At 55.0% G+C, this 115,343-nt stretch carries 103 protein-coding genes and 3 tRNA genes (2 of these 106 only partly in view); 40 read left to right on the forward strand and 66 right to left on the reverse strand.

Annotated features, from left to right (window positions below):
• The 6 genes from V4835_RS15930 to V4835_RS15955 all read right to left on the reverse strand — a co-directional run.
• Positions 1–49, reverse strand: partial view of a hypothetical protein gene (locus V4835_RS15930; protein WP_202773277.1) — the 5' portion only. It extends 173 nt beyond the left edge of the window; only the first 49 of its 222 coding nucleotides appear in the window; it begins with the start codon at positions 47–49; its stop codon lies off the left edge, out of view.
• Between the two features lie 44 nt (positions 50–93).
• Positions 94–480: a M15 family metallopeptidase gene (locus tag V4835_RS15935; RefSeq protein WP_249430983.1), complete on the reverse strand. Its 387-nt coding sequence runs from the start codon at positions 478–480 to the stop codon at positions 94–96.
• Positions 481–488: 8 nt separating this feature from the next.
• Positions 489–1,118, reverse strand: a complete 630-nt coding sequence (locus V4835_RS15940; RefSeq protein WP_331412807.1) for a hypothetical protein — start codon at positions 1,116–1,118, stop codon at positions 489–491.
• Positions 1,119–1,686: 568 nt separating this feature from the next.
• Positions 1,687–1,761: transfer RNA gene (locus tag V4835_RS15945), tRNA-Gly, on the reverse strand.
• 3 nt (positions 1,762–1,764) lie between these two features.
• Positions 1,765–1,840 (reverse strand) — tRNA-Thr (locus tag V4835_RS15950).
• 77 nt (positions 1,841–1,917) lie between these two features.
• A tRNA-Ile gene (locus V4835_RS15955) sits at positions 1,918–1,994 on the reverse strand.
• A gap of 120 nt (positions 1,995–2,114) precedes the next feature.
• Between V4835_RS15955 and V4835_RS15960 the strand changes: the two genes are divergently transcribed.
• Positions 2,115–2,561 carry an ECs1072 family phage-associated protein gene (locus tag V4835_RS15960; RefSeq protein ID WP_318155187.1) on the forward strand — a complete coding sequence of 149 codons (447 nt, stop codon included), beginning with the start codon at positions 2,115–2,117 and terminating at the stop codon, positions 2,559–2,561.
• Here V4835_RS15960 and V4835_RS15965 read toward each other — a convergent pair.
• The 6 genes from V4835_RS15965 to V4835_RS15990 form a co-directional block, all read right to left on the reverse strand.
• A complete protein-coding gene (locus tag V4835_RS15965; protein WP_248076487.1) occupies positions 2,479–2,736 on the reverse strand; it encodes a hypothetical protein in 258 nt (85 codons plus the stop codon). The two genes, V4835_RS15960 and V4835_RS15965, sit on opposite strands and share 83 nt — an antisense overlap.
• Positions 2,737–2,893: 157 nt before the next feature.
• A complete protein-coding gene (locus tag V4835_RS15970) occupies positions 2,894–3,676 on the reverse strand; it encodes an antitermination protein (protein ID WP_331412808.1) in 783 nt (260 codons plus the stop codon).
• Positions 3,673–4,644 (reverse strand): toprim domain-containing protein, encoded by a 972-nt coding sequence (locus V4835_RS15975; protein WP_063144021.1) that lies wholly within the window; start codon positions 4,642–4,644, stop codon positions 3,673–3,675. The genes V4835_RS15970 and V4835_RS15975 overlap by 4 nt, the downstream gene beginning before the upstream one ends.
• Entirely contained in the window at positions 4,641–6,260 is a 1,620-nt protein-coding gene (locus tag V4835_RS15980) for a DEAD/DEAH box helicase (protein WP_331412810.1), read from the reverse strand. Before V4835_RS15980 ends, V4835_RS15975 begins: the two co-directional genes overlap by 4 nt.
• Positions 6,261–6,687: 427 nt before the next feature.
• Positions 6,688–6,984 carry a hypothetical protein gene (locus V4835_RS15985; RefSeq protein ID WP_074172895.1) on the reverse strand — a complete coding sequence of 99 codons (297 nt, stop codon included), beginning with the start codon at positions 6,982–6,984 and terminating at the stop codon, positions 6,688–6,690.
• Positions 6,968–7,174, reverse strand: a complete 207-nt coding sequence (locus V4835_RS15990; protein WP_331412813.1) for a Cro/CI family transcriptional regulator — start codon at positions 7,172–7,174, stop codon at positions 6,968–6,970. Before V4835_RS15990 ends, V4835_RS15985 begins: the two co-directional genes overlap by 17 nt.
• A 93-nt stretch (positions 7,175–7,267) precedes the next feature.
• Here V4835_RS15990 and V4835_RS15995 point away from each other — a divergent pair, with 93 nt between their 5' ends.
• The 17 genes from V4835_RS15995 to aspC all read left to right on the forward strand — a co-directional run bounded on the left by V4835_RS15995 (position 7,268) and on the right by aspC (position 20,376).
• On the forward strand, positions 7,268–7,975 hold the full coding sequence (locus V4835_RS15995) for a LexA family protein (protein ID WP_045261746.1): 708 nt from the start codon (positions 7,268–7,270) through the stop codon (positions 7,973–7,975).
• Between the two features lie 156 nt (positions 7,976–8,131).
• Positions 8,132–8,425, forward strand: a complete 294-nt coding sequence (locus tag V4835_RS16000) for a hypothetical protein (RefSeq protein WP_331412814.1) — start codon at positions 8,132–8,134, stop codon at positions 8,423–8,425.
• Between the two features lie 73 nt (positions 8,426–8,498).
• Positions 8,499–8,885, forward strand: a complete 387-nt coding sequence (locus tag V4835_RS16005) for a S24 family peptidase (RefSeq protein WP_032667385.1) — start codon at positions 8,499–8,501, stop codon at positions 8,883–8,885.
• Positions 8,886–8,991: 106 nt separating this feature from the next.
• Positions 8,992–9,213, forward strand: coding sequence for a hypothetical protein (locus V4835_RS16010; protein ID WP_331412815.1), 222 nt, complete (start codon positions 8,992–8,994; stop codon positions 9,211–9,213).
• Entirely contained in the window at positions 9,206–9,613 is a 408-nt protein-coding gene (locus V4835_RS16015) for a hypothetical protein (RefSeq protein ID WP_331412816.1), read from the forward strand. Before V4835_RS16010 ends, V4835_RS16015 begins: the two co-directional genes overlap by 8 nt.
• A complete protein-coding gene (locus V4835_RS16020; RefSeq protein ID WP_230262003.1) occupies positions 9,585–10,178 on the forward strand; it encodes an HNH endonuclease in 594 nt (197 codons plus the stop codon). Before V4835_RS16015 ends, V4835_RS16020 begins: the two co-directional genes overlap by 29 nt.
• Positions 10,168–10,575, forward strand: coding sequence for a hypothetical protein (locus V4835_RS16025; protein ID WP_331412817.1), 408 nt, complete (start codon positions 10,168–10,170; stop codon positions 10,573–10,575). Before V4835_RS16020 ends, V4835_RS16025 begins: the two co-directional genes overlap by 11 nt.
• Positions 10,575–10,769 carry a hypothetical protein gene (locus V4835_RS16030; RefSeq protein ID WP_045326846.1) on the forward strand — a complete coding sequence of 65 codons (195 nt, stop codon included), beginning with the start codon at positions 10,575–10,577 and terminating at the stop codon, positions 10,767–10,769. Before V4835_RS16025 ends, V4835_RS16030 begins: the two co-directional genes overlap by 1 nt.
• A complete protein-coding gene (locus V4835_RS16035; protein WP_042889584.1) occupies positions 10,766–11,593 on the forward strand; it encodes an SPFH domain-containing protein in 828 nt (275 codons plus the stop codon). Before V4835_RS16030 ends, V4835_RS16035 begins: the two co-directional genes overlap by 4 nt.
• Positions 11,594–11,638: 45 nt before the next feature.
• Positions 11,639–12,382, forward strand: coding sequence for an ORF6N domain-containing protein (locus V4835_RS16040; RefSeq protein WP_125366199.1), 744 nt, complete (start codon positions 11,639–11,641; stop codon positions 12,380–12,382).
• Between the two features lie 2 nt (positions 12,383–12,384).
• Positions 12,385–12,756, forward strand: coding sequence for a hypothetical protein (locus V4835_RS16045; RefSeq protein WP_331412818.1), 372 nt, complete (start codon positions 12,385–12,387; stop codon positions 12,754–12,756).
• Positions 12,740–12,997 (forward strand): excisionase family protein, encoded by a 258-nt coding sequence (locus V4835_RS16050; protein ID WP_013097283.1) that lies wholly within the window; start codon positions 12,740–12,742, stop codon positions 12,995–12,997. The genes V4835_RS16045 and V4835_RS16050 overlap by 17 nt, the downstream gene beginning before the upstream one ends.
• 44 nt (positions 12,998–13,041) lie before the next feature.
• The gene (locus V4835_RS16055; RefSeq protein ID WP_331412820.1) at positions 13,042–14,334 is read left to right on the forward strand and encodes a tyrosine-type recombinase/integrase; all 1,293 of its coding nucleotides are present in this window, start codon (positions 13,042–13,044) and stop codon (positions 14,332–14,334) included.
• Between the two features lie 184 nt (positions 14,335–14,518).
• Complete coding sequence (pncB, locus tag V4835_RS16060; protein ID WP_331412821.1) at positions 14,519–15,721, forward strand: nicotinate phosphoribosyltransferase; 1,203 nt, start codon at positions 14,519–14,521, stop codon at positions 15,719–15,721.
• A 166-nt stretch (positions 15,722–15,887) separates the two neighbouring features.
• Positions 15,888–17,288, forward strand: coding sequence for an asparagine--tRNA ligase (gene asnS / locus V4835_RS16065; protein ID WP_063144409.1), 1,401 nt, complete (start codon positions 15,888–15,890; stop codon positions 17,286–17,288).
• 606 nt (positions 17,289–17,894) lie between these two features.
• Positions 17,895–19,001, forward strand: a complete 1,107-nt coding sequence (locus V4835_RS16070; RefSeq protein ID WP_331412823.1) for a porin — start codon at positions 17,895–17,897, stop codon at positions 18,999–19,001.
• A gap of 184 nt (positions 19,002–19,185) precedes the next feature.
• Complete coding sequence (gene aspC, locus V4835_RS16075) at positions 19,186–20,376, forward strand: aspartate transaminase (protein WP_331412824.1); 1,191 nt, start codon at positions 19,186–19,188, stop codon at positions 20,374–20,376.
• 48 nt (positions 20,377–20,424) lie between these two features.
• Here aspC and V4835_RS16080 read toward each other — a convergent pair whose 3' ends face one another.
• From V4835_RS16080 to cmoM, 7 genes are all read right to left on the reverse strand, one after another.
• Positions 20,425–21,072: an MBL fold metallo-hydrolase gene (locus V4835_RS16080; protein ID WP_023311009.1), complete on the reverse strand. Its 648-nt coding sequence runs from the start codon at positions 21,070–21,072 to the stop codon at positions 20,425–20,427.
• Between the two features lie 20 nt (positions 21,073–21,092).
• The gene (locus V4835_RS16085) at positions 21,093–21,644 is read right to left on the reverse strand and encodes a YcbK family protein (RefSeq protein WP_023335137.1); all 552 of its coding nucleotides are present in this window, start codon (positions 21,642–21,644) and stop codon (positions 21,093–21,095) included.
• A gap of 174 nt (positions 21,645–21,818) precedes the next feature.
• The gene (gene ldtD / locus V4835_RS16090; protein ID WP_331412825.1) at positions 21,819–23,642 is read right to left on the reverse strand and encodes a L,D-transpeptidase; all 1,824 of its coding nucleotides are present in this window, start codon (positions 23,640–23,642) and stop codon (positions 21,819–21,821) included.
• Positions 23,643–23,820: 178 nt separating this feature from the next.
• Positions 23,821–28,272, reverse strand: coding sequence for a chromosome partition protein MukB (gene mukB / locus V4835_RS16095; RefSeq protein WP_063144412.1), 4,452 nt, complete (start codon positions 28,270–28,272; stop codon positions 23,821–23,823).
• Complete coding sequence (mukE, locus tag V4835_RS16100) at positions 28,272–28,976, reverse strand: chromosome partition protein MukE (protein WP_008499954.1); 705 nt, start codon at positions 28,974–28,976, stop codon at positions 28,272–28,274. Before mukE ends, mukB begins: the two co-directional genes overlap by 1 nt.
• Complete coding sequence (mukF, locus tag V4835_RS16105; protein ID WP_331412826.1) at positions 28,957–30,279, reverse strand: chromosome partition protein MukF; 1,323 nt, start codon at positions 30,277–30,279, stop codon at positions 28,957–28,959. The genes mukE and mukF overlap by 20 nt, the downstream gene beginning before the upstream one ends.
• Positions 30,280–30,282: 3 nt before the next feature.
• Positions 30,283–31,062, reverse strand: a complete 780-nt coding sequence (gene cmoM / locus V4835_RS16110) for a tRNA uridine 5-oxyacetic acid(34) methyltransferase CmoM (protein ID WP_331412827.1) — start codon at positions 31,060–31,062, stop codon at positions 30,283–30,285.
• A 124-nt stretch (positions 31,063–31,186) separates the two neighbouring features.
• Here cmoM and elyC point away from each other — a divergent pair, with 124 nt between their 5' ends.
• Positions 31,187–31,966, forward strand: a complete 780-nt coding sequence (gene elyC, locus V4835_RS16115) for an envelope biogenesis factor ElyC (RefSeq protein ID WP_032658191.1) — start codon at positions 31,187–31,189, stop codon at positions 31,964–31,966.
• On the opposite strand, the gene V4835_RS16120 is transcribed toward elyC, so the two are convergent.
• From V4835_RS16120 to V4835_RS16180, 13 genes are all read right to left on the reverse strand, one after another.
• On the reverse strand, positions 31,943–32,836 hold the full coding sequence (locus tag V4835_RS16120; protein WP_063144414.1) for a YcbJ family phosphotransferase: 894 nt from the start codon (positions 32,834–32,836) through the stop codon (positions 31,943–31,945). The two genes, elyC and V4835_RS16120, sit on opposite strands and share 24 nt — an antisense overlap.
• Before the next feature lie 141 nt (positions 32,837–32,977).
• Positions 32,978–33,724, reverse strand: coding sequence for a 3-deoxy-manno-octulosonate cytidylyltransferase (gene kdsB / locus V4835_RS16125; RefSeq protein ID WP_063144415.1), 747 nt, complete (start codon positions 33,722–33,724; stop codon positions 32,978–32,980).
• Positions 33,721–33,903 (reverse strand): protein YcaR, encoded by a 183-nt coding sequence (gene ycaR / locus V4835_RS16130; protein ID WP_006174474.1) that lies wholly within the window; start codon positions 33,901–33,903, stop codon positions 33,721–33,723. The genes kdsB and ycaR overlap by 4 nt, the downstream gene beginning before the upstream one ends.
• 45 nt (positions 33,904–33,948) lie before the next feature.
• On the reverse strand, positions 33,949–35,178 hold the full coding sequence (locus tag V4835_RS16135) for a winged helix-turn-helix domain-containing protein (protein ID WP_331412828.1): 1,230 nt from the start codon (positions 35,176–35,178) through the stop codon (positions 33,949–33,951).
• Between the two features lie 44 nt (positions 35,179–35,222).
• A complete protein-coding gene (lpxK, locus tag V4835_RS16140) occupies positions 35,223–36,200 on the reverse strand; it encodes a tetraacyldisaccharide 4'-kinase (protein WP_331412829.1) in 978 nt (325 codons plus the stop codon).
• Complete coding sequence (gene msbA / locus V4835_RS16145; RefSeq protein ID WP_023335128.1) at positions 36,197–37,948, reverse strand: lipid A ABC transporter ATP-binding protein/permease MsbA; 1,752 nt, start codon at positions 37,946–37,948, stop codon at positions 36,197–36,199. Before msbA ends, lpxK begins: the two co-directional genes overlap by 4 nt.
• Positions 37,949–37,984: 36 nt before the next feature.
• Positions 37,985–40,249: a ComEC family protein gene (locus tag V4835_RS16150; RefSeq protein ID WP_331412830.1), complete on the reverse strand. Its 2,265-nt coding sequence runs from the start codon at positions 40,247–40,249 to the stop codon at positions 37,985–37,987.
• A 214-nt stretch (positions 40,250–40,463) separates the two neighbouring features.
• Positions 40,464–40,751, reverse strand: coding sequence for an integration host factor subunit beta (ihfB, locus tag V4835_RS16155; protein ID WP_008499965.1), 288 nt, complete (start codon positions 40,749–40,751; stop codon positions 40,464–40,466).
• Positions 40,752–40,921: 170 nt separating this feature from the next.
• Positions 40,922–42,595, reverse strand: a complete 1,674-nt coding sequence (rpsA, locus tag V4835_RS16160) for a 30S ribosomal protein S1 (RefSeq protein WP_014169387.1) — start codon at positions 42,593–42,595, stop codon at positions 40,922–40,924.
• Between the two features lie 111 nt (positions 42,596–42,706).
• Positions 42,707–43,390, reverse strand: coding sequence for a (d)CMP kinase (gene cmk, locus V4835_RS16165; protein WP_331412831.1), 684 nt, complete (start codon positions 43,388–43,390; stop codon positions 42,707–42,709).
• Positions 43,391–43,575: 185 nt separating this feature from the next.
• Entirely contained in the window at positions 43,576–44,859 is a 1,284-nt protein-coding gene (gene aroA, locus V4835_RS16170; RefSeq protein WP_033145092.1) for a 3-phosphoshikimate 1-carboxyvinyltransferase, read from the reverse strand.
• Between the two features lie 69 nt (positions 44,860–44,928).
• Positions 44,929–46,017, reverse strand: a complete 1,089-nt coding sequence (gene serC, locus V4835_RS16175; protein ID WP_331412834.1) for a 3-phosphoserine/phosphohydroxythreonine transaminase — start codon at positions 46,015–46,017, stop codon at positions 44,929–44,931.
• A 162-nt stretch (positions 46,018–46,179) separates the two neighbouring features.
• Positions 46,180–46,872 carry a DUF421 domain-containing protein gene (locus V4835_RS16180; RefSeq protein ID WP_063144421.1) on the reverse strand — a complete coding sequence of 231 codons (693 nt, stop codon included), beginning with the start codon at positions 46,870–46,872 and terminating at the stop codon, positions 46,180–46,182.
• A gap of 127 nt (positions 46,873–46,999) precedes the next feature.
• Between V4835_RS16180 and ycaO the strand changes: the two genes are divergently transcribed.
• The 4 genes from ycaO (at position 47,000) to pflA (ending at position 53,303) form a co-directional block, all read left to right on the forward strand.
• A complete protein-coding gene (gene ycaO / locus V4835_RS16185; RefSeq protein WP_331412835.1) occupies positions 47,000–48,760 on the forward strand; it encodes a 30S ribosomal protein S12 methylthiotransferase accessory factor YcaO in 1,761 nt (586 codons plus the stop codon).
• A 407-nt stretch (positions 48,761–49,167) separates the two neighbouring features.
• The gene (focA, locus tag V4835_RS16190) at positions 49,168–50,025 is read left to right on the forward strand and encodes a formate transporter FocA (RefSeq protein WP_008499974.1); all 858 of its coding nucleotides are present in this window, start codon (positions 49,168–49,170) and stop codon (positions 50,023–50,025) included.
• A 51-nt stretch (positions 50,026–50,076) separates the two neighbouring features.
• On the forward strand, positions 50,077–52,359 hold the full coding sequence (gene pflB, locus V4835_RS16195) for a formate C-acetyltransferase (protein ID WP_063144422.1): 2,283 nt from the start codon (positions 50,077–50,079) through the stop codon (positions 52,357–52,359).
• 203 nt (positions 52,360–52,562) lie between these two features.
• Positions 52,563–53,303 carry a pyruvate formate lyase 1-activating protein gene (gene pflA / locus V4835_RS16200; RefSeq protein WP_331412837.1) on the forward strand — a complete coding sequence of 247 codons (741 nt, stop codon included), beginning with the start codon at positions 52,563–52,565 and terminating at the stop codon, positions 53,301–53,303.
• A 35-nt stretch (positions 53,304–53,338) separates the two neighbouring features.
• Here pflA and V4835_RS16205 read toward each other — a convergent pair whose 3' ends face one another.
• The 10 genes from V4835_RS16205 to lrp all read right to left on the reverse strand — a co-directional run bounded on the left by V4835_RS16205 (position 53,339) and on the right by lrp (position 67,357).
• Positions 53,339–53,860 carry an anti-virulence regulator CigR family protein gene (locus tag V4835_RS16205; protein WP_331412838.1) on the reverse strand — a complete coding sequence of 174 codons (522 nt, stop codon included), beginning with the start codon at positions 53,858–53,860 and terminating at the stop codon, positions 53,339–53,341.
• Between the two features lie 123 nt (positions 53,861–53,983).
• Positions 53,984–55,132, reverse strand: coding sequence for an MFS transporter (locus V4835_RS16210; RefSeq protein WP_023335120.1), 1,149 nt, complete (start codon positions 55,130–55,132; stop codon positions 53,984–53,986).
• 275 nt (positions 55,133–55,407) lie between these two features.
• Complete coding sequence (locus V4835_RS16215; RefSeq protein ID WP_331412839.1) at positions 55,408–56,271, reverse strand: dimethyl sulfoxide reductase anchor subunit family protein; 864 nt, start codon at positions 56,269–56,271, stop codon at positions 55,408–55,410.
• Position 56,272: 1 nt separating this feature from the next.
• A complete protein-coding gene (locus V4835_RS16220; protein WP_021240882.1) occupies positions 56,273–56,890 on the reverse strand; it encodes a DMSO/selenate family reductase complex B subunit in 618 nt (205 codons plus the stop codon).
• 10 nt (positions 56,891–56,900) lie between these two features.
• Positions 56,901–59,345: a dimethylsulfoxide reductase subunit A gene (gene dmsA, locus V4835_RS16225; RefSeq protein WP_331412841.1), complete on the reverse strand. Its 2,445-nt coding sequence runs from the start codon at positions 59,343–59,345 to the stop codon at positions 56,901–56,903.
• Positions 59,346–59,556: 211 nt separating this feature from the next.
• Positions 59,557–60,849 carry a serine--tRNA ligase gene (serS, locus tag V4835_RS16230; protein ID WP_143347290.1) on the reverse strand — a complete coding sequence of 431 codons (1,293 nt, stop codon included), beginning with the start codon at positions 60,847–60,849 and terminating at the stop codon, positions 59,557–59,559.
• A gap of 92 nt (positions 60,850–60,941) precedes the next feature.
• Positions 60,942–62,285 (reverse strand): replication-associated recombination protein RarA, encoded by a 1,344-nt coding sequence (rarA, locus tag V4835_RS16235; RefSeq protein WP_029739490.1) that lies wholly within the window; start codon positions 62,283–62,285, stop codon positions 60,942–60,944.
• A 9-nt stretch (positions 62,286–62,294) separates the two neighbouring features.
• A complete protein-coding gene (gene lolA, locus V4835_RS16240) occupies positions 62,295–62,909 on the reverse strand; it encodes an outer membrane lipoprotein chaperone LolA (protein ID WP_023310983.1) in 615 nt (204 codons plus the stop codon).
• Between the two features lie 128 nt (positions 62,910–63,037).
• On the reverse strand, positions 63,038–66,727 hold the full coding sequence (locus V4835_RS16245) for a DNA translocase FtsK 4TM domain-containing protein (RefSeq protein WP_331412842.1): 3,690 nt from the start codon (positions 66,725–66,727) through the stop codon (positions 63,038–63,040).
• Positions 66,728–66,862: 135 nt separating this feature from the next.
• Positions 66,863–67,357 (reverse strand): leucine-responsive transcriptional regulator Lrp, encoded by a 495-nt coding sequence (gene lrp / locus V4835_RS16250; protein ID WP_002439523.1) that lies wholly within the window; start codon positions 67,355–67,357, stop codon positions 66,863–66,865.
• Between the two features lie 544 nt (positions 67,358–67,901).
• Between lrp and trxB the strand changes: the two genes are divergently transcribed.
• The 5 genes from trxB to infA all read left to right on the forward strand — a co-directional run bounded on the left by trxB (position 67,902) and on the right by infA (position 73,725).
• Positions 67,902–68,870, forward strand: a complete 969-nt coding sequence (gene trxB, locus V4835_RS16255; protein ID WP_331412844.1) for a thioredoxin-disulfide reductase — start codon at positions 67,902–67,904, stop codon at positions 68,868–68,870.
• A gap of 114 nt (positions 68,871–68,984) precedes the next feature.
• A complete protein-coding gene (gene cydD, locus V4835_RS16260) occupies positions 68,985–70,751 on the forward strand; it encodes a heme ABC transporter permease/ATP-binding protein CydD (protein ID WP_159513768.1) in 1,767 nt (588 codons plus the stop codon).
• A complete protein-coding gene (gene cydC, locus V4835_RS16265) occupies positions 70,751–72,472 on the forward strand; it encodes a heme ABC transporter ATP-binding protein/permease CydC (RefSeq protein WP_331412846.1) in 1,722 nt (573 codons plus the stop codon). The genes cydD and cydC overlap by 1 nt, the downstream gene beginning before the upstream one ends.
• 45 nt (positions 72,473–72,517) lie before the next feature.
• Positions 72,518–73,222 carry a leucyl/phenylalanyl-tRNA--protein transferase gene (gene aat, locus V4835_RS16270; protein ID WP_063144430.1) on the forward strand — a complete coding sequence of 235 codons (705 nt, stop codon included), beginning with the start codon at positions 72,518–72,520 and terminating at the stop codon, positions 73,220–73,222.
• 284 nt (positions 73,223–73,506) lie between these two features.
• Complete coding sequence (infA, locus tag V4835_RS16275; RefSeq protein WP_002211347.1) at positions 73,507–73,725, forward strand: translation initiation factor IF-1; 219 nt, start codon at positions 73,507–73,509, stop codon at positions 73,723–73,725.
• 71 nt (positions 73,726–73,796) lie between these two features.
• On the opposite strand, the gene V4835_RS16280 is transcribed toward infA, so the two are convergent.
• From V4835_RS16280 to clpS, 3 genes are all read right to left on the reverse strand, one after another.
• Positions 73,797–74,246 carry a hypothetical protein gene (locus V4835_RS16280; protein ID WP_331412847.1) on the reverse strand — a complete coding sequence of 150 codons (450 nt, stop codon included), beginning with the start codon at positions 74,244–74,246 and terminating at the stop codon, positions 73,797–73,799.
• A gap of 457 nt (positions 74,247–74,703) precedes the next feature.
• Entirely contained in the window at positions 74,704–76,983 is a 2,280-nt protein-coding gene (clpA, locus tag V4835_RS16285; protein WP_023335109.1) for an ATP-dependent Clp protease ATP-binding subunit ClpA, read from the reverse strand.
• Between the two features lie 27 nt (positions 76,984–77,010).
• A complete protein-coding gene (clpS, locus tag V4835_RS16290; protein WP_006174393.1) occupies positions 77,011–77,331 on the reverse strand; it encodes an ATP-dependent Clp protease adapter ClpS in 321 nt (106 codons plus the stop codon).
• A gap of 267 nt (positions 77,332–77,598) precedes the next feature.
• Here clpS and cspD point away from each other — a divergent pair, with 267 nt between their 5' ends.
• Positions 77,599–77,820, forward strand: a complete 222-nt coding sequence (gene cspD / locus V4835_RS16295) for a cold shock-like protein CspD (protein WP_063144440.1) — start codon at positions 77,599–77,601, stop codon at positions 77,818–77,820.
• Positions 77,821–77,890: 70 nt separating this feature from the next.
• Here cspD and macB read toward each other — a convergent pair whose 3' ends face one another.
• Both macB and macA read right to left on the reverse strand, forming a co-directional pair.
• Entirely contained in the window at positions 77,891–79,831 is a 1,941-nt protein-coding gene (macB, locus tag V4835_RS16300; protein WP_063144441.1) for a macrolide ABC transporter ATP-binding protein/permease MacB, read from the reverse strand.
• On the reverse strand, positions 79,828–80,943 hold the full coding sequence (gene macA / locus V4835_RS16305; protein ID WP_331412850.1) for a macrolide transporter subunit MacA: 1,116 nt from the start codon (positions 80,941–80,943) through the stop codon (positions 79,828–79,830). The genes macB and macA overlap by 4 nt, the downstream gene beginning before the upstream one ends.
• A 159-nt stretch (positions 80,944–81,102) precedes the next feature.
• Here macA and V4835_RS16310 point away from each other — a divergent pair, with 159 nt between their 5' ends.
• The gene (locus V4835_RS16310; RefSeq protein ID WP_331412851.1) at positions 81,103–82,059 is read left to right on the forward strand and encodes a VirK/YbjX family protein; all 957 of its coding nucleotides are present in this window, start codon (positions 81,103–81,105) and stop codon (positions 82,057–82,059) included.
• On the opposite strand, the gene V4835_RS16315 is transcribed toward V4835_RS16310, so the two are convergent.
• Positions 82,056–83,714, reverse strand: a complete 1,659-nt coding sequence (locus tag V4835_RS16315) for an ATP-dependent endonuclease (protein ID WP_063144443.1) — start codon at positions 83,712–83,714, stop codon at positions 82,056–82,058. The genes V4835_RS16310 and V4835_RS16315 overlap by 4 nt on opposite strands.
• 290 nt (positions 83,715–84,004) lie before the next feature.
• Between V4835_RS16315 and aqpZ the strand changes: the two genes are divergently transcribed.
• The 4 genes from aqpZ to hcr all read left to right on the forward strand — a co-directional run bounded on the left by aqpZ (position 84,005) and on the right by hcr (position 88,552).
• On the forward strand, positions 84,005–84,700 hold the full coding sequence (gene aqpZ, locus V4835_RS16320) for an aquaporin Z (protein ID WP_014883193.1): 696 nt from the start codon (positions 84,005–84,007) through the stop codon (positions 84,698–84,700).
• Between the two features lie 176 nt (positions 84,701–84,876).
• Positions 84,877–85,776, forward strand: coding sequence for a lysine exporter LysO family protein (locus V4835_RS16325; RefSeq protein WP_331412852.1), 900 nt, complete (start codon positions 84,877–84,879; stop codon positions 85,774–85,776).
• Positions 85,777–85,920: 144 nt separating this feature from the next.
• Positions 85,921–87,573: a hydroxylamine reductase gene (gene hcp, locus V4835_RS16330; RefSeq protein ID WP_331412853.1), complete on the forward strand. Its 1,653-nt coding sequence runs from the start codon at positions 85,921–85,923 to the stop codon at positions 87,571–87,573.
• Positions 87,574–87,583: 10 nt separating this feature from the next.
• Positions 87,584–88,552, forward strand: coding sequence for an NADH oxidoreductase (hcr, locus tag V4835_RS16335; RefSeq protein WP_331412854.1), 969 nt, complete (start codon positions 87,584–87,586; stop codon positions 88,550–88,552).
• Between the two features lie 561 nt (positions 88,553–89,113).
• Here the strand turns inward: hcr and V4835_RS16340 are convergent.
• On the reverse strand, positions 89,114–89,548 hold the full coding sequence (locus V4835_RS16340; protein ID WP_063144446.1) for a DoxX family protein: 435 nt from the start codon (positions 89,546–89,548) through the stop codon (positions 89,114–89,116).
• 151 nt (positions 89,549–89,699) lie between these two features.
• On the opposite strand from V4835_RS16340, the gene poxB reads away from it, so the two are divergent.
• The 4 genes from poxB (at position 89,700) to V4835_RS16360 (ending at position 95,011) form a co-directional block, all read left to right on the forward strand.
• The gene (gene poxB, locus V4835_RS16345) at positions 89,700–91,418 is read left to right on the forward strand and encodes a ubiquinone-dependent pyruvate dehydrogenase (protein WP_047346936.1); all 1,719 of its coding nucleotides are present in this window, start codon (positions 89,700–89,702) and stop codon (positions 91,416–91,418) included.
• Between the two features lie 38 nt (positions 91,419–91,456).
• Positions 91,457–92,458, forward strand: coding sequence for a low-specificity L-threonine aldolase (gene ltaE, locus V4835_RS16350; protein WP_331412855.1), 1,002 nt, complete (start codon positions 91,457–91,459; stop codon positions 92,456–92,458).
• Positions 92,459–92,468: 10 nt separating this feature from the next.
• Positions 92,469–93,905 (forward strand): SDR family oxidoreductase, encoded by a 1,437-nt coding sequence (locus V4835_RS16355; RefSeq protein WP_331412856.1) that lies wholly within the window; start codon positions 92,469–92,471, stop codon positions 93,903–93,905.
• A gap of 92 nt (positions 93,906–93,997) precedes the next feature.
• A complete protein-coding gene (locus V4835_RS16360; RefSeq protein ID WP_331412857.1) occupies positions 93,998–95,011 on the forward strand; it encodes an NAD-dependent epimerase/dehydratase family protein in 1,014 nt (337 codons plus the stop codon).
• Positions 95,012–95,217: 206 nt separating this feature from the next.
• Here the strand turns inward: V4835_RS16360 and V4835_RS16365 are convergent, their stop codons facing one another.
• From V4835_RS16365 to gspC, 15 genes are all read right to left on the reverse strand, one after another.
• Complete coding sequence (locus tag V4835_RS16365) at positions 95,218–97,032, reverse strand: glycoside hydrolase family 19 protein (protein WP_331412858.1); 1,815 nt, start codon at positions 97,030–97,032, stop codon at positions 95,218–95,220.
• A gap of 139 nt (positions 97,033–97,171) precedes the next feature.
• On the reverse strand, positions 97,172–97,618 hold the full coding sequence (gene iagB, locus V4835_RS16370) for a type III secretion system invasion protein IagB (protein WP_331412859.1): 447 nt from the start codon (positions 97,616–97,618) through the stop codon (positions 97,172–97,174).
• A gap of 138 nt (positions 97,619–97,756) precedes the next feature.
• Positions 97,757–100,486 (reverse strand): glycosyl hydrolase family 18 protein, encoded by a 2,730-nt coding sequence (locus V4835_RS16375; protein WP_331412861.1) that lies wholly within the window; start codon positions 100,484–100,486, stop codon positions 97,757–97,759.
• 254 nt (positions 100,487–100,740) lie between these two features.
• Positions 100,741–101,538: a prepilin peptidase gene (locus tag V4835_RS16380; RefSeq protein ID WP_331412862.1), complete on the reverse strand. Its 798-nt coding sequence runs from the start codon at positions 101,536–101,538 to the stop codon at positions 100,741–100,743.
• Positions 101,535–102,020, reverse strand: a complete 486-nt coding sequence (locus V4835_RS16385; protein WP_331412863.1) for a type II secretion system protein M — start codon at positions 102,018–102,020, stop codon at positions 101,535–101,537. The genes V4835_RS16380 and V4835_RS16385 overlap by 4 nt, the downstream gene beginning before the upstream one ends.
• Entirely contained in the window at positions 102,017–103,150 is a 1,134-nt protein-coding gene (gene gspL / locus V4835_RS16390; protein ID WP_331412864.1) for a type II secretion system protein GspL, read from the reverse strand. The genes V4835_RS16385 and gspL overlap by 4 nt, the downstream gene beginning before the upstream one ends.
• A gap of 15 nt (positions 103,151–103,165) precedes the next feature.
• Positions 103,166–104,176, reverse strand: coding sequence for a type II secretion system minor pseudopilin GspK (gspK, locus tag V4835_RS16395; RefSeq protein WP_331412865.1), 1,011 nt, complete (start codon positions 104,174–104,176; stop codon positions 103,166–103,168).
• Positions 104,173–104,790, reverse strand: a complete 618-nt coding sequence (gene gspJ / locus V4835_RS16400; RefSeq protein WP_331412866.1) for a type II secretion system minor pseudopilin GspJ — start codon at positions 104,788–104,790, stop codon at positions 104,173–104,175. Before gspJ ends, gspK begins: the two co-directional genes overlap by 4 nt.
• A complete protein-coding gene (gene gspI, locus V4835_RS16405; protein ID WP_331412867.1) occupies positions 104,787–105,167 on the reverse strand; it encodes a type II secretion system minor pseudopilin GspI in 381 nt (126 codons plus the stop codon). Before gspI ends, gspJ begins: the two co-directional genes overlap by 4 nt.
• On the reverse strand, positions 105,160–105,645 hold the full coding sequence (gene gspH / locus V4835_RS16410) for a type II secretion system minor pseudopilin GspH (protein ID WP_331412868.1): 486 nt from the start codon (positions 105,643–105,645) through the stop codon (positions 105,160–105,162). Before gspH ends, gspI begins: the two co-directional genes overlap by 8 nt.
• Entirely contained in the window at positions 105,645–106,094 is a 450-nt protein-coding gene (gspG, locus tag V4835_RS16415) for a type II secretion system major pseudopilin GspG (protein ID WP_331412869.1), read from the reverse strand. The genes gspH and gspG overlap by 1 nt, the downstream gene beginning before the upstream one ends.
• Positions 106,095–106,097: 3 nt before the next feature.
• Complete coding sequence (gene gspF, locus V4835_RS16420; protein WP_331412870.1) at positions 106,098–107,306, reverse strand: type II secretion system inner membrane protein GspF; 1,209 nt, start codon at positions 107,304–107,306, stop codon at positions 106,098–106,100.
• A complete protein-coding gene (gene gspE, locus V4835_RS16425; RefSeq protein ID WP_063144461.1) occupies positions 107,306–108,784 on the reverse strand; it encodes a type II secretion system ATPase GspE in 1,479 nt (492 codons plus the stop codon). Before gspE ends, gspF begins: the two co-directional genes overlap by 1 nt.
• Positions 108,785–108,799: 15 nt before the next feature.
• On the reverse strand, positions 108,800–110,725 hold the full coding sequence (gene gspD, locus V4835_RS16430) for a type II secretion system secretin GspD (protein WP_331412872.1): 1,926 nt from the start codon (positions 110,723–110,725) through the stop codon (positions 108,800–108,802).
• Between the two features lie 13 nt (positions 110,726–110,738).
• The gene (gspC, locus tag V4835_RS16435; RefSeq protein ID WP_331412873.1) at positions 110,739–111,470 is read right to left on the reverse strand and encodes a type II secretion system protein GspC; all 732 of its coding nucleotides are present in this window, start codon (positions 111,468–111,470) and stop codon (positions 110,739–110,741) included.
• Between the two features lie 300 nt (positions 111,471–111,770).
• Here gspC and V4835_RS16440 point away from each other — a divergent pair, with 300 nt between their 5' ends.
• Positions 111,771–113,336 (forward strand): ExeA family protein, encoded by a 1,566-nt coding sequence (locus V4835_RS16440; protein WP_331412874.1) that lies wholly within the window; start codon positions 111,771–111,773, stop codon positions 113,334–113,336.
• Positions 113,336–113,965: a hypothetical protein gene (locus tag V4835_RS16445; protein ID WP_331412876.1), complete on the forward strand. Its 630-nt coding sequence runs from the start codon at positions 113,336–113,338 to the stop codon at positions 113,963–113,965. Before V4835_RS16440 ends, V4835_RS16445 begins: the two co-directional genes overlap by 1 nt.
• On the opposite strand, the gene V4835_RS16450 is transcribed toward V4835_RS16445, so the two are convergent.
• Positions 113,966–114,589 carry a helix-turn-helix domain-containing protein gene (locus V4835_RS16450; protein WP_063144466.1) on the reverse strand — a complete coding sequence of 208 codons (624 nt, stop codon included), beginning with the start codon at positions 114,587–114,589 and terminating at the stop codon, positions 113,966–113,968.
• 271 nt (positions 114,590–114,860) lie between these two features.
• A protein-coding gene (locus tag V4835_RS16455; RefSeq protein WP_331412878.1) for an N-acetylmuramoyl-L-alanine amidase crosses the window boundary here: on the reverse strand, positions 114,861–115,343 show its 3' portion. The gene runs 348 nt beyond the window's last position; 483 of the gene's 831 nt are visible here — the last part of the coding sequence; the start codon falls outside the window, past its right edge — the gene reads right to left on this strand; its stop codon occupies positions 114,861–114,863.

Genomic DNA, 115,343 nt, shown 5'->3' on the forward strand with positions numbered 1-115,343 from the left:
CTGATTGCTGCCCGCCGATAACGGGCGCGCCAGGGATGATAATCGCCATAACAGAATAATCCTTTGAGAAATTTGCCACGAGGCTCGCTGTGTCTATGCCGGATACTTATCAAACGGCAGTTGCATGTGGGGACCATCCTTCAGACTCTTCCAGTCTCCACCCCATTCCACGGGGATTTTCAGCTCAATACTGGCCGCTTTGAATGCATCTGCAATCTGGCGGTAATACGTCATATCCCATGACCCGGCCGGGGTTGGGTAGGCGTACACATCCACAGCGTGCCCGGTAATGTGACGACTATTCATCGTCTGACTCTTACCTTCAGCAACCAGCTGCTTCTGGCGCTCTATGGTGCGAAGACCCTCTGTGATACCAAAATCGACAGGAGATAATTCAAGAGCACGACGCACAACCTTTACCAGGTCTGGATGGACGCCAACCAGTTTTGTCTCGCTGCGCTGTGAAAATTTGTAAGCCATAACCACCCCTACTTAATAACCCGCTCCGCCGCCTGCTTGATGCGCAGCTTAATGTAATCCTCATTTTCCGGACGCTCCGCAAACCCGATAACCAGCATGCCGATCATCGTGCCGAATTGCGGAGGAATTGCCGCTGCACAAACCCATACCACCCCACTATCACGGGCTGTCTTTCCTACAGCAGTGGTAGCTACGTGTTTCCAGCAGTTAGTTTTGTTGTCGATGAGACTGATAAACTCAATCGTCAACTGAGAGTAAGGCCTGAGAATTAAATCGCCCGTACCAATCAGATTATCCAGCTCCCGTTCACGCTCCCGGACGTAGAGCGCACGTCGCTGGTTCTTCTCCAGATTAAGTGACCACACAGATGCGGCAACGGCACCTGTGTCAGCCATGAGGCGCGTTATCTCTGGCTTAATTGCTTTTTCGTCAATCTGCGGAGTGCCGAAGGCGACCATTGCCGAATACGCAAGCTCCCTTCGGTGCTCATACGATAGGTATGCAACGATAGAGAAAGTTACCAGCACAATGAGAATAGCCAGACGCTTCCAGCTGTTCACAAAATGGATGAGGGACCAGACATAATGAATCAGACCACCCTGCTGGTTAGGTGGCGGGTTATTTTCCTGTTGGGACATTTTTTCTCCGGTAGCCATACCGGTACACCGGAGGCGGAAATAAAAAAGCCCCGGCAGACGCGGGGCAAAAAAAAGCCCCTGGTCGGGGCTATCAGACAAATATGATGCTCAGAGACAAATCAGGATTTCACATCATTACATCTGAGAAAATAGTTGGTTTGTAACAGAGTGCGGTGCCGGGTGCCTCCCGGTGAGCCGTTGGTCAGCCACCGTGACTCGCCTGAGCATAAAAGAGATAACAAAGAATTGCTGTTTGGCCCCTCCGCGTAGGGGGGTTCACCGCACAAAATAAATTTAAACCATTAGTCCTGACTGTGAATGTTCAAATAAGAATAAATCTCTGTAAAAAAATAAAAAACCGCCGAAGCGAGGCTATTTGAATTTGAGGCACCTCATCCAACAAACCACCCGAGGTTAACTGGATTTCACGAGATGCTTTTGGATGAGCGCTGAACCCAAAGGTCAGTATTTTCACACAGCAATTTTGCAAAAAGCAGCGCCCATTCAAAACTGGGGCGCTTTTCAGTCACTCCGGGTATCCCATCATCGCAGACCGAAAAGCTTTAACTGGAGCGGGCAGCGGGAATCGAACCCGCATCATCAGCTTGGAAGGCTGAGGTAATAGCCATTATACGATGCCCGCAAATGGTGCCGACTACCGGAATCGAACTGGTGACCTACTGATTACAAGTCAGTTGCTCTACCTACTGAGCTAAGTCGGCATTGGTCCGCCACCGGGGCCTCGAACCTCGTACTACAACATAAAGTTGCCGCTCTTCCCGATGAGCTAGTGGCGTTCTGGTGGCCCTTGCTGGACTTGAACCAGCGACCGGGCGATTATGAGTCGCACGCTCTAACCAACTGAGCTAAAGGGCCCGGAGCGAGATGATACATAAGTCAAACTAACTACGCAATATCAATGGTTTTTATGGTTGCCGCTCTCTCCGTCTGATATCGTTAAATCGCCAAAAGTAACAAATCCAACAAGGAGACCGGATGAGTAATTACTCAGATTTACTGCAGATTATCAAATTGAGAGTTTGCCAGAACAACAATGTTCCAGCATCGTCACTGGCTGGAACAAATAACTACCGAGCTAACCAGGTATGGTATCGAATTGGACAGATATTCACGCTGGAATGCGTCCTCTCCGAGTACAGAAAATGCCACTCATCAGATTATTACCTGCTGGACAACGAAAAGGCTCTTCATCACCTGATATTTCAAATCACAAAATGGAAACTGGAGGACATCAGGAAGCTGCCTCTAAATGACAGTCTATTTATTGTCTCAGACAGGTTAAAATCTGATTACCTGCCCGCAGAAGCTGCTGAATACCTCCGCTCATTAAAACTTCCTGTCAACCATTATCCTGTTGATGAATTCTCAGCAGCGGATTGGGATCCCAAGGAAAACTCAGTTTTCCTTCAAAGCCATCCTTAGACAATCGTTCAATTTCCACAGAAATTTCATTGAGCCGTTCTTCCAGAGCGGCTTTTTCTTTCACCAGACGATTGAAGTGGGCAAGGTGGGTTTTCTGCTGCCCGAGCCAGTCTTCAAGCTCTTCAGGCAACATGCCTGGGTTAAAAAAATACAGCTGTTGCTTACCGTCTTGCATCGCAGACCTCCGGAAAAGCAAAAAACCCGCAACGTGGCGGGCTTTTCGAGGTTAATTATCTACAGGCGTTATACTCCATAATCAGAAGCATACAGGACGGTTTTATGCAAAGTCAACACTAACGTGCAAAAAAGTGTCGCTATTTGCTCCGATCATATTAATAAGTTGTCGCCTTCTCAAATTCCACTGCTGCGTGACGTTCCCCCTGGCGCAGAGTGTCCACCAGCATTTCATAGAAGGGTTTCCAGTTACGTGACCATGAGGACTGATGGAGGTCCGGGAGACGCTTCAGAATGGCACGGTGTACCGTCGCCGAGGAGATAGCAGAGAAGCCATTACCAGAGCAACGTTCACACGTTTTGAAAACCGGTGCGCCGCGGTCTTTAGTCGCTTTGCGGTCCAACACTTCTCCTTTACCGCCACACCTGCACCGGGCAAGGATCACTTTCTTTCCTCCGCATGTTCCGCAAACCCTATTCACCAGCTCATTTTTAATCTTCGGGGCCACCACTTCGGCACCGTCGGCGTCGAAAATACCAGGATGTTTAACCACATCCTCATTCCCGGAGATAAACCCGGTACCGCTGCAACTGTGACATGTCACGCTGGTAGCCGCCGAACGGGAGTAATCAGCAAAGGCAAATTGTGCCAACATCTGCATACACCATCCGAACTGCCCACCAGCTGCTTTGCGAACATTCTTCGGTGCGGCATCCATCGCATATCGCGCCAGCGCCTGAACTGCGAGCTGTTCATCCGTTTTGCTGATTCCCGCTTTACCGAAGAACGCCGCCAGGCCGAAGCGCGCACGGCTGCTGGTGGTGACAATCGCCGCCATTACGTCTGTTCCTGTAAGGCGGTCAGGAGAGGTTCCCTTCACGTCATCGCTGATGTGCATTCCCTGAGGACTAAAATGTTTGAGTGATGCTTCCAGTTTCATGCGGCCACCTGCTGTTTTTTATAGAAAACCACTTCACGAACCTGATCGCCGTTCATGAGCATGTCGTTAAAATCACCGTTATCCGGGTAGTAGATGCTGATTTTTTGCAGGTCATTTTTTGCCATTAAGTTGGCATGAGCGCATTCCGTGGCCGCAGCCAATCCGGTGGCGCTGTTTACGTCTCGATCTGCAAAAATAATCAAATTCTTCACGCCTGCAGGAACACGGAATTTCTTCATGAATCCGCTTGTCATGGTGGCCCAGGTATTCACCTTGTAAATTTGATGAGCAGACAAGGCGGTTTCGATTCCTTCTGCGATGCCCAGCGTGCTGGCGACCGGGAACATACGGATCGCAACTGAGCGAGCGTGATCAAGATAGTTATCTTCCTGCAGTGATTTCTGCCGCTTGGCGCTGGCCCCGATGTCAGCCTTCTTTGCACCATCCAATAACGTCTGATGGAGGTAACACAGCTCGCCTTTATCATCTGTTGCCAGTGAATAAATAGACTGGTACACCCGTCCGTTATGCCGTTGCTTGGGATTAAGCCGCACGGACTCAGCCGGAAGCTGATAAATACCCCGTGAGTTAAGGTATTCAGCGGCGCATGTACCGCGCAGGGGTGACATTTTTGCAAAATTACTGAGTACCTTTTTCCGCAGCTTGGAAGCGTCGCTAGCCTCGGGAATTTTGTCACGCCTGAACGTATTGCCGATCAGTGCATCGATTTCGCGGCAAACCTCGTTAAATGGCTTGCCCTGGGTTTTGGTAACCAAATCCATTCCCGTACCGCTGCCGCAGGTGCAGATCCATGTTCCTGCGCCGTCGCGGTCGTCGATGCGGAATTTGCCAACCGAATCACACAGAGGGCATTTCCCTCTAAAGTGGTTTTTACCGGTGATCGGCGGAAGTCCGTAATGCTCAAAAATCATGGCCCACTGCCCTTTTGCTGCTTCTACCGTCTTCATGCTCGTTTTCCTAACTGCTGTCTGATATCACTGACGCGATTAAGCGCCTGCTGAATTCTTTCCTGGGTAGGCAGCTCTTCTGCCTGTGCCTGCTGGCGCTGCTCTTTTTCGATTCGTCTAGCGAAGCTGATCCGCTTGTGCTTAATGAAGTTTGAAACTGTCGGCGTGATGTCCATCGGGTAATCGCTCAGTCCGTTCGGCCATTCGCCAAAACGTTCGCGGAAGGTGTGAGCACACCAGGCATCGCTGACAGGCTTTTTCCCCAGCGATACGCGCTGGCGCTGATAGAATTTGATCTGACTCCACCAGGCTTGTTTCTCTTCCTTCGTCGGCTGGCGCAGCTCGCCCCCAAGTTTTTTGAGTTTTCGCCCGGTGTCGGTATCAATGTCCTCACCGGCCAGCGGCTTGTGGCCACATTTGGGGCAGACATAGACGCCAGCAGGCTTCATGAAGTGGCATTGTGTGCATTCGTGAGGCAGCTTTTCTGCTCGTTCCTCAGCTGCGCGGCGCGCGCCGTCCTCCATCCCGTCTGATTTACCCGGAAGATCGTCATATTCGATAGAGTCCGGATAACCCAGGCGGTGCACGGTGCCGCTGTGGTCGAAGATGAGGCAGGACTCTTTACCCGGTGCGGTGCGCAAGCCACGCCCGAGCGCCTGCAGCCAGCGAATTTCGCTCTTAGTTGGCCTGGCGTAGATGATGCAGCGAACATCGCTGTCGAACCCGGCCACCAGCACCCCTACGCTGACGATGATTTTTGTGGCGCCAGTTTCGAAGCGGTGAATGATGGTTTGGCGTTCTTCAGCAGGCGTATCTGCAGTCATAACCTCTGCATTTACGCCAGCCTGGTTAAACTGAATAGTCAGAAAATTAGCGTGGTCTACGTTGACGCAGAACGCGATTGTCGGCAGGTCCCGGCCGTTCTCCAGCCAGTTTTGGACGATATCGCCCACCAGCGTGGAACCGCACATGATCTCCGCCAGCTGCGCCTCGTTGTAATCGGTACCGTACTGCAGGGATGGAGAGGTTTTAACCCCTTTCAGATCCGGCTTTGTGGGCGCGTAAAATTCGTATTTGCTCAGGTCGCCGCGCTGGATCAGCTCGCCGATGGTGGTTGGCTTAATCAGTCGGTCATAGTATTTGCCCAGGAACGGGGAAAACGGTGTTCCTGACAGCCCGATCACTTTCACGCCTTTTTCGCGCAGGCGTTCGATATCCTGCAGGATGCGTTTTTTTCGCAGGTGAGCTTCGTCGATAATCAGCAGATCGATATTGTCAGGAAACACGCGACGAATAAGCGTATCGGCGCTGGCGATTTGTATTTTGAGGGTAGGATCGTAGTTTGGGTGATCCGCCCAGACATAGCCGATTTCATCACCCGGCAACCCATACTCCACAAAACGCTTTGCGGTTTGGGTTATGAGGATCTGGTAAGGCGCGCAAAACATTACCCGCATGCCACGACTAACGAACCCGGCAACGATGAAGGCGGCCAGTCCTGTTTTACCGCTGCCCGTCGGCGAGTACACCATGAAGGTTTCCGTATCCTTCCAGTTACGGCGCAGCTGGTTAAGTGCTCGTTCCTGTGCAAAATTCGGTGTGATCGTCAGCTGCATTGTGCGGACCCCGCGGTGATGAGATAATAATTCTGTGATGTGGTTTTCATGGATTCCCCCTCACATGGCTGGTGGCCTCCCCAAAGGCTGCCAGCCTCCCTTCTGATTCAGCTCCCCTGAAAATTCACTCTTCCAGAAAGAACCCTTTTTGTTTCTCAGCGCCTGAGCGCTTTGTACTACCTTGCTGATACGGGCGTTTTTTTAAATTGCGCCCTTAAGACAGTGATCTACTTAACCAATGGATCTCTCCTGTTGGAAAAGACCCTATTCCTGCCCCTACACCCAATCCCCCCTTACCCCCCTTTCCCTCTTCCCCATAAAAACGTACTACTTACCTAGTACATGGGGGAATTGAGTTAGTGGGTTGCCAACCTGAACAGGCACCTTTAAGCCTGTTTTTGTCCGGGTACCTTTAAACCCGCAACAATCAGGAACGTGGTGGCGTTCCGGCCAGGGGAGGTTCGGCGGTATACCCCTGTAAAGCCCTGCCGTGATTTCTCACAAACAGGCGAAGCCGCATATTTGCTTCATGCCTTGCCCGGTTCTCCTTGCGGTATGAAACGGGCTCGGCTTCGAACGATTCCTGATACACAGCTGCATAACGCTGAATTGCTTTTTGACGTGCTGCTGGCGCCAAGCTCAGTAACTGCTGCTTGATCCATTCGGCATCCGCTTGGCAAAATGCGGACGGCAAAATGCTGTGTAAATCAGGCTCTGGTTTCATTGCTTCGCCGCTTAGATGGGAACGCTTTATTTTCAAAAGCCGAAACATTCCCCTCCTCTGAAATCACAACAAAGATCTCCCTACCGGCTCTTAAAGCTTTGCTTATGGCAATCTGCGTTACTCCTAGCGCTTCGCCGGCTTTTACTTGGCCGTGCTCTTTCACGTATTCCCCAAGAGTTATCTTGTTCATAATTCACCATCCGTTAAATACTACCAAAAGTACTAAAATTGATAGTACTATAGGTATGAGACATTTTCAAACTAAAGGTATTAAAATTACACCATGACAACTCAAAGACGCCTGACGACAGAACAGCTAAGAGATGCGGAACGCCTCAAGGCTTTGTATGAGTCGAAGAAGAAAGAATTGAGCATTACCCAGCAGCACATAGCTGAAGAAATGGGCATCACTCAAAGTGCTGTAGGGCATTATTTAAATGGAAGAAATGCCCTCAATGTGAGTTCTGCCATGATGTTTGCAAAAATACTTAATGTGCAGATCGGGGATTTTAGCCCCTCCCTAGCAAAAGAAGTTGGATTGATGCACTCCTATGCTGAGAATGTGAACTTCATAGGCGGCAACGAAAATAACACCTCTTACCCTGTCATAAGTTGGGTCAGCGCAGGATGCTGGACAGAAGCGCTAGAGCCTTATGCTATGAAGGATATAGACGAATGGATAAGTTCTGATGCGCACATCGAAGGAACAGGTTTCTGGTTAAGAGTAAGGGGTGATTCAATGACATCGCCTGTAGGGATCAGCATCCCTGAGGGGATGGCAATACTTGTGGACACTGGCAAATCTCCCATCAATGGGAGCCTTGTTGTTGCAAAGTTAGAAGATACAAACGAAGCAACGTTCAAAAAGTACATTGAGGATGGAGGGCAAAAGTTCCTGAAGCCGCTTAATCCAATGTACCCTCTCACACCTATCAATGGTAACTGCAAGATAATTGGAGTTGTTGTTGAGGCCAAATATCGCTTCATGTAAACAATAAAACCGGGGATAACCCGGTTTTTTTTCAAACTAAATCACCTTAAAATTCAATAACTAGTACTACTTGTTATGAATAGTACAATCAATTAGTATTGCAAATACTAGTACTTTGGGTACTATTATCTTATCGGCAAACAACGGAGCCATAAGATGAATATAACCTCCCAACCAAACTCAGCAAGCCAGGAATTTGATATCCACGCCAAGCTCAAAGCAGCCAATTCGCACTGGTCTTATTGTTATGCGGTACAGCCTTGCGAGAAAGGATTTAATTACCAATTTAATACAACATTTGTTGGAGAGATGGAGTTCGCCGTTTACGAACGCATCGATAACTATTTCGTCCTGATTGATTTTTTTAAGTCATACGATGAAGCATGTGCTGATGCTAAAAAAATCATTGATGACCATCCCGACATAAAAAAAATGTTCTCTGCCATTTAACTAATTAAATAACACATTTAATCATATATAACACCTTTTAGGGTGGGGAAAAACTCACCCTGAGGAAATGAAAATGCAAAATTCCGTCGCAATTAATCAGCCAGTTAAAACGCCTCAAATGCTGTTCGGTTCTGACAACATTAATGACTTTGGCAACCGCGTTCAAAGCTGCCGGATGGAAGGTGATTCAATGCAACCGACCATCGAACCATGCGAGGTTGTAGCTTTCGTTGATTGCGGTGGACGTGCGCTTACCTCTGGCATTTATGTTTACACAATGGATGCTTTTGGTCGCCCATGTCTTTTCATTAAGAGAATTGAGCCATTAGCTGATGGCTCATTAAAAATCATCTCTGATAACCATCATTACGAAACTTTTACCCTTAATACCGATGAACAGAAAGAAATCAAAATTCACGGTCGGGTGGTGGCTTCTTTGGCTGTGAGGCGCTTCGTATGACTTTCATCATTGATAAATCGGCATATAGAACAGCATGCCTTTATGCGGCCTGCGGTTACGAGGTAATCGCTCGTCTTTATCTTAAAAAAGCATATGGTCGTTAATTATGGGTGTTTTAAAAAGACAGGATATTCAGGAAGTGAATATCAAAGCGGAGAAGTTGCCTGGCTTGTCGCAAACATTATTTGAATATCAAGACAAGCTAGACAGATTTCAACTTAAAACGATATGCGCTCTGGTTTATTACCTGGCTGCGGAGATTCATGGATGGACCGAAAAAGAAGAAGAAATAGTAATGAGTTTGGAGGAGGAACAGGGCAATGGATAAATTAATCGAGACATATCGCCGCCGAATTTTAAAAGCAGCGTTATTACGCCACCAGCGTAAAACAGGCAGTAACTGCCTTGTTATTAAGCTCAATAAAGGGGGTATTAATACGGTCGAGTTAACAGAGATTCTTCTGGATGGATTATTGCGAAAATTCGAAAGGCTTGCGCTTAGTGAGTACGGAAATGTCGATGGCGTAAAAGCTATCAGGGGAATTTACAGCGGCGCTGTTGATGTAAATGGCAGCGGTGAATTCCTTACGGATAGCGGGAAGGAGTTAATCGACGAGCTCATTTCTGAGCTGGTTGAGTTCGTCAAAAAGCAGAAAGTGGAAGCTCCGAAAGCGGAGGGTCATGAAATGGGGGGATCTGATGGCACTTACAGCGATACGAATTCCTGAATCAGATTATCTCAACGAGTGCTTTTATTACGAACAAAAAACTGGAGAGTTGTTTTGGAAACATCGTCCCTTAAAACACTTTTCATCATCAAGTATACAAAAACAATTAAATACAAGATTTGCAGGTAAACCTGCTGGCGCGTTTATTAAAACCAAAACAGGAGCATATCGTATCGTGCGGTTAGATGGTGTCATTTACTATGCCCATCGCCTGATATTTAAAATGGTTAATGGTGTTGAGCCCGAAGTAGTCGATCACATTGATGGGAACACCACTAATAACAGAATAGAAAACCTGCGTTCATGTACAAACCAAGACAATAGTAAGAATGCGCGCTTATCTAAAACCAACACATCCGGCCATACAGGGGTGAGCTGGTCACATCAAAAGAAAAAATGGTGGGCAAATATTGTTATAAACGCGAAGCAAATATATCTGGGCTCTTTCACGGATTTCAATAAAGCAGTCGAGGCAAGACGAAACGCAGAAATTAAATATGGATTTCATGATAACCACGGAAAAAACAGAACACGATTCACGGGAGAGACCGGAAATGAACGATAAACGCATCAGCACCACCTCAATTGACAGCGCCTTTGCCAAAGAGCTGCAGCCTGTTTACGTCGTATCAAGACACGGTTACTCGCGCCGTTTCCTCAGCAGGAGCGCGGCGATCAGCAACCTTGCTCACTACATGGTAACCAAAACTTTTCATCGTGCCGGTTTGAACACCAACGAACCAGACGAACCTGTTTTCAGCAATGGTGTGCTCGTCAACCGCATGGGCCAGCACACACAGCAATATCTCTTTGCACATAACCGATGCATGCGGCGCATTCGCCGAATTCTGGAGCGTAAGCGCGAACTACGTAAGTGGCTCAGAAAGTGGGACGCCATGCATGACCGAGTCGTGAAAGAGCAGGCAGAACTGCAGGCCAGTAAACCAGAGGGGCTGCGCTGATGATTGCTTACTTACGCGTTGTTCTCTCGCTGGTAATTGTCGCCAGCGTTTATGGACTTTTCGTTCCGATCCTCATTTCGATGAAGGACACCACAGCAGTGTTATCCGGTTTTGCCCTGGCGATCCTGACCCCGCCGTGCATTTACGCCATTTGTAAGGGTCTTGTTGTAACCGTAAATAAGGAAAAGAAATGAAAAAAGCAATTATGGCTTCAATTATCGCGCTCTCTGCCATCGGTCTTGTAGGTTGCGATCGTGTCGAGCCCGGTAACGTGGGTATCAAGGTGAATAAGCTGGGAGACGACAAAGGCGTCGGTGAAGTGGTTGGCGTAGGCCGCTATTGGACAGGCTGGAACACAGAGGTCTACATCTTCCCAACCTTCAAACAGATGAAAACCTACGACGACGCATTCAATTTCCAGATGAGTGACGGCACTACGATCGGCTATCACATTGGTGTCGCCTATAAAGTTGATCCGACCAAAGTGACGACGGTCTTCCAGACCTATCGCAAAGGCGTGGACGACATCACCGATACCGATCTGCGCCAGAAGATTGCCGATGCCCTTAATCGTCTCGCAAGCCGCATGAGTACCGATAAGTTCATTGACGGCGGGAAAGCTGAGCTGCTTGAAAACGCTCTGAAAGAGATCCAGTCAGACATGGGGCCGGTAGGAATCCAGGTTATCAGCCTTTCTTACGTCGGCCGTCCGGAGTACCCGCCGACAGTTATCGACAGCATCAACGCCAAAGTCACTGCCAACCAGAAGACCCTGCAGCGCGAGCAGGAGGTGAAACAGCGTGAAGCCGAAGCAAACATGTTGCGCGCTGAAGCAGATGGCCAGGCAGACGCAAAGTTGAAGTTGGCGGAAGCGGAAGCGAAGTCTATCCAGATTCGTGGGCAGGCCATGCGCGAAAACCCTGAAGTGCTTCAACTGGAGGCCATCAACAAATGGAACGGCACTCTGCCCCAGTACATGACCAGCGGCGCCAATACTCCATTTATCCAGGTTAAGTGATTCACCAGCCCGGCGTAAAGCCGGGCACTCAGAAGGATATCGAGCATGAACACAGTAACGATCAATAACAAACAGCTGCCGGCAGTCGAATATCGCGGTCAGCGTGTTGTGACATTCGCAATGATTGACGAAGCTCACCAACGACCAGATGGAACAGCAGGACGTAATTTTCGTGAAAACAGGAACTACTTTGTAGAGGGGGTCGATTACGTTGAATTAGGTTCCGACGCTATACGCCGGGACCTTCCGGAAGGTGTGTTTTCTAAGTTTGCGCCCTCTGGAATTGTGCTTTTCGAATCTGGATATCTGATGGTGGCGAAGTCACTCACGGACGATCTGGCCTGGAAGGTACAGCGCGAACTGGTTAACAGCTATTTCCGCACTCGTGAGCCGCTGACGGAAATAGAGATGATCGCCGCAATGGCCGCCGATGCCGTTCGCCAGCAGAAGCGCCTGAATCATGTTGAAGAGCAGATCGAAACGGTCACAGAAGCTGTGGAGAACATCAAACGCGGGACCATGCGCGCCGGATATGTTGGTTACCGCCAGGTGGTAGCCAAAAGCGGAATGAGTGACGCCAAGTGCCGGAATTTGGTCAATGCCTACCGCATCCCGACAGACACGCACGAATTTATGACTCCAGACGGGCTTTTGTCACGTAGGGCTATCGTCGAACTGGAGCCGTTTATGGCCGCGTTTCGTCAGATGATGTCAGAAGCTGAACCGCGAGGCACCCGCTGGTATCACCCTAAAATGGGCCTGTTCCAGGCGATTGGGTGGGAGGGTTAAGAATGCACAAATTCTTCGTGGAGACAAACAACCTGAACACTATCAGCGATTGCCTGCAGCAGCTTGTTAACGCAGAAGAAGCGCAGCTCAGTATTGAAGAGCAACTGGCGAAATCGAACAGCAGTAGTGACTGGAGTACATGGCGCAAAAAGGCAGAGAACGCGCTGCGGCTGATCAAAGGGAAGCGTCGCATCATCACAGCCCGTCTGGCAGTCCTGCGTCATGAGGAAAAAGAGCGCAACCTGGAGCTGCACCAGCAGCACAACGACTTCCTGGTTCAGGCTCTGCGCGAAATCGTAACGCCCTCCTCTTTTGCGCGTTGCGTGCGTCTGGCTAAAGAGAAAATGGAGGAGATCCATGCAAACCAGTGCTGAAATCGTTCTTCTGGTGCCGAATGACTGGGTTAGCGAAAAGGTTCTGATTGCGGTTACCGGGCTCAAGCCCGGAACCATCACCCGCGCCAGAAAAGAATCCTGGATGCTGGGCCGCGAGTACCTGCACATTTCACCAGATGGTAATCCCAAGCCTTCGAGCGAATGCATGTATAACAGGAAAGCCGTTGATCAGTGGATCGAGGCGCAGAAAAAAAATCAACCAGGTGCGAAGACAGCATGAAAAGCAGTACACTCGTCAACGCTCCTGGACGTCAGGAGGGATCAATGGCTAATGCATCATACCCGACAGGCGTCGAAAATCACGGCGGTTCGCTCCGCATCTGGTTTCTGTATAAAGGTAAACGTGTCAGGGAAAACCTCGGTGTCCCTGACACTGCAAAAAATCGCAAGATAGCTGGTGAGCTGCGTTCTTCGGTTTGTTTTGCGATAAGGATGGGGAATTTTAACTATTCAGAAAAATTCCCAAACTCACCGAACCTTGCCAGGTTCGGTCAGGATAGAAAGGAAATTACTGTGCTGGAGCTTACCGAAAGATGGTCAGAGCTGAAGAGAATGGAGATCAGCTCTAATACCATGAGTAGGTACGAATCCATCATAAAAAACATGCTTCCGCGCATCGGCGAAAATAAAATGGTTTCTGCGGTTACCACTGAAGATTTGCTGTATGTCAGGAAGGAGTTGCTGACGGGCTTCCATGTAATGAAGAAGGATCACCGGACACAGGTAAAAGGCCGGAAGTCTTCCACGGTGAATAATTACATGATGCTGATGGCCGAGATCTTCCAGTTTGGAGCTGATAACGGCTACGCAAAGGAAAACCCGTTTAGCGGAATTAACCGGCTCAGGAAGGCAAAAGACGAACCAGATCCACTCACGACCGACGAGTTCATCAGGTTCATTCAGGCGTGCGGCCACCAGCAGATGCGAAATCTCTGGACCGTCGCCGTTTATACCGGAATGAGGCATGGGGAATTATGTGGTCTTGCATGGGAAGACATCGATCTCACCGCGGGAACCATTACGGTTAAGCGCAACCTTACCCAAACGTATGAGTTCACCCTGCCAAAAACCGAGGCAGGCACTGACAGGGTGATTTATCTCATACAACCAGCTATTGATGCCCTTAGGGATCAGGCCCAACTGACGCGCCTTGGCCGGCAGCATGAGGTTGAAGTGAATTTGCGTGAATATGGCCAGTCAGTCATACATCCATGCACTTTCGTTTTCAGCCCTCAATGCGTCAAACGTGGGTCTCGCACAGGATATCACTACGCGGTTAATTCGATTAATAAAATTTGGGCTCCGATAATCAAGCGCGCCGGTATTCGTTACCGCAACGCTTATCAGTCACGGCATACCTATGCGTGCTGGTCATTATCAGCTGGTGCGAACCCAAACTTTATAGCAACTCAAATGGGGCATACCGATGCACAGATGGTTTACAAGGTGTATGGAAAGTGGATGTCAGAGAAGAGCGGCGAACAGGTTACTCTGCTCAACAAGGCGCTTTCACACATTGCCCCATCGCTGCCCCAAAGCATGATAGTAGCGCAGTAGAAAACCTTAAATTCAAGTGGTTAGCAGCCCTGTTGCTACATTTGTATAACACGGGGCACAAAATGCCCTCGACCATAAAACGCGCTTATGTTGTGATCGGGGTTCAATAAATCACTAAACAAGGTATACTCCGGAGTTGTTTATTGTACTAAACGCTCCTGTGAGAGGATGCTACTGCGCACCTATGACTCAATTCGCTTCTCCAGTTCTGCATACGTTGCTGGATACCGACGCGTATAAACTGCATATGCAGCAAGCCGTTTTCCACCATTACTATGACGTTAATGTCGCGGCGGAATTCCGCTGTCGTGGCGACGACTTGCTTGGTATCTACGCAGACGCCATCCGTGAACAGGTCAATGCTATGCAGCATCTGACGCTGCAGGACGAGGAATATCAGTGGCTTTCTGGCCTGCCTTTCTTCAAAGCCGACTACCTGAACTGGCTGCGCGATTTCCGCTATAAGCCGGAGCAGGTCACCGTGCTTAACGATAACGGCAAGCTGGATATTCGCCTTGAAGGTCCGTGGCGGGAAGTGATCATGTGGGAAGTGCCGCTTCTGGCGGTGATCAGTGAACTGGCTCACCGCTACCGTTCGCCGGAAACCGGCGTCGAGCAGGCGGTCGCCGCGCTGGAAAATAAACTCACTGCCTTCTCCACGCTGACCGAAGGGCTGGACATGTCCCGCTTCCGCCTGATGGACTTTGGCACGCGTCGCCGTTTCTCGCGTGACGTTCAGGAGGCCATCGTTAAACGTATGCAGCGGGAGCCGTGGTTCGTGGGCACCAGTAACTACGATCTGGCACGCCGCCTCAACCTGACGCCAATGGGCACCCAGGCGCACGAGTGGTTCCAGGCGCATCAGCAGATCAGCCCCGACCTGGCTAACAGCCAGCGCGCGGCACTGGCCGCATGGCTTGAGGAGTACCCGAATCAACTCGGGATCGCCCTCACCGACTGTATTACGATGGATGCCTTCCTGCGCGACTTTGGTCCCGAGTTCGCTGAACGTTACCAGGGGTTACGCCACGACTCCGGGGATCCGGTTGAATGGGGCGAGAAGGCCATTGCCCATTACCAGAAACTCGGCATCGATCCGATGAGCAAGGTGCTGGTCTTCTCGGATAATCTCGACCTGGCGAAAGCGGTCGAACTCTATCGCCATTTCAACAACCGGGTGAACCTGAGCTTCGGAATTGGTACCCGTCTGACCTGCGATATTCCTCAGGTAAAACCTCTGAATATCGTCATGAAACTGGTGGAATGTAACGGCAAGCCGGTGGCAAAACTCTCCGACAGTCCGGGTAAAACCATCTGCCATGACAAAGCGTTTGTCCGCGCATTGCGCAAAGCGTTCGATCTTCCCCAGATCAAAAAAGCCAGTTAAGCGCTTACGGGAGCCTTCATGGCTCCCTTCTCCTTATTTATTTCTCAATTCTTCTCTTTTGACTGCGAAATTTACTTGTCTGATAGCGGATGGCAGGTAACATAGATATCCCCCCTTAAGGGTGGACAAGTGTTTATTTTTTCCGACTATTAACAGAGAGAATATTATGAGCGTTGTGCCTGTAGCCGACGTACTCCAGGGCCGTGTCGCCGTTGACCAGGAAGTCACCGTGCGCGGATGGGTGCGTACCCGCCGAGATTCTAAAGCTGGCATCTCCTTCCTTGCCGTCTATGACGGTTCCTGCTTTGATCCTGTACAGGCCGTCATTAATAATTCTCTGCCCAATTACAATGATGACGTTCTGCGCCTGACAACCGGTTGCTCCGTCATTGTTACCGGCGTGGTTGTGGCGTCACCGGGACAGGGCCAGAGCTTCGAAATTCAGGCATCTGCGATTGAAGTCACCGGCTGGGTTGACGATCCGGACACCTATCCGATGGCGGCAAAACGTCACAGCATCGAATATCTGCGTGAAGTCGCCCACCTGCGTCCGCGTACCAACCTGATTGGTGCGGTGGCGCGCGTGCGTCATACGCTGGCGCAGGCGCTGCATCGTTTCTTCGACGAGCAGGGTTACTTCTGGGTGTCTACCCCGCTGATCACCGCGTCCGATACGGAAGGTGCGGGTGAGATGTTCCGCGTCTCGACGCTGGACATGGAAAACCTGCCGCGCACGCCTGAAGGTAAAGTGGACTATGACAAAGACTTCTTTGGTAAAGAAGCTTTCCTGACGGTATCTGGTCAGCTCAACGGCGAAACGTACGCCTGTGCGCTGTCTAAGATCTACACCTTTGGCCCAACCTTCCGTGCCGAAAACTCCAACACCAGCCGTCACCTGGCGGAATTCTGGATGCTGGAGCCTGAAGTGGCGTTCGCCGACCTGGACGATGTTGCGGGTCTGGCGGAAGCGATGCTGAAGTATGTCTTCAAAGCGGTGCTGGAAGAGCGTGCTGACGACATGAAATTCTTCGCAGAACGCGTAGACAGCGATGCTGTGGCGCGTCTGGAGCGTTTCGTCTCTGCCGACTTTGCGCAGGTGGACTATACCGACGCGGTGGCGATCCTCGAGAAATGCGGTGAGACGTTCGAGAACCCGGTTTACTGGGGCGTTGACCTGGCCTCTGAGCACGAACGCTATCTGGCCGAGAAGCATTTCAAAGCGCCGGTTGTCGTTAAAAACTACCCGAAAGACATTAAGGCCTTCTATATGCGCCTTAACGAAGACGGTAAAACCGTGGCAGCGATGGACGTTCTGGCGCCGGGCATTGGTGAAATCATCGGTGGCTCTCAGCGTGAAGAGCGTCTTGACGTGCTGGACGCGCGTATGGAAGAGATGGGGCTCAACCCAGCTGATTACAGCTGGTACCGCGATCTGCGTCGTTACGGTACCGTACCGCACGCCGGTTTTGGTCTGGGCTTCGAGCGTTTGATTGCCTACGTTACCGGTGTTCAGAACGTACGCGACGTGATTCCTTTCCCACGTACTCCACGTAACGCCAGCTTCTAATCGGTAAAAGACTAAAATGGCCAGCATCTGCTGGCCATTATTTTATTCTGTATTGTCAGTTTTCGTCAGCGCAAAGTCAGCGTCTTTAAACCTTCACCCCGTCACAACCACTACCTGTTACGTTTTGTTTCCGCGAAATATCCAGCCACAAAAAATAAACCCCATTCTTATTGCGATTATTACTTCCTCAAGCGATAGCACAAATTTCAACCACTTTTACAGCCATCCAGAAGTCTTTTTGGGGTCATAAGAAAAACAGAGTCGTTTAACGTCTGTTGATACGAATCGCCTTTATCTCAATTAATCATAAGCAATTCATATATATAGGATAGGTTTTGCCGTTTAATTCGCCAGGCTGGTCTGAAGTTTGAGGTGGTTCACAAAGTTCCCAAAAATACATATTTAGTTACACATAATTTCTTTTGGTTACTTAATCTTGAGAATTGTAGCACTTTCAGGCTAGCGAAACGCTTCGCCGAATGGAAAGATGCCTGTCAGATACATAAAGACACCAAACTCTCATCAATAGTTCCGGAAATATTTATTGACAGAATTTATTGACGGCAGTGGCGAGTGTCATAAAAAAACCAATGAGGGTAATAAATAATGATGAAGCGCAATATTCTGGCAGTGGTAATCCCTGCCCTGCTGGTAGCCGGTGCAGCTAACGCTGCAGAAATCTATAACAAGAACGGCAACAAGCTGGACTTCTACGGTAAAGTTAACGCCGAGCACGACTTCGTGACTTCCGGTGATAGCACAAACAATAACGACGCTACCTATGCGCAGATCGGTTTCAAAGGCGAAACTCAGATCAACGACCAGCTGACCGGTTACGGCCAGTGGGAATACCGTTTCGTGGCTAGCGATGCAGAAAACTCTGCACAGAAAAACAAAAACCGTCTGGCTTTCGCTGGCCTGAAAGCGGGCGACGCTGGAAGCATCGACTACGGTCGTAACTACGGTATCGTTTACGACGTAGAATCTTACACCGATATGGCGCCGTCCTTCTCTGGTATGACCTGGGGCGGTAACTATGTTGATAACTTTATGACCAGCCGCAGCACCGGTCTGCTGACCTACCGTAACAGCAACTTCTTCGGTCTGGTTGACGGTCTGAGCCTGGGCGTTCAGTACCAGGGCAAAAACGACCGTGCTGACGTTAAAACCTCTAACGGTGACGGCGTAGGCTACTCCCTGGGCTACGATTTCGGCGAAGGCTTCGGTGCAATCGCATCTTACAGCAACGCTAACCGTACTCTGAATCAGAAAGCTGACGGCGAAGGCGACAAAGCTGAAGCATGGGGTCTGGGTCTGAAATACGACGCCAACAACATCTACCTGGCAACCACCTATGCTGAAACCCGTAACACCACCCGTACCGGTCCTAACGGTGACGCTGGCTTCGCTAACAAAACGCAGAACTTCGAAGTTGTTGCTCAGTACCAGTTCGATTTCGGCCTGCGTCCAGCCATCTCCTACGTGCAGACCAAAGGTAAAGACCTGGCTGCCGTCAATGGCTTCAGCGGTGGCGATGCAGACCTGGCTAAATTCATCCAGGTTGGTACCACTTACTACTTCAACAAGAACTTCAACGTGTGGGCTGACTACTACATCAACCTGCTGGACAAAGACTCCGACTACGCGAAAGCCGTTGGCGGCCTGAACGGCAACGACGATATGGCTGCTGTAGGCGTGACTTACCAGTTCTAATCAGTACACCACTTTGTTATATGCTTAATGAACAGGGCTTCGGCCCTGTTTTTTTATGCGTGACAGAAAATAATGGCGACTTTTGAAAAGCCGCACGCTTTTCGTCGCAAACGGTTGGCATTTTGTAAATCTACCGTTAACCTGATAGCGGATTTCACTTCTGTAATCACAATGGAACTTCGTCATGTTTGAGAACATTACCGCCGCTCCTGCCGACCCTATTCTGGGCCTGGCCGATCTGTTTCGTGCCGACGACCGCCCTGGCAAAATCAACCTGGGTATTGGTGTATATAAAGATGAAACCGGCAAAACCCCGGTACTGACCAGCGTTAAGAAAGCTGAGCAGTATCTGCTGGAAAACGAAACCACCAAAAACTACCTCGGTATTGATGGTATCCCTGAATTTGGTCGCTGCACCCAGGAGCTGCTGTTCGGTAAAGGCAGCGCAATTGTGAGTGACAAACGTGCCCGTACAGCACAGACCCCAGGCGGTACCGGTGCGCTGCGCGTGGCGGCGGATTTCCTGGCGAAAAACACCTCTGTTAAGCGCGTATGGGTAAGCAACCCAAGCTGGCCGAACCACAAGAGCGTGTTTAACTCTGCGGGTCTGGAAGTGCGTGAATATGCCTACTACGACGCGGCAAACCACTCTCTCGACTTTGACGGCCTGCTGGCGAGCCTCGGCGAAGCGCAGGCGGGTGACGTAGTGCTGTTCCACGGCTGCTGCCACAACCCAACCGGTATCGATCCGACGCTTGAGCAGTGGGAACACCTGGCGAAGCTGTCCGTAGAAAAAGGCTGGCTGCCGCTGTTTGACTTTGCCTACCAGGGCTTCGCCCGTGGTCTGGAAGAAGATGCCGAAGGCCTGCGCGCGTTCGCAGCCGTGCATCAGGAGCTGATTGTCGCAAGCTCTTATTCCAAGAACTTCGGTCTGTACAATGAGCGCGTAGGTGCCTGTACGCTGGTTGCAGCTAACGAAGAGACCGTCGATCGTGCGTTCAGCCAGATGAAATCGGTTATCCGCGCTAACTACTCTAACCCACCGGCACACGGTGCGTCTGTTGTTGCCACTATCCTGAGCAACGATGCGCTGCGCGCTATCTGGGAACAAGAGCTGAACGATATGCGCCAGCGCATTCAGCGCATGCGCCTGCTGTTTGTGAACACCCTGGCTGAGAAAGGCGCGGACCGCGACTTCAGCTTTATCATCAAACAGAACGGCATGTTCTCGTTCAGCGGCCTGACCAAAGAGCAGGTTCTGCGTCTGCGTGAAGAGTTTGGTGTGTACGCCGTAGCGTCTGGCCGCGTGAACGTTGCAGGCATGACGCCTGACAACATGGCGCCACTGTGCGAAGCGATTGTCGCCGTACTGTAATTTGCGCCCATAAAAAAAGCCTGCGTTATGCAGGCTTTTTTTTATTGGTTACCAGACAGGCATTTCATCTTGAAGGAACGGGTTATGGAGCCGTTCATAGCCCAGCGTCGACATCGGACCGTGTCCAGGGATAAACGTAACGTCATCACCCAGCGGCAATAGCTTCTGTTTAATCGACTGAATCAGCTGCCCATGGTCGCCGCGCGGAAAATCGCTGCGTCCTACGCCACCTTTGAAAATCACATCGCCGGAAATCAGCAGACGGGACTGGTCATCAAAGAAGACGATATGGCCTGGCGTATGCCCAGGACAATGCAACACCTGTAAAGTCACATTCCCTACGTTGACGCGCTCTCCCTCGTTTAGCCAGCGATCGGGCGTCAGGGGCTGACACTCATCAAGGCCAAACATGCGGCTTTGGGCGGGTAACCCCTGCAGCCAGAACTCATCTTCTTTTTCCGGGCCGATCACCGGCACACCGTAGTGTTCAGCCAGTTCAGCGGCAGCACCTACATGGTCAAGATGACCATGAGTGAGCAAAATCTGCATCAGCGTAACGCCGCTTGCTGCGACTTCCTGCTTGATTTTCTCAGCGTCACCACCGGGATCGACAAGCGCGGCCAGTTTAGTCTGTTCGCACCAGATCAATGAACAATTCTGGGAGAACGCGGTAACCGGAATAATACGATAGTTCATACTGCTCCTGTGTTTCGTTATTACCAGTGCCGAACCGGACCGGTATCAATATGCACAAAGTTGCTGCTGGGGTAATATCCTACACCACCTGCGCGCATAGATAACGCGGCTTTGCGAATATTGGCTAACGAAACGCCTTCAATATGGAAATCCATTGCCTGTCCCTTCGTGTGATAGCTTTTTTTCGCTACCCCGCGGCTGTGGGCGCGCAGTTCATTGTTGGTATCAATCGAGCGATAGCCAGAGATGAGCTGAACCGGCTTGCTGGTGCCCAGCAGGCCCTGAAGGCGGAAAATCTGATCAAACAGTCCTGGATCGATGGCTTTTATTTTATTCGCGCGGAAATCACGGAAAAAATGGTTAAGTCTTGCTAATTCATCCTGAATATAGCCTCTGCCATCGAAAAACTCCGCTTTTAGCGACTCACCGGTATGAAGATTGTTGAGCGTTAAAACTCGCGGACGAGGTGTCGAGAGGGTGGCAAATGCTGGCGTCGGCAGGATGGCCGCTGCGCCAAGCGCAACGCCACCTAACGCCAGCAGTTTGCGGCGATTAGCGTCAAATTTGTCCATGATAATCAGGTCTACAGGTAAAAGAAATCGTAATATGCTTAGCGCACGAAGGGCACCATAACTGGCAAAACCAGGTACGTCAAGGCGCCCAACCCCAGTGAATATGCGGCTTGCAGCGATATAGCCCCTTATTCACCATAACTTACGACAATCATTTTTCCCGAACTGCTTCATTTACCTGATTAATTGTTCCGCTTTTGGCAAAATTTGTGCGCCGGATCGCGCGGTGAGATCATAATTGTAAATATCTGTACGATACTGAGTACGCCCGTCTTCGCCCACAAACGCCGTCAGATAGTAAAGATTGACCGGAATATTGTGGCGAATATTAACGTAACGCGTATCCCCCTGTTTCAGGGCATCCGAGATGCGCGTATCGTTCCAGCCCGCATCCTGCAGCAGCATATTGGCCAGCTCCGAGGCTTTGTTCACGCGCACGCAACCAGAACTCAGCGCGCGAGTATCTTTCTGGAACAGGTTGTGGTTCGGCGTATCGTGAAGATAGATGGCTTCTGAACTCGGCATATTGAATTTGTAGCGCCCTAAAGAGTTGTGCGCCCCGGGAGCCTGCTGGAAACGGAACGGCAGATTCGACGCGGTGATCGTCGACCAGTCGACCATATAAGGATCGATAGCCTCTTTACTGTTCCATCCACGCATCACCGTATAGCCATGACGCTCCAGATAACCCGGATCGTTCCAGACCTTCGGCAAAATATCTTTTCGCGCTAGAGTCGGCGGCACGTTCCACGGCGGGTTAACCACCACGTTATTCAGCGCGCTGCTCATCATCGGTGTTTTACGATCCGGACGCCCGACAATCACGCGAGACGCCAGCTTTTCGCTACCATCCTGATAATAGACCAGGGAATACGCCGGGATATTAACCATAATCCCGGTGGAGAGCGTTCCCGGAAGCAAGCGCAAACGCTGGATATTGAGCGCCAGCACCCCTGCCCGCTGCGCAGGCGATACGTTCAGCCAGTCGCGCGTCGTCTGGCCAATGACGCCATCGGCCCCCAGCCCCTGAGCGGCCTGGAATTGCTTAACGGCCGCAACCAGCTCGCGATCGTAAGCCGCGGGTTTGTCGCTCAGGACAACGGCTTTCTTCTCTTTTACGGGAGCTGACGGGCTGACGGCGACGCTTTGTGGATCATCGCCCGGAAGAGCAATCTTTGGCCCGCCGTCAAGAAGACCGGAACGCATCAGGATCTCGCGCAGGGCGGGCACATCGCTGCTCCACTGCCCTGGACGCAGCGTCGCGGTACCGCGCATTTGCGGCCACGAACGCGTGTCCCCCACCAGCGCGAGGAGCGACTGGTGCAGAGTGGCATATTGTGGATGCGCCGGTGCAAGGCTGGCAATAAAACGCGGCAGATCGCCGTTATCCAGCGCTAACTGCCATTGGTTAATCACCGACAGCGCAGGCGTCGCCAGCTTGTACGGCTTATCGCTGTACAGCCAGCGGTTACCGTTGACCGGAATACCCGCCACGAACTGCAGGTAGCCCATCATGGCATCGGAAAGCACCACGTCCCGCGCCTGCCCGGTGACGGCAGGATCGGTTAACAGCTCAACCCACTTTGTAAACTGCGGCTGAAATCCTGCAATCGCAACCTCCGCCAGCTGCTGCTGGAAGGCGCGCACGGCATCGCGGTTTTCCCACATGGGTTTCATATCGCGGGCAGCATAGAGGAGCGTAAGCTGATTGATATAGACAGGCGTGTAGCCTGACGGCAGCTCCGACTGCAGCTGCTGACTGAGCGATTCGGCGTCGATGCATTCCGGCAGCGGTTTAATACCGGCCATGATAGCCGTCGCCGGAGACTGGTCCAGCGGCTGGGACAACGACGTTGGCTGCGCGCCTGTCGTCGCCGAGCTGTCAGTCGGCACAATTTCAGGCTCGTCGGCCTGGGCGGTTAACAGCGGAGCAAACATCACTGCCAGGCATAAACTCAGCGCAGACAGCTGACGACCACATTCTTTCTTAAGCAACATCCCTTGCCCCCTGTTTTCACGACATGCCCATCACGTTGGGGCTTTCTTTCATTATAGGTAGACGGCTAAGCTGTTGCCTTACCTTATGTAAAGAAGTTTAAAGATAACGCAGCCCTAAGCACAAGTTAAGTTTAAAAAAAAAGCGGCGCCAGTGCGCCGCTTCGGGTCAGAAGACGCTTCAGGAAGCGTCCGCCGTAGTTTCCGGCAATGACTCTGGCGGCTGCGGCGCAAAGCCACGCAGCCCCACAACGTGAACGTGTTCGCTGTTCTGGAACACTTTACGCACCAGTTTGTAGGTCGTGCCCTTCTCGGGACTGATGTTCTCCGGCGCCGCGATAATGAGCTGCATGTCGAGACGTTCGCAAAGCTCGAACAGCGTGGCAATTGAGCGGGCATCAAGACGCGCCGCCTCATCCAGGAACAGCAGTCGGCATGGCGAGATGTCTTTGCCGCGCAGGCGACGCGCTTCATCTTCCCAGCTCTGTACGACCATCACCAGAATTGACATCCCGGTACCGATCGCTTCACCGGTAGAGAGCGCCCCGGATTCCGCACGCAGCCAGCCGTCTGAGCCACGGTTTACCTCGACTTCCATTTCCAGGTAGTTACGGTAGTCCAGCAGCTCTTCACCGATGGTTTGCGGCGTACGCTGCCCCATATCAATCTGCGGGTTCAGGCGCTGATACAGCTTCGCCAGGGCCTCGGAGAAGGTCAGACGGTTGCTGTTGAACAGATCCTGATGCTGCTCGTGCTGTTCAGACAGCACTTCCAGCAGCGTCGCGTGGGCTTCACGCACGTTAACGTTGAGGCGCACGCTGTTCACCTGGCCAAACGACACGCTCTGCAGACCCTGGTTCAACTGGCGGATACGGTTCTGCTCGCGCTGAATGGTTTTGCGAATGATGTTCGCCACGCTGCGGGAGCTGATCGCCAGCTTCTGCTCGCGGGAGGTCAGCTCCTCCGTCAGGCGACCCAGCTCGATTTCCATCTGCTCGATGGCTTCAACCGGATCGTCGGTACGGATGATGTCCTGACGAATACGCTCGCGCAGGTGCTGGTAAACCGCCACGAAGAACTGGATTTTACGTTCCGGACGTTTTGGATCTTCCGACATACGCAGCACGTCGCGCAGGTGTTCGTTATCCGCCACCGCCAGACGCAGCGCACCCAACGCCTTATCCGACATGGAACGTAGCTCATCGGCAGAGAGATACGCCAGTTCACGGCGGTGCAGACGACGCTCAACGTTATTGTCTTTCACCATGCGCATCACCGCGCACCAGCCCGCCTTGGCGGTCACGACCTGCTCGCGCATCTCAAAGTAGTCGCGCTCCAGCTTGCGCAGGCGACGGGTCAGGTTATCCATTTCCGCTTCGCAGAAGGTCAGCGCTTTTTCCAGCTGATTACGACGCGCACGGTTATTGCTGAGCTGAGAATGCAGCTCGTCACGACGAATACGCGCGCGCTCTTCTGCTCCGCTGTCGGCACGAACGCCGATGTCCTGAAGCTCTTTGTGCAGATCGTTTAACAGCTCTTTCTTGGTATCGAAGGAGCTTTTCAGCGAGGCCAGCACTTGGTTGTACTGGTTCAGCTGAGCGGAGTGGCTGCGCATTGCTTCGCGGGCGCGAGTACGTTCCGCTTCCGCCTGCTCAAGGCGCTGACGCAGTTTTTCGTTCAGGTCGCTGTTACCGCTCAGCATTTCAGCCGAATCGGAGTAGCCAAAGTGTGCCCGACGCTGCACCACTTCCGTCAGGGCAAACGCCTGCTGACGCGCTTCGCGCTGCACCTGCTGCGACCAGGCATAATCTTCTTTTAGCTGCTCGAACTGTTCCGGGTCGCTCTGCAGTACAGACACGACCGGCTCCAGCTTCGCCAGCTGATTGCCGTGCTGCTGAACGAAACGCGCGGCTTCCTGCGCTTCATCCAGACGCTCCTGGATCTCATCCACACGGTCAGCCAGCGTGTCGTCCGCCAGCAGGTTCAGGCGCGGCAGGATGCGGTTAAGGGCAGCGACGCCCTCTTTCGCCTGTTCAAACTGAACGCGACTCTGCTGGTTATCACTTTCATGGCTGGCAATGGCACGTTCCAGCTCGCCACGACGGGTATTGAGCTTGCGGATTTCGGCTTCCGGATCCGCGTCAAACGCCACGGCGAGATGGCTGCCGATAAAGCGGCTGAACGCCTGGTGCAGACGCTGGGTTTTCTGCACGTCAAACGACAGGGTCGCAAAACGTTCAGACAGCGTCTCACGCTCGGCGTGCAGGCTTTCGATGCGGCTTTCGCGCGCGGCGCGGCCAAACAGCGGCAGCTCAGGGAAGCGGGAATAACGCCACTGACGGTCGGCGATTTTCACCACTACCGCTTTTTCCAGCTCGTCGACGCTGAATACGCTGTCATCGAACGACTGCGGATCCCCTTCGATCAGATAGAGATCTTCCGGGCAATCTTCCAGGCCGGCAAGCTGGTCAGAAATCAGCGACAGATCCGGGACCACAATCGCGTTGCGGGATGGACCGTACAGCGCGGAGAAGTACGGGGCATCGTCAAGGCCAACATCGTCATAAATCTCGGACAGCAGCACGCCGCCAAAACGCTCGGCTAGCGCATTCAGGCGCGGATCTTCTGACCCGCCCGGCTGGCTTAAGCGCTCAATTTCTTCATCGACGTCGCGCTTGCGGGCGCCCACTTCGTCACGCTCAACAATGGCTTCGCGCTCGCGCTCCAGCAGCTGCTGCAGGTATTCGGTCACTTCCTGGCTGGATTCGAACTGCTCGCCGCACTGCTCGCTGAGCTGATTCAGGCTGCTTTGAGCCGCCAGCCAGACCGGCGCTCGTTGCAAGAGCGTCTTCGAACGGGACTGAATCTGCTCCAGCTCCTGACGCAGCGTCATACGCTGTTCGCTGGCGTTTGATACGGTATCGGACAGGGCCGCAATACGCGCTTCCAGCTCCTGATGCAGGGCCTCAAGCTCGTCGAAGTCGTAATTTTTTCCCTGACGCTTGCAGAAATCTGACAGCAGACGCTCGGCTTCCTGCTGCTCGCGCAGGCGCTGCTCCAGCTCGTTCAGACGCATACGCAGCGGCTGAACCTGCTCGGCCAGATGGCGCTGGTTCACGCCGTCGCGCAGCAGTTCACGGGCAACGTCCCAGGCTTCGCTACGCGCCAGCGGGCCGTTAATCGCGACCACCAGCTGATAAGCCTGCTCAAACTGGCTGTGCGCCGTTTGCGCGACGCTCATTTTTTGTTCGAGAGACAGCAGTTTCTCGGTGGCTTCCTGCTCTTTGGCCTGGAAGGTATCCAGCCACTCGTCGGCGCTGTCCGGCGTCAGGTCAGGCAGATGGCACAGCTCTTTCGCACGCTGTAATGCCTGCAATGCCTGGGTGTACTGAATCGCTCGCGTCTGCTGCACGTCAAGTGCCTGCTGGTAATCGGCAAGCTGGTTTTTCAGCTCATCCACTTCCAGCTCGGCCGCTTCGGCGCGGGCTTCGTTCTCTTCCTGCATGTCGGCAGCTTCAGCCACCACTTCATTCTGCTCTTCGAGACGAATTTGCAGCTCATCGAGGTCCGCTTCATAGCGCTCGATTTTTTCCTGCTGACGCAGCGCGGTCTGCACCAGGTTCAGGTGATCGCTGGCGGCCTGGTAATCGGCTTCCAGGTCACCTTCAGCCCCGTTGTGCTCGCCCAGCTCGCGCGCCATTTCGACGTGCTTGTACTGCTCGGCCACCAGCTGCTTACGGGAGGTAAACAGCTCGCGGCGGTATTCTAATGCCTGATCGAGATGCACGCGGCGCTCGTTGGCGTGGCGCATGTAGTCCGCCGCCACGTAGTTGGTGGCTTCGCTGATCAGGTGTTTAAACAGGTCGCGGTCAGACTGGGTAACGCGAATCGCTTCCAGCGTCATGCGGTTTTCACGCAGCGCCGCTTCCATATCCTGGAAGGCCTTACGCACGCCGCTGTTTTCAGGCAGCAGATAGTCGCGCAGGGAGCGGGTAATCGCGCTGGAGATACCGCCGTACAGAGACGCTTCGATCAGGCGGTAGTATTTGCTACGGTCTGATGCCGTGCGCAGACGACGCGCCACCACGCCCAGATCGAACATCAGTGAGTGGTAGTCGGTAATGGAGTTGAACTGCTTGAACTGCACGCCTTCGATGGCTTCGAGCTTGTCCTTCAGCTCCTGCAGCGTCAGCACGCGCGCCTGACGTTCGTTCAGGGTTTCCGTCAGCAGCGACGTCGGCTGCACGGACGTTGGCAGACCCTGGATCGCGAACGGTTTGATATCCACTTTACGGTCGCGACCGGCGACCTGCTGCAGGCGCACGCCCACCACCACACGCTGATGACGGGAGTTAATGACGTCCAGAACCGAATAACAAACGCCGGCCTTCAGCTTACCGTGCAGACCTTTATCGCGGGAGCCGCTTGTTGCCCCCGCTTCGGTGGTGTTACGGAAGTGAAGCAGCGTCAGATCGGGGATCAGCGCCGTAACAAAGGCCGCCATGGTGGTGGATTTACCCGCACCGTTACCGCCGGAGAGCGTCGTGACCAGCTCATCCAGATCGAACGTTCGGGCAAAGAAGCCGTTCCAGTTAATCAGCGTCAGTGAGCGAAATTTACCGCGTTCAATCATTACTCTTCCTCCCCGCTATCCGGCAGATTCTCTTCATGCTCATCATTGAGCTGCAAATGGTTTTCCACCGGCATCGCTTCACCGTCGCGGATCATGCGAAGCTGCGCTTCACGCGCGTCATCGCCCGCACGCACGTCGGCGCCGAAGCGGAAGACAGACTCCGTGATGCGGAATTTGCTGCTGTCGTGGCCCATAAACCAGACCATCCCCAGACGACGCAGACGGTTCAGGGAAGAGCGAACCTTTTCCTGTAATTTCTGACGGTCAAGATCCGATCCCGTGGAGCGGTTGTTCACCAGCTTGAGCAGCTTGCTCTCATCAGCCAGCGTCAACAGCTCGTCGTAAAGTTCCTGCTGGGTGAAAATCCCTTCATTCGCCAGACGTTCCGGGCTGAGGTAGAGGTAGCAAAGAATTTTGCCGACCATCATATCCAGCTCGGAGAGCACGGAACGCGGGATCAGCGTCGTGGAGCGCGGGCGCAGGTAGAAAAAACCTTCCGGCGCGCGAATAAGCTCCACGTTGTAGCGTGCGTAAAACTCTTCCAGGTACTCCTGGAAGTCCATCAAAAAGGCGTGATTATCCAGCTCGTCTAAGCCAATGTGACGACCGGCACGCAGCTGGCTGTCCAGCGCCGGAAATAACGGATTCGCCAGCGCCTGTGCCAGCTTAACCGGCATCACTTGTTCAATATTTGTCAATGACATGCGCCTGTACCTTGGCTCCGTAATCGTTAATTGGCTGCCACTTCGGCGGCAGTCCGGTGAAATCTGCTTGCGCGACGCCCAGACGCACCGCCTGGTCTACCACAATGCGGGCTATGTCGAAGTGGCGCGCGCGTGGATATTGCGCCAGATAGTCGCGCACCACGAGCCCAAGATCCAGCGGCACTTGTCTGGTTTTGTAGACGGCGAGCTGTTCTTCGATCATCGCCGCAAGCTGCTCGCGAATTTCGTTAAATTCTTCGTATTCCAGATCCGGCGGCAGTTCACCGGTCACCTCTTCATCGCGCAGCGCCATCTCTTCGTCGCGCATATCCAGCAGACGATCGGCATTGGCGTAGGTCAGAGCCCACGGCGCATCGAAATAGGTCTGCACTGACTGACGCAGACGCTGAGCAAAGACGCGGTTTTTATCCATATCAATCGCGGTACGGATAAATTTATGCACGTGTCGGTCGTAGCCGATCCACAGGTCGATCGACTGCTGGCCCCAGCTGATAATGCGGTCGAGTTTGCTCTGCAGATCGAATACCAGACGGTCGATAAAATGCAGATCGTCATGCGCCAGCGTCGCGTCCTGGATGCGCAGCAGGTGAGCCTGCAGCTTGTCCCCTGCGGCTTCCAGCGTATCCTGGAGTTCACGCAGCGTGCCGGAGGTTTCTGACAGCAGAAGTTCACAGCTGGAGATGGCCGCTCGCCAGTCTTTATTCAGCAGCTGCGCGATATCGTCTTTCACCTGCTGCTGCTGTTCGTCCATCAGGCGCTGGGTGAGATCGATACTGTCGAAAATCTCGGCCACCGAATATTTCAGCGGCGCGTAGACGTTACGGTGCCAGTGGAATTCGTCACCGTTTTCATCCGCCGCGTCGGCGGCGCGCTTAAGCTCCCCCGCCACGATCGAGAGCTGCATGGAAAGACGCAGCGTGGAAAATTCACGCTGGCGAATATAGTAATCGGTGATGCCGATGCCCAGCGGCGTCAGACGATAGATGGCGTTTCCTTCCGCCTGCTCGCTGGTAAAGCGGTTCAGCAGACGTTGACGCACCATATCGTTGATCGCGTTGTTGGCACGCACGCTAATGGTTTCGCTGGTTTGCTCAAACGCATCACTGACATGGCGGAACGCATCCACCAGTTCACCCTCGCTCATTTCACCGTCCAGCCGTTCGCCGTTCAGCGTGGCAACCGCCAGCAGGAAAGAGAGTCTGTCTACCGGCAGCGAGATGGAGAAATCGTTTTTCCTGGCCCAGGCAACCAGTTCGGGGACTGTCTGGGAAAATTCACTCATAGGTTATCCTTGCATCTGCGGCTTGTGCGCGGTGACGTGAATATAGCGGCCAAGGCTGATAAAAGGCTCCTGACGGCAATACCGCGTTTCTAATTCTGTTAAGGTGTCAAAACAGTCACGCTGTTTGTGTTTTTCACGCAGATAATCATGAAACACCCTGACGCCCGTCTTCCCGACGATCTGCCAGCCAATCGCTTCCAGCCAGCCATAAACCTGCTGTGGATCGCGCGGATAGTCCGGGGAAAGCGTGCGCTTTTTCTTTTTAGGCATCCCGACCTGAACATAGTCGAAGTTTCCTGCAACCATGTTGTGCATCAGGAAGCCGTTAGCATTGTAGAACATCAGCGACAGCGTGCCGCCCGGGCGTAACATCGACCACAGGGTTTGTAACACGCTTTGCGGATCGGCAACCCACTCCAGCACCGCATGAAACAATATCAGATCAACCTGGGTTTCCAAATGCTGTGCGATGTCCTGAGCGGCGCATTGTATAAAATGCATGTTGTCGCTCACACCTTTCTCTTCTGCAGCACGCGTCGCGCGGGCGACCATTTCAGCAGAAAGATCGCAAAGCGTGACGTGATGACCAAGCTCGGCCATTTTTATCGCCGTTTGCCCTTCACCGCCACCGGCGTCCAGCACGCGCAACGTTTGGCCGCCGAAGGTGGCCAGAATGGTGTCCAGATCCTGCCAGAGGATCGTCTGACGGAGCTGTCCTTTGGTGGTGCCATAAATGTTGCGCGAAAACTTTTCCGCGATGTCATCAAAATTGCGATCCCGCATTGGGAGAGTTCCACTCGCTAACTGCAAAACCGCTATTTTGTCACACCCGCGCGGAGAATGAACCTCTCTGGTGTAATATCACGGGTAATCACCTGCTGTATGGTCAAAAAAGGAACCAAAAAGGATGCTTTTTACCCTTAAGAAATACATTGGAGGGATGATGCTTCCCCTTCCGCTGCTGCTCATCATCATCGCGCTGGGGCTGGCGCTGGTGTGGTTCAGTCGCTTTCAGAAGAGTGGCAAAACGCTTATCACGCTCGGCTGGTTTGTCCTGCTGCTGTTGAGCCTGCAGCCGGTCGCGGATGGTCTGTTACGCCCCATCGAAAACAAGTACCCAACATGGCAGGGAAATCAGAAAGTGGCGTATATCGTGGTGCTGGGTGGCGGATATACCTGGGATCCTGACTGGGCACCCAGTTCAAACCTGATCAACAACAGCCTGCCACGGCTAAACGAAGGCATTCGCCTCTGGCTGGCGAATCCGGGATCAAAAATGATCTTCACCGGCGCGGCGGCTAAAACGAACCCGGTGAGTACGGCTGAGGCAGGTGCCAGAGTCGCGGAATCACTCGGCGTGCCGCGCTCCTCAATCATCACCCTGGACAGCCCAAAAGATACCGAAGAAGAGGCAGCCGCTGTGAAGCAGGCGATTGGCGATGTCCCGTTCTTACTGGTGACCTCCGCCTCACACCTGCCGCGCGCGATGATTTTCTTTGAGAAGCAAGGCCTGCACCCGCTTCCCGCACCGGCAAACCAGATGGCCATCGACGCGCCGCTCAACCCGTGGGAACGGGCGATACCGTCCCCGGCATGGCTGATGCATAGCGATCGCGTCGGTTATGAGACGCTCGGACGCCTCTGGCAATGGCTGAAAGGTTCGTCAGGCGAGCCAGGGCAAGAGTGATTTAGTTGCCAGATCGAAGTTTGCGCGATTAAAACGTCCGGTGTTGACCAGCTGCGCGACTTCGTCCCAGAGCAGATAAAGCCAGCGCCGCCAGAGAAACGCTTCTGCAACGGGCGCGCGTTGAAGGTAGTGCCAGAGTAACCCTTCCGCCGCCCCGCTGTCGCTAAGCCTGAACAGCTCGTATTCGCGCGGAGCCCAGAGCATGATCCCCGGCCCCAACATCGCCAGAAGCTGATCGCTGCGGGAGTCTTTGAGCATGCTGCGCAGGGTGAAATTACCGTGGATCAGCACGCAGTTGTCATTAAAACCGTCGAACAGCGCCGGTAAGCACTCGCGGGTGCGAAACAGAATACGCTTATCCTGCATGGTCAAACCGGTATTGTTGAACTGGTTAAGCGTCCCCCACAGGACTTCAACCCGCTGGCGATACCACAATGGCCACAGGTTTTCCTGCGTGCTGTCGACCGGACCGACAAGCCCGCGGCTATCCTGACGGTGCCAGGCCAGCAGCGCCTCGACAATCTGGTCTTTTAGCTGCTCCCAGCGTTCCGGCGTGCGCGCGGGCGCTTCAACGGGCACGCCGCGCAGGCGCTCAATCAGCAGCACGTCCGGGCCGGGGTGTTCCTCATGCGTCATCACGCCGTACACCGTCGGCATACGGACGGTTCCCTCCCGCGCCAGCATCGACATTTTCCATGCAAGCTGCCTGGCAACGCCCGGCGAGGTGAAACTTCTGGCCATCAGCGGCATTGGGTTGCCCTGACTGTCATACAACGACCAAAGCGCGGTATCGGCCTTTTCACTCACGCATTCGATCCGGCTTAATTTCTCACCCAGCAGATGGCTAAGTTCGGCACGCAGCTGTTCCATATGAGATTACCCCCATTAAGACTACTGCTTTTATAATGAGCGTCCTGAAGGAAGATGTCACCCGGAAGAGATCAATTAGGGAAAAGAAAGGGGAATTAGCGGGGAGAGGACATCCCCCCGACCGGAGGGATGCAGGCGGTATTAGCGCAGCTCGGCGCGGACGCGCTCAAGATCTTCCGGCGTATCAACGCCCGTTCCAGGCACTTCGCTGGCAACGGCAACGTGAATTTTTTCGCCATACCAGAGCACGCGAAGCTGCTCCAGCATTTCGATATGCTCCAGCGGACTCGGCGCCCAGGTAACATATCGACGAATAAAACCGGCCCGATAGCCGTAGATCCCAATATGACGCAGGAAGGTATCGCCAATGGTTTCTTTTGACGTCGCGAAACGATCGCGATCCCAGGGGATCGTGGCGCGCGAGAAATAGAGCGCATAGCCTTCGGCATCCATGACCACCTTCACCGCATTCGGATTGAATGCCTCTTCAGCGTGGTGAATGGGCACCGCGAGCGTCGCCATACCAACCTGCCGCTGAGCCAGGTTTTCTGCCACCTGACGGATAATCACCGCCGGGATCATCGGCTCGTCACCCTGCACGTTAACGATGACCGTATCATCACTGAAACCACATTTCTCAACCACTTCCGCCAGACGCTCGGTGCCGGACTGGTGATCGGCGCGGGTCATGCATACCTCACCGCCTGCCGCCTCAACCGCACGGGCGACGTCAGGATGATCGGTAGCAACAATTACGCGATCGGCACCGGATTCACGCGCACGCTCAAGAACATGCACAATCATCGGCTTGCCGTTGATATCCACCAGCGGTTTACCCGGCAGACGCGTCGAGGCATAACGCGCAGGAATAATGACAACAAAACTCATGGTTTGCTCTCTTCTGCCACCAGGGAACGAGCTTCATTTTCCAGCAGTACCGGAATGCCGTCACGCAGCGGGAAAGCCAGGCTGTCCAGCTTGCAGATCAGCTCCTGTTTGTCCTGGCTGTAGTAGAGTTTGCCGTTGCATACCGGGCAGGCAATAATTTCAAGTAAACGGTGATCCATAGTTCCTCCGTATGGGTAATCGCTAAAGCTTAACACATTCCCTTTTCAGGGAGTGCCTGTTTCCCAGCCACTTCGACAGGATGTAAATAGTCCGTCGGGTACCCGACCCAGCGTCACGTCGCGGGCACCCTGCCAGCGCGCGAATTCGCTAATGGCGAACGTTAACCCTTTCTCCAGGCTCGCCGTCACCCTGACGCCCTCTTCCAGATAAAGCGCAATGATTTCAAGCGTGCCGGTCTTGCGGTGCATTTTGGCGTCCATACGCCCGACCAGTTGCCCCTTATGCAGCAGCGGGAGAACAAAGTAACCATACTGGCGCTTTGGGGCCGGGGTATAACATTCCAGCCGGTAGCTAAAATCGAACAGCTGCTCGGCGCGTTTTCTGTCCCAGACGACCGGGTCGAAAGGCGACAACACCACACTGTGGGTTGCCTGAAGTTTCCCCTCCAGGGCCAGAGACAGTAGCGGGAGGAGATCCGCATGCAGCCACATTTCGCCCAGCGTTTCCACCGTGACGGGGATAACGCGCTGTTCGCGTTGCCATACGTCCAGCAGCGGTTTCAGCACGGGCTGGCGAAGGCGATAATAATCTGCCAGCCATTGCGTGCGGAAAATCCCCAGGCTGCGGGCGCTGTTCTCCAGCATGATGGCCTCGGCCGCCTCCTGGGTAAGCAGGTCACGCTCGTCGTCCCAGTGCGGCATCACGCGATGCGTCAGGTCGTAGACGCGCTGAAAATTACGCCGCTCAATCACCATGACTTTGCCAGAGGTAAACAGCCCTTCGAGATGGCGTTTATGCGGCTTCCACTCCCACCAGCCGCTGGTGCCTTTGCGCGGGTGTTCAAAATCGGCGGAGCGTACGGGACCGTTATCCTGAATATGCGCGATTAGCTGCTCAATTTCGGCCGCATGTTCCAGCATCCACGCCTGTCGGTATTTCCAGCCCATCTTTTCCGGGGCAAGCATACGGTGGCGAACCAGGGCAAAATCGCTGCGGGGCAGGAAGCAGGCTTCATGCGCCCAGTACTCCATTAACTCTCCCTTGCTGAGCGCCTCATCCAGCCACTGCGAAGGATAATTTCCCAGGCGGCTAAACAGGACCAGGTAAGGGCTACGGGCCACAATGTTAATGGTGTCGATTTGAAGCAGCGACATGCGCTGGACGGTAGAGAGAATATCGGCAGGCTGGGCGCGGCGGCGCGGCTTTTTAAGTAGCCCCTGCGCGGCAAGGTGTAAATGACGTGCGGCTGAAAGCGAGAGTTGCGGTAAAGACATGCGTTTTCCTGTCAGTCAAAGCGCCACCAGAACCGCGTAAGCCTTTACTGCACCAACGCAATCAGTTCCTGGAGCAAGTGTTCCGGCTGCTCGCCGCTGAGTTCAGCGTCAACCGGCAGATACCACCAGTTATCTTTCGCAAAGGCACGGCATTTCACCGCATCTTTTTCGGTCATGATCAGCGACTGCCCGGGTACGGTCAGGGCGTCTACCTGCCCTTCAACCAGCGCCTGGTGGTCGGCCAGCGGAACGCGTTTTTCCAGCCGGGCACCACACTGTTCCAGCGTCGTGAAGAAGCGCGGCGGATGACCAATCCCCGCCATCGCCACCAGGGAAGGCAGCTCAGCAACCGACCGGCGTTCCCCCGTCACCAGGTTGATCGCCAGACCCGGCTGCAGGTGCATCGGGATTTCACCCGCGCTTGCTTTACCACCGTTAACAACCACCGCATCAACGGACTTAAGACGCGAAGCGCGTTCGCGCATGGGGCCAGCCGGCAGCCACCAGCCGTTACCGAAACGGCGAACGCCGTCGATGACCACAATCTCTTTATCACGCGCCAGGGCGTAATGCTGCAGGCCATCGTCAGTGATAATGATTTGTACCGCGTGTTCGGCAAGCAGTGCCTGAACGGCATCGCTGCGCACCGGGGAGACCGCAACCGGTGCGCCGGTACGCTGGAAAATCAATACCGGTTCATCACCCGCTTCGGCGGTCGTGGTTTCCGCCGTCAGCAGCAGCGGATAACGCGCCGCTTTACCACCATATCCGCGCGATACCACCCCCGGGCGGATACCGCGTTTTTGCAATTGCTCCACCAGCCAGATCACCACCGGCGTTTTACCGTTGCCGCCTGCCGTAAGATTACCGACAACCACAACCGGAACCGGCGCGCGCCAGGCACGCTTCAGCCCCAGACGGTAAAGCAGACGGATAGAGCCGCTCACCAGGCCGTATAGCCAGGAGAGCGGCAAAAGCAGCAGCCACAGCGGAGATTCACCGGACCAGATACGTGCAATCATTGTTGGCCAAACTGCATCTTATGAAGCTGAGCGTAAACGCCGCGGTGTTCCAGCAAATCAGCATGGCTCCCGCGTTCAACAATGACGCCATCCTCAACCACGACGATTTCGTCAGCCTGCTCGATGGTCGACAGTCGGTGCGCAATCACCAGCGAGGTACGGTTCTTTTGCAGCTCATCCAGCGCGGACTGGATAGCGCGTTCAGATTCGGTATCCAGCGCAGAGGTCGCTTCGTCGAGAATCAGAATCGGGCTGTCGCGCAGCAGCGCACGCGCAATGGCGATACGCTGTCGCTGACCACCGGAGAGCAGTACCCCGTTCTCACCGATTATCGTATCCAGACCGTTATCCATCTTGTTGATAAAGTCCATTGCGTAGGCCATACGCGCGGCGTTCTCAATCTGTTCGCGGCTGTACTCATCAGTGCGTGCGTAAGCGATGTTGTTGGCGACCGTATCGTTAAACAGATGCACGTTCTGAGAGACCAGCGCAACCTGGTTACGCAGCGACTGCAGGGTATACTCCCGCAGGTCATGACCGTCTAAGAGGATCTCACCTTCGTTAATGTCGTAGAAACGGGTCATCAGGCTGGCAATAGTCGATTTACCCGAACCAGAACGGCCCACCAGCGCAACGGTTTTACCCGCCGGAATAGACAGGTTGATATTACGCAGGGCAGGCACTTCGCGGCCTGGATAGGTAAAGGTCACGTTGCGGAATTCAACGTCTCCGTTTGCACGCTCGATCACGCGCTTACCTTCATCTTTTTCCTGTTCGGAATCCAGAATGCTGAACAGCGTCTGACAGGCAGCCATCCCGCGCTGGAACTGGGCGTTGACGTTCGTCAGTGATTTCAGCGGGCGCATCAGTGCAATCATAGAGGAGAAGACCACGGTAATGGTACCCGCCGTCAGCGTCTCCATGACGCTCGGGAAGCTTGCCGCATACAGGACGAATGCCAGTGCAAGGGAGGCAATCAGCTGAATAATCGGGTCAGAGATGGAAGAGGCCGAGACCATTTTCATCCCCTGAAGACGCATTTTGTTGCTGACTTTATCAAAGCGTTTGGTTTCGACGTCCTGACCGCCAAAAATCAGTACTTCTTTATGCCCTTTCAGCATCTGTTCCGCGCTGGTCGTCACCTGTCCCATCGTGTTCTGCATATTCTTACTGATATTGCGGAAGCGCTTTGAGACGACGCGGATAGCAATAGAAACTATCGGCGCCAGAACGATAAGGATGATCGACAGCTGCCAGCTGTAGTAGAACATCATCGCGAACAGGCCGATAATTGACGCACCCTCACGCACAACGGTGATCAGCGCGCTTGAGGACGAGGAGGCAACCTGCTCGGAGTCGTAGGTAATACGGGACAGCAGCGTCCCGGTAGACTGCTTGTCAAAGAACGAGACCGGCATGCCCATCATGTGGCTGAACAGGCGACGGCGCATGGTCATCACCACTTTCCCTGATACCCAGGAAATACAGTAGCTGGAGATATAGCTGGTGATGCCGCGTAAGATCATCAGTCCGATAACCACCAGAGGCATCCATAGCAACACTGAGCGATCCGTTTTACCAAAACCGTCGTCCAGTAACGGTTTGAGAAGCGATAGCATAAAAGTATCGCTGGCTGCGTTGAGGATTAACGCTACTCCCGCCACGATCAGGCCTGTTTTAAAGGGCGCAATCATCGGCCAGAGTCGGCGGAAGGTTTGCCACGTGGAGAGATCTTTGTCGTTATGCATTCAAAAAACCAGCATTCGTTGAAATAGCCGCATATTCTACCCGTTATCGACGGGCGCGCCAAACCACTGATGATACCAAACGGGTAAAAATTGCTCTCGCAAGCGCCGGATTTGCCAGTGATGTTGCGAGAATGTCACCGATATTTGTCCAGAATGGGGAGTATCGTGCCAGATATACCCCTCTTTTCGATAACGTCGGACAACTTTTGCCGACGGGAATCGCCATGCGTTATACCGGGCCGCTGAGTCCAGGGCGATCTGACCTTCCACCCGCTGTACCAGCGGCAATGAAGACGACGTATTGCTGCCATGATGGGGCACCTGTATGAGCGTGGACGTCAGATAACGCCAGTAATGGCTAAGCATAGCCTGTTCCGCTTGCGCTTCAATATCCCCTGTTAGCAGAACACTCTGCTCGCCGTCGTCCACCTTTACCACGCAGGAACGGTTGTTACCCTGAGCCGGATAATTTTCAGGGGGCCAGTGGACGGTGAAGGTGAGTCCCTGCCAGCGCCATCTCTGCCCGCGAAAACAGGGACGATGTCCCGCCTGCTGCAATGGGCTTCTTACCCATAGGTCAGGCCACGCTTTTTTCAACGATGCGAGGCCTCCCGCATGGTCGAGGTGTTCATGACTGAGTATCACCCCTTCAGGCCTCAGGTGATGCCAGCGAAGCCACGGAATAATCAACCGCTGAGCGCTATCCCCGCCCGGCCAGGCGAGCCCGGTATCATAGAGAATGGCTTTTCCCTGACGTTCAATAACCATCGCCAGCCCCTGCCCTACATCCAGCATATGCAGCGTCCAGCTCTCGCTTTTTGCCGTTCGCCAGATAGGAAATGTGAGTAAGACACTCCCTGCCAGGCAAACGGCAGGAAGTGTTTTCCAGGCACGAAAGCGCCAGCCGATGATGATAAGCCAGGGCAGTAACGTCATGTACTGCCAGCGTTGATCGACACTCTGCCAGCCGTCAGGCAGGCGCATGAGGAGCCAGAACAGCCCTGCAAGTGACCTATCGGCTGCGAACCAGACGACGCTTTCCAGTGCTGCCAGCGGTAGGAGGTGAAGCAGCATGCCGAGCAGGATCAGCGGCACGGAGACAAACGTCACCAGGGGAACGGCAAAGAGATTCGCGACCAGGGAGGAGATGCTGAAGCCATGGAAAATCAGGATCTGTAACGGCATGAGCAGCATCAGCATGCCGACCTGCAGAGAGATCAGGTTTAGTAGCGGTCGTATACGTCGAGTCCGCGGCCAGTCAGGAAGAGGCAGCCACTGAAACCAGAAAATCAGCGCGGCGACGGCAAATGCGGACAGGGCGAGACTCTGCGAAAGTACGGCTAAGGGATCGCTTATCAGGATCGCCGCGATACAGCACACCCATACCTGCCAGGGAGACCACTGACGGGCAGCGATCCGCAACAGTGCAAGCACAGCAAGCGCGATGACCGTTCGAAGCGCAGGAGGTTGCAGACCGGTAAGCCAGGCGTAGAAAGCGGCAAAGCATAACCCGGCCAGGAGAGGCATTTGCCAGTGGACCCGGTGGCTGGGTAATAAAAACTGGAGTCCACGTGCAAGTAACCAGACGAGGGATGCCGCCAGCGCGATATGCAGACCCGAAATCGCCATCAAATGCAGCGTCCCGGTTTCACGCATCAGGTTTTGTATTTCCCGGGGCACATCCAGACGTTCACCCATTCCCAGTCCGAGGATAACCGCCCCCCAGCGGTAAGCAGAGAGTCGGTTTTGCAGTGATGCCAGATATTGCGCTCGCAGACTGCAGCGTCCATCGACGAGTTCAGCACGGGTGAAGCGCCCGCTCAGCGTTTGATGTCGGGCAAAAGCGCTGCGCTGAGAATCATATCCGCCGTCGTTCAGTTCACCGTGGGCAGGCCTGAGTCTGAGCGTCATGCTCCAGCGCTGACCGGCACAAGCTTGCTGTGGCAGATAATTGCCATACAGCGTTACGCCGGTGGAGGCCCACCAGCGCTTGCCACCAGCGCTGAGAATGTTTCCCTGATGCAGCGTTGCGCCATCTGTGGCGGTGATCTCTACCTCGGCCTGCACTGCCCCCGTGGTTAAATGCTGCATAGGCCAGACGCTCTCCTGCGCGGCAAGCATACCCCATACACAAAATAACAACGCGATCCCGACATACTTCAGTCTTACGTTTCGCGTTGCGGCCAGCGCTATCCCGCCAACAATCATTAGCCACACGGTATGACGTGACGGCAGCTCGGGTAACCAGAGTAACGGGGCTATTGCCAGAATGACGCAGACGCTTAGAGCGGGAATTCCCATTGCTACCTCCCTGTTTCAGGAGGGCAGTATGTAAGCGGGCAGAGCAAGTTGTCAGGTGGGAAGAGTGTGTTTTACGGCACGCGCTGTGCTGTTTTTATCGGTTTGCAGATAATGAAACGAAAAATGCGTGGCGCCTTCAGAAGGAAAGCGACAGAGACAAAAAAAGCACCCGCAGGTGCTTTCTTTCGAACCCAGTTTAACCAGCTGGCTAAACTCAGTTGCCATAAATATTGGCGCGATCGCGCAGTTCTTTACCCGGCTTAAAGTGTGGAACGTACTTACCTTCCAGCTCGACTTTATCGCCAGTTTTCGGGTTACGCCCGGTACGTGGAGCACGATAGTGCAGAGAAAAACTACCGAAACCGCGGATTTCAATGCGCTCGCCCTGGGCAAGAGTGGAGGCCATATGCTCCAGCATCTCTTTTACGGCATCTTCCACTGCCTTGGCAGGGATATGCGGTTGCTGACTGGCAAGTCTTTCAATCAATTCTGACTTGGTCATGATTCCTCCGGTTCCTTTCAAACCAATTAGCTGAACAGCTCATTAAACAAGGGCGGCCGTAGCCGCCCTTTGTTATTGATTACAGGACGAATCCTGCAATCTGTCAAGTTTGCTCCTCATCCTTCGCGCTGTAAATGCGTTACAGCGCAAATGATGCTGAGAACCTGATATTACTCGCCTTTAGCTGCTTTGAAAGCTTCAGCCATTGCGTTGTTAGAGAAGTTTGCATCTTCCTGTTTGTTAACAGTTGCGATTGCATCTTTCTCATCAGCTTCGTCTTTAGCACGAACAGACAGGCTGATTGCACGGTTCTTACGGTCAACACCGGTGAACTTAGCTTCAACGTCGTCGCCTACGTTCAGAACCAGAGTGGCATCTTCAACGCGGTCACGTGAAGCTTCAGAAGCGCGCAGGTAACCTTCAACGCCGTCAGCCAGTTCTACGGTTGCGCCTTTAGCGTCAACTGCAGTCACTTTACCGTTTACGATTGCGCCTTTCTTGTTCAGTGCAACCCAGTTGTTGAACGGATCTTCTGCGAGCTGTTTAACGCCCAGGGAGATACGCTCACGCTCTGCGTCAACCTGCAGAACAACTGCAGCGATTTCGTCGCCTTTTTTGTATTCACGAACTGCTTCTTCGCCTGCAACGTTCCAGGAGATGTCAGACAGGTGAACCAGGCCATCGATGCCGCCGTCCAGGCCGATGAAGATACCGAAGTCAGTGATAGACTTGATTTTACCTTCAACACGGTCGCCCTTGTTGTGGGTTTCCGCGAACTGCTGCCATGGGTTGTTTTTGCACTGTTTCAGGCCCAGGGAGATACGACGACGTTCTTCGTCGATATCCAGAACCATCACTTCCACTACATCACCAACGTTAACAACTTTGGATGGGTGGATGTTTTTGTTGGTCCAGTCCATTTCGGAAACGTGCACCAGACCTTCAACGCCTTCTTCGATTTCAACGAAGCAGCCGTAGTCAGTCAGGTTGGTTACGCGACCAGTCAGTTTAGTACCTTCTGGGTAACGCTTAGCGATAGCTACCCATGGATCTTCGCCCAGCTGTTTCAGGCCGAGGGATACACGAGTACGCTCGCGGTCGAACTTCAGCACTTTAACAGTGATTTCGTCGCCCACGTTCACGATTTCGCTTGGGTGCTTAACGCGTTTCCACGCCATGTCGGTGATGTGCAGCAGGCCATCAACGCCGCCCAGGTCAACAAATGCGCCGTAGTCAGTGAGGTTCTTAACGATACCTTTGACTTCCATGCCTTCCTGCAGGTTTTCCAGCAGCTGATCGCGTTCTGCGCTGTTTTCGGATTCGATAACGGCACGACGGGATACAACAACGTTGTTACGCTTCTGGTCCAGCTTGATTACTTTGAACTCAAGCTCTTTGCCTTCCAGGTGCAGAGTGTCACGAACTGGACGAACGTCTACCAGAGAACCTGGCAGGAACGCACGAATACCATTCAGCTCAACAGTGAAGCCACCTTTAACTTTGCCGTTGATAACACCGACCACAGTTTCAGCTTCTTCGTAAGCTTTTTCCAGCGTGATCCATGCTTCGTGACGTTTAGCTTTCTCACGAGAAAGCAGGGTTTCACCGAAGCCGTCTTCTACTGCGTCCAGAGCAACGTCAACTTCGTCACCTACCTGGATTTCCAGCTCGCCCTGGGCGTTTTTGAACTGCTCTGCCGGAATGGCGGACTCAGATTTCAGACCGGCGTCAACCAGTACTACGTCTTTGTCGATAGCAACAACAACACCGCGAACGATGGAACCCGGGCGGGTTTCGATTGTTTTTAAGGATTCTTCAAACAGTTGAGCAAAAGATTCAGTCATGTTTAATCTTCAGGTTAATATTAACGTCCACCTGGCTCCGTGCCGGATGGGGTTGTTTCACATACCCGCCGTCAATCCATTGCAGCGGGGGTACTACTAAATCGGTCGCGATTACGCGAGTGCCAGTTTTTGGCGCGCATATTGTAGCGCTTTTTCAATCACTTGCTCAATAGTTAAACTGGTTGAATCCAGAACTAATGCATCTTCTGCAGGAACAAGTGGGGCGACGGCGCGGTTACGATCGCGGTCATCGCGCTCTTTTATCTCGGATAAAAGGCGATCAAAGTTAACACTAAACCCCTTTTCCTGCAACTGAAGCATGCGGCGTTGAGCACGTTCTTCCGAAGAGGCGTCAAGGAAAATTTTCACAGGTGCATCAGGGAAGACCACGGTTCCCATATCGCGTCCGTCAGCGATCAGACCCGGGCCTTCACGGAACGCGCGCTGACGACGCAGCAGCGCCTCGCGAACGCGCGGGAAGGCCGCGACCTGGGAGGCCGCATTAGCCACTTCCTGAGTGCGGATTTCGCCACTCACGTCTTCCCCTTCAAGGATGACTTCCAGGTTGCCATCGGTCGACACGAAACGCACATCCAGATGCGCGGCCAGCGGAACCAGCGCCTCTTCAGACGCGACATCCACGTGATGATGCAGCGCGGCCAGCGCCAGCACGCGATAGATTGCTCCCGAATCTAAAAGATGCCATTGCAATGCTTCCGCCATCGCTTTGCACAGAGTACCTTTCCCTGCGCCACTCGGCCCATCAATGGTGATTACCGGGGCAACTGCCGTCATCTTTTTCTCCTTAAATAAGGCATACCGTTTACATGAACGCCGCGCATTATACGCGCCAACGTGCGCAACTGTTACCTTTGCGTGCAAATTACGGAATGATTGAAGCAGAGTGTAGAAGAAATGAGCGAAGGTGTTCGTAATGAAGCGTAAGCAAATGCCGCATCGGGCGATGCGGCAATACGTTATCAGGCCAGCGTGCTAATGCGGGCCAGCTGTTCGAAGTAGTCCGGGAAGGTTTTCGCCGTACATTTCGGGTCAAGGATCGTTACAGGCGTGTCTGACAGCGCCACCAGCGAGAAGCACATCGCCATACGGTGATCGTTGTAGGTTCCGATTTCCGCAAACTGCAGTTTTGCCGGAGGGGTTACGCGAATGTAGTCTTCGCCCTCTTCCACCTCGGCGCCGACTTTTCGCAGCTCGGTCGCCATCGCGAACAGGCGGTCCGTCTCTTTTACGCGCCAGTTGTAGATGTTACGCAGCGTGGTGGTGCCTTTGGCAAACAGCGCCGCCGTGGCAATGGTCATCGCCGCATCCGGGATATGGTTCATGTCCATGTCGATGGCGTTCAGCTCGCCGTGGGTACAGGAGATGAAGTCATCGCCCCAGGTGACAATGGCGCCCATTTTTTCCAGCACGTCCGCAAAACGGATGTCGCCTTGCACGCTGTTACGGCCAATACCGGTCACTTTTACCGTGCCGCCTTTAATCGCACCCGCGGCCAGGAAGTAGGACGCGGATGACGCATCTCCTTCAACCAGGTAGTTGCCCGGAGACTGGTACTGCTGCGCTCCGCGCACCACGAAGCGCTGATAAGACTGGTTTTCCACCTCAACGCCGAAGGTTTTCATCAGGTGCAGCGTGATATCAATGTACGGTTTGGAGACCAGCTCTCCTTTAATGGTGATAACCGTATCCTGCGGTGCCAGCGGCGCGGTCATCAGCAGTGCCGTCAGGAACTGGCTGGAAACGCTGCCGTCAACCTCGACGTTACCGCCGGTAAAACCGCCGCGCAGACGCAGTGGCGGATAGTTTTCCTGCTCCAGATACTCAATCTGCGCGCCGCCCTGACGCAGGGCGTCCACCAGGTGACCAATCGGACGCTCTTTCATGCGCGGTTCGCCGGTCAGCACGATGTTGTTGCTCCCCAGGCACAGGGCCGCCGCCAGCGGTCGCATCGCGGTACCCGCATTGCCCAGAAACAGTTCAAGCTCTTCGCCCGAACGCAGCGCCCCGCCGTTGCCGGTCACTTCGCAGCGGGTACGATCGTCGGAGAGAGTGTAATGAACACCCAACGCTTTCAGCGCATTGAGCATATGGCGCACGTCATCGCTGTCCAGCAGGTTTGTAAGGACGGTGGTGCCGTTTGCCAGAGCTGCCAGCAGCAGAGCGCGGTTCGAGACACTTTTTGAACCAGGCAGATTGATGGTGCCATCTACCCGCGCGATAGGTTGTAACGTCAGGGATTCCATGAAAACTAAACTCTCAACTCAACATAATAAAAACCCCGCAGGGACGCTGCGGGGGTGAAAAACAGCACATTAACCGTGACGACGTTCGAAGTCGATCATGAAATCCGTCAGGGCTTTAACGCCTTCCAGCGGCATCGCGTTATAGATGGAGGCACGCATGCCGCCAACGACGCGGTGACCTTTGAGCGCATGCAGTCCTGCCGCGAAGGACTCTTCCAGGAACATTTTATCCAGGTTGCTGTCCGCCAGCTGGAAAGGTACGTTCATGCGGGAACGGTTAGCGTTCGCCACATCGTTGCGGTAGAAATCGCTCTTGTCGATCACGCCATACAGCAGTTCAGCTTTCTGCTGATTCACCTTGTCCATCTGCGCCACGCCGCCGTTTTGCTTCAGCCATTTGAAGACCAGGCCGGAGAGATACCAGGCAAACGTGGGTGGGGTGTTGAACATAGAATCGTTATCGTTCAGCACGGTGTAATCGAGAATCGACGGGCAGGATTTATGCGCTTTACCCAGCAGGTCTTCACGCACGACGACGATAGTCAAACCGGCCGGACCGATATTTTTCTGCGCGCCCGCATAGATAACGCCGTAGCGGCTGACATCAATTGGCGCAGACAGAATGGTGGAGGAAAAGTCGGCGGCAACCACGACATCGCTGCCGAAGTTTGGCGTCTCGTCGATGGCAATCCCGTCAATGGTTTCGTTCGGGCAGTAGTGCAGATACGCTGCGTTATCAGAAAGCTGCCACTCGCTCATTGGCTTCACGGCTCGCAGACCGTCAACGGTCACCTTGGCGTCGATAACATTCGGCGTGCAGTATTTATGCGCTTCTTTAACGGCGCTTGCTGCCCAGTAACCCGCGTCAACGTAGTCAGCCGTCGTTTTGTCACCGAGGATATTCAGCGGAATGCCCGCAAACTGGCCGCGTCCACCGCCGTGACAGAACAATACTTTGTAGTTCGAGGGAATATTCAGCAGATCGCGAAAATCCTTTTCTGCCTCTTCCGCCACCCGAATAAACTCTTTACCACGGTGGCTGATTTCCATCACCGACGTACCGAGACCGTTCCAGTCACAAAGTTCCTGTTGAGCCTGTTTAAGCACGTCTGCCGGTAACATTGCCGGACCTGAACTGAAATTAAAGACTTGAGCCATTTCCCCTCACCACGCTAAAAGCCATAAGTTATAACTGTGGATATCGGTTTTATCATTCAGTGACACGCGCCGCAATGTCTAAAACTTATGACCCGTGAAATGTGTCCCACGTCACACAAAACAATCTGCCGCCTCGCTAAGACAAAACCGACAATATGGCTGTCAGGTGATACGTTTGGCCCGGCTAACCTTCGTCCATTCCGGATTTGCACAGCGGGGGCATAATTGGCGATCCCCCGGCTGCATCGCGACAACATGGCTACATCTTACGCAAGCATACTCGCCTGATTCCGGTACCGTTCTGAAACGCTCAATCAGCATATCCGGCAGGATACACAGTCCCGGCTTCACCTCGTCGTCAGAATAGTAATAGACGCTGATCTGCCCGTTGGTTTCCATGATCGCCAAACGCACCTGCCCGAGCTGTTCAACGCTGTTCAGGCGTAGCTCCATAAAGAACTCAAACTCGGTCATATTGGCGCTTTGTACATTTTCCCAGGCCAGCTGTCCGTTCTCGACGATAACGACCGGCTTCCCTTCAAGCAGATCTTCCAGCTTTTCGCTTTTCGACATCAGCCACATGACAAGTCGGTAAAGTAGCGCCAGTGAGACAAAAACGATAAACACCGGCACCATCGGCACGTCGTCATAAAACGCGACGTCCCCCGCCGCTGACCCCAGCGTCAGGATGATCAACACCTCAAAGAGCGACATCTGCCGCACGCCGCGACGCCCGGTGATTTTAAGAAACAGGAAGACAAGTACGAAGGTATACAGGCTGCGCAGCGCCACTTCGCCCAGAAATTCAGGAGGAACTTTATCAAACGCCATCCGCTGGAGATCAAATGCTTTCATTTTTCTATGCCTTAACAGTCAGTTACTGCCACTAAGCATAGCCCAGCCTTTTATTTTCGCCGAAGATAGCACCCGTCACGCAAAACCCGTATCATTGCGCGCTTTACGTACGATAAAAGTGAACGCCATGACTCAAACGTTTATCCCCGGCAAAGACGCCGCTCTGGAAGATTCCATCGCTCGCTTCCAGCAGAAACTGACCGACCTGGGTTTTAACATCGAAGAAGCCTCCTGGCTCAATCCGGTGCCTCATGTCTGGTCCGTGCATATTCGCGATAAAGACTGTGCCCTGTGCTTTACCAACGGTAAAGGCGCGACAAAAAAAGCGGCACTGGCCTCTGCGCTGGGTGAGTATTTTGAGCGTCTGTCCACCAACTATTTCTTCGCTGACTTCTGGCTGGGCGAAACCATCGCTAACGGCCCGTTCGTTCACTATCCAAATGAAAAATGGTTCCCGCTGGCCGAAGATGACGAACTGCCGGAAGGTATTCTCGACGCTCGCCTGCGTGCCTTCTACGATCCAGACAGCGAACTGACTGCCAGCATGCTGATCGATCTGCAGTCCGGTAACGAGGATCGCGGTATTTGCGCCCTGCCGTTTACCCGTCAGTCTGACGAGCAGACCGTCTATATCCCGATGAACATCGTCGGCAACCTGTATGTGTCCAACGGTATGTCCGCCGGCAACACCCGCAATGAAGCGCGCGTGCAGGGTCTGTCTGAAGTCTTTGAACGTCACATCAAAAACCGCATCATCGCCGAATCCATCAGCCTGCCTGAAATTCCGGCAAACGTGCTGGCACGCTACCCGGGCGTAGTGGAGTCCATCGCTAAGCTCGAAGCAGAAGGTTTCCCAATCTTTGCCTATGACGGCTCGCTGGGCGGTAAGTACCCGGTTATCTGCGTGGTGCTGTTTAACCCGGCCAACGGCACCTGCTTCGCCTCCTTCGGCGCGCATCCTGACTTCGGCGTGGCGCTGGAGCGTACCGTTACCGAGCTGCTGCAGGGCCGTAGCCTGAAAGATCTCGACGTCTTCACCCCGCCAACGTTTGACGATGAAGAAGTGGCCGAGCATACCAACCTCGAAACCCACTTCATCGACTCCAGCGGTTTAATTTCCTGGGATATGTTCAAGCAGGACGCCGACTATCCGTTCGTGGACTGGAGCTTTGCCGGTACCACGGAAGAAGAGTTCGCCACGCTGATGGCGATCTTCAACGCGGAAGATCAGGAAGTTTATATTGCCGACTACGAACACCTTGGCGTCTACGCGTGCCGCATTATTGTTCCTGGCATGTCCGACATCTACCCGGCTGAAGATCTGTGGCTGGCGAATAACAGCATGGGCGCGCACCTGCGCGAAACGCTGCTGGCTCTGCCGGGCAGCGAGTGGGAGAAAGAAGATTATCTGAACCTGATCGCCCAGCTGGATGAAGAAGGCCACGATGACTTCACCCGCGTACGCGAACTGCTGGGTCTGGCGACCGGTAAAGACAACGGCTGGTACACCCTGCGTATCGGTGAGCTGAAAGCAATGCTGGCCCTGGCGGGTGGCGATTTGGATCAGGCTCTGGCCTGGACCGAGTGGACCATGGAATTCAACCAGTCGGTCTTCTCTGCCGAGCGCACCAATTATTACCGCTGCCTGCAAACCCTATTGCTGCTGGCACAGGAAGACGATCGCGAGCCTCTGCAATACCTGAACGCTTTCGTGCGTATGTACGGTGCTGAGGCCGTAGAAGCCGCCAGCGCGGCCCTGAGCGGAGAAGCGCCGTTCTATGGCCTGCAGGCTGTTGATAGCGATCTGAAAGCCTTCCCGGCGCATCAGTCACTGCTGAAGGCCTACGAAAAGCTGCAGAAAGCAAAAGCCGCTTACTGGTCAAAATAAGCGCACATAACATTACCAGCAGTAGGCGTATTCAATCGTCTGGGCTATATTACGGGGCAATTTCATTGCCCCGTTTTTTTATTTTCTTCGGCAATGACTGTTGATTGTGATAATAAAGTTAAATATGGGTAAATATAATAATATTTACCTGGGCTTTACTGTTACTTTTTATGGTAAATACTCCATACTAATTAACTGTCTCAGAGGTGGCCGAACGAAAAAATTCAACTCTTTTCATAACTTTTAAAATTTATTTTTATACGGATAATCAAATACTTACTCCGCATTTGTCGTAAAACCATACACACTGCGGGCCTATAAGCCAGGCGAGATATGATCTATATCAATTTCTCTTCTATAATGCTTTGTTAGTATCTCGTCGCCGACTTAATAAAGAGAGAGTTAGTGTGAAAGCTGACAACCCTTTTGATCTTTTACTCCCTGCTGCGATGGCCAAAGTTGCCGAAGAAGCAGGTGTCTATAAAGCAACGAAACACCCGATGAAGACGTTCTATCTGGCGATCACGGCTGGTGTGTTCATCTCTATCGCTTTCGTCTTCTACATCACCGCCACCACCGGTACTGCCGGAATGCCTTTCGGCATGGCCAAACTGATTGGCGGCATTTGCTTCTCACTGGGTCTGATTCTCTGCGTCATCTGCGGCGCCGACCTCTTCACCTCAACGGTGCTGATTGTCGTGGCAAAGGCCAGCGGAAGAATTACCTGGGGTCAGCTGGCACGTAACTGGCTCAACGTCTACGTGGGTAACCTGGTTGGCTGTCTGCTCTTTGTTTTGTTGATGTGGCTTTCTGGCGAGTACATGACCGCCAACGGTGGCTGGGGCCTTAACGTCCTGCAAACCGCCGACCACAAAATGCACCACACATTTATCGAAGCCGTTGCTCTCGGCATCCTCGCTAACCTGATGGTCTGCCTGGCTGTATGGATGAGCTACTCGGGTCGTAGCCTGATGGACAAAGCCTTAATTATGGTTCTGCCGGTTGCGATGTTTGTTGCCAGCGGCTTTGAGCACAGTATCGCGAATATGTTCATGATCCCAATGGGCATAGTCATCCGCGACTTTGCGAGCCCGGAGTTCTGGACCGCAGTTGGTTCATCCCCGGAAAGTTTCTCTCACCTGACTATTATGAATTTCATTACTGATAACCTGATCCCTGTCACTATCGGGAACATTATCGGTGGGGGTCTGTTAGTTGGGTTGACATACTGGGTCATTTACCTGCGTGGCGACGATCATCATTGATGGTTTTCTCAGGCAGTAAATAAAAAATCCACTTAAGAAGGTAGGTGTTACATGTCCGAGCTTAATGAAAAGTTAGCCACAGCCTGGGAAGGTTTTGCGAAAGGTGACTGGCAGAATGAAGTAAACGTACGTGACTTCATTCAGAAAAACTATACCCCGTATGAAGGTGACGAATCCTTCCTGGCTGGCGCAACTGAAGCGACCACCAAGCTGTGGGACAGCGTTATGGAAGGCGTTAAACTGGAAAACCGCACTCACGCGCCAGTTGATTTTGACACCTCCGTTGCTTCCACCATCACTTCTCACGATGCTGGCTACATCAACAAAGCCCTTGAGAAAATCGTTGGTCTGCAGACTGAAGCACCACTGAAACGCGCAATCATCCCGTTTGGTGGTATTAAAATGGTTGAAGGTTCCTGCAAAGCGTATAACCGCGAGCTGGACCCAATGCTGAAAAAAATCTTCACCGAATACCGCAAAACCCACAACCAGGGCGTATTCGATGTTTACACCAAAGACATTCTGAACTGCCGTAAATCTGGCGTTCTGACCGGTCTGCCAGATGCGTATGGCCGTGGCCGTATCATCGGTGACTACCGTCGTGTTGCGCTGTACGGTATCGACTTCCTGCTGAAAGACAAATACGCACAGTTCGTCTCCCTGCAGTCTGACCTGGAAAACGGCGTAAACCTGGAAGCGACTATCCGTCTGCGTGAAGAAATCGCTGAACAGCACCGCGCGCTGGGTCAGATCAAAGAAATGGCTGCCAAATATGGCTGCGATATCTCTGGTCCTGCGACCAACGCTCAGGAAGCTATCCAGTGGACCTACTTCGGCTACCTGGCCGCGGTTAAGTCTCAGAACGGTGCTGCAATGTCCTTCGGTCGTGTATCCACCTTCCTGGATGCGTACATCGAACGCGACATCAAAGCAGGCAAAATCACCGAGCAAGACGCTCAGGAAATGATTGACCACCTGGTCATGAAACTGCGTATGGTTCGCTTCCTGCGTACCCCTGAATACGATGAGCTGTTCTCTGGTGACCCAATCTGGGCAACAGAATCCATCGGTGGTATGGGCGTTGACGGCCGTACTCTGGTAACCAAAAACAGCTTCCGCTTCCTGAACACCCTGTACACCATGGGTCCTTCTCCGGAGCCGAACATCACCGTTCTGTGGTCTGAAAAACTGCCTCTGAACTTCAAGAAATTCGCGGCTAAAGTGTCTATCGATACCTCTTCTCTGCAGTACGAGAACGATGACCTGATGCGTCCGGACTTCAACAACGACGATTACGCTATCGCTTGCTGCGTAAGCCCAATGGTTGTTGGTAAACAAATGCAGTTCTTCGGTGCGCGTGCAAACCTGGCGAAAACCATGCTGTACGCAATCAACGGCGGCGTTGATGAAAAACTGAAAATGCAGGTTGGTCCTAAATCTGAGCCGATCAAAGGCGACGTTCTGAACTTCGACGAAGTGATGGAGCGTATGGATCACTTCATGGACTGGCTGGCTAAACAGTACGTCACTGCACTGAACGTTATCCACTACATGCACGACAAGTACAGCTACGAAGCCTCTCTGATGGCGCTGCACGACCGTGACGTTGTCCGCACCATGGCGTGTGGTATCGCTGGTCTGTCCGTTGCTGCTGACTCCCTGTCTGCAATCAAATATGCGAAAGTTAAACCAATTCGTGACGAAGACGGCCTGGCTGTAGACTTCGAAATCGAAGGTGAATACCCGCAGTTTGGTAACAACGACTCTCGCGTTGATGACATGGCGGTTGACCTGGTAGAACGTTTCATGAAGAAAATTCAGAAACTGACTACTTACCGTAACGCTATCCCGACTCAGTCTGTTCTGACCATCACCTCTAACGTTGTGTATGGTAAGAAAACCGGTAACACCCCAGACGGTCGTCGTGCTGGCGCGCCATTCGGCCCAGGTGCTAACCCAATGCACGGTCGTGACCAGAAAGGTGCAGTTGCCTCTCTGACCTCCGTTGCTAAACTGCCGTTTGCTTACGCGAAAGATGGTATCTCTTATACCTTCTCTATCGTGCCAAACGCGCTGGGTAAAGACGACGAAGTGCGTAAAACTAACCTCGCGGGTCTGATGGATGGTTACTTCCACCACGAAGCGTCCATCGAAGGTGGTCAGCACCTGAACGTGAACGTCATGAACCGTGAAATGCTGCTCGACGCGATGGAACACCCTGAGAAATATCCTCAGCTGACCATCCGCGTATCTGGCTACGCAGTACGTTTTAACTCCCTGACTAAAGAACAGCAGCAGGACGTTATCACCCGTACTTTCACTCAGTCCATGTAAGTGGAATTGACTGAAATCACGCGTTAAAAAGCGTACAATAAAGGCTCCACGTCAGTGGGGCCTTTTTAGCACCCTCTCCACCTCAGTCTCTTTTGTCCGCTATCTATACTTAATGGATAACAGCCAAAACAGACTTAACACAGCCGGTTTTGAGCTGTGCATACACAGGCCCCGGACGGGCCGATGCTGGAGATATCACCGCAATGTCAATTATTGGTCGCATTCACTCCTTTGAATCCTGTGGCACCGTCGATGGCCCGGGCATCCGCTTTATCACCTTTTTCCAGGGCTGCCTGATGCGCTGCCTGTACTGCCATAACCGTGACACCTGGGATACGCACGGCGGTAAAGAAGTGACCGTTGAAGAATTGATGAAAGAGGTGGTGACCTACCGCCACTTTATGAACGCGTCCGGCGGCGGCGTCACCGCATCCGGCGGTGAAGCCATTCTGCAGGCTGAATTTGTCCGCGACTGGTTCCGTGCCTGCCGCAAAGAAGGCATTCATACCTGTCTCGATACCAACGGTTTTGTACGCCGCTACGATCCGGTTATCGACGAGCTGCTCGAAGTGACCGATCTGGTGATGCTCGATCTCAAACAGATGAACGATGAGATCCACCAGAACCTCGTTGGCGTCTCAAACCACCGCACGCTGGAATTTGCCAAATACATTGCCGATAAAGGCATTAAAACCTGGATCCGCTACGTGGTTGTGCCTGGCTGGTCAGATGATGACGATTCCGCGCACCGCCTCGGGGAATTTACCCGCGACATGGGCAACGTCGAGAAAATCGAGCTTCTGCCCTATCACGAGCTGGGTAAACATAAATGGGTCGCAATGGGCGAAGAGTACAAACTCGATGGCGTGAAGCCGCCGAAGAAAGAGACGATGGAACGCGTCAAAAGCATTCTTGAGCAGTACGGTCACAAGGTAATGTATTAAAGAAAGGCCCGGTTCTCACCGGGCCTTTTTATATTCTATTTAAAGACGCCGTTAATAATGGACGTCACAATGGCTGTACTCAACGCAATTAAGACCAGGTCGTCACCCACTACCCGCCACTCATAGCCTGGATAGGAAGGAAGCTGACCCAGCATAGAGGCTGGCACGGCTTTCTTCGCAATGCCCGGAGGCAACGGCTTACCGCGCGCCAGGTTTTTCGCGATACCCGGAGGCAGAGACTTGTAGCCCGTTAAGCCGTAATTCAGGGCCAGATGGCGAGCATGATCGAAACTCACGCGCGCGTCGACATCATTACCGACATCTTTGCTGTTTTTAACGCTCTTATCAGATTTACCAGGGTTTTCCTGACCGTTATTTTGCTTATTACCATGGTTACCAGAATTCCCGTTACCATGACTGCCGCTGTTACCCTGTCCGCCACCGTTTCCGTGACCATTGCCATTCCCGTTTCCAGGATTAGCCATGACTGGAGCCGTTGCAAACGTTAAAGACAACACTACGGCAAGTGCGGTAGTGGAAAAACGACGAATAGACATGATTGATGCCTTATAGTGGTAGGACTCACATGAATTATCGTCTGACGCAATAAACAAACAATAAGTAAAACTCTTAGTTGTGACAGGAACAAAAAAGCCTGTCATCGACAGGCTTTTAATTAATCAGGCATGAGCCACAGGCGTTGGGTGTTCGCCCACTTTACGCAGCAGCATTAAGAGATAAATAAACGATACGCTGGCGATCATGATAAACAATAAATTATCAGAGTAATTCTGCATCAGCATCGCGGTAAACGTCGGCCCTAATAAACTGCCGATGGTATAGCTCAGTAACAGCGCCTGGTTCATTGCCACCAGCTGGTGATGTTCAACTTTCTCGCAGGCCCAGGCCATCGCGACCGGATAGAGCGTAAAGCCGGCGGCCCCGAGAATAAACAGCGCAGGCGCCATTGCGGCATTGCTGAGCATGGCAAGGCAGCCCATGATGACCACGAAGACCTGAACGCGCAGCACCAGCAGACGACCGAAACGGTCCGCCAGACGGCCAATCGGCCACTGCCCGACGATCCCCGCACTCACCATGACCGCCATCCAGAAGCCAATTCCGGAATCGCTGACGCCCTGATGATTCAGATAGAGCGGCATCAGGCCATAGAGCGAGCCCAGTACAATCCCCGAGATAATGCAGCCGTTTACGCCCAGACGCGCCTGACGGAGTCTGAGCATTGGCCAGACGTGGGTTGCTTCCTGATGCTCGCTGTTCTGGTTCACAATGCGCGTGAAGAGCAGCGGCAGGATCGCGGCCAGCACCATGCCCGTTACCCACGGCAGAACGCTCATCAGGTCTGTTGGCAGCTTGCTGACCATCAGTTGACCCAGCACGGTGCCGACGTAGTAAACCATCATGTAGGCCGCCAGCAGGCGTCCGCGGTTGCGGGAGGTGCCGCTGCACATCAGCGCACTTTCAACGACCACCCAAATCATCGCGCAGCCTACGCCAGCGATAAAGCGCCATGCCATCCAGCTCCAGAAGCCGACCATCAGGCCCAGCCCGGCACACCCGGCGGCGAAAATCAGCGAAGCCAGATAATAGCTGCGATTAAAGCCAAAGCGCTTGATCAGGCTCCCGGTGACCAGCGTCCCCAGCAGGTTGCCGGTAAAAAAGGACGAGCTGACCATACCCACCTGCCAGGTCGGTAAGTTTTCATGGGCGAGCCACAGCGGGACGAGCGTATTTAACACTGCGATCGCCAGGGTCAACAGAAGCAGGCCACAGAGCAACAAAAGCACTGGCCGGGTATAGGTGGTCATGGATTAAAAACCGTGAGGAAGTTCAGATTTCGTGCGCATCATGCCACTGGCAAAAACAAAGTCAATCCACCGATTTAGCCGCCTCGCACAATATGTTCCCTGTCGATTTAAAAAACTTATCCTGCTAATGCCACGCCTGCTATAGATATTAATTATGTATCTGTTTTTATTTATTAATGGGCAAAATTAAAACAAAACGACAGTCGAAAAATTTCATGATCGAAAAAAGAAAAAGCCGGGCACTCGGGCCCGGCTTGATATAACGAAATGCAACGCTAGCTGGCGATAGCCATACCAACGGTCATATGCAACCCGTAGAACACACCGCGGCCAATCAGTTCCCCCGCCAGTACCAGCACAAAGGCCAGCGACAGCAGCGGCAGCGCGGGCTGATATCCTTTGAGCTGGGGAGCGATCCAGAATACCAACGCCGCGACCAGCAGAACGATGCGCCAGGCCATCAGAGAACCGTAGTCCGGCACCAGGGCAGAAGCCTGCTGGATAGAGCTGTGAATGGTTGCCAGTTCGGCACCCTGCATCAGAGCAACCATCGCACTCACCACCAGCGCCAGCAGTGAAACAGCGGGCAGCAAACGCATTGCCCACCCGTCTACGCCCGCCACGCGCAGCAGCAGGTAGCCCAGCAGCGGCCCGCCGATAAACATCGTCAGGAAGAAGCTCATCGGCGTCCAGACGCTGTACCAGGTAGGAACGGTATCAATGGTGTTATAGACGCGCACCATCATCCACACGAACACCACGCCCAATACCATCGTCACGATCAGCCACAGGCTGCGCAGACCCGCAGGCAATTTCTTCATCGCGGCCAGCAGCCAGCCCAGCCCACCGACGGCAAAGAAAATTGCCCCGCTGGCAATCTCGTTACTGAGGGATGAGGCCCCCACGCGGTTCAGAGAGTTAAACGCGCGCATCGGTGACCCCAGGTGCAGCGTAGAGGCGATAAAGCCAATTCCCATCAACACCCACAGGCCAAACATGCTCAACACCAGACGCTGTTGCTGCTCAGCATTAAGACGACCTTTCAACAGCGCCAGCGCGAGCACGATAAAACCGCCCGCCACGCACTGGCCAAAGACCGTGAAGATCATCAGCGGCCATTCATGCCATCCACTTCCCATCTCACACCTCCTTCGGATTTGCCAGGTAGCCGGTGGTGTCACCTGTAGGACGGCTGTTGGCGTTAGGTTTAATCACAATGCTCGGCTTCGTGAAGTGCGCAGACGGCAGCGGTGCCACTGCGGCAAGCTGACCGTGTTTTTGACGCAGCTCTTCAATAGGACCGAAGTCCAGCGCGCGCAGCGGACAGGACTCGACGCAAATCGGCTTTTTGCCATCCGCCACGCGGGTGTGGCAACCGTCGCATTTCGTCATATGACCTTTGGCGGCGTTGTACTGCGGCGCGCCGTATGGACAGGCCATATGGCAGTACCGACAGCCGATGCAGACATCTTCATCCACCACCACAAAACCGTCTTCACGCTTGTGCATCGCCCCGCTCGGGCAGACCTTGGTGCAGGCCGGATCTTCACAGTGGTTACAGGCAATCGACAGGTAATAGGCAAAGACGTTTTGATGCCAGACGCCGTTATCTTCCTGCCAGTCACCACCGGCGTATTCGTAAATACGGCGGAAGCTGACGTCAGGAGTCAGGTCTTTGTAATCTTTACAGGCCAGCTCGCAGGTTTTGCACCCGGTGCAACGGCTGGAATCAATAAAAAATCCATACTGGGTTGTCATCGGCTACTCCTTAAACCTTTTCAACCTGGACAAGGTTTGTGTGGGATGGGTTGCCCTTCGCAAGCGGCGACGGACGCTGCGTGGTCAGCACGTTAATACTGCCCGCCTGGTCGATGCGGTTGGCATCGGGGCTGTACCAGGCCCCTTCCCCCAGCGCCACCACGCCTGGCATCATGCGCGGCGTCACTTTGGCCTCAATGTGCACCTCGCCGCGACCGTTGAAGATGCGTACGCGATCGCCATTGCCGATGCCGCGTGCTTTGGCATCCATCGGGTTGATCCACATCTCCTGACGGCAGGCGGCTTTCAGTACGTCGACGTTGCCGTAGGTGGAATGCACGCGCGCTTTGTAGTGGAAACCGGTCAGCTGCAGCGGGAATTTCGCCGTCAGCGGATCGTTGTAGTTTTCGAAACCTGGCGTGTAGATCGGCAGCGGATCGATAACGTCCCCTTCCGGCAGCTCCCATGTCGACGCGATTTTTGCCAGCTCTTCGGAGTAGATTTCGATTTTGCCCGACGGCGTGGTCAGCGGGTTCGCCTGCGGGTCTTCACGGAACGCTTTGTACGCTACGTGATGCCCTTCCGGATCGCGCTGTTTGTACATACCCTGCTTGCGGAAGGTATCGAAATCCGGCAGGTCAGGGATCGCCTTACGGGAAAGTTCATGCAGATGGCGCATCCACCCTTCCTGAGTACGCCCCTCGGTAAACTGCTGCTCAACGCCAAGACGTTTCGCCAGCTCAGAGGTCATCTCATAGATGGTTTTGCACTCGAAGCGCGGTTTAATCGCCTGGTCGGTAAAGATGACGTAGGACATGTTGCCGCAGGAGGCGTCCAGGGCGAAATCCATCTGCTCAGAGGCGGTGCAGTCCGGCAGCAGGATATCGGCATATTTCGCCGAGGAGGTCATGTGGCAGTCGATCACCACAATCATCTCGCACTTCTTATCATCCTGTAGAATTTCATGGGTGCGGTTGATTTCAGAGTGCTGGTTGATGAGGCAGTTACCGGCATAGTTCCAGATCATCTTGATCGGCACGTCCAGCTTGTCCTTGCCGCGCACGCCGTCGCGCAGGGCGGTCATTTCCGGGCCGCGTTCGATCGCATCGGTCCACATAAACATGGAGATGCTGGTCTGAACAGGGTTATCCAGCGTCGGCATACGTTCAAACGGCACTTCATACGAGCCTTCGCGCGCGCCGGTGTTACCGCCGTGAATGCCCACGTTACCCGTCAGAATAGAAAGCATTGAGATCGCGCGGGTCGCGATTTCGCCGTTCGCATGACGCTGCGGTCCCCAGCCCTGGCTTATATAGGCCGGTTTGGCTGAGCCAATCTCACGCGCCAGCTGAACGATACGCTCCACCGGAATACCGGTGATGGTGGACGCCCACTCGGGCGTTTTCGCTACGCCATCGCTGCCCTGACCGAGAATGTAGGCTTTGTAATGCCCGTTAGCAGGCGCGCTGGCTGGCAGGGTTTTCTCGTCATAGCCGACGCAGTATTTATCCAGGAAAGGCTGATCGACGAGGTTTTCGGTGATCATCACCCATGCCAGCGCTGAAACCAATGCCGCATCGGTACCCGGACGGATTGGGATCCACTCGTCTTCACGTCCGGCACCGGTGTCGGTATAGCGCGGATCGATGATGATCATGCGGGCATTGGATTTGGCGCGGGCCTGTTCGAGGTAGTAGGTTACCCCGCCGCCGCTCATGCGGGTTTCACCCGGGTTGTTACCGAACAGGACGACCAGCTTACTGTTTTCGATATCAGACGGGCTGTTGCCGTCCGCCCAGCCGCCATAGGTGTAGTTCAGGCCAGCAGCGATCTGCGCTGAGGAGTAGTCGCCGTAGTGGTTCAGATAACCGCCGCAGCAGTTCATCAGGCGCGCCACCAGCGTTTTACCCGGCGGCCAGGAGCGGGTCAGCGTGCCGCCGAGCGTTCCGGTACCGTAGTTCAGGTAGATGGATTCGTTGCCATACTCTTTGATAAGGCGCTGCATGTTGGTGGCGATGATGTCGTAGGCTTCATCCCAGCTAATGCGCTCGAACTTCCCTTCACCACGCTTACCGACGCGCTTCATCGGATATTTCAGGCGGTCCGGGTTGTACACGCGACGGCGCATGGAGCGGCCGCGCAGACAGGCACGAACCTGATGTAACCCTTCGTAGTTATCGTCCCCGGTATTATCGGTTTCGACATATTTAATTTCACCATCCACCACATGCATACGCAGCGGACAACGGCTACCGCAGTTTACGGTACAGGCACTCCACACCACTTTTTCCGGCGTGGTGGCCGGGGACAGTGCATCTGCCGCCGACGCCAGTCGGGTAAAAGGGAGCGTGAAGGCACTACTGGCTACGGCCAGGCCGCCAATTGCCGTGGTTTTCATCAACCCACGGCGAGTGACCTCGGCAGCCATTAATGCTTCAGGCGCGTTGATTTTCATAGAGACTCACTTTGGTTGCTCACAAAGAAAAGAGAGGCGGCGCATACCGCTATGTAGTTTTATATATAACGAGTTTCTTCGTTATCAGCTTTTTATGCTGACTTTCATTCGGAGGAGTATTACTACTTTAGAGGGAGAGGTTATTGCTTCGTATCAAATCAAAGGCATAAAAAAAGCGCCCTGAGGCGCTTTTTTGTTTTAAGACAAATTATTAGCCGATGTACTGCTGGCCTTTCATGTACGGACGCAGCACTTCAGGGATCTCAATGCGACCGTCCGCCTGCTGGTAGTTTTCCAGCACGGCAACCAGCGTACGACCCACAGCCAGACCAGAACCGTTCAGGGTATGCACCAGACGGGTTTTCTTGTCAGATTTGCTGCGGCAGCGAGCCTGCATGCGGCGCGCCTGGAAATCCCAGACGTTAGAGCAGGAGGAGATCTCACGGTAGGTGTTCTGCGCAGGCACCCACACTTCCAGATCGAAAGTCTTGCAGGCACCGAAGCCCATATCACCGGTACACAGGGCCATACGACGGTATGGCAGACCCAGCAGCTCCAGCACTTTCTCAGCGTGGCCGGTCATCTCTTCCAGCGCGTCCATGGACGCTTCAGGACGGACGATCTGCACCATCTCAACTTTGTCGAACTGGTGCATACGGATCAGACCGCGCGTGTCGCGACCGTAAGATCCTGCTTCAGAGCGGAAGCACGGAGAGTGTGCAGTCAGCTTAATTGGCAGGTCGTCTTCATCGATGATCTCATCACGCACGAGGTTAGTCAGCGGCACTTCAGCGGTTGGGATCAGCGCGTAGTTGCTGCTGTCGGCTTCCTCGTCCAGCGGACGGGTATGGAACAGATCGCCGGCAAATTTCGGCAACTGACCCGTACCGTACAGCGTATCGTGGTTGACCAGATACGGCACGTAGGTTTCGCTGTAGCCGTGCTGCTCGGTGTGCAGATCCAGCATGAACTGCGCCAGCGCGCGGTGCAGATGGGCAATCTGGCCTTTCATCACCACGAAGCGAGAACCGGTCAGCTTAACCGCCGCCGCAAAGTCCAGGCCCGCGTGCATTTCGCCCAGCGTCACGTGATCGCGCACTTCAAAGTCAAACTCACGAGGCGTACCCCAGCGTTTCACTTCAACGTTGTCGTTCTCATCTTTGCCGACAGGCACGCTGTCGTCAGGAATATTCGGGATAGCCAGGGCGATATCACGAATTTCGGCCTGAAGAACGTCCAGCTCAGCTTTAGCCTGATCCAGTTCTTCACCCAGTTTGTTCACTTCCAGGCGTAATGGCTCAATATCTTCCCCGCGCGCTTTCGCCTGGCCGATGGATTTCGATCGAGAGTTACGCTCTGCCTGCAGATTTTCAGTTTGTACCTGCAGTACTTTACGACGCTCTTCAAGAGCGCGCAGCTTATCTACATCCAGCTTAAAGCCCCGGCGTGCCAGTTTTTCAGCGACTGCGTCTGGCTCATTACGCAGCAGATTGGGATCGAGCATGCTTATCCTGTGCTTATCGAATTAAAATAGGAAAATGTGGCCACAGCCTGCGGCCACAAGGATACATTGCCAACATTACCGCAACGATTGAACTAACGGTAGCGTTTTATAGGGCTATTTTGATCCTGTCCGGCGAGCCAGGTGAGCTTTTCACCAATCTTGCCTTCAAGACCTCTGTTTGTGGGGTGATAATAGCGCGTTTGTGCCATCTCCTGCGGGAAATACTCCTCCCCGGCAGCGTAGGCATTGGGTTCGTCGTGAGCGTAGCGATACTCCTGCCCGTAACCCATCTCTTTCATCAGCTTGGTCGGCGCGTTACGCAGGTGAACCGGCACATCGTAGTCCGGGCGTTCGCGCGCGTCGGACATCGCCGCTTTGAACGCAGTATAAACCGCATTGCTTTTCGGTGCGCAGGCCAGATAGACAATCGCCTGCGCAATGGCTCGTTCGCCTTCCGCAGGTCCAACGCGGGTGAAGCAGTCCCAGGCCGACAGCGCGACCTGCATGGCGCGAGGATCGGCATTGCCGACATCTTCTGACGCAATCGCCAGGCAGCGACGCGCGACATATAACGGATCGCCACCCGCAGTGATAATGCGCGCGTACCAGTAAAGCGCCGCATCCGGCGCGCTGCCGCGCACGGACTTATGCAGCGCCGAGATCAGGTCGTAAAAACGATCGCCTTTGTTATCGAAACGCGCGCTGCGTTCACCGGCAATTTCGGTGAGCAGCTCCTGCTTCAGCACCCGCTTACCGGCATCGTCGACTTCGGCCATATCGGCCATCATTTCCAGCGTATTCAGCGCCCGACGCGCATCGCCGTTGACCAGCTCGGCAATCGCACGACGCGTGTCGTCGGGCAAAACGATATCCTGCCCGCCGTAGCCGCGCGCTTTGTCGTCCATCGCCTGGGTGAGAACCTTTTCGATATCCTCGGTAGTCAGCGATTTGAGAAGGTAAACGCGCGCGCGGGACAGCAGGGCCGAGTTCAGTTCAAACGACGGGTTTTCTGTGGTCGCACCGATGAAGAAGATCGTGCCGTCTTCAATATGCGGCAGGAAGGCATCCTGCTGGCTCTTGTTGAAGCGGTGGACTTCGTCCACGAAGAGGATAGTGCGCCGCCCGGCATTGCGGTTCTGCCGCGCACGTTCGATCGCCTCACGGATCTCTTTCACGCCGGAGGTGACCGCCGAGATGCGTTCAACGTCCGCGTTGGCATAGCGGGCGATCACTTCTGCAAGCGTGGTCTTGCCGGTGCCAGGGGGACCCCAGAGGATCATGGAGTGAAGATGCCCGGCCTCAATGGCGCGCGGCAATGGCTTACCGGCAGCCAGCAGGTGCTGCTGGCCGATGTACTGCGCTAAATTTTCTGGCCGCATACGAGCGGCCAGAGGTTGAAACGCGTTATCTGAAAAATCGAGCGACAGATTGCCCACTCACGCCTCTTACTTATTGCGTTGGTCGTCCACCGTTACGCCCTGCGGCGGGGTAAAGGTGAATTTCGATGCATCAACGGCGCCGTTCTGCTGAGACTTGAGCTGGTAGCTGCTTCGCTGATCGTCCTGCTCAACCGCGCCGAACTGATTAATGGTACCGTTGGTGCTTACGTTAATGGTGAACTGCTTCAGGTTGCCGTTGCTGCCTTTCGGCGTCAGGACAAACTCGTCACCCGTCTGTTTAATATTGTACTGCTGCCAGTCGCTGGACTGGTTACGGGCAATCAGCATAAACGGCGTATTGCTGGTGGCATCTTTCAGCCAGGTCGCCGTTGCCTGCTCAACGAACGGGTTGAAGAACCATAAGGTTTTGCCGTCAGACACCAGGATGCTCTCATCCGGCTGGGTCATGTGCCAGTTGAACAGATTTGGGCGTTTTACCCACAAATCTCCCTGGCCTTCCTGCACCGCGTTGCCGCTGCCGTCAGTCACTTTTTGCGTGAAGCTGGCGTGGAAGCTGCTTACTTTATCCAGTCGGCTTTTAAGGTCGCTGGCCGCATCAGCCCAGACGCTGCTGGCGACAAAACTGGTGAGTAATGCACAGGCGATGGCGATTTTTTTCATTGTTATTCCTTAAAATACGTCTTCCCGATATGGGGTTTCCGTCTTCTATTCTGGACCTGCCCGAAGGCAGGCGACAGAAGAAAATGCTTAATTTTGGCTGATTTACCCTTCTTTGCAATCGCTGAAGGTTAATCAAACGGCGGCGGTGCCAGCACCTCGCGGTTACCGTTATGCCCCTGCTCGCTCACAATGCCCTGCGCTTCCATCTGCTCGATGATACGCGCTGCGCGGTTATAGCCAATGCGGAACTGGCGCTGCACGCCAGAGATGGACGCTTTGCGTTTTTCGGTAACGAAGTTAACCGCCTGATCGAATAACGGATCCAGCTCTTCACCGCCGTCGAAGCCACCGCCGCCGCCTTCGCTTTCCGTATCGTTGGTAATGCCGTCTACATATTGTGGACGACCGCGCGCTTTCCAGTCCTGCACGACGGCGTGAACTTCCTCATCGCGGACGAACGCACCGTGGACACGCACCGGAGAGGTGGAGTTCGGGCCGGAATAGAGCATGTCACCCATACCCAGCAGCGACTCTGCGCCGCCCTGATCAAGAATGGTACGGGAGTCAATTTTACTGGATACGGTAAAGGCGATACGCGTCGGGATGTTCGCTTTGATAAGACCGGTGATAACGTCCACGGAAGGACGCTGGGTCGCCAGCACAAGGTGAATACCGGCCGCACGCGCTTTCTGCGCCAGACGGGCAATCAGCTCTTCCACTTTCTTACCGACGGTCATCATCAGGTCAGCGAATTCATCGACCAGCACGACGATATAAGGCAGTTTTTCCAACACCGGATGCTGAGCATCCATGCTGTCACCCGGCTTCCAGTAAGGATCCGGGATCGGACGTCCCATGCGCACCGCCTGAGCAATTTTCTCGTTATAACCGGCCAGGTTACGCACGCCCAGCGCAGACATCAGCTTGTAGCGGCGTTCCATCTCATTGACGCTCCAGCGCAGGGCGTTGGCGGCGTCCTTCATGTCGGTCACAACTTCGGTCAGCAGATGCGGGATGCCTTCGTAGACCGACAGTTCGAGCATTTTCGGATCGATCATGATGAAACGCACATCTTCCGGCTGCGCTTTATAAAGCATGCTGAGGATCATGGCGTTCACGCCGACAGACTTACCGGAACCGGTGGTACCCGCCACCAGCAGGTGAGGCATTTTCGCGAGATCTGCCACCACCGGATCGCCCGCGATATCTTTACCCAGCACCACGGTCAGCGGGGATGGGTTATCGCGGAACTTGGTGTTATCCAGCACTTCACGCAGGTAGACGGTCTGACGTTTCTTGTTCGGCAGCTCAAGGCCAACGTAAGGTTTGCCTGGAATCACTTCCACCACACGCACCGCCACGGTCGACAGAGAACGCGCCAGGTCGCGGGACAGGTTGGAAATGCGCGCGGCTTTAACGCCAGGTGCCAGGTTCAGTTCAAAACGTGTAATAACAGGACCCGGCGAGTAGTTCACCACGTCCGCCTTGATGCGGAAATCAGCCAGACGGGCTTCGACCAGACGCGCCATTTGTTCGAGCGCGAAGGTATCGACCGGTTCCACTTCTGACGGCGGCGGCGTTAACAGATCCAGAGACGGCAGCGGCGTGCTTGGACGCTGCAGCGGACGGCTGTCACCGTTACGCATCAGGAGCGGGTGAATCAGGCTCTCCTGCGGCTGAGGCGCAGGCTGCTGGAACTGCGGCGGCTGTGGGGGTTGCTGCGGTTGCGTATACGGCTGCTGAACAGGTTGTTGTGGCTGCGCGTAAGCCTGTGGTGCTGGCTGCTGGCGCACAGGCTCTGCTTCCGGCATCACGCTCGGAGTAAATAAAGGCTCGCTCGGGCCATCATCCACCAGATCCTTCATCGGCGAGAATTCAAAATCTGACAGCGAGAACGGATTTGCACCAGCCGGTTGTTCACCGGAATAGCGCTGCTGCTGGGTGGCAGCAAACTGGCGCGCCAGTTCTGCTTCTGCCGCGTCCTCTTCGTCTTCCAGCACCGATTCATCGTGCTGATATTCTTCACCGTAGCGCTGATTCTGCTGCGCAGCGAACTGGCGGGCCAGCTCGTCCTGCTGCATTTCATCCGCGTCATCTTCGTACTCAGGCTCGCGCGCTTTCTCTTCGGCCATACGCTGGGAAGGCAGCTTGATACCATAAGAGGCAAGCTCACGGCGGGTTGGAACGCGAACGCGGTTAGGGCGAGGCAGTTGCGGACCAATCCCCTCCTTCACCTGAGGACGTGGCGCGCCCCCTGTTGCCAGGCTAAAGACAGGCGTCGCCACGGCAGCGGCCGCGGTAGCCTGCTTCACGCTTTCCGCTACGGGTGCGACTGCAGGTGTCGGGTCGACCGGTGGAACGGAAACAGAAGGCGCTTTCGTCACCGGCTCCTGCACCGGTTCAGGCACGGGCTGATACCAGGCCGCCAGCTGCTCGCGTTCACGCGCGCGACGCTCTTCAACTTCTTCAAAATAGTACATAGGTGGACGAGAGGGTTTTACCTCTTCCACGATTTCAGGTTCAGGCTGCGGCTCAACATAAGGCTGCGCAGGTTCAACCGGTTCAGGCGCATACTCCTGATAAGGTTGGGCCACAGGCTGCTCATAGTGCGGGTAATCTTGCGGTTCATACGCAGGCTGCGGCGGCTGGTAAGGCTGCTGCCACTGCTCCTGCTGCACAGGGATGTAGCTTTCAGGTTCTGGCGCGATAACGGGCTCCGGCGTGTGAACGCCCGGCGCAGTCTGCCAGTCAACCTGAGGTTGCTGAATGACGGATTCCGGCGGCGAAACCGGCGCGGACGGCATCACGGCGTCGACAGGCGCGGCATACGCCTGCGCAGCGGTCGTCGCGGCGGCGGCAGCCGCAACCGGCTCGGTAACAGAGTGGCCATTTAACAGCGGATCGTATTCGTCGAAGTCACCCGGCGTGGCCCGGCTGCCGGAGAAGAGCACATCGTCAGGATCGACGGCGACACCCGCCGCGCGATACGCCACCTGCTCGTCTTCATCCATACGTTTACCGGAGAAGAGTGCCGCATCGGTTTTACGGCCAAGCGGGTTGGCAAATTTCTCAGCAACACGCTGACGACGCGCCAGCGCGCCGCGCAGAATACGCGCGCGACGAGATTCGCGACGCTGCACAGGGGCATCGTCTTCCTCTTCATCTTCGTATTCATCTTCATCAACCCACGTATCGTCACGGCGGGTACGGTTGCTGGCGAAGGTCAGAATAGTGAGGATAAAACTGCCGATCTTCTCGGCAATGCTCACCCAGGACCAGCCGGTGAATAACGTCAGCCCCGCCGCCCAGATGCAGAGCAGCGCCAGCGTGCCGCCGCTGCTGTGCAGCATCGGCTGTAGCGCGGAACTGAGTAAGCTGCCGATCACCCCGCCAGAGGCGAAGTACCAGATATCATCCGCATTAATTGCTGCCAGCCCGCACGAGGTGAGGATCAGAGCCAGCGCGCCAATCAGGCGCAGAGACACGGCGAAATAGTCGATGTAATCATCGTTTTGACGATGACGCCACGCAAACCAGCACCCGCCAATGATAATGACGGGAAGGGTGTAGGCCATCACACCGAAAATGAAAAACAGCGTGTCCGCAAGCCAGGCACCGGGGACACCGCCTAAATTATGGATAGGCTCATGCCATGCAGTTTGTGACCAGCTGGGATCTGAGGGGTTGAAACTGAGTAAGGCTGCCATCAGCCAGACGGCAAAAAGGGCAATAACAATCAGCAAAGCCTCGAGGAGACGACGTCCGCTGCTTAGCTTCGATAGTGTGACTTCTTTGTCTTCAGTGTATTCCTGGCTCAAGAAAGGCTCTCCAGGTATCAGGCATATCCTGCCTGTTTGCTAAAACGGACAACAGCGCCGGGACTCCCCGGCACTGTTGCTGTATGGATTAACAGGAGTGTAATCAAACTACGCTGATTTTGCACCTGTTCCGTGTTAGCGCGTCTTAATAACCAGACGATTGCTCTGTTTGACCTCTTCCATCACCACATATGTACGGGTGTCGTTCACGCCTGGCAGACGCAGCAGGGTTTCCCCCAGCAGCTTACGGTAGGCGGACATATCAGGCACACGGGTTTTCAACAGGTAGTCGAAATCACCGGATACCAGGTGACACTCTTGAATTTCTTCAAGTTTTTGTACAGCGGAGTTAAATTGCTCAAACACATCCGGCGCACCACGATTCAGAGTAATCTCAACAAATACCAGAAGTGAGGCATCCAGATAATGCGGGTTCAGCAGAGCCGTATAGCCCTGAATAAAACCCTGTCTTTCCAGTCGGCGCACACGCTCAAGGCACGGCGTCGGGGAAAGTCCCACACGTTTTGAAAGCTCGACGTTGGAAATACGCCCATCCTTTTGCAATTCATTAAGAATGTTACGATCGATACGGTCGAGATCTTTGCCAGGGCGCTTCTTGCTATCTACCATTATTATTGTCTCTCTGTATTCCTTCCCTACTCCTGCCTGGACCCTGTGCACATCACTGTTCAGAGCCTGTACCCGTTAGTCATCACATCGCCTGGTTTTGTATTAGACGCGATGCGGATTCGGGTTCTGTTGGTAAGAAGACCGTTGCCCGAAAGCAGTCACCGACATCACGTATGGCGTCTGTCCACGCCATGCGTAGATTTCACTGACCCGGTAAAAATGGCATTTACGTGCATGCCTATGCGGCATACGGTTAACGCGGTTTTTTTTCTTCCTTGAATGTTTTCGCAAAAGCGCAGGGGATTGTCAAAGCAAAACATCGTTTTTTAGTACAACATGCCGGATATTCATTACGGCAGGGTATTAATCCTCATTTTATTGCCTTACAAACGAGCGATTTTCAGGAGAAAGCGTGATGTTATAGCGCCTCATTCATCGTCCGTGGCTATTACACAGATTGATATCAAAATTGCTGCGCTCTTTTTTTACGACAACAAATTCCCTACAATCCAGCCAAATGTCTGCCAACAACAATGGGGATCTCATGGGCACGGCCAAACACAGTAAGCTGCTAATCCTTGGTTCTGGACCTGCGGGATATACCGCAGCGGTCTATGCTGCACGCGCTAACCTGCACCCGGTACTCATCACCGGTATGGAAAAAGGCGGTCAGCTGACCACCACCACCGAAGTGGAAAACTGGCCAGGGGACCCGAACGACCTGACCGGGCCGCTGCTGATGGAACGTATGCACGAGCATGCCGCCAAATTCGAAACCGAAATTCTGTTCGACCACATCAATAAGGTCGATCTGCAGAACCGTCCGTTCCGCCTGACGGGCGACAGCGGCGAATACACCTGTGACGCGCTGATCATCGCCACCGGTGCTTCTGCCTGTTACCTCGGTCTGCCATCCGAAGAAGCGTTCAAAGGCCGCGGCGTCTCTGCCTGCGCAACCTGCGACGGTTTCTTCTACCGCAATCAGAAAGTCGCGGTCATCGGCGGGGGCAACACCGCAGTAGAAGAAGCGCTCTACCTGGCGAACATTGCCTCTGAGGTGCACCTGATCCACCGTCGCGAAACCTTCCGCGCGGAGAAAATCCTGATCAAACGTCTGATGGATAAAGTGGCAAGCGGCAACATCGTGCTGCACACCAACCGTACCCTCGAAGAGGTGACGGGCGACCAGATGGGCGTTGCCGGCCTGCGTATCCGTGATACCCAGAACACCGATAACGTCGAAACGCTTGAAGTGGCGGGTCTGTTTGTGGCGATCGGTCACAGCCCGAACACCGCGATCTTCGACGGTCAGCTGGAGCTGGAAAACGGCTACATCAAAGTGCAGTCCGGCATTCACGGTAACGCGACCCAGACCAGCATCCCGGGCGTGTTCGCGGCTGGCGACGTGATGGACCATATTTATCGTCAGGCGATTACCTCTGCGGGCACCGGCTGTATGGCCGCGCTGGACGCTGAACGCTACCTCGATGGACTGGCTGAACAAGGTAAATAATCTTTACAAGTCAGTAACAAACGTAAATAAAGGCGGCGATAAGTCGCCTTTATTGTCTCCCCGTTGTAACATTGCGCTGCCCAATTTCTAATAACGTCACCTGCAAAGTACGCAATGGAAAAAACCCGTCAACAAGAGTTAACACGCTGGCTGAAACAGCAAAGCGTTATTTCCCGCCGCTGGCTTACGATTTCCCGTCTCCTGGGATTCGTTAGCGGTCTGTTGATTGTTGCCCAGGCATGGCTGCTGGCCCGCATTCTTAATCACATGATCATGGAGAACATCCCGCGCGAGGCACTCCTGCTGCCCTTTATTGTCCTGATCCTGATTTTTATCCTGCGCGCCTGGGTGGTGTGGCTGCGTGAGCGCGTCGGTTTTCACGCCGGACAGCACATCCGCTACGAGATCCGCCGTCAGGTGCTGGATCGCCTTCAGGAAGCAGGGCCCGCGTGGATCCAGGGTAAACCGGCCGGTAGCTGGGCGACGCTGATCCTTGAGCAGATTGACGATATGCACGACTACTATGCGCGCTATCTGCCGCAGATGGCCCTTGCCGTCTTCGTTCCGCTGCTGATCGTGATCGCCATCTTCCCGGTGAACTGGATGGCTGCGCTGATTCTGATGGGCACCGCCCCGCTGATCCCGCTGTTTATGGCGCTGGTCGGCATGGGGGCAGCGGATGCCAACCGCCGTAATTTCCTGGCGTTAGGTCGCTTGAGCGGCCATTTCCTCGATCGTCTTCGCGGCATGGAGACGTTACGCATTTTTGGCCGCGGTGAAGCGGAGACCGAAAATATTCGCCAGGCATCGCAGGACTTCCGTCAGCGCACCATGGAAGTGTTACGCCTCGCCTTCTTGTCTTCCGGCGTACTGGAATTCTTTACCTCACTGTCGATTGCCCTCGTGGCGGTCTACTTCGGCTTCTCCTATCTCGGCGCGCTGGATTTCGGCCATTACGGCACGGCGGTGACCCTTTCCGCCGGGTTCCTGGCGCTGATCCTGGCCCCGGAGTTTTTCCAGCCGCTTCGCGATCTGGGGACCTTCTATCACGCCAAAGCGCAGGCGGTTGGAGCAGCCGATAGCCTGAAAACGTTCCTGGAAACGCCGCTGGCGCACCCGGAGCGGGGCGACGTGACGCTGAATGCTAAAGACCCCGTGACCATTGAAGCGCAGGACTTTTCCATTCTGTCACCCGAAGGCAAAGTGCTCGCGGGTCCGCTGAACTTTACCTTGCCTGCCGGACAACGCGTGGTGCTCGTCGGCACCAGCGGTTCCGGGAAAAGCTCTCTGCTGAATGCGTTATCCGGTTTTATGGCCTACACGGGTTCACTGCGGATCAACAAAACTGAACTGCGCAACCTCGATCCTGATGCCTGGCGCAAACAGCTCAGTTGGGTGGGCCAAAACCCGCAGCTTCCAGCCTCAACGCTGCGCGAAAACGTCCTGCTGGCGCGCCCGGATGCGCGTGAAGATGAACTGCAATCGGTTCTCGACCGCGCCTGGGTCAGCGAGTTTCTGCCGCTGCTCCCGCAAGGTGTAGATACCGTGGTCGGCGACCAGTCCGCCGGACTGTCAGTCGGACAGGCGCAGCGTGTGGCGGTTGCCCGCGCGTTGTTGAATCCTTGCCAGCTGATGCTGCTGGATGAGCCTGCCGCCAGCCTGGATGCCCACAGCGAGCAGCGCGTAATGGAGGCCCTGAACGCCGCCTCCCGGCAGCAAACCACCCTGATGGTCACCCATCAGCTGGAAGGCATTGCCGACTGGGACCAGATCTGGGTCATGGAGAACGGCCGTCTTGTTGAGCAAGGCGATTACGCCTCTCTCGTTGCCGCGCAGGGACCGTTTGCCGCCCTGCTGGCGAACCGTCAGGAGGACATCTGATGCGTGCTCTGCTGCCTTATCTTGCGCTCTATAAACGCCACAAATGGATGCTGACGCTGGGGATTGTGCTGGCGATTGTCACGCTGCTCGCCAGTATCGGCCTGCTCACGCTTTCCGGCTGGTTCCTGTCGGCCTCGGCCGTCGCGGGCTTTGCCGGATTGTACAGCTTCAACTATATGCTCCCTGCTGCCGGCGTTCGCGGTACCGCCATCACCCGTACTGCCGGACGCTATTTCGAACGGCTGGTCAGCCACGACGCCACTTTCCGCGTGCTGCAGCACCTGCGCATCTACACCTTCAGCAAGCTGCTGCCCCTCTCCCCTGCCGGGCTGGCGCGTTTTCGTCAGGGTGAGCTACTCAACCGCGTCGTAGCGGATGTCGACACGCTGGATCACCTGTACCTGCGCGTGATCTCCCCGATCGTGGGCGCGTTTGTGGTGATTGTGGTGGTCACGCTGGGGCTGTCTGTTCTGGATGTTCCCGTTGCGCTGACGCTGGGCGGGATCATGCTGTTGACGCTGATCGTTCTGCCGCCGCTGTTTTACCGTGCCGGGAAATCCACCGGGGAAAATCTGACGCGTCTGCGCGGGGACTACCGCCAGCAGCTAACCTCCTGGCTTCAGGGGCAGGCAGAGCTGACGATTTTTGGCGCAAGCAAGCGCTACCGTGCCCGGATGGAAAGTACGGAGCTGAACTGGCATGAGGCCCAGCGCCGCCAGTCGGAACTGACGGCCTTCTCTCAGGCGCTGATGATGTTAATTGGCGGCGTGGCGGTGATTGCCATGCTGTGGCTGGCCTCCGGCGATGTCGGGGGGAATTCACAGCCGGGTCCTCTTATTGCCCTTTTCGTCTTCTGCGCGCTGGCGGCGTTTGAAGCGCTGGCCCCGGTGACGGGTGCCTTCCAGCATCTGGGTCAGGTCATCGCCTCTGCCCTGCGCATCACCCAGATTGCGGAGCAGGAGCCTGAAGTCACGTTCAGTGCCGGGCAAACCGCTGTACCAGAGCAGGTTGCGCTAACGCTTGAAGATGTCACCTTCGCCTACGACAAGCAGACGCAGAACGCGCTGGACGGTATCAACCTTTCTGTTAAGGCAGGACAGCGGATTGCGATCCTCGGCCGTACCGGCTGCGGTAAATCGACGCTGCTGCAGTTGCTGACCCGCGCCAGGGATCCGCAGCGCGGTCAGATTCGTTTTAATAATACGTTGCTGACTGATTTCAGCGAGCAGGCCCTGCGCAAGACCGTGAGCGTCGTTCCACAGCGCGTGCATCTGTTTAGCGCCACGCTGCGCGATAACCTGCTGCTGGCCGCGCCAGAGGCCTCTGATGATGCGCTTCGCGCCGTGCTGGAGCAGGTAGGTCTGCAAAAACTGCTCGAGGATGAGGGATTGAACAGCTGGCTTGGCGAAGGTGGCCGTCAGCTCTCCGGCGGTGAGCTGCGCCGTCTGGCCATTGCGCGCGCGCTGCTGCACGATGCGCCGCTGATGCTGCTCGACGAGCCCACCGAAGGGCTGGACGCCACGACCGAGAGCCAAATCCTTGATTTACTGGCGAATGTCATGACCGGCAAAACCGTGCTGATGGTCACGCACCGCCTGCGCGGACTGGCGAGCTTTGATCGGATAATTGTGATGGACAACGGGCACATTATTGAGCAAGGTAATCACACAGAACTGTTGGCAAAACAGGGTCGCTACTACCAGTTTAAACAGCGTCTGTAGACTATATTTGTAGCGTCTTCACTCGCGTACTGGAGTTTTGCTGTCATGCGCCTGGTCCAGCTTTCTCGTCATAACATCGCGTTCCCTTCTCCGGAAGGGGCGCTGCGTGAGCCCAACGGGCTGCTGGCCCTTGGCGGTGACCTCAGTCCCGCTCGACTATTAATGGCGTACCAGCGCGGTATCTTCCCCTGGTTTTCCCCCGGCGATCCGATTTTATGGTGGTCCCCCGATCCGCGTGCCGTGCTGTGGCCAGCGCAGTTTCACCTGAGCCGCAGCATGAAGCGTTTCCATGCAAAATCACCGTACCGCGTTACCCTCAACCACGCCTTTGGTCAGGTCATTGAAGGCTGTGCCGAAGACCGCTATGAAGGGACATGGATAACCCGCGATATCATCACCGCCTACCACCAGCTCCATGAGCTTGGCTACGCCCACTCCATCGAGGTGTGGGAAGGCGGAGCGCTCGTCGGCGGCATGTACGGCGTGGCGCAGGGAACGCTGTTTTGCGGCGAGTCGATGTTCTCTCGTGCGGTTAACGCCTCGAAAACCGCGCTGCTGGTCTTCTGCGAGGCGTTTGCCCAGCGCGGCGGGCGCCTGATCGATTGTCAGGTGCTCAACGAGCACACTGCCTCCCTGGGTGCGGTTGAAATCCCGCGACGCCAGTACATCGAACAGCTGGACGCCAGCCGTCAGGAGAAGCTCCCGCGCGACTTCTGGATACCGAGAACGCTCTTTATGCCCAATGCCTAAATGTTTTCCGCATATTTTTTGTGAGGGTGTTATAATTATGCCGCAGAGTAGCTTCTGCCTGTTGCCCCGCCGCCGTTTGGGACCCTCGCTTCAGATAACGTCCTGACGTTTATCCTGTCGTCTCCCCTTTACGAATGCGCTTCCTGTTCGGTTGTACCGTGACGCTTGGGCAATGCGCAGAAAGTGTTTTGCTGCGTTTTAATCGCGCAATTCTTTACTTAATTGATGAATTTCGGCATTATCTTGCCGGTTCAAAACTTGGTAGTGATACCCCAGAGGATTAGATGGCCAAAGAAGACAATATTGAAATGCAGGGTACCGTACTTGATACGTTGCCTAATACCATGTTTCGCGTAGAGCTGGAAAACGGTCACGTGGTAACTGCGCACATCTCCGGTAAAATGCGCAAAAACTACATCCGCATTTTAACGGGCGACAAAGTGACTGTTGAACTGACCCCGTACGACCTGAGCAAAGGCCGCATTGTCTTCCGTAGTCGCTAATTGTTTTCGCCTGTAATGGCAGATGAATATTTAAAAGGTCGGGATTATCCCGGCCTTTTTTATTTATGGCTTTAGTGTTGCTGCGTCGGAAGATGTATTGTCATCCACGGTTGTACAGGAGCGATTAAATCCCCCGCCATCGAATGCGTAATGTCATGCAGCAGCCCCGTAAGGTGCGGCAACATATCACGGTCAAAATGCGACACCAGTAGCACATGGTTTAACGCCCGGCAGTAGTCGCATTTCGTTTCTGTATCTTCCAGCAACCACTCTTTTTGTCGCGGCTGTTCCGCTTCATCCTCAAATTCCACCACCTGAAAATCACGCATTGACTCTGTGAGGCCGGATTTCACCTCTTCCAGCCAGGCCCCGAGACAGCGGCAAACGGGCTGCGTTTGCGGGAGTGATTTGCAGTCGAGGAGTATTTCGGTGAGCAGTTTGCAGCGCTCGGCAAGGGTTGGGAGATCGGGGTTGAGGGAGAGTTCGCTGTAGAGTTGGGCGAAATTGTTTTCTGTATTCATTGGGTAATTCCTTCACACACTTTGAATTTACCATCGCAGGAAACGCCAATTTGCTGGCGGCGGACGAAAAGGAATTGGCGTACCAGTGTGTGTGCTACTGGCGCTTCAAAAGAAGCTTCCGATTCGCCCGCCAGATGCAGAATTATACCCTTTTCCTTAGGGCGAACGAAGCCTGCAGCATTACTGCTGCTCACACACTTTCAGGACGCCAATCCCGGCACCTGATTTTGCAGGTGCGCCGCCATTTTATTACTGTGGATTTATCCAGCAACTGACTTCGAAAGAAACTGGAAAGCGCCTCGCAAAATTCTCTGCGGCCTGTTGCCCTCACCCCAACCCTCTCCCACAGGGAGAGGGAGAAAACACTAAAAACGACAAATCTGTTGCCGTTTTGCTTTTACCTTGGCAGGCATAAAAAAACCGGGCAAAAGCCCGGTTTTTAACATTAACGTTCAACTCAGTGAGCCGCTTCCGGCTTGTGCTTCGCTGCACTCTGGAAATCGTACGTCAGTTCGTTCTTCGCCTGGTCCAGCGCCACGGTCACCTGGCCGCCGTCCACCAGCGAGCCAAACAGCAGCTCGTTCGCCAGCGGTTTCTTCAGGTTGTCCTGAATCACGCGCGCCATTGGACGAGCCCCCATCGCACGGTCGTAGCCTTTCTCGGCCAGCCAGTTGCGGGCCTCCTGGCTTACTTCCAGCGACACGCCTTTCTGATCCAGCTGAACCTGCAGCTCGACGATGAACTTGTCCACTACCTGATGGATCACGTCGGTAGACAGGTGATCGAACCAGATAATGTTGTCCAGACGGTTACGGAACTCCGGCGTGAAGATCTTCTTGATCTCCTCCATCGCATCGGTGCTGTTATCCTGGTGGATCAGGCCGATGGATTTACGCTCTGTTTCACGCACACCGGCGTTGGTGGTCATTACCAGCACCACGTTGCGGAAGTCCGCCTTGCGCCCGTTGTTGTCGGTCAGCGTCCCGTTGTCCATCACCTGCAGCAGGATGTTGAACACGTCCGGGTGCGCTTTCTCGATTTCATCGAGCAGCAGGACCGCGTGCGGATGCTTGATCACCGCGTCGGTGAGCAGGCCGCCCTGGTCAAAGCCTACGTAGCCCGGAGGCGCACCAATCAAACGGCTGACGGTGTGACGCTCCATATACTCGGACATATCAAAGCGCAGCAGCTCAATGCCCAGCGCTTTGGAGAGCTGAACCGTCACCTCGGTTTTCCCCACGCCGGTCGGGCCAGCGAACAGGAAGGAACCGACAGGCTTGTGGTCATGCCCCAGTCCGGCGCGGGCCATCTTGATCGCTTCGGTTAAGGCCTCAATGGCTTTATCCTGACCAAAGACCAGCATTTTCAGGCGATTGCCGAGGGTGCGCAGCGTGTCGCGGTCGCTCTGAGAAACGCTCTTCTCAGGGATACGCGCGATGCGGGCCACCACGGACTCAATATCCGCCACGTTAACGGTTTTCTTACGCTTGCTGGCCGGCATCAGACGCGCACGCGCCCCTGCCTCATCAATCACGTCAATCGCCTTATCCGGCAGATGACGGTCGTTGATGTATTTCACCGCCAGCTCCACCGCCGCACGGACCGCTTTCGCGGTGTAACGCACGTCGTGGTGCGCTTCGTACTTCGGCTTCAGACCGTTGATGATCTGCACCGTTTCCTCGACGGACGGCTCGGTCACGTCGATTTTCTGGAAGCGGCGCGCCAGCGCACGGTCTTTCTCAAAGATGTTGCTGAACTCCTGGTAGGTCGTGGAGCCAATCACGCGGATCTTGCCGCTGGAAAGCAGCGGTTTGATCAGGTTCGCGGCATCCACCTGGCCACCGGAGGCCGCACCTGCACCGATGATGGTGTGGATCTCATCAATAAACAGGATGCTGTTGGTGTCCTGCTCCAGCTGCTTTAACAACGCCTTGAAGCGTTTTTCAAAATCACCGCGGTATTTGGTGCCCGCCAGCAGAGAGCCGATATCCAGCGAGTAGATGGTGCAGTCGGCAATCACTTCCGGCACGTCGCCCTGCACAATGCGCCAGGCAAGACCTTCGGCAATCGCGGTTTTACCCACGCCTGACTCACCCACCAGCAGCGGGTTGTTCTTGCGGCGACGGCACAGCACCTGGATCGCGCGCTCCAGCTCTTTATCGCGACCAATCAGCGGGTCGATACCGCCAACGCGAGCAAGCTGGTTAAGGTTGGTGGTGAAGTTTTCCATACGATCCTCCCCGCCTGCTTGCTCTTCATTGTTATTGACCTGATTGCTGGAATCCGATGCCTGGTTAGGCTCGTCTTTGCGCGTTCCGTGAGAAATAAAGTTAACCACGTCGAGGCGGCTGACTTCGTGTTTGCGCAGCAGGTAGGCAGCCTGTGACTCCTGCTCGCTGAAGATGGCGACTAAGACGTTTGCGCCAGTCACTTCGCTACGCCCGGAAGACTGGACGTGGAATACCGCGCGCTGCAACACGCGCTGGAAGCTGAGCGTCGGCTGCGTGTCGCGCTCTTCTTCACTGGCTGGCAGCACCGGTGTGGTTTGTTCGATGAAGGCTTCGAGTTCCTGACGTAGCGCCACCAGATCCACGGAGCAGGCTTCCAGCGCTTCGCGGGCAGATGGGTTGCTAAGCAGTGCGAGCAGTAAATGCTCGACGGTCATAAACTCATGTCGGTGCTCACGCGCTCTGGCGAAAGCCATGTTTAAACTGAGTTCCAGTTCTTGATTGAGCATAGGCACCTCCCCCAATTTTATGCCTTATCAGGCCTTTTCCAGCGTACACAGCAACGGATGCTCGTTCTCCCTCGCATAGTCGTTCACCATCGCCACTTTGGTTTCCGCGACTTCGGCAGTAAAAATGCCGCAGATCGCTTTGCCTCGATAATGAACGGTAAGCATCAGTTGCGTTGCACGTTCTACATCATAAGAAAAGAACTTTTGTAGCACGTCAATAACAAATTCCATCGGCGTGTAATCATCGTTCATTAACATAACTTTATACATAGATGGCGGTTTTAGCGCGTCGCGCACTTTATCTTCCGCCAGCTGGTCAAAATCCAGCCAATCGTTGGTCTTACCCATTATGCATAACCACTTTGAATCTACCTCAGATGTTAGATAACAATCATCTATTACTGTCATCCGCGATGTCTGTCACAAACTGTTGCAATAGCGTTAACTGCTTCAAACTTTGGTTGATTATTGTCCCATCTCCAGCGCCAAACGCTTGACGACTTCTTTCGTTTCTCTAAATTGTACAAGCGTGAGATGGCGAGGTTTTGAACAGCCCCCACTCCACCACCGGTTCATTCCATCTTAACTTATAAGATTTACGAAGGATGTCGAAGCATGGAAATGGGTACTGTTAAGTGGTTCAACAACGCCAAAGGGTTTGGCTTCATCTGCCCCGAAGGCGGCGGCGAGGATATCTTCGCTCACTATTCCACCATTCAGATGGATGGTTACAGAACGCTCAAAGCCGGGCAGTCCGTCCGGTTCGATGTACATCAGGGTCCAAAAGGCAATCATGCAAGCCTAATCGTACCCCTTGAAGCAGAGACGGTTGCATAGCTCTCTGTTTTATTGTGTACATCCCGCAGTCAAAATGCCAGCCCGATCGGCTGGCATTTTTATTTTCGGGTTATTCCCGAGCCAGCGCGTCCACCGGATCCAGCCGCGCCGCGTTGCGGGCGGGCAACCAGCCAAACAAAATGCCGGTAAAGGTCGAACACAAAAATGCGGTAATAATGGCGACCGGCGAGAAGCCAATCTCCCAGCCGGGTAAAAAGAGCTGGAGCGCAAACGCGATCATCATCGAGAGCGCAATGCCCATCGCCCCGCCGACCAGACACACCAGTACCGCTTCAATCAAAAACTGCTGCAGCACGTCGCTGGCCCGGGCCCCGACCGCCATGCGGATGCCGATCTCCCGGGTGCGCTCGGTTACCGACACCAGCATGATATTCATCACCCCGATGCCGCCGACGACCAGCGAGATCACCGCCACCAGCGTGAGGAAAAGCTGAAGTGTACGTGTGGTCTTTTCCGCCGTTTTCAAGAGGCCGTCCATATTCCAGGTGAAGAAATCTTTCTTCCCGTGGCGCAGGGTTAACAGCCGCTCAAGCTGCTGTTCGGCGAGCGCGCTGTCGTAGCCCTCCTTCACGCGCACGGTGATGGAGTTGAGCCAGGACTGCCCCATAATCCGCCCTGAGATGGTGGTATAGGGCAGCCAGACGCGCAGGATCTTGCTGCTGCCAAACATCGACTGCTTCTCTTCCGCCACGCCGATGACCGTGGCAGGCATGTTGCCGACCAGGATCACTTCGCCTACCACGCTGGCTTTATTGGGGAAAAGCTGCCTGCGCGAGTTCGCGTCCAGCACCACCACCTGCGCCCTGCCCGCCAGTTGCTCGGCGTTGAAGGTGGCGCCTTCGCTGAAGGTCATGCCGTAGACGTTGAAATAGTCTCCGCTCACGCCGTTAGCGCTGGCGGCCACGTCAACGTTGCCCACGCGCAGACGCAGGTTCTGCGAAACCGCAGGCGTGGCGGAGTTCACCCACGGCTGCTTCTGAATCGCCGCCAGATCGTCGTATTTCAGCGCCTGCTGATACTGCGGCTCGTCGTCGCCAAAGTCTTTGCCGGGATAAACGTCAATGGTATTGGTGCCGATGGCGCGGATATCCGCCAGCACCAGCTGTTTCGCCGCGTCACCCACCACCACAATCGACACCACCGAGGCGATACCGATAATGATGCCGAGCATCGTCAACAGGGTACGCATTTTGTTGGCCGCCATCGCCAGCCAGGCCATGGTCAGCGCTTCACGAAAGCCGCTGGAGAACTGTCCCCAGCCGGTTGATGCCGGCAGCACTTCTTTCGGCGCCGCTGCCCTGGACTCACGCGGCGGCGGATTGCTGACCAGCTCGCCGTCGTGGATCTCAATAATGCGTTCCGCCTGCGCCGCCACCTGCGGATCGTGGGTGACGATAATCACCGTGTGTCCCTGATCGCGAAGCTGATGGAGGATCGCCATCACCTCTTCGCCGGAATGGCTGTCTAGCGCGCCGGTCGGTTCATCCGCGAGGATCACCTGCCCGCCGTTCATCAGGGCGCGGGCAATACTCACGCGCTGCTGCTGGCCGCCGGACAGCTGCGAGGGCTGGTACTCCACCCGCTCTGCCAGCCCCAGGCGCGTCAGCAGCATCTTCGCGCGCTCAAGGCGCTTTTTACGCTCGACGCCCGCATACACCGCAGGCACTTCCACGTTCTGGGCCGCATTCAGGTGAGAAAGCAGATGGTAACGCTGGAAGATAAAGCCGAAGTGTTCCCGGCGCAGCTTCGCCAGCGCGTCGCCGTCCAGCGTGGAGACATCCGTCCCGGCCACGCGATAGGTACCGCTGGTCGGTTTATCCAGGCAGCCGAGAATGTTCATCAGCGTCGATTTACCGGAACCCGATGCGCCGACAATCGCCACCATCTCGCCCGCCTCCACGCGCAGGGAGATGCCCTTCAGCACCTCCACCGGGCCGTCGCCGGAGGGATAGCTGCGACGAATGTTATTCAGCTCAAGCAGCGCCGTCATTTGGCGGCTCCGGGCAGGCTTTCGCTGACAACAACCTCCTCGCCCTCTTCCAGCCCTTTTACCACCACCACGTCGGTGTCGTTGCGCGCGCCAATCACGACCTCGCGCTCGCGCGTTTCGCCGTTGCGCAGCACTTTCACTTTATAACGGCTCTCCCCTGCGGATTCGCCGAGAGCAGAGAGCGGGATGGTCAGCACGTTCTTCACGCCGGTCAGCTGAATATGCACCTGCGCGGTCATATCCAGGCGCAGCACGCCCTGCGGGTTTGGCACCTCAAAGCGGGCATAGTAGAAGATAGCGTCGTTCACTTTTTCCGGCGTCGGCAGAATGTCTTTCAGCACGCCTTCGTAGCGCGTCTGCGGGTCGCCCAGCACCGTAAACCAGGCGTTCTGCCCCGGCTTAAGATGGATCACATCCGCCTCGGAGACCTGGGCTTTGACCAGCATGGTGCTCATGTCCGCCAGCGTCAGAATGTTTGGCGCCTGCTGCGCGGCGATCACCGTCTGGCCCTGCAGCGTGGTGATCTGGGTCACTTCGCCCGCCATCGGCGCGACGATTTTGGTGTAGTCGAGGTTGGTTTTCGCCGTATCCAGCGAGGCCTGATTGCGTTTGATTTGCGCTTCAATCGTGCCGATCTGCGCCTGTTTCACCGCCAGTTCAGTGGTGGCGGTATCGAGATCTTGTTTCGAAATAGCCTGGGTTTTGGCCAGCGCCTGCTGACGGGTCAGCGTTACCTGGGCCAGGTTACGTTCTGCCAGCGCCTGCGCGCGCTGCGCGCGCAGCTCCATCAGCGTGGCTTCCACCTCGCGGATCTGGTTCTCAGCCTGCTCGGGATCGATAACGCCGAGCAGCTGGCCTTTTTTCACCTTGTCGCCAATCTCAACCGACAGCGTTTTCAGCTGGCCGCTGACCTGAGCGCCGACGTCAACCTTGCGCAGCGCGTCAAGCTTGCCCGTCGCGAGGACGTTTTGCTGCAGTTCGCCCGGGCGAACAATCAGCGTCTGATACTGTGGCACCGGCGCATTCAGCACCTGCCATAGCCAGTATCCACCGGCTAAAACTACGACCGCCAGCAGCAGAAACAGCGTTCTGCGTTTTCCCTTGAGGTTCATAAATATTCCAAATAAATGTTCTGGCAATGATAAGTGTTGATTCTAACTAAACGACTCTTCAACGAAACCCCTGTTCTCCGAAATCGTCCTAATTTGTTTACGAGATGTTGACATTTCCCCTGCTGAAATAGCGATATTCCAAAAGGATCAGGATCTACCATGTCTTCCATCGTCGATACATCACTTTCAAATCTGCCGCAGCCAAAATCCGGCTGGCAGCTCTTCAAAAACCTGGCTTTCGGTGAGATCGCCCCCGGGCTGGCATGGGAAAAAACCGCCTACCGACGTAAGTTCATGCTGCGTTCACTGGCGACACCGCTCAGCACCGCGCGTCTGCTGTCTGAGCTTGCAAAACATCCGCACCTGATGCAAATGCTCCAGGTTCAGCCGGGGCTGCCCTGCCGCCTTCATCGTCCGTGGTTGACGGTCAATATGGATCGACAGCGTGCGCTGGAATCGCTGTCCTGGCACTATCAGATGATGTGTCGCCAGCTGCCGGCGACGCTGACTCATGGTTACCTTTCAAAGCAGGGCGTGACTCTGCTGACCTTAACCGGAAAAGATGAACAGCAATTTACCGTCCGTCTGTGTGCCGACGCGTTTATGGATAAAGAGGGAGAAGCTACCCTCGTTTTCTGTGACGGTCAAAATACGGCGCTGGCGGAGATGACCTTTACGCTATGCCCGTTTGAGGGAAAATCGACGCTGTTCATTGGCGGTTTGCAGGGCGCAAAAGCGCATGTTCCCCATGAGCTGATCCAGCGTGCGACGAAAGCCTGCCACGGTCTGTTCCCGAAACGTCTGCTGGTCGAGGCCGCGATGACGCTCGGCGCCGCGTTCCCGGTAGAGCAGATTGTCGCCGTCAGTAACGATACCCATATTTATCGCAGCTGGCGCTACCGCAAGAAAAAAGAGGGCAAACTGTTAGCCGATTACGACAGTTTCTGGCTCTCCATCGGCGGTGAAAAACAGGATAACGGTAACTTTATGCTGCCGCTCGTCATGCCGCGTAAACCGATGGAAGAGATCGCCAGCAAAAAACGCGCCGAATATCGCCGCCGCTACGAACTGCTGGATAGCCTGATTCAGCAGGTGAAACAGGCGACCCAACGCTAATCCGCTTTCCCGCGTGCCAGCCACAGCACGCGGGAGAACATCTTCCGCAGCAGGGTCGGTACCGCCTCCACGCCCCGCCTCCCCGCTTCCGTCGCCACTTCAATGGCTAAATCCGGTTTTGACGAACGATGAATGGCTTTGGCGATCACGCGCCGCATGTTCATCGGGACATCGACCGGCACCATGGCAATGCGGTGGAAAACGTCGTCGAACCCCTGACGATACATGAAGTGTTCCATGTCCATCGCAGGGAGCATGGTTAAATGGTCGCGCTCTTCCTCTCGCTCGTTATTCAGCAGGCTCCGCACGGTCGAGGCATATTTTTTCCCCGCCTCATCACCGTCTACCAGCACGTGCCACTCGATCCCCATCCGGCGGGCAAATTTTATCAGCGGCTTTAATCCCGACTGGGCGAATTCAATCACCTTAATGCCTTCCGCATCAAAATGGTGGCCGCACTGGCGCGCCAGCTCGTTGATGACCCAGGTTTCCGTTTCCCCCTCCACCAGCAGCCAACAGCGGGCAAAGAGCGACGACGCGCGGTTAAAGCGAATATGAAACGCGATGCGCCGCCCGTCTTCCGCGCTCAAACCGCCCGGCCCAAGGCGGAAAGCGGAGACGCGGGAGGATTCACGCACCAGGCGACAGACGTGTTCTACCGGCGTCAGCGATAATAACTCCCCGGAATTGGTGGTCGTAATGCGCTGGAGCGGCAGCAGATTCAGCAGATGCCATGCCACGGAGAGCATGATGGGATGCAGGCGCGTTTCCGGGTCTTCCACCAGCAGCAGCGGTCGGGCGTCCCGGTCAAGACGAACGGTGCCTTTGGCCTGCAAAAGCGTTGAAAACAGCCCCAGCAAAATCACCCGATGGGTACGACCGCCGGGCCGGTCGATCATCCGGTTAATGATGTCGAGATAACGCCAGCTTCGCTGCTCGTCATGAGAGCGGCGGCGCATCAGACGATGGCGCGACGCCGAGGTTCCCTGCTCGGAAAAATAGTGCTCCAGGAGTTGCACCATTGCGGACAACCCCTGACGGATTTGACCATCGGTCAGATTCTGCGGGCGCGACACCAGCTCTCTTGCCAGAAAATCCAGCTCCCGGGCGGTGACTTCCACTTCCGGCATATTCGGTACGGTACCGTTACGAATACGCCGCATAAAGCGCGCATCGCGCAGGCGTAACACCGGCGTCAGGCGGATCAGGTGACGGGCCAGATCGTCGATATTGTCCAGCGGGATCGGGTTGGCTTTTTCATCGAGAAAATCACGCAGGGTGAGAACGCCCTCGTTCTCCGCCATCTCCCCTTCCAGACGATAGAAAATCCGGTGGAAACCGTCATCGCACGGCACCCAGCAGGGTGACAGAGGGCGGAAGCGACGCACGCGATGACGTCCAGGCTCGGATTCGCGGAACGTCAGGATGATATGCAGGTGCTTCTCGCGCCCCGTCACGTCGCCGGGCGGGAACCAGAAATCGTCGCGGACGAAGTGATACAGATCGTCTTCGGGCGAAAGCAGTAGCGTCAGCGCATCCAGCAGGCTGGACTTACCCCACGCGTTCTCGCCGATCAGGACGTTGTTCTGCTCAAGCTGGAGCGACAGACGGTTAATACCGCGAAATCCGACAATTTCCACACGTTCGAGAAGCATAAATCCCCCGACAAATGATCACTTTTTCCTTTAAGTTATCAGCAGTATAGCGGGAGGATGGTGGCGACGACAGTACAACATTCACCCATTCAAAAATGAGCTATGCTCTATTTACCGCCGGCTCGAACAAGGAATGACATCACATTGCCTAAAATCAAACCCATCTAATTTATTTAAGTGGCGAAGGGGTGTGGTTATTTTTTAAAATAGAGACTCTTTGAGTCGTCATCCCTTTTTGACGATATAACCCACACGCAGGAAAGCGTGCGGATAATTATTTTGAGGTGGTTATGTTTAGAAAATTAGCGGCAGAATGCTTTGGTACATTCTGGCTGGTATTTGGTGGCTGCGGTAGCGCCGTTCTGGCAGCAGCATTCCCGGAATTAGGCATTGGTTTTGTCGGCGTCGCGCTGGCGTTTGGTTTAACCGTATTAACCATGGCGTTTGCCGTGGGTCATATTTCAGGCGGTCATTTTAACCCGGCAGTGACATTAGGTTTATGGGCGGGCGGCCGTTTCCCCGCTAAAGACGTGATTGGCTACATTGTGGCGCAGGTAGTTGGCGGTATTATTGCGGCGGGCGTTCTGTACGTCATTGCCAGCGGTAAAGCCGGGTTCGACGCGGCGGCCAGCGGCTTTGCCTCTAACGGCTTCGGCGAACACTCTCCGGGCGGCTACTCCATGCTGTCTGCCATCGTGATTGAAATTGTGCTGACCGCCGGCTTCCTGCTGGTGATCCACGGCGCAACGGACAAACACGCGCCAGCCGGTTTTGCCCCGATTGCCATTGGTCTGGCGCTGACGCTGATTCACCTGATTTCGATTCCGGTCACCAACACCTCCGTTAACCCGGCACGCAGCACCGCCGTCGCCATCTTCCAGGGCGGCTGGGCGCTTGAACAGCTGTGGCTGTTCTGGGTGATGCCAATTATCGGTGGTATCCTGGGCGGCGTGCTGTACCGCACCCTGCTGGAAAAACGCGATTAATTACGTGCGGCCTGTAATGTCGGGTGGCGCTAACGCTTACCCGACCTACATGAGAGTGCACTTTGTAGGCCGGGTAAGCGTTAGCGCCACCCGGCTTTCTTTTGCCGCTTTACTGAACAGCCTTTATTGGGTAGTGTCTCTGGCGCTCAACAGATACTCAAAAGGACCGGCTGTTCATGTTTTCAGGACTCCTCATTATTCTGCTGCCCCTGATTGCGGGCTACCTTATCCCGCTGCATCAGGAATCCGCATTACGGCTTATCAACCGTTTTCTCAGCTGGATTGTTTACGTCATTCTTTTCTTTATGGGGATAAGCCTGGCTTTCCTGGATAACCTGTCGGCGAATTTACTCTCCATCCTTCATTATTCTGTCGTCACCGTGGTTGTTATTTTGCTGTGCAATATTGCCGCGCTGCTGTGGCTGGAACGCACTATTCCATGGAAAAATCACCATCATCAGGAAAAACTCCCTTCACGAATTGCAATGGCGCTTGAATCATTAAAATTATGCGGCGTCGTGGTGCTCGGTTTTCTTCTTGGGCTGACCGGTTGGGCATTTTTACAGCACGCGACAGAGGCCAGTGAATATACGCTGATCTTCCTGCTGTTCCTGATCGGTATTCAGCTGCGAAATAATGGCATGACCCTGAAACAAATTGTCCTCAACCGTCGGGGAATGATGGTTGCGGTGATTGTTGTCGCCAGTTCAATGGTGGCGGGCGTCATTAACGCCCTTATTCTCGATCTGCCGCTGAAAACCGGCCTGGCGATGGCGTCAGGTTTTGGCTGGTACTCCCTCTCCGGTATTCTGCTGACCGAATCATTCGGCCCGGTGATCGGCAGCGCCGCCTTCTTTAACGATCTGGCACGCGAGCTGATTGCCATCATGCTGATCCCAAGCCTGGTTCGCCGCAGTCGTTCTACCGCGCTGGGCCTATGCGGCGCGACGTCGATGGACTTTACCCTGCCGGTACTCCAGCGCTCCGGGGGGCTGGAGATGGTGCCCGCGGCTATCGTGCACGGCTTTATTTTGAGCCTGCTGGTTCCGGTCATGATGGCCTTCTTCTCTGCCTGATACTTCTTTGGCGGTAGGTTTCCTGCCGCCAAAATTGCGCTAAATCAATCTCCCTCTATTTTGTAGCAGAAAGCCCTTTTCACCGTTCTGGCACAGGCATAACCTTAAACATGTATATCAAATATAACTTTAACAGGTGTGATTATGTTTTGTGTGCAATGTGAACAAACCATCCGTACCCCGGCAGGCAATGGCTGCTCTTACGCACAGGGTATGTGCGGCAAAACCGCAGAAACATCTGACCTGCAGGACCTGCTGATTGCTGCCCTGCAAGGCCTTTCCGCATGGGCGTTCAAAGCCCGCGAATACGGCATTGTTGACCACTACGTCGACAGCTTCGCCCCGCGCGCCTTCTTCTCCACGCTGACCAACGTTAACTTCGACTCTCCGCGCATTGTGGGCTATGCCCGCGAAGCGATTGCCCTGCGTGAAGCGCTGAAAGCACAGTGCCTGAAGGCGGACGCCAGCGCCCGCGTGGAAAACCCGATGTCAGAACTTCAGCTGGTGAGCGACGATCTGGGCGACCTCCAGCGTCAGGCGGCAGAATTCACCCCGAATAAAGACAAAGCGGCGATTGGCGAGAACATTCTCGGCCTGCGCCTGCTGTGCCTGTACGGCCTGAAAGGCGCTGCGGCGTATATGGAGCACGCGCACGTTCTGGGTCAGTACGACAATGAGATTTATGCCCAGTACCACAAAATCATGGTGTGGCTGGGCACCTGGCCTGCCGATATGAACGCGCTGCTGGAGTGCTCAATGGAAATCGGCCAGATGAACTTCCGCGTGATGAGCATTCTGGATGCCGGTGAAACCAGCACCTACGGCCACCCGACGCCGACGCAGGTGAACGTGAAAGCGACCGAAGGCAAGTGCATCCTGATTTCCGGTCACGACCTGAAAGATCTCTACAACCTGCTGAAGCAAACCGAAGGCACCGGCGTTAACGTCTATACCCACGGCGAAATGCTCCCGGCGCACGGCTACCCGGAGCTGCGTAAATTTAAGCATCTGATCGGCAACTACGGCAGCGGCTGGCAGAACCAGCAGGTGGAGTTCGCACGCTTCCCTGGCCCTATCGTAATGACCTCTAACTGCATCATCGACCCTACCGTAGGCGCGTATGACGACCGCATCTGGACCCGCAGCATCGTCGGCTGGCCGGGCGTGAGCCATCTTGAAGGTGACGATTTCGGTCCGGTTATCGCCCAGGCGCAGCAGATGGCGGGCTTCCCGTACAGCGAAATCCCGCACCTCATTACCGTCGGCTTTGGTCGTGAGACCCTGCTGGGTGCCGCTGATTCGCTGATCGATCTCGTCAGCCGTGAAAAGCTGCGCCACATCTTCCTCGTCGGCGGCTGCGACGGCGCGCGCGGCGAGCGTAACTACTTCACCGATTTCGCCACCAGCGTGCCGGAAGACTGCCTGATCCTGACCCTGGCGTGCGGTAAATACCGTTTCAACAAGCTGGACTTCGGCGACATCGAAGGTCTGCCGCGCCTGATCGATGCGGGCCAGTGTAACGATGCTTACTCGGCCATCATTCTGGCGGTCACGCTGGCGGAGAAACTGGGCTGTGGCGTGAACGACCTGCCGCTGTCGCTGGTGCTGTCATGGTTTGAGCAGAAAGCGATTGTCATCCTGCTGACCCTGCTCTCTCTCGGCGTCACCAACATCGTGACCGGCCCGACCGCGCCTGGCTTCCTGACGCCGGACCTGCTGGCGGTGCTGAACGAGAAATTCGGTCTGCGTTCCGTGACCAACGTTGAAGATGATATGAAGCAGCTGCTGAGCGCGTAAGGAGTTATTCATGACCATGCCAACCTCACAATGTCCGTGGCGGATGCAGGTTCATCACATCCATCAGGAGACGCCGGATGTGTGGACGCTGTCGCTGCTGTGCCATGACTACTATCCGTACCGTGCAGGTCAGTATGCGCTGGTCAGCGTTCGCAATTCGGCGGACACCCTGCGCGCCTACACGATCTCCTCAACGCCGGGCGTGAGCGAGTACATTACGCTCACCGTCCGCCGCATTGATGACGGCGCGGGCTCGCAGTGGCTGACGCGGGACGTGAAGCGCGGGGATTATATCTGGCTGTCTGACGCGCAGGGTGATTTCACCTGTGACGACAAAGCAGACGATAAATTCCTGCTGCTGGCGGCGGGCTGCGGCGTGACGCCGATTATGTCGATGCGCCGCTGGCTGGCGAAGAACCGCCCGCAGGCCGACGTGCAGACGATCTTCAGCGTTCGCTCTCCGGAAGATGTGATTTTTGCCGGGGAATGGCGTGATTATCCGGTGACGCTGGTGGCTGAGCACAACGCGACCCACGGCTTTGTGCCCGGTCGCCTGAGCCGCGAGCTGCTGCAAAGCGTGCCGGATATGGCGAACCGCACCGTGATGACCTGCGGCCCGGCGCCGTACATGGATATCGTCGAAAAAGAAGTGAAAGCGCTTGGCGTGACCCGCTTCTTCAAAGAGCAGTTCTTCACGCCGGTGGCGGAAGCGGCAGCCAGCGGCGTTAAGTTCACCAAACTGCAGCCTGCGCAGACCTTCTTTGGCCGCGTAGGGACCACGCTGCTGGAGGCGCTGGAAAGCAACAAGGTGCCGGTAGTGGCTGCCTGTCGTGCGGGGGTGTGCGGCTGCTGTAAGACGAAGGTGGTTTCAGGCGAGTATACCGTCACCAGCACCATGACGCTGTCCGACGCGGAAATTGCCGAGGGTTACGTGCTGGCGTGTTCCTGCCACCCGCAGGGGGACCTGGTGCTGGCGTAATGTGATGCGGTGCCGCCATTTTTGCCGGGTGGCACTGCGTTTACCCGGCCTACTTTGTACGTGCTGGCTCTTCGTAGGCCCGGTAAGCGCTAGCGCCACCGGGCTTTTTGTCGGGCGACGTTTCGTTTATCCGCACCCGATGAAGACGGTGCTAATTCAGGCTTATTCGGAAATATTGGCTTGTAGGCCCGGTAAGCGTCAGCGCCACCGGGCTTTTGTCGGGTGGCGCTGACGCTTACCCGGCTGAAGTGCCTTCTAAGCTGCCTGTACGGCAGTGAACAGAACAAATCCCTGACAGCGTGGTTAAACCAGATTTCTAAGCTGCCTGTACGGCAGTGAACGCGAACGACGGTACGCGCTTCGGGCCCGGTCATTTCTAAGCTGCCTGTACGGCAGTGAACTGGAACAATCTACACCTATCACCTTGTCAGATAAAGAATTCCTCTAACCCCCCCTTAAATCCTTTTTCATGACATACAATTCAGCACAATAAAATCAAAGACTTAAAAAACTTCGATAAAAAAGGGTCCACAGACCCTTTTGTTATCAGCACACCCGCCTTCATCGCCACGCGGGCGCTTTCCCTACCGCAAACCGCCCTGCCCCTAAAAATGCGACAGCCAGCGAGCCGATAAAGAAGTACACCAGGCTTTCAATCGCCCATGCGCCAACCTTATCAAGGGCGAGCGTTTCCCCCACTCCCACCATCAGCCACGCCACAATCATCGTAAACGCCAGCACCAGTGCGGCCGGGCGCGTAAAGAGCCCAACAATAATCAGGATCGGTGCCACCACTTCGCCAACCAACACGCCGTAGGCAATAAACCCCGGCAGCCCTTTCTCCACCAGCATGCCGCTGATAAAGCCCACGCCGCCAAAAAGCTTGTGCAAACCGTGAAAAAGCATCAGCCCGCCGACGGCAAGTCGTAACAAGAGTTTGCCAAGATCGTCGCACGATAGCTTTTCATTTACAGCAATTAACAATGATTTAACCATTTGAAGTTATTCCTGTTTTCACCGAGGTATTGCCAGATTATGCCGAATAATTGCGCGTGAAAAGCACCTTTTAATTAGGGGGAGATGACGGGCAATACGGAGACTTTCTTCTAAGCTTGTAAGCGATATCACAAAAAGGAGACGGACAACCATGAAACAAACCGTGGCTGCATATATTGCGAAAACGCTCGAACAGGCTGGCGTGAAACGTATCTGGGGCGTAACCGGCGATTCCCTGAACGGACTTAGCGACAGCCTCAACAAGATGAAGACCATCGAATGGATGCCCACCCGCCATGAAGAGGTTGCCGCCTTCGCCGCAGGCGCGGAAGCACAGCTTACGGGGGAACTGGCCGTGTGTGCGGGCTCGTGCGGTCCCGGCAACCTGCATCTGATTAACGGGCTGTTCGACTGCCACCGTAACCACGTGCCGGTGCTGGCGATTGCCGCCCATATTCCCTCTTCCGAAATCGGCAGCGGCTATTTTCAGGAGACGCATCCGCAGGAGCTGTTCCGTGAATGCAGCCACTATTGCGAGCTGGTTTCATCCCCGGAGCAGATCCCGCAGGTGCTGGCGATCGCCATGCGCAAAGCCGTGCTGAACCGAGGCGTTTCTGTGGTCGTTATCCCGGGCGATGTGGCCCTCAAGGCCGCGCCGGAAGGGGCCAGCACGCACTGGTATCACGCTCCGCAGCCCGTGGTAACGCCTGCTGAAGAGGAGCTGAAAAAGCTGGCGCAGCTGCTGCGTTACTCCAGCAATATCGCCCTGATGTGCGGCAGCGGCTGCGCGGGCGCCCACAAGGAGCTGCTTGAATTTGCCGGTAAGCTGAAATCGCCGATTGTCCACGCCCTGCGCGGCAAAGAGCACGTCGAGTACGACAACCCTTACGACGTGGGGATGACCGGGCTGATCGGTTTTTCCAGCGGCTTTCACACCATGATGAACGCCGACACGCTGATCCTGCTCGGCACCCAGTTCCCGTATCGTCCGTTCTACCCGGCGGATGCGAAAATCATTCAGATTGATATCAACCCGGCCAGCATCGGCGCGCACAGCAAGGTCGATATGGCGCTGGTGGGCGACATCAAATCTACCCTTGCCGCCCTGCTGCCGCTGCTGGAAGAGAAAACCGACCGCAAGTTCCTTGATAAGGCGTTGAGCGACTATCGCGATGCCCGCAAGGGGCTGGACGACCTCGCCAAACCGAGCGACAAAGCCATTCACCCGCAGTATCTGGCGCAGCAGATCAGCCATTTTGCCGACGACGATGCCATCTTTACCTGCGACGTGGGCACGCCAACCGTCTGGGCGGCCCGCTATCTGAAGATGAACGGCAAACGCCGCCTGCTCGGCTCGTTCAACCACGGTTCAATGGCCAACGCCATGCCGCAGGCGCTGGGCGCAAAAGCGACGGCGCCGGAGCGTCAGGTGGTGGCAATGTGCGGCGACGGCGGGTTCAGCATGCTGATGGGGGATTTCCTGTCGGTGGTGCAGATGAAGCTCCCGCTGAAAATCGTGGTCTTTAACAACAGCGTGCTGGGCTTCGTGGCGATGGAGATGAAGGCCGGAGGCTACCTGACGGACGGCACCGAGCTGCACGACACCAACTTCGCGCGCATCGCCGAGGCCTGCGGCATCACCGGTATTCGCGTGGAGAAAGCCTCCGAGGTGGATGAAGCCCTGCAGCGCGCCTTCTCCATCGACGGTCCGGTGCTGGTGGATGTCGTCGTCGCCAAAGAAGAGCTGGCGATCCCGCCGCAGATCAAGCTGGAACAGGCCAAAGGCTTTAGCCTGTATATGCTGCGCGCCATCATCAGCGGGCGCGGCGATGAGGTGATCGAACTGGCAAAAACTAACTGGCTCAGGTAAAACATCTGGCATCGCCTTTTTAATAATAAGGACATGCCATGATCGATTTACGCAGTGATACCGTAACCCGCCCGAGCCGCGCCATGCTCGAAGAGATGATGGCCGCCCCGGTCGGGGACGACGTCTACGGCGATGACCCGACGGTCAACGAACTGCAACGCTACGCGGCTGAACTGAGCGGCAAGGAGGCTGCCCTGTTCCTGCCAACCGGTACGCAGGCTAACCTGGTCGCACTGCTCAGCCACTGCGAGCGCGGTGAAGAGTATATCGTCGGCCAGGGCGCGCATAACTATCTGTACGAAGCAGGCGGCGCGGCGGTGCTCGGCAGCATTCAGCCGCAGCCCATTGACGCCGCGCCGGACGGCTCCCTGCCGCTCGATAAGGTCGCGGCGAAAATCAAGGCCGACGATATTCACTTCGCCCGCACCAGGCTGCTCAGCCTCGAAAACACCCACAACGGCAAGGTGCTGCCGCGCGAGTACCTGAAAGCAGCGTGGGAATTCACCCGCGAGCGCGGGCTCGGCCTGCACGTGGACGGCGCGCGCATCTTTAACGCCGTGGTGGCGTACGGCTGCGAGCTGAAAGAAATTGCGCAATACTGCGACTCGTTCACCATTTGCCTCTCTAAAGGTCTGGGCACGCCGGTGGGTTCCCTGCTGGTCGGTAACGCAGACTACATCAAGCGCGCCAACCGCTGGCGCAAAATGACCGGCGGCGGCATGCGTCAGGCGGGCATTCTGGCGGCGGCCGGGCTGTATGCCCTGAAAAACAACGTGGCGCGCCTGAAGGACGATCACGACAACGCCGCGTGGATGGCTACGCAGCTGCGCGAAATTGGCGCCGACGTGATGCGTCACGACACCAACATGCTGTTTGTTCGCGTGGGCGATGAGCACGCCGCCGCGCTGGGTGAATTTATGAAATCACGTGGCGTGCTGATCAACGCCTCACCCGTTGTGCGCCTGGTCATGCATCTTGACGTAAGCCGCGAACAGCTGGCGGACGTGGTGAAACACTGGCAGGCGTTTTTACAGCGATAAGGAGCATCACGTGCCGCAACGCATTCTGGTGCTCGGCGCCAGCGGGTATATCGGTCAGCATCTCACCGTGGCGTTAAGCCAGCAGGGACACCGGGTGCTGGCTGCGGCACGCAACACGGAACGGCTGCAAAAACTCAGTTTGCCTGGCGTCACCTGCCACAACGTTGACCTCAACTGGCCGAAGGAACTTCCCGCGCTGCTGGAAGGGGTCGACACGCTTTACTACCTGGTGCACAGCATGGGCGAAGGCGGGGATTTTATCGCCCACGAGCGGCAGGTGGCGATGAACGTCCGCGATGCCCTGCTGCAAACGCCGGTGAAGCAGGTGATTTTTTTAAGCTCGCTCCAGGCGCCAGAACACGAGCAGTCCGATCATCTTCGGGCCCGCCAGCTGACGGCTGAAACCCTGCGCGGCGCCGCTATCCCCGTCACCGAACTGCGCGCCGGCATTATCGTCGGCGCGGGCTCCGCCGCCTTCGAAGTGATGCGCGATATGGTCTACAACCTGCCGGTACTCACGCCGCCGCGCTGGGTTCGTTCGCGCACCACGCCGATTGCGCTGGAGAATTTACTGCATTATCTGGTGGCGCTGCTGGATCACCCGGCGGAGCAACACCGCGTGCTGGAAGCCGCAGGTCCCGAAGTCCTGAGCTATCAGGAGCAGTTCGAACATTTCATGCGCGTCAGCGGCCGTCGCCGCTGGCTGATCCCTATCCCCTTTCCAACCCGCTGGATTTCGGTGTGGTTTTTGAATGTGATCACCTCCGTGCCGCCGACGACCGCCAAAGCGCTGATCCAGGGGCTGAAGCACGATTTGCTGGCGGACGACAGCGAACTGCGGGCACTCATTCCCCAGGACCTGATCCGCTTTGATGATGCCGTGCGCAACACGCTGAAAGAAGAAGAGCAGCTGGTGAACTCCAGCGACTGGGGCTACGACTCCCAGGCGTTTGCCCGCTGGCGCCCGGAGTATGGCTATTACCCGAAACAGGCGGGCTGCACGGTGAAGACTTCCGCCAGCCTTGCAGATCTGTGGGAGGTCGTGAACCAGATTGGCGGCAAAGACGGTTATTTCTTCGGTAGTATTCTCTGGCAAACGCGCGGGGCAATGGATCTACTGGTGGGGCACAGGCTGGCAAAAGGCCGCCCGGCACGCCCGTATCTTGAGGTGGGCGATGCGGTCGACAGCTGGAAGGTGATCATCGTCGAGCCGGAAAAACAGCTGGCGCTGCTGTTCGGTATGAAAGCCCCGGGGCTGGGCCGGCTCTGCTTTAGCCTGAAAGACAAAGGTGACCATCGTGAGCTGGACGTCCGCGCCTGGTGGCATCCGCACGGAATGCCGGGTCTGTTCTACTGGTTGTTGATGATCCCTGCGCACCTGTTTATCTTCCGCGGGATGGCGAAACGTATTGCGCAACGGGCAGAACAAAAGACGGAAAAGATCTAAATAAAACTCTCTTTCTTTCACCTTTCCCATTGCATAGCGTCGTAATTCACGAAAGAATGCGCACGAAATTCTTTTCAACACAGTGGATTGATATGAAGGTACTGGTTACCGGGGCGACCAGCGGCTTAGGCCGAAATGCGGTCGAATTTCTGCGCAGCAAGGGCATCAGCGTCAGGGCTACCGGTCGCAACGAAGCGATGGGAAAACTGCTGCAAAAAATGGGCGCAGAGTTCGTCCATGCTGACCTGACGGAGCTGGTCTCCTCTCAGGCGAAAGTGATGCTCGCCGGTATCGACACGCTGTGGCACTGCTCCAGTTTCACCTCCCCGTGGGGCACCCAGGAAGCCTTCGATCTCGCCAACGTGCGGGCAACCCGCCGTCTGGGCGAATGGGCCGTCGCCTGGGGCGTGCGTAACTTTATTCATATCTCGTCACCGTCACTCTATTTCGACTATCACCACCATCGTGACGTGCAGGAAGATTTCCGCCCGGCTCGCTTTGCCTGTGAGTTTGCCCGCAGCAAGGCGGCCAGCGAAGAGGTGATTGACCTGCTGGCGCAGTCGAACCCGCATACCCGCTTTACGGTACTGCGTCCGCAGAGCCTGTTCGGGCCGCACGACAAAGTGTTTATTCCGCGTCTGGCGCAGATGATGCACCACTACGGCAGCGTGCTGCTGCCGCGCGGCGGCGATGCGCTGGTGGATATGACCTATTACGAAAATGCCGTTCACGCCATGTGGCTGGCAAGCCTGCCGGACTGCGATAGGCTGATTTCCGGTCGCGCCTATAACATCACTAACGGCGAACCGTGCACGCTGCGCAGCATTGTGCAGCGGCTGATCGACGAGCTGCAGATCGACTGCCGTATCCGTTCCGTGCCCTACCCGATGCTGGATATGATTGCCCGCAGCATGGAGCGTTTTGGCAGTAAATCGGCCAAAGAGCCTGCGCTGACGCATTACGGCGTATCGAAGCTTAACTTTGATTTTACGCTGGATATTTCGCGAGCAGAGAACGAGCTGGGGTATAAACCGATCGTGACGCTGGATGAAGGGATTGTGCGCACGGCGGCGTGGCTGCGGGATCACGGGAAGCTTCATCGCTAGCCTTTTTGCCCGGTGGCGGCTTCGCCTTACCGGGCCTACAACTGCACAGTATTGTTCCCTCGCCCCTTTAACCCCATGTAGGCCGGGTAAGCGCAGCGCCACCCGGCAAAAGACAGAGTGTGCGGCCTGATGCCCTCACCCCGGCCCTCTCCCACGGGGAGAGGGTGCAAACACTAAAACGGCAACCCGAGGGTTGCCGTTTGCTTTTACAGAGCCGTCCAGGCGTCAGACCATGCCAGGCCTGCGCCTGGTTCATAGTATGCCGGAGCGTTGTTACACCAGCCGCTGTACGGGAACGGTTTGCACTGGAACAGTTTACCGTGGTTGTTCACGATATCACCTGCGTTGTACTTGCTGTTCGCACTCCACGCGGCGTAAGAGCCAGAAGCGCCTTCATCCTTAGATGGTGTAGCCGCTTTTGCCTTCACGTTCAGCAGGTAAGAGGTGGTGCTGCTCAGTTCGCCATCGCTGACGGTGAGGCTGATTTCAATCTGCTGAGCCGTCGCCGCTTCTGGCGCCTTGAAGGTCACAACCGCTTTATCCTGACCGGTGACGGTCTGGCCATCCTGTGAACGCCAGGTGTAGGTCAGCTTGTTGCCATCAGCATCGGTAGAACCTTCCGCGCTCAGAGAAACCTGCGCACCGGCATCAACCGCACCGATTGGACCTGCAATATGTGCGACAGGCGCGTGGTTCACGACTGCCGGCGTTTCATCCGGTACTGGCGCTGGTGCTGGCGTTTCCTCTTCAGCTGGCGTTGGAGTAACGGGTTTTTCATCCGGCGTAGTGGCAGAACCGTCGTCGTTGATGATGTTCACGTTATAGAACTTCTTAACGCAGTTGGTGTAGTCCCCCTCTTTGAACGCGCTGAATGGCGTCTGGTAGCCCACCAGCTGGCAAGAGTAGGTCTTTCCGTCTGGCGTATCGGCACTCCATCCCCAGTCCTGTTCCCAGTAGATCTTCAGGGCGCCAGCGCCGCCTTCATCGAACTGCTTCATGTTGGCGCAGCCCAGCACTTCATTTGCCGGAACAGGCACTTTCAGGTAGTTCGCGAACTCTTTGTAGTACTTGATACGGTTCTGAGACTGCGCAATTTCAGTCGGGCCGCCGCACTCGACGCCGCCGTTGATGATCTGAGTGGTTACGCCGAAGCCTGGGACCAGTCCGTTAGCTTTGTCGCGATCGTTTGGCTGCCAGGTTCCGTCAATAACCTGCAACATGCTTGGTTTTGGCGGCTGCGGATAGGCGAAGAAGAAGATGGCGCTCGCCAGGTTCAGCCAGGTGTCGGCCACCAGCTCAGGTTTGTCGAGCAGCGTACGCACATCACCGTACATGGCTTCAGAGAACGGACCGTAGTTGTAGTTGTAAGACAGCTGCTTAGCCCCACGACCGAAGTAGCTCAGGAAGTCACCGTCTTTATCTTTACCGCACGGCCAGGTCTGCCCCTGCCAGATGTCCGGATTACATTCGCCGTTATAGCCGCCCTTCTGACCTTCAGTCCAGCCCATTTCGCGGACATGCACCAGCGCCTGACGCCATTCTGCTTCAGGACGCCAGCTTTCGTGGCCGCCGGTTTCCTGCGCAAAGTGGGCAAACATGGTTGCCAGCTCTTTACGACAGATTGCATCGCTGTCTCGGCCGTCGTTATAGGTTTTACACAGTGCCGGGAATTTACCCACCGCTTTCAGGAAGTTGCTGTAGGTATAGGACTGCGCACGCATCGGGAACAGGTATTCCCAGTCGCTGGCCTTCACGATCCCTTCAACACGCTTCACGTTATCCGGGTTTGCCGCGCGGCCTGGCTCAATCATTTCAACCTGAGCATTGTCCAGCGTCTGAATAGTCTCTTTTACGGAGGCCATCAGCGGGAAGCTGGTCAGCTCTTTTTCCTTCTTCGCCAGATCGCTGGCTTTCATGGTGTACGGTTCGCTGCTGGTTGCCTGCAGCGTTGCAGCCTGAGCCATAAACGGTGCAATGCATGCACCTGCCACGATAATGCTCAGTAATGTCCTTTTAGTCATTTCAAAAAATCCTGTATATAAGCAATAATGGTTTGTGCAATCCCGGCTTATGTATTACTCCCTTAATAAATAAACCTGAGAATGCGGTTCTTTACACTTTTTGAAGAACACCGACCGGTACTCTTCAAAAAGTAAAAGCTCAATACACGTTCGCTTTTTCCGTTTTGATTTGTTGATATTTATTCCAGACTTTTCGGGCATATATCATTCGCTGCGGATAATTCTCTTTTTTCAACCCTGCGTTATATGCACCGACTGCTTCCCAGTTATAACCATATACTTTTATCATGCTGGATAAGATGGATGCCCCCACCATAATCGACGTGCACGGTTCGGAAATAAGTCGAGACTCATCAATCCCCTGACGCTGTAACTCGCTAAAGTGCGTACTATTAATTTGCATTAACCCCACATCTCTTGAACCATCGCGATTCCAACCCACGGCATACGGATTCATGCCTGATTCCACTTTCGCAATTGCGTATAATAAATACGGATCGACGTGATAATAATGCGCCACGTGATCCCAGCAATTTGCAAAAACACTTTGACTAACGATGAGTAATAAAAGTATGAAACGTTTCATTTCTTTACCTGCTTATTGAATTACATCCCTCTCTTTGCGCACGAATTATTATTGTTTATGATATTGGCCACACCCGAAGTGGGGTGTGGCCAACGTATTGCGGGATGATATCAATCCCGCAATTTCAGGCTACGAAGATTATTTGCAGTCAGTTGACGCGCCTTCTTTCACCCATACATCGCTTTTTGCCGGGTTATCACCACGGGTCCACCACTTCGCACGGTATACAGAACCGTTATACGTGGTGGTTTCACCGCCGTTATAAACCACATCTGAACGCCAGTTCATTTTCACCTGGCTTACCAGTTCCCATGCGTCGACATCGAAGCCTGGCTTGTTGCCCTGAGTCCAGTACTTCGCTTTCCATACCAGGTTTCCGCTGCTGACGGTATCGCCAGTGTTGTAAACCTTGCTGGAAGACCATGCCGCATATTTGCTGGCATTCGCATCAACAGGGGCGTCACAGCTGCCGGTCGTCGCATCACCAGACGGCGGGGTCACTTCATCAGCAGGCGGTGTTACCTCGTCAGCAGGCGGCGTTACCTCGTCAGCAGGTGGTGTAACGTCTTCAGCCGGAGGCGTCACATCTGCTGGTTTTGGTGTTACCACGACCTGGACGTTGGACTGAACGCTGGTTTTACCATCGCTGACCACAACGCTCAGCGTGTAGGAGGTCTCATTGCTCACCTCTGGCGCGGTGATGTTCACGTTCGCCGTATCAGTACCGGTAGCGTGCATATCCGCTGGAACGCTCCAGGCATAGGTCAGCGCATCGCCGTCTGGATCCGCAGCCTGAGCATGCAGGGCGTAAGTATCACCCGCCTGCAGCGTTACCGCTTCCATCTGGTTCACAACCGGCGCCTGGTTGGCTTTCGGTGCTTTGTTCACTACCTGCACATCAATTGCGTTGCTCAGGCCTTTAGCGTCAGTCACCGTCAGGCGGAACACCAGAGTCTGGTCGGAAGTCGCAGCTGCAATGTTAAAGGTCGCTTTCGCTTTGGTGCTATTGGCAATAGTGACCGATGGGCCAGAAACCTGAGTCCATTTATAGGTAATTGCATCACCATCTGGATCGCTGGAAGCAGAACCATCGAGCGTAACGGTTGCCGGGCCAGAGATGTTCTGGTCAGCAGATGACGCGATTGGCGCGTGGTTGGTTACAACCGGGTCGACCGGAGTAGAACCGCCCATCAGGCTCTCGTTCATCGCGTTCAGGATATCGCCGGTATCAGAATCGATAGACCATGCGAAGAGACCGCCCAGGTTATTCGCCAGCACGTACTTACCTTTTGCGGTAGTAGAACGCGCATCTTCATAAGAGATCAGGTCACCGGTGGATTTGTTGAACACATAAGGCGCTTCAGCCGTTGCGTCGTAACCGGATTCCCAGCCTGGCTGACCTTTGTATTCGTTAACAATCTGACGATAGTCAACCACGCCCGGTTCCCAGGTGCCTTTCACCATGCCGGTTGCGGTACCGGTGAATGGATTATCGCCTGTGTAGCCATGCACACCCGTCCAGCCGCGGCCATACATGCCCGCACCCACCACGATCTTGCCTGGCTGTACGCCCTGCTGCAGCAGCGCGTTAACGCCGTTTTCAGTGGTGTAGCTGGTGTCTGGTCTCCAGGACGGCGCACGCAGCGCAGCCTGATGGCCCAGCTCGGTGTTGCTCCAGCCGCCGAAGAAGTCGTAGCTCATCAGGAAGATGTGGTCGAGATCTTTCTGCGCCGTGGTGTAATCCACGTCTTCAATCTTATCTTTACCGGCCCCGATGGCGCTGGTCAGTTCATAAGTACGGCCAGTCTGCGCAGACAGTTCGTTCAGCATGGTACGAAGATCGTGAATCAGCGCGGTATAGGTGGCTTTATCCTGCTGCGGGTTGCCTTTGGTTTCAGTCACGCCGCCGCCGCCCGGGAATTCCCAGTCGATATCTACGCCGTCGAAGAATTTCCAGGTTTGCAGGAAATCTTTAACAGAAGAGACGAAGCGCGCGCGAATAGCAGGGTCGCCCATGTGGTAGAACGGATCGGACAGGGTCCAGCCACCGATGGAAGGCAGCACTTTCAGGTCTGGATGCGCTTTTTTCAGCGCCATCAGCTGGCCAAAGTTACCTTTGTACGGGTCGTCCCAGTTAGAAACGCCAGACTGCGGTTTTTGCAGTGCAGCCCATGGATCGTGGATCGCCACGGTAAAGTCCGGGCGGCCCTGGCAGTCACGCTGAAGCACTTCGAAGCTGTTACCGCCTTCAACGGTTTTCAGACCGTCGTTGATGCCGTCACCGCCACAGATTGGAATGAAGCCGTACAGGATGTGGTTCAGGTTAGCTGCCGGAATTTTATCAACCGGGAAGTTACGACCGTACACGCCCCATTCAGGGAAATAGGCCGCAACCACTTTATCGGTATGCTTAGCGAAGGTTTTGTTGTTCTCCTGCATCGGCGCATTTAGCGGCAGCAGGTGGCTACCGTCGGTATCTGCAACGATGATCAGCTTGCTGGCGCTCTTCGTGCAGCCGCTGGTATTACAAAGTTCAACCTGCTCCTGATAACGTCCGCCCTTTTTCACCTTGAAGGTCGCAGAGCCGTTCGCGCTGCCCGCCCCTGTCCAGACGGTATTACCATCCAGCAGCACTTTTGCCGAGGTTGGTGCATCACCGCTCCAGACGTTCCACTCGACTTTTACATCCACACCATCGTTGTGCACTTTAACGAGGTTGTTGTAGTCCTGTGCCGCCTGGTCGACTTCAACAAGCGCAAACTTGTCATTGCCATAGCCGATAGTCGGCGTACCTGGTGCCGCTGCAAATACAGAGCTTGTTGCGGCTGCAACAAAAAGCGCCAGATATTTAGGCTTCATAAATTTCATTTATATTTCCTGATAAATTTATTCGTAACGTTAATAACCCATGTCTTCCATGAGAACATGGCGTGTTTTCGCGTAATGCGTATTTAACCAACCTGAAAACCATGACAAAAAAGTGTTGCTGCGTTGTATTCCTCCATAAAAATATACAAGCCCAAATTCCGTGTAGCTTATATCCCTTACGATACACTGAGCGCAAAGAGACGTCCTTCTCTTCCACCATCGAAAAAATTTATAAAAAAACTTGACCTGAATATTTAAAATATGAAAGCAAACTGCTGCGCAATAAACACCACTATTCCAGCAAATGAGAGATACGGTCCGAAAGAAATAGTGAGGTTATTTTTATTTAAATAAGTTAAAGCGAAATAACCGACAATACCGCTCAACGCGGCGATTAATTCCAGCGAGGGCAATGCCTGCCAACCACACCAGGCGCCCAGGGCCGCCAGCAGCTTAAAATCACCATATCCCAGCCCTTCCCGTCCGGTGGTCAGGCGAAACGCCCAGTACAGCAGCCAGAGAGACAGATAGCCCGCCACGGCGCCGAACAGCGCATCGCACAGCGGCAGCGTATGGTCAAACGCATGGAGTAATAATCCCGCCCACAACAGTGGTTGGGTCAGGCAGTCCGGCAGCAGCTGGTGCCGCCAGTCGATCATGGCAAGGGGCAATAAAAACGCCGCCAGCAGCCACAGGGAGAACAATGACTGGACGTTCGGCATACTCCAGGCGGTAATGCCAAAAAACAGCGCGGAGAAAAGTTCGATTAAAAATATCCGCAGCGGAATAGCGGTGCCGCAGCGGCTACAGCGTCCGCGTAAAACAAGCCAGCTGACCAGTGGGATATTCTCCCAGGCGGCCAGCGCGTGCCGACACGCCGGGCAGTGCGAGGCCGGGTACAGCAAATTGCCGCCGCCCTCTTCGTCCATCACCATGCCCGGTACGCGCTCGGCGACGACGCCCAGAAAGCTCCCCACAATACCGCCCAGGATCGCGCTCATCACCGGGAACCCCACCGGGTAAACGTCCCGCATCAGCGCGAAGGTATTCATGCGGTTTTGCTCCAGGTGAGCTGCACCTCGGCTTTTACGTCGCTAAGATGATCGACCGGCGTAAGGTTCATTTTTTGCAACCTGACGCCGGAGGTCTGGTTAATTTCCCGAAGCCAGCTTTTTAATTCATACACATTTACGCGATTAACGACGAACGATAAGGTTTGTCCATCCTGACGCACATCCGACAGAGGAAGATTAATTTCCTGCGCGCTGCGCTCCACCACCGTACGCGGATTATCCGTTTTGACGATCTGAACCTGGAGATGATTTTTATCTATTTCACTGCGCATCCAGTTCAGCGTCTCTTTTTGTCTGGTCAGTGTGGCTTTACTATTTTGAATCATATTATCCAGCGGGATTATGCCTGCGTAATAAACGACAGAGCCCAACAGGGCTATGGCACATATTTTTATGATAACTTTTTCTCTGGCACTGTAATTCTGGTAACGAGACTTAAGCTGCGTGATTCGCTCTTTCATTTATATTTCCCTGCGATCATGGCGGTATAAGGCGCAGTGGTGGAAACAGGCTGTAAGGTGAAATCAAAATTCTCACCGGCCTGATTCACAAACGTCTGCAACGCGGTTTGAGTTTGCGCAGTGACGCTCAGCGTCAGCGTGTTTTGCCCGGCATCATATTCCAGCAGATCGATTTCCATTTCCGGCACGTTCTGCCTGGCTTTTTCCAGTTTTTCAAGCTGCAAAAATACCCCTTTGGTCTGCTTCTTCATGTTTTGGCCAAAGTGATATTTGATGTTGGTCTGCTGGTGCATGCTGGGAAAATGGTGCTGGTAAACCTGAACAATTTCCTGCTGAATGGCATTCTCCTGCTGCACCAGCATCCAGGCCATGGCGACGCGCGGGCCCAGCAACAGGCCGAGAGAGATCAGGCCCGCTGCGGCCATCGCCGCTTTGATGCCCTTCGAGGCTTTATCCGAGCCCGCTTTCGCGCTGAATTCACCGTGCAGGAGCGTAACGCGGCAGGCGTGCCACTGCGGCTGGATCAAGACCAGCGGATGCTGCCAGGGGTGCTCGACGTCAACGTCGACGCCAGCAGGCGCGTCACCGTAGCAGCACACGTTGCCCTCGCCGGCTTTCTGCATCAGAAGGGGCAGCAGGCTGGCCTCCATTTCGCTGGCGACATGCGGCGATAAACGCAGCCAGTAGCCGTCGTCCAGGGAGACAAGCGTGCTTCCGCCCGCCGTCAACGGCAGCAGCCAGGCATCCGGCAGCGCCTGAATGACCTTTAATCCGGCATGCTGACAGCGGGTTAACCAGCCGCGCAGACAATCGGCGTCGATGGCCACTGCGTCAACCTCGGCACCCTTTTTGTTTAGCACCGTCCAGTGAAGGTTATCTACGTCACCAATCAGCGTCTCTTCCGCCATCCACGAGAACGCCGTCGCCTGCGAGGCGACTTTCTTCGGCAGCGTAAAGTGGCGGAAGATCATGCTGCTTGCGGGCAGCAGCAGGCAAACGCGGGCGGCCAGAGGATGGTCCGCCAGCGCGTCCAGGCTCTCCAGCACCTCAACCTGCTGGCTGCCGGAGACACACCACATTATTTTCCCGCCCTCGCGGCTGTCGGGACGAACAAAAAGGACCTGTTTCATAGCGTTCTACTTTTCTTATTCAATCATTCGGTAACGACGTTGCCACGTCACGATCTCACCGGCTTCGTTATTCACCTGAAGCTGGCTCACCACGCGAAGCGTTAATTCATCGGTATTGCCGGTATAATTGACGCGGAAATACCGGCTATTAATGGAGAGAAAGTCGGCCACCTGCGGGAGGTCGTCTTTTAACTGCGGGAAGGTCTGCTCCAGCGCTTTGCTGAAGGTTTCCATATTTTCCCAGCCGGTTTCAGGACGCGATTCAATCAGGCGAACGGCATCATCTTCATTGAGTTTTCCCGGGAACAGGGCGGCCAGTAGGGCGGCCTGCTCCGGTTTCAGGGTGTTCACATCCACCTTGCTGGCGGAGTCCGGCAGCGCGCACAAGAGCTTGCTCACCTTCGGGTAAGCGGCAGCCGGGAACGCAGGCAGCAGCTTGATCTCGGCAACCGTGCGCATCATCTGGTTCGCCGGTTGACGCGCGGGCACCACGCCAGCCCAGGCATCGGTCTCGGCGCCCTCTTTGACCGTCGTCGTGTCGCCATCGAGATAGTCCACCAGTTGCAGATACACCTCTTCCGCGTTGGTCTGGCTCAGGCCGCTCTCCGTCAGAAGCTGTTCAACAATCTGCTCTCTGCGGGGCTTTTCCGGCACCGTTGGGGCATTTTGCCCCTGCGCCATTTTTTCGACCGCCAGCAGGTTGTTGACGTTAAAGCAGTCCTGCGCGTCTTCCACCTGGCTGACCACCGTATAGTCTTCGCCCCGGGTTTCCAGCGGCTGATGCCAGTCGCCGTCGAGGGAGAGCGGTTTGCTTTCCCCGCTGGCGTCGGTCTGCAGCCTGTCTTTCACCACCTTTTCCTGCGCCTGCATCGCCCAGCGCAGCTGCTGCTGGCTTACCTGGTAATGCGTTTTTTGCAGGTTGCGGCAGAACTGCTGGCTGATTTTGGCGGCCAGCGCCGACATCATCACCAGCAGGATCAGCACCACCAGCAGCGCCACGCCTTTCTGTTTGCGTAATGCACTCATGATTTTGCTTCCGGTGCCGGTGGCGGTGCGTTTTCTGGGGCTGCCGCGGCCGCTTCAGGCAGATCGCCCGGGGTCGTAAACACCCAGCGCCAGGTATCGCCGTTTTCCATGGTCAGCGTCAGCTCCACGCCGTCCGGCAGGTGCGCCGGGTCGCTCCAGCTTTTCTGCCAGCCCTGACGGTAAAAACGCCACTGGAGTGATTTCACCTCGCTGACAATCGGCACCTCGTCGGGTTTGGCGTCCACCGGGCCGTCAATCACCGGCCAGACGTCGCGGTACAAACGCCCCGCTTCCAGCCGCCAGCGCACGCGCTCCAGCTGGACCGTTCCGCTTACGCCGTTCAGCGTGGTCAGCTCAATTGCATCGTCCACCTGACGGAACCGATCCGGCTCGTTGCGCGGCGCGCGCGCCTGCAGCTGGTAGAAATCGCGCTCCATCAGGTTCCAGGCCCGCTGGAGCTGATTGAGCTTCGCCGCGCTGGCATCGGTGGCCGAACTGGTGCGCATCGCCCCGTCCAGAATTTGCCAGGCCAGGGTGCTGATCACCGCAAAGATGGTCAGCGCAATCATGATCTCCAGCAGGGTAAAACCGCGCTGGCGTCGGGTTCTCTTCACTTGCTCTCTCCCGGCCCAACGATCTGCAGCGCGATAACCGGCTGGCTGTCGTCGCCTTCCGCATACACGCGGATGGCGTTAGCCCAGCCGCTGTCGGCGGTTTTGACCCGCTGCTTGCGCCAGTTCCAGCTGCGTCCGCCCATGATTTCCGTTCCCTGCTGCTCAGCATCCGGGAAATCGGTTTTCGCGAGCTGCGCTTCTGCCAGCTGATTCTCAGCTACCCAGCTCGCCTGCAGCGTGTCGGCCAGCCCGTGGGTAAAACGCACGTTCAGGGAGACCGAGTTCATCAGCGCCAGCGCGGCGGTGGAGAAGATCACCAGCGCGACCATCACCTCCAGCAGCGTCATTCCCGTTTGCCTTTTCTTTCCGTTAGCCATCGTTTTCTACCGATACCGGGGCCGCGCCTTGCGACACCACGCGGAAATGGTGCTGTTTGTCATAGCTTTGCAGCGTCAGCGTGAAGCGGCTGATTTCGCCATCCGGCAAAAAGAGTACCTGCGGCTCGGAGGCGACCGTCGCAGCCAGACGCTGCGGCGAGAGCGAAACGTGCATCTCCTCAGGGAAATCGCCTTTGGTGGTAATACGGCCCGCGGATAACGGCACCCAGCGGCGCTCGCCGTTTTTATCCTCGAGCGTCACCAGCTGATAGTTATCCGGGGTTATCACCAACCCGACGATATTTCCGTCCATCACCGCACGGTCTGAACCATAATCAACGAGGGCTTTTAATTGCTGGCCAAATATATCCGCACCGCTGCGCGAGGGTATTGTTGACACAACCATCATGGCGCAGCCGGCAAATATCACCAGCGCCAGAATAATTTCCAGCAACGTAAAGCCGCGTTGATGTTTCATTATTTCTCTTTCTTATCCAGAGACCAGTTCGTAATATCATCGGCGGTATTGGCCTCACCGTCCGGACCGGCTGAGAAGACGTCAACCGCACCGTGTTCGCCCGGGCTCACCAGGATATAATCTCCGCCCCACGGATCCTGCGGCAGGCGGCGAATATAGCCGTCGGTGCGGTAGCCGTTAGGAATAGGCGCGATTTCAGGTTTGGTCACCAGCGCCTGTAAACCCTGCTCGGTTGTCGGATAACGGTGGTTATCCAGCTTGTACATATCCAGCGAACCTTCCAGCGCGACAATATCGCTGGTTGCTTTTTGCGTATCCGCTTTTTCTTTATTGCCCATTAAGTTTGGCACCACCATACTCGCTAAAACGCCGAGAATAACGATCACCACCATTAATTCGAGCAACGTAAAGCCCGCCTGGCGAGCCAGGCGTTTTCTTTTTATAGCCATGATTTAACCTACCATATTATTAAGTTGCAGAAGCGGTTGTAATATTGACAGCACGATGAATAAAACAATCGTCGCCATAGATACCACCAGCGCCGGTTCAAATACCGACAGCGTTAACGTAATGCGATGCTGTAATGCCGATTCCTGGTTTTCCGCCGCGCGGTCCATTAAATTGCCTAATTCCCCGCTCTCTTCGCCGGAGGCAATCATGTAAAGCATGGTTGGCGGGAATAATTTCGCCTGTTCCAGCGCCGCGTAAAGCGATGCCCCCTGGCGCACGGTATCCGCCGCCTGCTCCAGCACCTCCCGGGCGTAGAGGTTTTCGATACCGTCCATCGCGATATACATCCCCTCCAGCAGCGGTACGCTGCTGGCCTGCAGAATGCTCAGGGTGCGGATGTAGCGGGCACTGTTGATGGCGCACACCAGCTTTTTAATCGGCGAGCCGTTCACCAGCCAGCGGTTCCAGCGAAAACGGTTTTTGGCATTCCTGAGCCAGGTTTTAAAACTGACAAACCCACCGCCCAGGATCCCGACAATATAGATGCCGTAGGCCTGCAGGAAATCGCTCACCGCAATCAGCGTGCGGGTGGTGATCGGCAGCTGCTGCTTCATGTGGGTGAACTGTTCGATCACCTGCGGCACCACCGCCACCAGCAGAATGCTGATGACAGCGATGGCCACTACCGTCAGGGTGATCGGGTAGACCATCGCCTGCGTCAGCTTGCTTTTCATCTTCTGGCGCTGCTCGTTGTACTCCGCCAGCTTCTCCAGCACGTCGCCCAGGTGGCCGGTCTTTTCACCGGCCATCACCAGCGTGCAGTAGAGCTTGTCGAAGGTGCGCGGAAACTGGCTGAAGGCGTCAAACAGCGTGTGCCCTTCCACCACCTTTTCACGAATTTCCACCACCATCGCCGCCAGCTTTTTGTCTTCCGTCTGCTTCGAGATCGCCTTCAGCGCGCTTTCCAGCGGCAGCGCGGCGTTGACCAGCGTGGAGAGCTGACGGGTAAACATCGACAGCACCGGCGTGGAGAGCTTTGCCCCGGTTTTTGCCTTACCGGACGCCGCCGCCTCGCGGGTTTCGGTGATAGTGACAGGCATCAGCTTTTGCTCGCGCAACATCTGGCGAACCTGCTTTTGCCCTTCGGCCTGCAGCGTGCCGCGCCGGGTTTTCCCCGCCGCATCCGTCGCCGTCCAGGCGTAGAAGGCCATTATTCATCCCCCCCGCGCTCGGCGGTGACGCGCATCACCTCTTCCAGGGAGGTTACGCCGCCGATCACCTTCAGCAGCCCGTTTTCGCGCAGGCTGTAGGCCTGCTTAAAGAGCTGCGTTTCGATGGACATCTCGTCCTTATCTTCATGAATGGCCCGGCGCATGGTGCTGTCCACGACGAGAAATTCATGAATACCGGCGCGCCCCTGATAGCCGCTCTGGCGGCAGTGCTCGCACCCCACCGCGCGATAGATCTTTTTAGGCGGCGCGTCCATAAAGCTGAACAGCGCTTTTTCATTGGCGTCCAGCGGACTGGTGGTCCGGCAGTGGGTACACAGCCGACGCACCAGACGCTGGGCAATGACACCGAGCAACGATGAACCAATTAAAAAGGACTCCAGCCCCATATCGCGCAGGCGGGTAATCGCCCCTGCGGCGCTGTTGGTGTGCAGCGTAGACATGACCAGGTGACCGGTGAGCGACGCCTGCACCGCAATTTGCGCGGTTTCGCCGTCGCGAATCTCCCCGATCATCACCACGTCCGGGTCCTGACGCAGAATGGCGCGCAGCCCGCGGGCAAAGGTCATGTCCACGCGCGGGTTAACCTGCGTCTGCCCCACCCCTTCCAGCTCGTATTCAATCGGGTCTTCAACGGTCAGGATGTTGCGTTCATGGCCGTTCAGCGCCGAGAGAATGGCGTACAGAGTGGTACTTTTACCGGAGCCCGTTGGCCCGGTGACCAGGATAATGCCGTGCGGGCGGTCAATCAGCCCCTTTAACTTCTCCAGCTCTTCATCAATCAGGCCCAGCTTGTTGATGTCGGGCTTCAGGTTGCTTTTGTCGAGCAGGCGCATGACCACGCGCTCGCCGTACTGGGAGGGAATGGTCGACACGCGCACGTCGATGGCCTTGCGGCCAATGCGCAGGGAGATACGGCCATCCTGCGGCAGGCGCTTCTCGGCGATGTCGAGCTTTGACATGACCTTGATGCGCGACACCAGCAGCGGCGCGAGCTTTCGCGCCGGCTGCAGCACCGGGCGCAGCACGCCGTCGACGCGAAAGCGAATGCTCAGCGTGCGCTCGAAGGTTTCGATATGAATATCCGACGCGCCGTCTTTCACCGCCTCGCCGAGAATGGCGTTGATCAGGCGGATCACCGGGGAGTTTTCGTCGTTATCGAGCAGATCTTCGTTATCCGGGATCTCCTCGGTTAACGCCATCAGATCGATATCCGCGTCCATGTCGTCCACCAACTGCTGAGACACACCGCTGCTCTGCTGCCAGATCTTAGCCAGCAGTTCGTCAAAGGCTTCCGGCGTCAGGGTCACCGGGACGAACGCGCGTCCCAGCACCCGGCGCACCTCCAGCAGTGCAAACGCCGGGGTGTCTTCACGGATATAGACGTCGTTGTTGTAAAACAGAACGCCGTTATCTTTTGCGTAGCTGCTGCTACACAGGGTTTTAGTCAGTTCGTCCACGGTGCCCTCTCCGCCTTAGTGTTTAAACGGATTGCGCGGCGCGCTGGCGCTGGTTTTTACCGGTGCAGCGCTGGCGTCAACGGGAAACGCAGGCAGTACCGCGTTATCCGTGGGTTCGATAATGCCGAGCTTTTTCTCTTCCACGCGCTGCTGCTGGCGGGCGCGGATCTGGTCATATTTCTCTTTCGACGCCGCGCTGTAGTTGTCGTCGTCGCGCAGGACGGTGGTATGGATAAACACCATCAGGTTGCGTTTCGACGTATCCTGCGAGGTATAGCGGAACAGCTGGCCGACCAGCGGGATATCGCCCAGCAGCGGCACTTTGGAGACCGACTGCTTGGTAACGTTTTCCATCAGGCCGCCGAGCACCACCGTCTGCCCGCTGTGCACCATCACTTCGTTGTTGATGGTGCGGGTGTTAAAGGTTGGGCCGAGGCTGGCGTCTTCCGTCGCGCTGTTGTCGACGCTGGAGACTTCCTGCTCGATCTTCAGGTGGATCATGTCGCCGTCGTTGATTTGCGGCACAATTTTCAGCTTGGTACCGACCGTCTTACGCTCAACGGAGTTAAAGACGTTGTCGCCGCTGGTGGTCTGCGAACCGGAGAGCACCGGCACATCCTGACCGACGTTGAACGACGCCTCTTTGTTATCCAGCGTGACCACGCTTGGCGTGGAGAGAATGTCGTTTTTGCCGTCGGTGGAGAGCGCGGACATCAGCGCCCCAAAATCACCGTTAAAGAAGCCGGTCGCCAGGCCGGTGAAGCTCGCCCCCTTCATGGTGCCGTTCTTGATCTGGCTGATTGGCAGGCCGGTGGAGCCGAACTGCACGCCGCCGTGCTTGCTGGTCCACTGCACGCCGAGATCCAGGCCGTTACCGTCCTGCACTTCAGCAATGATCGCTTCCACCAGCACCTGCGGACGGCGGATGTCGAGCTTGTCGATCACCTTCTCCAGAGAGTTCATCACGTTAGGCTGGGCGGTGATCACCAGCGAGTTGGTTGACTCGTCGGCGCTGATGTTCAGATCGCTGGACGCGGTGGCGGTTTTCGCCTTCGGCGTGCCGGCCTTGTCTTTCAGCTGTTCGCCAATCCCGGTGAGAACCGGCACCACCTTCGTGGCGCTGGCATATTTGAGGTAGAAGACGCGGGTATTTCCCTCGTTGTTCTGCTCGCGGTCCAGCTGCTGGATCAGGGAGCGGGTACGCATGCGCGCATCTTCCGAGCCGCTGATCACCAGGCTGTTGGTTTCGTCATCCGCCACCACTTTGGTCGCCAGCTGCGGCGCGTTCTGCCCCTTCTGCTCTTCGTTGTTGAGGTTGTTCAACATATCCGAGAGCTCTTTGGCGGAGGCAAAGCGCAGCGGCACGATCTCGCGGCGCTGAATACCGTCTTTATCGACGCGCTGCACCAGATCCACCAGGCGGTTCACCACCGAGGCTTTACCGGTTAACAGCAGCACGTTGGACGGCTCGAAGTGCACCACGTTGCCGATGCCGGTGGCATCGTTGAGCTGGCGGAGCAGCGGAGCAAGTTCGCGTACCGGCACGTTTTCCATGCGCACCACGCGGGTGATAATCTCATCGCCTTTGCCCGGGTTTTTGCTGTCCGCCAGCGGCACGCCGGCGGTGCGGGCTACGCTTGAGCGCACCACTTTCACCATGCCGTTATCCATCGGGATCACCGACAGACCGTACAGGTCCAGCACGCTCAGGAAGAACTGGTAATACTCATCTTCCGTCAGCACGTTGTAGGTTCGCACAGACACCGAGCCCTGAACGGACGGATCGACGAGAATGGTTTTGTTCAGATTGCGGCCTACCGTATCGATAAACTCGCGGATATCGGTATTTTTAAAGCTCGCGCTAAAGTTAGCTGCAAGCAGCGAACTCGAATATAACGACAATGCGGTCAGCGCCACGCACGCCCATGGAAATTTCTTCATGTTTGTACACTTGTTAATTGTTTAGAACATTAACCCGAATATTTTCAAGGTGAGCGTGACGCCTGACGACGACCTCCGCTTCTTTCATTTTCGACCAGTTGGCAATAATACTTTTTGCCTTAGCTTCATCGGTCATATCGACAGCGTTCACTTTTACGGCCACGTCACCCTTTTCCAGCCCTGAATGGCTGTAGAAGGAAGAGGCATTCCTTGGATTAATGTTGTAGCCTTCCAGCTGGCCCTTTTCGATTAACGGCTTTAACACCAGATAATCATTCAGATGCACGCTTTCCGCGCCTGCATCTTTCGTCGATTTGGTCACCGGGCCGCTGTCAACGCCGCCCTTAAAATAATCAGGTTTATTTAACGCCAGTACCTGCGTAGCACCTTCGTAATTAACCACCACATTGTCTTTATTAATTTCCTGAATAAAAGCATCGTTAAAACCGATCAGCGGCTCGCCTTCACGGTAGCTCTTCTGGCCACCCGGCGTTTTGATGACGGCGAACGAAAGCCAGGCGTCATCGCTGCGAACAATGCCTTCAATCTCCGCTGCCAGCGGGGCGCTTACCGCCGTTGCCGTGTTGTCCTGACGTACCGCTGCCGTGAAAAGGGTGAATGTCTTTTCGTCATGACGTTTTTTCAGCGGCTGCGCATCAGAATTAGCCAACTTATTCGTAACTTTTTTATAATCTTTAAACGTCAGATACCCTTGCTGGCCGCAAAAAATTAGCAGCACAAACATAATGCAAGGCGTTATCCACCGTGACAGAAATGAGAACCTCATTTTTCATCTGGCCTTTAACAAAGCGAAAATAAGCAGCGTCGTGCTGCGCCAATATGTGAGCAAAGAGTAATTTCACGCTGTAAAAACGACCACTGACTTTGCCGCTAACTTTCATACAGAAAAATATTGACCGTATAAAATCCAGATGTTAGGCCTCACCGGCAGGATATTTTTACCCTGTGCGCAAATTGACCACTCTATAGCGTTGCTTTAGTTTCTCGTCCTGTTGCTATTCCTAATCAGAGACGGTAAGTCGTTATGTATCAGAGCCACTTTAATTTTAAAAATCCGCCCTTTCGGAAAATAACCCGGTTATCCGGGGATTTTCTGGTGCCTTATCATCAGGACGTGTTCAACCTGCTGAAAGAGAAAACCCAACAGGCGGGGATTACTGGGCTCTTTGCTGACGATGCCCCGCTGCTGGGCCAGTTCAGCGATGCCCTGAAATCCGCTAATCCCGGCGTGCTTGCCATCAACGCGTTTCCAAAACTGAGTGCCAGTAGCCTGCTGTACAAACTCAACCCGGGAACGAAAGAGAGCAAGAACCGACTTCAGGCAGTGGATGCCGTACTGCACCAGTGGCAAGGGGGGAAAAACCGGACGAAAGTGCTGGTGATTACCCATACCGAGGCCATGAAGGACACCTGTCGGGAGGTGCTGGCGATGCTGCTGACCCGCGCGCAGGAGATGGAGTTTCGCCTGTCCATCGTGCTGATGGGTACTGCGGATCAGGACGCCGTTCTGATGCAGCAACCTGAGCTGCGTGAATATGCTCATACCCGTCACTCCCTGCGCCCCCTTACCTGTCGGGAGTCTCTCAGCTACGTACAGGCGCAGTATGAAGAGCACGGGTGCGAGAATGCGCCGCTCACCCCGACGCGCGTGCGCAAGATGCATGCGCTAACCAAAGGGAATATCAGCAAGCTCAATGAACTGGCGCACCTGTCGATGCTGGCCGCCTGGACCGAACGTGCAGCCCAGGTCAGCCCGCGTCATTTACGGCTGGCGGCGGGCGAGACGCTGCCCGCGAAAAAACACGGTAAGCGCCTGGCTACCGTCGGTTTATTCGCGTCCGTGCTGTTCGCCGCCTGCGGCTGGTATTTCACCTCTTCGATCGGTGCAAAACTTCCGGTTCAGCTCCCGGTGCCGGTGAGCTGGAAACAGCAGACGCCGCACGTTCAGGCGCCGGTGGTGCCGGTTATCGACAACGAGGTGGTGAATCAGCCGGATGCGATGCATCAGCTCTATCTGATGTGGGGGTATGACGCCTCGGCGGACGATGCCCTGTGTCAAAATGCCGCGAAGGTGAACCTGATGTGCAAGCAGGGGAACGCTTCACCGGACGCGCTGGCGCAGGAAGGCTATCCGTGGATAAGTGAGCTGAAAACCGGCAACCACCTCAACTATGCCGTGGTCGCTCGCGTCGGGGATAACTCACTCGACCTGCTGATGAACAACCGCACCTGGCAGGTAAGCCGCAGCTGGTTTAACCAGCATGCCACCGGGAACTATACGCAACTGCACCGCCTGACGCCGGAAGGCAAAGACGCCATCAGCGCCGCCAGCGATGCGAAAGACATGGGTTGGCTTGACCAGCAGCTCAGCGTGGCTCTTAACCAGCCCGAAACCCATGCCCAGACCTGGACGGCGGAGATGATGAAACGCACCCGTGAGTTCCAGCAGCAAATGCATCTGCATGTGGATGGCATTCCAGGGGAAGATACGCTGATGCAGTTAATGCGTGAAACCCATTCCACGCCGAGCGTATTAATACAGGCCTCGCGTTCCACACCGGACGCTAAAAAGCAGGAGAAGCATTCCTGATGTCTACCATCTGTCTTGCTGCCCAGCGCAGCTACACTACCGGGGAGGCGGTCTGGTTTTCGTACCGCCTCCCCAGCCTGAGAAAAGTCTTCGGCAACGCCTTTTTATGGACGTTGGGCCTGTGCGCCATGCTGATGGCGGGCATGTACGCGCATACTTACTGGAGCCTGCGTCATCCTGCGCCGGAACCGGTAAAAAAAGCGAGCGTCGCGAAACCCGAAACGCAGCTTTCCGATATGCACTATGTGTATGTGAGCAAGCCGTTCCCGCATCCTCATCCGAAACCGGCCCCGGTGCAGGCTGACGTTCCCGCCATGCAGGATCTGCCGATTAACAGCGACGATGCCGACTGGCAGCAGGCGCCCGACGGCGCCGAACCGCACGATACGTCGCGGGATACGTTACCCGGCACCGAAGCGCATGAAGTCGCGCCCGCCAGCGCAGGCAGTGAGGATGCCTCTTTAACCGAGTTGTTTAAGCAGGCGTTAAAAGAACAGGAGCAAGATTATTCGCAAGGCAAAATTCCCGCGCCGCCGGTGGACGAAACGCAGGATAATTCACAGTCGAGGGTGCCACATAAGGTGGATGACCGATCGCCTTTGAGTCAGAAAGGCGATCGGCTGGAGTAATTAATATTTTTCCGGCAACGTTGTCAGGTTAAGGAGTCGTCCTTTTTCCACAACAATATATTGACCTTTTTTCAGGTCGGAGAGGATTTTAATAATGGTACTACGCGCCAGGTTGGTGTATTCCTGAATATAATCATAAATATTAATATCACGCTGATGATGAACAATCAGTTCATTAATCTCGTATAAGAATTCACGCACAACGGCGTAAGCGCTGCGGGCAACCAGCACATCGTCACGTTTGCTCAGCATGCAGATGTACCAGGAGAGCACTTTGGTCAGTTCAGGCCATAAATTGTTGTCCGTCATCAGCTGCGCGAAGACCTCTTTCTTGATCGAGCGCACCACGGTGTTGCCGCGAACGAGGCCGTACATATGGGTTGCGTTGTAGTACATAGCAGAAAGACCAAAAATGCACTGGCCCGTCACCGTGAACATACACAGTTCGTCGGATTCGCGTCGGAATTCAACTTCACCGCTGACGATAATATGAATATATTGTGAATCAGACGTGGATATTTTTTGCCATTTTTTTAAGGTTTTCTCTTCAAATCCTGACGTTGCAGAAATAATGGTTTCCATTTCATGTTGCGGACGTAATTTTTTTGCATAGATGCTTAACATTGTTATACCCGATTTAAGATGTGAAATTTAAAAATGCAGGCGCAAGGCAAAAGAAGCCTTACCCTCGAATATTTTCCTGGTGAAGTTCTCAAGGAGAAAAATAAAGAATAACTACGATATATTTATTTTGCTGAATTACTTAGCAAGCTATGTGTCTATCTTAAATCCGGATAATTTTAAGTCAATTAACTAAAAATGAATTGAGTTTGTACTTAAGATTAATCTGAAGGAATCAAAGAAAAAACTACCCATTCGGGGGTATCCCGAAGGATCACCCCTGCCCGTACTTCTCCAGAAGGGCTTCGGCAATGGCCATCGTTTCGACGTCCGCGACGCCGTTCCACAGGTCAGGCCGGAAATGCATCTGGAACGCCGTGATGATGCGCTTTTGCTCCGCCGGGGTGCTGTCAACCGGCACCTCATAGCCATACCGCGCGAGGAGATCGAGTAATGCCCCGGTGTCCACCTGCTGATAGCGCGGACGCCCGTTTATATAGAACGCGACGCGCGCCGGGTCGGGCCATGCGCCAATGCCCTGCAAAGCAAGCTGTCGCCACGGGAACAGCGGACCAGGGTCGTCTTTGCGCTGCGGAGCGATGTCCGAATGGGCCACCACGTTTTCAGGCCTGATGTTGTAGCGGGTAATAATATCTTTGGCGAGCGGCACCAGCGCCGCAATTTGCGCAGGCTCAAACGGGGTAAAGTGCTTAACGCCAGACGCTTTTTGCCAGCCGCGGTTCTCCAGCTCAATGCC

The sequence above is a fragment of the Enterobacter cloacae complex sp. CARB60 genome (genome assembly GCF_036487345.1).
Taxonomy (GTDB): Bacteria; Pseudomonadota; Gammaproteobacteria; order Enterobacterales; family Enterobacteriaceae; genus Enterobacter; species Enterobacter asburiae_D.

What these genes read in the sequence shown, in the direction of transcription:
- V4835_RS15935 (WP_249430983.1), bottom strand. Translation starts at nt 480, where the DNA reads ATGGCTTACAAATTTTCACAGCGCAGCGAGACAAAACTGGTTGGCGTC.
- V4835_RS15940 (WP_331412807.1), bottom strand. Translation starts at nt 1,118, where the DNA reads ATGTCCCAACAGGAAAATAACCCGCCACCTAACCAGCAGGGTGGTCTG.
- V4835_RS15960 (WP_318155187.1), top strand. Translation starts at nt 2,115, where the DNA reads ATGAGTAATTACTCAGATTTACTGCAGATTATCAAATTGAGAGTTTGC.
- V4835_RS15965 (WP_248076487.1), bottom strand. Translation starts at nt 2,736, where the DNA reads ATGCAAGACGGTAAGCAACAGCTGTATTTTTTTAACCCAGGCATGTTG.
- V4835_RS15970 (WP_331412808.1), bottom strand. Translation starts at nt 3,676, where the DNA reads ATGAAACTGGAAGCATCACTCAAACATTTTAGTCCTCAGGGAATGCAC.
- V4835_RS15975 (WP_063144021.1), bottom strand. Translation starts at nt 4,644, where the DNA reads ATGAAGACGGTAGAAGCAGCAAAAGGGCAGTGGGCCATGATTTTTGAG.
- V4835_RS15980 (WP_331412810.1), bottom strand. Translation starts at nt 6,260, where the DNA reads ATGCAGCTGACGATCACACCGAATTTTGCACAGGAACGAGCACTTAAC.
- V4835_RS15985 (WP_074172895.1), bottom strand. Translation starts at nt 6,984, where the DNA reads ATGAAACCAGAGCCTGATTTACACAGCATTTTGCCGTCCGCATTTTGC.
- V4835_RS15990 (WP_331412813.1), bottom strand. Translation starts at nt 7,174, where the DNA reads ATGAACAAGATAACTCTTGGGGAATACGTGAAAGAGCACGGCCAAGTA.
- V4835_RS15995 (WP_045261746.1), top strand. Translation starts at nt 7,268, where the DNA reads ATGACAACTCAAAGACGCCTGACGACAGAACAGCTAAGAGATGCGGAA.
- V4835_RS16000 (WP_331412814.1), top strand. Translation starts at nt 8,132, where the DNA reads ATGAATATAACCTCCCAACCAAACTCAGCAAGCCAGGAATTTGATATC.
- V4835_RS16005 (WP_032667385.1), top strand. Translation starts at nt 8,499, where the DNA reads ATGCAAAATTCCGTCGCAATTAATCAGCCAGTTAAAACGCCTCAAATG.
- V4835_RS16010 (WP_331412815.1), top strand. Translation starts at nt 8,992, where the DNA reads ATGGGTGTTTTAAAAAGACAGGATATTCAGGAAGTGAATATCAAAGCG.
- V4835_RS16015 (WP_331412816.1), top strand. Translation starts at nt 9,206, where the DNA reads ATGGATAAATTAATCGAGACATATCGCCGCCGAATTTTAAAAGCAGCG.
- V4835_RS16020 (WP_230262003.1), top strand. Translation starts at nt 9,585, where the DNA reads ATGGCACTTACAGCGATACGAATTCCTGAATCAGATTATCTCAACGAG.
- V4835_RS16025 (WP_331412817.1), top strand. Translation starts at nt 10,168, where the DNA reads ATGAACGATAAACGCATCAGCACCACCTCAATTGACAGCGCCTTTGCC.
- V4835_RS16030 (WP_045326846.1), top strand. Translation starts at nt 10,575, where the DNA reads ATGATTGCTTACTTACGCGTTGTTCTCTCGCTGGTAATTGTCGCCAGC.
- V4835_RS16035 (WP_042889584.1), top strand. Translation starts at nt 10,766, where the DNA reads ATGAAAAAAGCAATTATGGCTTCAATTATCGCGCTCTCTGCCATCGGT.
- V4835_RS16040 (WP_125366199.1), top strand. Translation starts at nt 11,639, where the DNA reads ATGAACACAGTAACGATCAATAACAAACAGCTGCCGGCAGTCGAATAT.
- V4835_RS16045 (WP_331412818.1), top strand. Translation starts at nt 12,385, where the DNA reads ATGCACAAATTCTTCGTGGAGACAAACAACCTGAACACTATCAGCGAT.
- V4835_RS16050 (WP_013097283.1), top strand. Translation starts at nt 12,740, where the DNA reads ATGCAAACCAGTGCTGAAATCGTTCTTCTGGTGCCGAATGACTGGGTT.
- V4835_RS16055 (WP_331412820.1), top strand. Translation starts at nt 13,042, where the DNA reads ATGGCTAATGCATCATACCCGACAGGCGTCGAAAATCACGGCGGTTCG.
- pncB (WP_331412821.1), top strand. Translation starts at nt 14,519, where the DNA reads ATGACTCAATTCGCTTCTCCAGTTCTGCATACGTTGCTGGATACCGAC.
- asnS (WP_063144409.1), top strand. Translation starts at nt 15,888, where the DNA reads ATGAGCGTTGTGCCTGTAGCCGACGTACTCCAGGGCCGTGTCGCCGTT.
- V4835_RS16070 (WP_331412823.1), top strand. Translation starts at nt 17,895, where the DNA reads ATGATGAAGCGCAATATTCTGGCAGTGGTAATCCCTGCCCTGCTGGTA.
- aspC (WP_331412824.1), top strand. Translation starts at nt 19,186, where the DNA reads ATGTTTGAGAACATTACCGCCGCTCCTGCCGACCCTATTCTGGGCCTG.
- V4835_RS16080 (WP_023311009.1), bottom strand. Translation starts at nt 21,072, where the DNA reads ATGAACTATCGTATTATTCCGGTTACCGCGTTCTCCCAGAATTGTTCA.
- V4835_RS16085 (WP_023335137.1), bottom strand. Translation starts at nt 21,644, where the DNA reads ATGGACAAATTTGACGCTAATCGCCGCAAACTGCTGGCGTTAGGTGGC.
- ldtD (WP_331412825.1), bottom strand. Translation starts at nt 23,642, where the DNA reads ATGTTGCTTAAGAAAGAATGTGGTCGTCAGCTGTCTGCGCTGAGTTTA.
- mukB (WP_063144412.1), bottom strand. Translation starts at nt 28,272, where the DNA reads ATGATTGAACGCGGTAAATTTCGCTCACTGACGCTGATTAACTGGAAC.
- mukE (WP_008499954.1), bottom strand. Translation starts at nt 28,976, where the DNA reads ATGTCATTGACAAATATTGAACAAGTGATGCCGGTTAAGCTGGCACAG.
- mukF (WP_331412826.1), bottom strand. Translation starts at nt 30,279, where the DNA reads ATGAGTGAATTTTCCCAGACAGTCCCCGAACTGGTTGCCTGGGCCAGG.
- cmoM (WP_331412827.1), bottom strand. Translation starts at nt 31,062, where the DNA reads ATGCGGGATCGCAATTTTGATGACATCGCGGAAAAGTTTTCGCGCAAC.
- elyC (WP_032658191.1), top strand. Translation starts at nt 31,187, where the DNA reads ATGCTTTTTACCCTTAAGAAATACATTGGAGGGATGATGCTTCCCCTT.
- V4835_RS16120 (WP_063144414.1), bottom strand. Translation starts at nt 32,836, where the DNA reads ATGGAACAGCTGCGTGCCGAACTTAGCCATCTGCTGGGTGAGAAATTA.
- kdsB (WP_063144415.1), bottom strand. Translation starts at nt 33,724, where the DNA reads ATGAGTTTTGTTGTCATTATTCCTGCGCGTTATGCCTCGACGCGTCTG.
- ycaR (WP_006174474.1), bottom strand. Translation starts at nt 33,903, where the DNA reads ATGGATCACCGTTTACTTGAAATTATTGCCTGCCCGGTATGCAACGGC.
- V4835_RS16135 (WP_331412828.1), bottom strand. Translation starts at nt 35,178, where the DNA reads ATGTCTTTACCGCAACTCTCGCTTTCAGCCGCACGTCATTTACACCTT.
- lpxK (WP_331412829.1), bottom strand. Translation starts at nt 36,200, where the DNA reads ATGATTGCACGTATCTGGTCCGGTGAATCTCCGCTGTGGCTGCTGCTT.
- msbA (WP_023335128.1), bottom strand. Translation starts at nt 37,948, where the DNA reads ATGCATAACGACAAAGATCTCTCCACGTGGCAAACCTTCCGCCGACTC.
- V4835_RS16150 (WP_331412830.1), bottom strand. Translation starts at nt 40,249, where the DNA reads ATGGGAATTCCCGCTCTAAGCGTCTGCGTCATTCTGGCAATAGCCCCG.
- ihfB (WP_008499965.1), bottom strand. Translation starts at nt 40,751, where the DNA reads ATGACCAAGTCAGAATTGATTGAAAGACTTGCCAGTCAGCAACCGCAT.
- rpsA (WP_014169387.1), bottom strand. Translation starts at nt 42,595, where the DNA reads ATGACTGAATCTTTTGCTCAACTGTTTGAAGAATCCTTAAAAACAATC.
- cmk (WP_331412831.1), bottom strand. Translation starts at nt 43,390, where the DNA reads ATGACGGCAGTTGCCCCGGTAATCACCATTGATGGGCCGAGTGGCGCA.
- aroA (WP_033145092.1), bottom strand. Translation starts at nt 44,859, where the DNA reads ATGGAATCCCTGACGTTACAACCTATCGCGCGGGTAGATGGCACCATC.
- serC (WP_331412834.1), bottom strand. Translation starts at nt 46,017, where the DNA reads ATGGCTCAAGTCTTTAATTTCAGTTCAGGTCCGGCAATGTTACCGGCA.
- V4835_RS16180 (WP_063144421.1), bottom strand. Translation starts at nt 46,872, where the DNA reads ATGAAAGCATTTGATCTCCAGCGGATGGCGTTTGATAAAGTTCCTCCT.
- ycaO (WP_331412835.1), top strand. Translation starts at nt 47,000, where the DNA reads ATGACTCAAACGTTTATCCCCGGCAAAGACGCCGCTCTGGAAGATTCC.
- pflB (WP_063144422.1), top strand. Translation starts at nt 50,077, where the DNA reads ATGTCCGAGCTTAATGAAAAGTTAGCCACAGCCTGGGAAGGTTTTGCG.
- pflA (WP_331412837.1), top strand. Translation starts at nt 52,563, where the DNA reads ATGTCAATTATTGGTCGCATTCACTCCTTTGAATCCTGTGGCACCGTC.
- V4835_RS16205 (WP_331412838.1), bottom strand. Translation starts at nt 53,860, where the DNA reads ATGTCTATTCGTCGTTTTTCCACTACCGCACTTGCCGTAGTGTTGTCT.
- V4835_RS16210 (WP_023335120.1), bottom strand. Translation starts at nt 55,132, where the DNA reads ATGACCACCTATACCCGGCCAGTGCTTTTGTTGCTCTGTGGCCTGCTT.
- V4835_RS16215 (WP_331412839.1), bottom strand. Translation starts at nt 56,271, where the DNA reads ATGGGAAGTGGATGGCATGAATGGCCGCTGATGATCTTCACGGTCTTT.
- V4835_RS16220 (WP_021240882.1), bottom strand. Translation starts at nt 56,890, where the DNA reads ATGACAACCCAGTATGGATTTTTTATTGATTCCAGCCGTTGCACCGGG.
- dmsA (WP_331412841.1), bottom strand. Translation starts at nt 59,345, where the DNA reads ATGAAAATCAACGCGCCTGAAGCATTAATGGCTGCCGAGGTCACTCGC.
- serS (WP_143347290.1), bottom strand. Translation starts at nt 60,849, where the DNA reads ATGCTCGATCCCAATCTGCTGCGTAATGAGCCAGACGCAGTCGCTGAA.
- lolA (WP_023310983.1), bottom strand. Translation starts at nt 62,909, where the DNA reads ATGAAAAAAATCGCCATCGCCTGTGCATTACTCACCAGTTTTGTCGCC.
- lrp (WP_002439523.1), bottom strand. Translation starts at nt 67,357, where the DNA reads ATGGTAGATAGCAAGAAGCGCCCTGGCAAAGATCTCGACCGTATCGAT.
- trxB (WP_331412844.1), top strand. Translation starts at nt 67,902, where the DNA reads ATGGGCACGGCCAAACACAGTAAGCTGCTAATCCTTGGTTCTGGACCT.
- cydD (WP_159513768.1), top strand. Translation starts at nt 68,985, where the DNA reads ATGGAAAAAACCCGTCAACAAGAGTTAACACGCTGGCTGAAACAGCAA.
- cydC (WP_331412846.1), top strand. Translation starts at nt 70,751, where the DNA reads ATGCGTGCTCTGCTGCCTTATCTTGCGCTCTATAAACGCCACAAATGG.
- aat (WP_063144430.1), top strand. Translation starts at nt 72,518, where the DNA reads ATGCGCCTGGTCCAGCTTTCTCGTCATAACATCGCGTTCCCTTCTCCG.
- infA (WP_002211347.1), top strand. Translation starts at nt 73,507, where the DNA reads ATGGCCAAAGAAGACAATATTGAAATGCAGGGTACCGTACTTGATACG.
- V4835_RS16280 (WP_331412847.1), bottom strand. Translation starts at nt 74,246, where the DNA reads ATGAATACAGAAAACAATTTCGCCCAACTCTACAGCGAACTCTCCCTC.
- clpA (WP_023335109.1), bottom strand. Translation starts at nt 76,983, where the DNA reads ATGCTCAATCAAGAACTGGAACTCAGTTTAAACATGGCTTTCGCCAGA.
- clpS (WP_006174393.1), bottom strand. Translation starts at nt 77,331, where the DNA reads ATGGGTAAGACCAACGATTGGCTGGATTTTGACCAGCTGGCGGAAGAT.
- cspD (WP_063144440.1), top strand. Translation starts at nt 77,599, where the DNA reads ATGGAAATGGGTACTGTTAAGTGGTTCAACAACGCCAAAGGGTTTGGC.
- macB (WP_063144441.1), bottom strand. Translation starts at nt 79,831, where the DNA reads ATGACGGCGCTGCTTGAGCTGAATAACATTCGTCGCAGCTATCCCTCC.
- macA (WP_331412850.1), bottom strand. Translation starts at nt 80,943, where the DNA reads ATGAACCTCAAGGGAAAACGCAGAACGCTGTTTCTGCTGCTGGCGGTC.
- V4835_RS16310 (WP_331412851.1), top strand. Translation starts at nt 81,103, where the DNA reads ATGTCTTCCATCGTCGATACATCACTTTCAAATCTGCCGCAGCCAAAA.
- V4835_RS16315 (WP_063144443.1), bottom strand. Translation starts at nt 83,714, where the DNA reads ATGCTTCTCGAACGTGTGGAAATTGTCGGATTTCGCGGTATTAACCGT.
- aqpZ (WP_014883193.1), top strand. Translation starts at nt 84,005, where the DNA reads ATGTTTAGAAAATTAGCGGCAGAATGCTTTGGTACATTCTGGCTGGTA.
- V4835_RS16325 (WP_331412852.1), top strand. Translation starts at nt 84,877, where the DNA reads ATGTTTTCAGGACTCCTCATTATTCTGCTGCCCCTGATTGCGGGCTAC.
- hcp (WP_331412853.1), top strand. Translation starts at nt 85,921, where the DNA reads ATGTTTTGTGTGCAATGTGAACAAACCATCCGTACCCCGGCAGGCAAT.
- hcr (WP_331412854.1), top strand. Translation starts at nt 87,584, where the DNA reads ATGACCATGCCAACCTCACAATGTCCGTGGCGGATGCAGGTTCATCAC.
- V4835_RS16340 (WP_063144446.1), bottom strand. Translation starts at nt 89,548, where the DNA reads ATGGTTAAATCATTGTTAATTGCTGTAAATGAAAAGCTATCGTGCGAC.
- poxB (WP_047346936.1), top strand. Translation starts at nt 89,700, where the DNA reads ATGAAACAAACCGTGGCTGCATATATTGCGAAAACGCTCGAACAGGCT.
- ltaE (WP_331412855.1), top strand. Translation starts at nt 91,457, where the DNA reads ATGATCGATTTACGCAGTGATACCGTAACCCGCCCGAGCCGCGCCATG.
- V4835_RS16360 (WP_331412857.1), top strand. Translation starts at nt 93,998, where the DNA reads ATGAAGGTACTGGTTACCGGGGCGACCAGCGGCTTAGGCCGAAATGCG.
- V4835_RS16365 (WP_331412858.1), bottom strand. Translation starts at nt 97,032, where the DNA reads ATGACTAAAAGGACATTACTGAGCATTATCGTGGCAGGTGCATGCATT.
- iagB (WP_331412859.1), bottom strand. Translation starts at nt 97,618, where the DNA reads ATGAAACGTTTCATACTTTTATTACTCATCGTTAGTCAAAGTGTTTTT.
- V4835_RS16375 (WP_331412861.1), bottom strand. Translation starts at nt 100,486, where the DNA reads ATGAAATTTATGAAGCCTAAATATCTGGCGCTTTTTGTTGCAGCCGCA.
- V4835_RS16380 (WP_331412862.1), bottom strand. Translation starts at nt 101,538, where the DNA reads ATGAATACCTTCGCGCTGATGCGGGACGTTTACCCGGTGGGGTTCCCG.
- V4835_RS16385 (WP_331412863.1), bottom strand. Translation starts at nt 102,020, where the DNA reads ATGAAAGAGCGAATCACGCAGCTTAAGTCTCGTTACCAGAATTACAGT.
- gspL (WP_331412864.1), bottom strand. Translation starts at nt 103,150, where the DNA reads ATGAAACAGGTCCTTTTTGTTCGTCCCGACAGCCGCGAGGGCGGGAAA.
- gspK (WP_331412865.1), bottom strand. Translation starts at nt 104,176, where the DNA reads ATGAGTGCATTACGCAAACAGAAAGGCGTGGCGCTGCTGGTGGTGCTG.
- gspI (WP_331412867.1), bottom strand. Translation starts at nt 105,167, where the DNA reads ATGGCTAACGGAAAGAAAAGGCAAACGGGAATGACGCTGCTGGAGGTG.
- gspH (WP_331412868.1), bottom strand. Translation starts at nt 105,645, where the DNA reads ATGAAACATCAACGCGGCTTTACGTTGCTGGAAATTATTCTGGCGCTG.
- gspG (WP_331412869.1), bottom strand. Translation starts at nt 106,094, where the DNA reads ATGGCTATAAAAAGAAAACGCCTGGCTCGCCAGGCGGGCTTTACGTTG.
- gspF (WP_331412870.1), bottom strand. Translation starts at nt 107,306, where the DNA reads ATGGCCTTCTACGCCTGGACGGCGACGGATGCGGCGGGGAAAACCCGG.
- gspD (WP_331412872.1), bottom strand. Translation starts at nt 110,725, where the DNA reads ATGAAGAAATTTCCATGGGCGTGCGTGGCGCTGACCGCATTGTCGTTA.
- gspC (WP_331412873.1), bottom strand. Translation starts at nt 111,470, where the DNA reads ATGTTTGTGCTGCTAATTTTTTGCGGCCAGCAAGGGTATCTGACGTTT.
- V4835_RS16440 (WP_331412874.1), top strand. Translation starts at nt 111,771, where the DNA reads ATGTATCAGAGCCACTTTAATTTTAAAAATCCGCCCTTTCGGAAAATA.
- V4835_RS16445 (WP_331412876.1), top strand. Translation starts at nt 113,336, where the DNA reads ATGTCTACCATCTGTCTTGCTGCCCAGCGCAGCTACACTACCGGGGAG.
- V4835_RS16450 (WP_063144466.1), bottom strand. Translation starts at nt 114,589, where the DNA reads ATGTTAAGCATCTATGCAAAAAAATTACGTCCGCAACATGAAATGGAA.